Annotated in this window: 112 protein-coding genes, 1 tRNA gene and 1 pseudogene (1 of these 114 running past the window's edge); 61 read left to right on the forward strand and 53 right to left on the reverse strand. The window is 64.9% G+C overall.

What is annotated here, in order from left to right; genetic code table 11:
• The first annotated feature begins 639 nt into the window (after nucleotides 1-639).
• Complete coding sequence (gene ilvD, locus JQ572_RS29250) at nucleotides 640-2,364, forward strand: dihydroxy-acid dehydratase (protein WP_211386301.1); 1,725 nt, start codon at nucleotides 640-642, stop codon at nucleotides 2,362-2,364.
• On the forward strand, nucleotides 2,351-3,175 hold the full coding sequence (locus JQ572_RS29255) for a tetratricopeptide repeat protein (RefSeq protein ID WP_211386302.1): 825 nt from the start codon (nucleotides 2,351-2,353) through the stop codon (nucleotides 3,173-3,175). Before ilvD ends, JQ572_RS29255 begins: the two co-directional genes overlap by 14 nt.
• Before the next feature lie 64 nt (nucleotides 3,176-3,239).
• Here the strand turns inward: JQ572_RS29255 and xth are convergent, their stop codons facing one another.
• Nucleotides 3,240-4,037, reverse strand: coding sequence for an exodeoxyribonuclease III (gene xth / locus JQ572_RS29260; protein ID WP_211386303.1), 798 nt, complete (start codon nucleotides 4,035-4,037; stop codon nucleotides 3,240-3,242).
• A 133-nt stretch (nucleotides 4,038-4,170) separates the two neighbouring features.
• On the opposite strand from xth, the gene JQ572_RS29265 reads away from it, so the two are divergent.
• Entirely contained in the window at nucleotides 4,171-6,501 is a 2,331-nt protein-coding gene (locus tag JQ572_RS29265; protein WP_211386304.1) for a hybrid sensor histidine kinase/response regulator, read from the forward strand.
• 4 nt (nucleotides 6,502-6,505) lie between these two features.
• On the opposite strand, the gene erpA is transcribed toward JQ572_RS29265, so the two are convergent.
• On the reverse strand, nucleotides 6,506-6,835 hold the full coding sequence (gene erpA, locus JQ572_RS29270) for an iron-sulfur cluster insertion protein ErpA (RefSeq protein ID WP_014495044.1): 330 nt from the start codon (nucleotides 6,833-6,835) through the stop codon (nucleotides 6,506-6,508).
• Between the two features lie 136 nt (nucleotides 6,836-6,971).
• Between erpA and JQ572_RS29275 the strand changes: the two genes are divergently transcribed.
• The 12 genes from JQ572_RS29275 (at nucleotide 6,972) to surE (ending at nucleotide 19,064) form a co-directional block, all read left to right on the forward strand.
• The gene (locus JQ572_RS29275; RefSeq protein WP_211386305.1) at nucleotides 6,972-8,180 is read left to right on the forward strand and encodes a deoxyguanosinetriphosphate triphosphohydrolase; all 1,209 of its coding nucleotides are present in this window, start codon (nucleotides 6,972-6,974) and stop codon (nucleotides 8,178-8,180) included.
• 9 nt (nucleotides 8,181-8,189) lie between these two features.
• A complete protein-coding gene (gene argS, locus JQ572_RS29280) occupies nucleotides 8,190-9,980 on the forward strand; it encodes an arginine--tRNA ligase (protein WP_211386306.1) in 1,791 nt (596 codons plus the stop codon).
• Nucleotides 9,981-10,121: 141 nt separating this feature from the next.
• The gene (locus JQ572_RS29285; protein ID WP_211386307.1) at nucleotides 10,122-11,696 is read left to right on the forward strand and encodes an SPOR domain-containing protein; all 1,575 of its coding nucleotides are present in this window, start codon (nucleotides 10,122-10,124) and stop codon (nucleotides 11,694-11,696) included.
• Between the two features lie 46 nt (nucleotides 11,697-11,742).
• The gene (gene nagZ, locus JQ572_RS29290) at nucleotides 11,743-12,771 is read left to right on the forward strand and encodes a beta-N-acetylhexosaminidase (RefSeq protein WP_211386308.1); all 1,029 of its coding nucleotides are present in this window, start codon (nucleotides 11,743-11,745) and stop codon (nucleotides 12,769-12,771) included.
• Entirely contained in the window at nucleotides 12,768-13,607 is an 840-nt protein-coding gene (locus tag JQ572_RS29295; protein WP_211386309.1) for a segregation and condensation protein A, read from the forward strand. The genes nagZ and JQ572_RS29295 overlap by 4 nt, the downstream gene beginning before the upstream one ends.
• 21 nt (nucleotides 13,608-13,628) lie before the next feature.
• Nucleotides 13,629-14,381, forward strand: a complete 753-nt coding sequence (gene scpB, locus JQ572_RS29300) for an SMC-Scp complex subunit ScpB (protein ID WP_211386310.1) — start codon at nucleotides 13,629-13,631, stop codon at nucleotides 14,379-14,381.
• Nucleotides 14,382-14,548: 167 nt separating this feature from the next.
• A complete protein-coding gene (locus tag JQ572_RS29305; RefSeq protein ID WP_074120659.1) occupies nucleotides 14,549-14,782 on the forward strand; it encodes a twin-arginine translocase TatA/TatE family subunit in 234 nt (77 codons plus the stop codon).
• Between the two features lie 90 nt (nucleotides 14,783-14,872).
• Nucleotides 14,873-15,397, forward strand: coding sequence for a Sec-independent protein translocase protein TatB (tatB, locus tag JQ572_RS29310; protein ID WP_211386311.1), 525 nt, complete (start codon nucleotides 14,873-14,875; stop codon nucleotides 15,395-15,397).
• A complete protein-coding gene (gene tatC / locus JQ572_RS29315; RefSeq protein ID WP_211386312.1) occupies nucleotides 15,394-16,203 on the forward strand; it encodes a twin-arginine translocase subunit TatC in 810 nt (269 codons plus the stop codon). Before tatB ends, tatC begins: the two co-directional genes overlap by 4 nt.
• 195 nt (nucleotides 16,204-16,398) lie before the next feature.
• On the forward strand, nucleotides 16,399-17,730 hold the full coding sequence (serS, locus tag JQ572_RS29320) for a serine--tRNA ligase (RefSeq protein ID WP_211386313.1): 1,332 nt from the start codon (nucleotides 16,399-16,401) through the stop codon (nucleotides 17,728-17,730).
• 97 nt (nucleotides 17,731-17,827) lie between these two features.
• On the forward strand, nucleotides 17,828-18,190 hold the full coding sequence (locus tag JQ572_RS29325; protein WP_211386314.1) for a hypothetical protein: 363 nt from the start codon (nucleotides 17,828-17,830) through the stop codon (nucleotides 18,188-18,190).
• A 106-nt stretch (nucleotides 18,191-18,296) separates the two neighbouring features.
• Complete coding sequence (surE, locus tag JQ572_RS29330; RefSeq protein WP_211386315.1) at nucleotides 18,297-19,064, forward strand: 5'/3'-nucleotidase SurE; 768 nt, start codon at nucleotides 18,297-18,299, stop codon at nucleotides 19,062-19,064.
• 3 nt (nucleotides 19,065-19,067) lie between these two features.
• On the opposite strand, the gene JQ572_RS29335 is transcribed toward surE, so the two are convergent.
• Nucleotides 19,068-19,460 carry a response regulator gene (locus tag JQ572_RS29335; RefSeq protein WP_211386316.1) on the reverse strand — a complete coding sequence of 131 codons (393 nt, stop codon included), beginning with the start codon at nucleotides 19,458-19,460 and terminating at the stop codon, nucleotides 19,068-19,070.
• Between the two features lie 198 nt (nucleotides 19,461-19,658).
• On the opposite strand from JQ572_RS29335, the gene JQ572_RS29340 reads away from it, so the two are divergent.
• Together JQ572_RS29340 and JQ572_RS29345 are read left to right on the forward strand one after the other, a co-directional pair.
• The gene (locus tag JQ572_RS29340) at nucleotides 19,659-20,309 is read left to right on the forward strand and encodes a protein-L-isoaspartate(D-aspartate) O-methyltransferase (protein ID WP_211386317.1); all 651 of its coding nucleotides are present in this window, start codon (nucleotides 19,659-19,661) and stop codon (nucleotides 20,307-20,309) included.
• A 109-nt stretch (nucleotides 20,310-20,418) separates the two neighbouring features.
• Nucleotides 20,419-21,792, forward strand: a complete 1,374-nt coding sequence (locus JQ572_RS29345) for a LysM peptidoglycan-binding domain-containing M23 family metallopeptidase (protein WP_211386318.1) — start codon at nucleotides 20,419-20,421, stop codon at nucleotides 21,790-21,792.
• A gap of 126 nt (nucleotides 21,793-21,918) precedes the next feature.
• Here the strand turns inward: JQ572_RS29345 and JQ572_RS29350 are convergent, their stop codons facing one another.
• Nucleotides 21,919-22,923, reverse strand: a complete 1,005-nt coding sequence (locus tag JQ572_RS29350) for an ATP-binding protein (RefSeq protein ID WP_211386319.1) — start codon at nucleotides 22,921-22,923, stop codon at nucleotides 21,919-21,921.
• Between the two features lie 181 nt (nucleotides 22,924-23,104).
• Here JQ572_RS29350 and yajC point away from each other — a divergent pair, with 181 nt between their 5' ends.
• Genes yajC through JQ572_RS29380 form a run of 6 tightly spaced genes read left to right on the forward strand, consistent with a single transcriptional unit; the run spans nucleotide 23,105 to nucleotide 28,761 of the window.
• Entirely contained in the window at nucleotides 23,105-23,485 is a 381-nt protein-coding gene (gene yajC / locus JQ572_RS29355) for a preprotein translocase subunit YajC (protein ID WP_211386320.1), read from the forward strand.
• Nucleotides 23,486-23,532: 47 nt separating this feature from the next.
• A complete protein-coding gene (secD, locus tag JQ572_RS29360; RefSeq protein ID WP_211386321.1) occupies nucleotides 23,533-25,137 on the forward strand; it encodes a protein translocase subunit SecD in 1,605 nt (534 codons plus the stop codon).
• Between the two features lie 10 nt (nucleotides 25,138-25,147).
• On the forward strand, nucleotides 25,148-26,167 hold the full coding sequence (gene secF / locus JQ572_RS29365; protein WP_211386322.1) for a protein translocase subunit SecF: 1,020 nt from the start codon (nucleotides 25,148-25,150) through the stop codon (nucleotides 26,165-26,167).
• Nucleotides 26,168-26,227: 60 nt separating this feature from the next.
• Nucleotides 26,228-26,611: an Mth938-like domain-containing protein gene (locus JQ572_RS29370; RefSeq protein ID WP_211386496.1), complete on the forward strand. Its 384-nt coding sequence runs from the start codon at nucleotides 26,228-26,230 to the stop codon at nucleotides 26,609-26,611.
• On the forward strand, nucleotides 26,608-27,471 hold the full coding sequence (locus JQ572_RS29375; RefSeq protein WP_211386323.1) for a phytoene/squalene synthase family protein: 864 nt from the start codon (nucleotides 26,608-26,610) through the stop codon (nucleotides 27,469-27,471). Before JQ572_RS29370 ends, JQ572_RS29375 begins: the two co-directional genes overlap by 4 nt.
• 45 nt (nucleotides 27,472-27,516) lie before the next feature.
• On the forward strand, nucleotides 27,517-28,761 hold the full coding sequence (locus JQ572_RS29380) for a threonine ammonia-lyase (protein WP_211386324.1): 1,245 nt from the start codon (nucleotides 27,517-27,519) through the stop codon (nucleotides 28,759-28,761).
• 11 nt (nucleotides 28,762-28,772) lie between these two features.
• On the opposite strand, the gene JQ572_RS29385 is transcribed toward JQ572_RS29380, so the two are convergent.
• From JQ572_RS29385 to JQ572_RS29410, 6 genes are all read right to left on the reverse strand, one after another.
• Nucleotides 28,773-29,951, reverse strand: coding sequence for an aminotransferase class V-fold PLP-dependent enzyme (locus tag JQ572_RS29385; RefSeq protein WP_211386325.1), 1,179 nt, complete (start codon nucleotides 29,949-29,951; stop codon nucleotides 28,773-28,775).
• Between the two features lie 27 nt (nucleotides 29,952-29,978).
• Nucleotides 29,979-30,392 (reverse strand): GFA family protein, encoded by a 414-nt coding sequence (locus tag JQ572_RS29390; RefSeq protein ID WP_211386326.1) that lies wholly within the window; start codon nucleotides 30,390-30,392, stop codon nucleotides 29,979-29,981.
• 92 nt (nucleotides 30,393-30,484) lie between these two features.
• A complete protein-coding gene (locus JQ572_RS29395; protein ID WP_211386327.1) occupies nucleotides 30,485-31,042 on the reverse strand; it encodes a CAP domain-containing protein in 558 nt (185 codons plus the stop codon).
• Between the two features lie 95 nt (nucleotides 31,043-31,137).
• Nucleotides 31,138-32,232, reverse strand: a complete 1,095-nt coding sequence (locus JQ572_RS29400; protein WP_211386328.1) for a serine/threonine protein kinase — start codon at nucleotides 32,230-32,232, stop codon at nucleotides 31,138-31,140.
• 7 nt (nucleotides 32,233-32,239) lie between these two features.
• Complete coding sequence (trmFO, locus tag JQ572_RS29405; protein ID WP_211386329.1) at nucleotides 32,240-33,667, reverse strand: methylenetetrahydrofolate--tRNA-(uracil(54)-C(5))-methyltransferase (FADH(2)-oxidizing) TrmFO; 1,428 nt, start codon at nucleotides 33,665-33,667, stop codon at nucleotides 32,240-32,242.
• A 125-nt stretch (nucleotides 33,668-33,792) separates the two neighbouring features.
• On the reverse strand, nucleotides 33,793-33,945 hold the full coding sequence (locus tag JQ572_RS29410; RefSeq protein WP_007590701.1) for a DUF1127 domain-containing protein: 153 nt from the start codon (nucleotides 33,943-33,945) through the stop codon (nucleotides 33,793-33,795).
• A 652-nt stretch (nucleotides 33,946-34,597) separates the two neighbouring features.
• On the opposite strand from JQ572_RS29410, the gene JQ572_RS29415 reads away from it, so the two are divergent.
• Nucleotides 34,598-34,924 carry a hypothetical protein gene (locus JQ572_RS29415; protein ID WP_211386330.1) on the forward strand — a complete coding sequence of 109 codons (327 nt, stop codon included), beginning with the start codon at nucleotides 34,598-34,600 and terminating at the stop codon, nucleotides 34,922-34,924.
• A 79-nt stretch (nucleotides 34,925-35,003) separates the two neighbouring features.
• Here the strand turns inward: JQ572_RS29415 and JQ572_RS29420 are convergent, their stop codons facing one another.
• Together JQ572_RS29420 and JQ572_RS29425 are read right to left on the reverse strand one after the other, a co-directional pair.
• Entirely contained in the window at nucleotides 35,004-35,828 is an 825-nt protein-coding gene (locus JQ572_RS29420) for a lytic murein transglycosylase (protein ID WP_211386331.1), read from the reverse strand.
• Nucleotides 35,829-35,958: 130 nt separating this feature from the next.
• Entirely contained in the window at nucleotides 35,959-36,864 is a 906-nt protein-coding gene (locus JQ572_RS29425) for a DUF2189 domain-containing protein (RefSeq protein WP_211386332.1), read from the reverse strand.
• 331 nt (nucleotides 36,865-37,195) lie between these two features.
• On the opposite strand from JQ572_RS29425, the gene JQ572_RS29430 reads away from it, so the two are divergent.
• Nucleotides 37,196-37,597 (forward strand): DUF3597 domain-containing protein, encoded by a 402-nt coding sequence (locus JQ572_RS29430; RefSeq protein WP_211386333.1) that lies wholly within the window; start codon nucleotides 37,196-37,198, stop codon nucleotides 37,595-37,597.
• 55 nt (nucleotides 37,598-37,652) lie between these two features.
• On the opposite strand, the gene JQ572_RS29435 is transcribed toward JQ572_RS29430, so the two are convergent.
• Nucleotides 37,653-37,928 carry a GNAT family N-acetyltransferase gene (locus tag JQ572_RS29435; RefSeq protein ID WP_211386334.1) on the reverse strand — a complete coding sequence of 92 codons (276 nt, stop codon included), beginning with the start codon at nucleotides 37,926-37,928 and terminating at the stop codon, nucleotides 37,653-37,655.
• A 298-nt stretch (nucleotides 37,929-38,226) separates the two neighbouring features.
• Here JQ572_RS29435 and JQ572_RS29440 point away from each other — a divergent pair, with 298 nt between their 5' ends.
• Nucleotides 38,227-38,625, forward strand: a complete 399-nt coding sequence (locus tag JQ572_RS29440; protein WP_211386335.1) for an SPW repeat protein — start codon at nucleotides 38,227-38,229, stop codon at nucleotides 38,623-38,625.
• Nucleotides 38,626-38,662: 37 nt separating this feature from the next.
• Here the strand turns inward: JQ572_RS29440 and JQ572_RS29445 are convergent, their stop codons facing one another.
• From JQ572_RS29445 to JQ572_RS29455, 3 genes are all read right to left on the reverse strand, one after another.
• Nucleotides 38,663-38,938, reverse strand: coding sequence for a GNAT family N-acetyltransferase (locus JQ572_RS29445; RefSeq protein WP_211386336.1), 276 nt, complete (start codon nucleotides 38,936-38,938; stop codon nucleotides 38,663-38,665).
• A gap of 11 nt (nucleotides 38,939-38,949) precedes the next feature.
• Nucleotides 38,950-39,465 carry a DUF3828 domain-containing protein gene (locus JQ572_RS29450; RefSeq protein ID WP_211386337.1) on the reverse strand — a complete coding sequence of 172 codons (516 nt, stop codon included), beginning with the start codon at nucleotides 39,463-39,465 and terminating at the stop codon, nucleotides 38,950-38,952.
• Between the two features lie 89 nt (nucleotides 39,466-39,554).
• Nucleotides 39,555-39,914, reverse strand: a complete 360-nt coding sequence (locus tag JQ572_RS29455; protein ID WP_211386338.1) for a hypothetical protein — start codon at nucleotides 39,912-39,914, stop codon at nucleotides 39,555-39,557.
• 94 nt (nucleotides 39,915-40,008) lie between these two features.
• On the opposite strand from JQ572_RS29455, the gene JQ572_RS29460 reads away from it, so the two are divergent.
• From JQ572_RS29460 to JQ572_RS29470, 3 genes are all read left to right on the forward strand, one after another.
• Nucleotides 40,009-40,506: a hypothetical protein gene (locus JQ572_RS29460; protein ID WP_211386339.1), complete on the forward strand. Its 498-nt coding sequence runs from the start codon at nucleotides 40,009-40,011 to the stop codon at nucleotides 40,504-40,506.
• 105 nt (nucleotides 40,507-40,611) lie between these two features.
• Nucleotides 40,612-42,219: an acyl-CoA synthetase gene (locus JQ572_RS29465; RefSeq protein WP_211386340.1), complete on the forward strand. Its 1,608-nt coding sequence runs from the start codon at nucleotides 40,612-40,614 to the stop codon at nucleotides 42,217-42,219.
• Nucleotides 42,220-42,228: 9 nt separating this feature from the next.
• On the forward strand, nucleotides 42,229-43,089 hold the full coding sequence (locus JQ572_RS29470; RefSeq protein WP_211386341.1) for a PCC domain-containing protein: 861 nt from the start codon (nucleotides 42,229-42,231) through the stop codon (nucleotides 43,087-43,089).
• 16 nt (nucleotides 43,090-43,105) lie between these two features.
• On the opposite strand, the pseudogene JQ572_RS29475 reads toward JQ572_RS29470, so the two are convergent.
• Nucleotides 43,106-43,395: pseudogene (locus JQ572_RS29475) on the reverse strand (DUF1217 domain-containing protein); the annotation flags it as partial.
• A gap of 114 nt (nucleotides 43,396-43,509) precedes the next feature.
• On the opposite strand from JQ572_RS29475, the gene JQ572_RS29480 reads away from it, so the two are divergent.
• Together JQ572_RS29480 and JQ572_RS29485 are read left to right on the forward strand one after the other, a co-directional pair.
• Nucleotides 43,510-44,091 carry an SRPBCC family protein gene (locus JQ572_RS29480; protein ID WP_211386342.1) on the forward strand — a complete coding sequence of 194 codons (582 nt, stop codon included), beginning with the start codon at nucleotides 43,510-43,512 and terminating at the stop codon, nucleotides 44,089-44,091.
• Between the two features lie 2 nt (nucleotides 44,092-44,093).
• Nucleotides 44,094-45,041: a YVTN family beta-propeller repeat protein gene (locus JQ572_RS29485; protein WP_211386343.1), complete on the forward strand. Its 948-nt coding sequence runs from the start codon at nucleotides 44,094-44,096 to the stop codon at nucleotides 45,039-45,041.
• A gap of 16 nt (nucleotides 45,042-45,057) precedes the next feature.
• Here JQ572_RS29485 and JQ572_RS29490 read toward each other — a convergent pair whose 3' ends face one another.
• From JQ572_RS29490 to JQ572_RS29515, 6 genes are all read right to left on the reverse strand, one after another.
• Nucleotides 45,058-45,978, reverse strand: coding sequence for a nucleoside hydrolase (locus JQ572_RS29490; protein WP_211386344.1), 921 nt, complete (start codon nucleotides 45,976-45,978; stop codon nucleotides 45,058-45,060).
• A gap of 31 nt (nucleotides 45,979-46,009) precedes the next feature.
• Nucleotides 46,010-46,651 carry an HAD-IA family hydrolase gene (locus JQ572_RS29495; protein WP_211386345.1) on the reverse strand — a complete coding sequence of 214 codons (642 nt, stop codon included), beginning with the start codon at nucleotides 46,649-46,651 and terminating at the stop codon, nucleotides 46,010-46,012.
• A gap of 18 nt (nucleotides 46,652-46,669) precedes the next feature.
• Complete coding sequence (locus tag JQ572_RS29500) at nucleotides 46,670-47,233, reverse strand: DinB family protein (protein ID WP_211386346.1); 564 nt, start codon at nucleotides 47,231-47,233, stop codon at nucleotides 46,670-46,672.
• A gap of 47 nt (nucleotides 47,234-47,280) precedes the next feature.
• Nucleotides 47,281-50,265, reverse strand: a complete 2,985-nt coding sequence (gene uvrA / locus JQ572_RS29505) for an excinuclease ABC subunit UvrA (RefSeq protein WP_211386347.1) — start codon at nucleotides 50,263-50,265, stop codon at nucleotides 47,281-47,283.
• 277 nt (nucleotides 50,266-50,542) lie between these two features.
• Nucleotides 50,543-51,232 (reverse strand): outer membrane protein, encoded by a 690-nt coding sequence (locus JQ572_RS29510; RefSeq protein ID WP_211386348.1) that lies wholly within the window; start codon nucleotides 51,230-51,232, stop codon nucleotides 50,543-50,545.
• A gap of 237 nt (nucleotides 51,233-51,469) precedes the next feature.
• Nucleotides 51,470-52,237: an outer membrane protein gene (locus tag JQ572_RS29515; protein ID WP_211386349.1), complete on the reverse strand. Its 768-nt coding sequence runs from the start codon at nucleotides 52,235-52,237 to the stop codon at nucleotides 51,470-51,472.
• A gap of 458 nt (nucleotides 52,238-52,695) precedes the next feature.
• On the opposite strand from JQ572_RS29515, the gene JQ572_RS29520 reads away from it, so the two are divergent.
• From JQ572_RS29520 to gyrA, 3 genes are all read left to right on the forward strand, one after another.
• Nucleotides 52,696-53,193 carry a single-stranded DNA-binding protein gene (locus JQ572_RS29520; RefSeq protein ID WP_211386350.1) on the forward strand — a complete coding sequence of 166 codons (498 nt, stop codon included), beginning with the start codon at nucleotides 52,696-52,698 and terminating at the stop codon, nucleotides 53,191-53,193.
• Between the two features lie 200 nt (nucleotides 53,194-53,393).
• Nucleotides 53,394-53,792, forward strand: coding sequence for a DUF2306 domain-containing protein (locus JQ572_RS29525; protein ID WP_211386351.1), 399 nt, complete (start codon nucleotides 53,394-53,396; stop codon nucleotides 53,790-53,792).
• Between the two features lie 168 nt (nucleotides 53,793-53,960).
• Nucleotides 53,961-56,696, forward strand: coding sequence for a DNA gyrase subunit A (gene gyrA / locus JQ572_RS29530; protein ID WP_211386352.1), 2,736 nt, complete (start codon nucleotides 53,961-53,963; stop codon nucleotides 56,694-56,696).
• Nucleotides 56,697-56,746: 50 nt separating this feature from the next.
• On the opposite strand, the gene JQ572_RS29535 is transcribed toward gyrA, so the two are convergent.
• Nucleotides 56,747-58,600 (reverse strand): potassium transporter Kup, encoded by a 1,854-nt coding sequence (locus tag JQ572_RS29535; RefSeq protein ID WP_211386497.1) that lies wholly within the window; start codon nucleotides 58,598-58,600, stop codon nucleotides 56,747-56,749.
• A gap of 192 nt (nucleotides 58,601-58,792) precedes the next feature.
• A complete protein-coding gene (locus JQ572_RS29540; RefSeq protein WP_211386353.1) occupies nucleotides 58,793-59,050 on the reverse strand; it encodes a hypothetical protein in 258 nt (85 codons plus the stop codon).
• Between the two features lie 246 nt (nucleotides 59,051-59,296).
• Between JQ572_RS29540 and coaD the strand changes: the two genes are divergently transcribed.
• From coaD to JQ572_RS29570, 6 genes are all read left to right on the forward strand, one after another.
• Entirely contained in the window at nucleotides 59,297-59,794 is a 498-nt protein-coding gene (coaD, locus tag JQ572_RS29545) for a pantetheine-phosphate adenylyltransferase (protein ID WP_211386354.1), read from the forward strand.
• A gap of 37 nt (nucleotides 59,795-59,831) precedes the next feature.
• The gene (locus tag JQ572_RS29550; RefSeq protein WP_211386355.1) at nucleotides 59,832-60,407 is read left to right on the forward strand and encodes a peptidylprolyl isomerase; all 576 of its coding nucleotides are present in this window, start codon (nucleotides 59,832-59,834) and stop codon (nucleotides 60,405-60,407) included.
• A 9-nt stretch (nucleotides 60,408-60,416) separates the two neighbouring features.
• A complete protein-coding gene (locus JQ572_RS29555; protein WP_211386356.1) occupies nucleotides 60,417-60,827 on the forward strand; it encodes a hypothetical protein in 411 nt (136 codons plus the stop codon).
• On the forward strand, nucleotides 60,824-61,288 hold the full coding sequence (locus tag JQ572_RS29560; protein ID WP_028144513.1) for a peptidylprolyl isomerase: 465 nt from the start codon (nucleotides 60,824-60,826) through the stop codon (nucleotides 61,286-61,288). Before JQ572_RS29555 ends, JQ572_RS29560 begins: the two co-directional genes overlap by 4 nt.
• A gap of 142 nt (nucleotides 61,289-61,430) precedes the next feature.
• A complete protein-coding gene (queA, locus tag JQ572_RS29565; RefSeq protein ID WP_211386357.1) occupies nucleotides 61,431-62,504 on the forward strand; it encodes a tRNA preQ1(34) S-adenosylmethionine ribosyltransferase-isomerase QueA in 1,074 nt (357 codons plus the stop codon).
• Nucleotides 62,505-62,692: 188 nt separating this feature from the next.
• Nucleotides 62,693-63,796: an acyltransferase family protein gene (locus tag JQ572_RS29570; protein WP_256806913.1), complete on the forward strand. Its 1,104-nt coding sequence runs from the start codon at nucleotides 62,693-62,695 to the stop codon at nucleotides 63,794-63,796.
• Nucleotides 63,797-63,835: 39 nt separating this feature from the next.
• Here JQ572_RS29570 and JQ572_RS29575 read toward each other — a convergent pair whose 3' ends face one another.
• The 4 genes from JQ572_RS29575 to JQ572_RS29590 form a co-directional block, all read right to left on the reverse strand.
• Nucleotides 63,836-64,873 carry an aspartate-semialdehyde dehydrogenase gene (locus tag JQ572_RS29575; RefSeq protein WP_211386359.1) on the reverse strand — a complete coding sequence of 346 codons (1,038 nt, stop codon included), beginning with the start codon at nucleotides 64,871-64,873 and terminating at the stop codon, nucleotides 63,836-63,838.
• A gap of 232 nt (nucleotides 64,874-65,105) precedes the next feature.
• Nucleotides 65,106-65,708 (reverse strand): PepSY domain-containing protein, encoded by a 603-nt coding sequence (locus JQ572_RS29580; RefSeq protein WP_211386498.1) that lies wholly within the window; start codon nucleotides 65,706-65,708, stop codon nucleotides 65,106-65,108.
• Between the two features lie 249 nt (nucleotides 65,709-65,957).
• Complete coding sequence (locus JQ572_RS29585; protein ID WP_211386360.1) at nucleotides 65,958-66,704, reverse strand: TetR/AcrR family transcriptional regulator; 747 nt, start codon at nucleotides 66,702-66,704, stop codon at nucleotides 65,958-65,960.
• A gap of 134 nt (nucleotides 66,705-66,838) precedes the next feature.
• The gene (locus JQ572_RS29590; RefSeq protein WP_211386361.1) at nucleotides 66,839-68,008 is read right to left on the reverse strand and encodes a patatin-like phospholipase family protein; all 1,170 of its coding nucleotides are present in this window, start codon (nucleotides 68,006-68,008) and stop codon (nucleotides 66,839-66,841) included.
• Between the two features lie 215 nt (nucleotides 68,009-68,223).
• On the opposite strand from JQ572_RS29590, the gene tgt reads away from it, so the two are divergent.
• Nucleotides 68,224-69,372, forward strand: coding sequence for a tRNA guanosine(34) transglycosylase Tgt (gene tgt, locus JQ572_RS29595; protein ID WP_211386362.1), 1,149 nt, complete (start codon nucleotides 68,224-68,226; stop codon nucleotides 69,370-69,372).
• Between the two features lie 17 nt (nucleotides 69,373-69,389).
• Here tgt and JQ572_RS29600 read toward each other — a convergent pair whose 3' ends face one another.
• Complete coding sequence (locus JQ572_RS29600; protein ID WP_211386363.1) at nucleotides 69,390-69,608, reverse strand: hypothetical protein; 219 nt, start codon at nucleotides 69,606-69,608, stop codon at nucleotides 69,390-69,392.
• 223 nt (nucleotides 69,609-69,831) lie between these two features.
• Between JQ572_RS29600 and cysK the strand changes: the two genes are divergently transcribed.
• Both cysK and JQ572_RS29610 read left to right on the forward strand, forming a co-directional pair.
• A complete protein-coding gene (gene cysK, locus JQ572_RS29605; protein ID WP_211386364.1) occupies nucleotides 69,832-70,809 on the forward strand; it encodes a cysteine synthase A in 978 nt (325 codons plus the stop codon).
• A 3-nt stretch (nucleotides 70,810-70,812) separates the two neighbouring features.
• Complete coding sequence (locus JQ572_RS29610; RefSeq protein WP_211386365.1) at nucleotides 70,813-71,055, forward strand: BrnA antitoxin family protein; 243 nt, start codon at nucleotides 70,813-70,815, stop codon at nucleotides 71,053-71,055.
• Between the two features lie 194 nt (nucleotides 71,056-71,249).
• On the opposite strand, the gene JQ572_RS29615 is transcribed toward JQ572_RS29610, so the two are convergent.
• Entirely contained in the window at nucleotides 71,250-72,665 is a 1,416-nt protein-coding gene (locus JQ572_RS29615) for a caspase family protein (protein WP_211386366.1), read from the reverse strand.
• A gap of 196 nt (nucleotides 72,666-72,861) precedes the next feature.
• A complete protein-coding gene (locus tag JQ572_RS29620) occupies nucleotides 72,862-73,737 on the reverse strand; it encodes a DMT family transporter (protein WP_211386367.1) in 876 nt (291 codons plus the stop codon).
• Between the two features lie 150 nt (nucleotides 73,738-73,887).
• Here JQ572_RS29620 and JQ572_RS29625 point away from each other — a divergent pair, with 150 nt between their 5' ends.
• Nucleotides 73,888-74,286, forward strand: a complete 399-nt coding sequence (locus JQ572_RS29625) for a RidA family protein (protein ID WP_211386368.1) — start codon at nucleotides 73,888-73,890, stop codon at nucleotides 74,284-74,286.
• Nucleotides 74,287-74,338: 52 nt separating this feature from the next.
• Here JQ572_RS29625 and JQ572_RS29630 read toward each other — a convergent pair whose 3' ends face one another.
• The 3 genes from JQ572_RS29630 to JQ572_RS29640 form a co-directional block, all read right to left on the reverse strand.
• Nucleotides 74,339-74,884, reverse strand: a complete 546-nt coding sequence (locus tag JQ572_RS29630; protein ID WP_211386369.1) for a hypothetical protein — start codon at nucleotides 74,882-74,884, stop codon at nucleotides 74,339-74,341.
• Entirely contained in the window at nucleotides 74,829-75,173 is a 345-nt protein-coding gene (locus JQ572_RS29635; RefSeq protein WP_211386370.1) for a hypothetical protein, read from the reverse strand. The genes JQ572_RS29630 and JQ572_RS29635 overlap by 56 nt, the downstream gene beginning before the upstream one ends.
• Nucleotides 75,174-75,383: 210 nt before the next feature.
• Nucleotides 75,384-75,971 carry a formyltransferase family protein gene (locus JQ572_RS29640; protein ID WP_211386371.1) on the reverse strand — a complete coding sequence of 196 codons (588 nt, stop codon included), beginning with the start codon at nucleotides 75,969-75,971 and terminating at the stop codon, nucleotides 75,384-75,386.
• A gap of 188 nt (nucleotides 75,972-76,159) precedes the next feature.
• On the opposite strand from JQ572_RS29640, the gene JQ572_RS29645 reads away from it, so the two are divergent.
• Together JQ572_RS29645 and JQ572_RS29650 are read left to right on the forward strand one after the other, a co-directional pair.
• The gene (locus tag JQ572_RS29645; protein WP_211386372.1) at nucleotides 76,160-76,444 is read left to right on the forward strand and encodes a hypothetical protein; all 285 of its coding nucleotides are present in this window, start codon (nucleotides 76,160-76,162) and stop codon (nucleotides 76,442-76,444) included.
• A 338-nt stretch (nucleotides 76,445-76,782) separates the two neighbouring features.
• On the forward strand, nucleotides 76,783-77,019 hold the full coding sequence (locus JQ572_RS29650) for a hypothetical protein (protein ID WP_211386373.1): 237 nt from the start codon (nucleotides 76,783-76,785) through the stop codon (nucleotides 77,017-77,019).
• Between the two features lie 3 nt (nucleotides 77,020-77,022).
• Here JQ572_RS29650 and JQ572_RS29655 read toward each other — a convergent pair whose 3' ends face one another.
• Entirely contained in the window at nucleotides 77,023-77,325 is a 303-nt protein-coding gene (locus JQ572_RS29655; RefSeq protein WP_027534614.1) for a hypothetical protein, read from the reverse strand.
• A gap of 127 nt (nucleotides 77,326-77,452) precedes the next feature.
• Nucleotides 77,453-77,680: a hypothetical protein gene (locus JQ572_RS29660; RefSeq protein WP_211386374.1), complete on the reverse strand. Its 228-nt coding sequence runs from the start codon at nucleotides 77,678-77,680 to the stop codon at nucleotides 77,453-77,455.
• Nucleotides 77,681-77,934: 254 nt separating this feature from the next.
• On the opposite strand from JQ572_RS29660, the gene JQ572_RS29665 reads away from it, so the two are divergent.
• The 3 genes from JQ572_RS29665 (at nucleotide 77,935) to JQ572_RS29675 (ending at nucleotide 80,626) form a co-directional block, all read left to right on the forward strand.
• On the forward strand, nucleotides 77,935-78,654 hold the full coding sequence (locus JQ572_RS29665; RefSeq protein WP_211386375.1) for an outer membrane protein: 720 nt from the start codon (nucleotides 77,935-77,937) through the stop codon (nucleotides 78,652-78,654).
• 381 nt (nucleotides 78,655-79,035) lie between these two features.
• Nucleotides 79,036-80,133, forward strand: a complete 1,098-nt coding sequence (locus JQ572_RS29670; protein ID WP_211386376.1) for an AI-2E family transporter — start codon at nucleotides 79,036-79,038, stop codon at nucleotides 80,131-80,133.
• A gap of 97 nt (nucleotides 80,134-80,230) precedes the next feature.
• Nucleotides 80,231-80,626, forward strand: a complete 396-nt coding sequence (locus JQ572_RS29675; RefSeq protein WP_211386377.1) for an NUDIX hydrolase — start codon at nucleotides 80,231-80,233, stop codon at nucleotides 80,624-80,626.
• Nucleotides 80,627-80,636: 10 nt separating this feature from the next.
• Here the strand turns inward: JQ572_RS29675 and JQ572_RS29680 are convergent, their stop codons facing one another.
• From JQ572_RS29680 to JQ572_RS29695, 4 genes are all read right to left on the reverse strand, one after another.
• On the reverse strand, nucleotides 80,637-80,930 hold the full coding sequence (locus JQ572_RS29680) for a hypothetical protein (protein WP_211386378.1): 294 nt from the start codon (nucleotides 80,928-80,930) through the stop codon (nucleotides 80,637-80,639).
• A gap of 207 nt (nucleotides 80,931-81,137) precedes the next feature.
• Complete coding sequence (locus JQ572_RS29685; RefSeq protein ID WP_372703104.1) at nucleotides 81,138-81,362, reverse strand: hypothetical protein; 225 nt, start codon at nucleotides 81,360-81,362, stop codon at nucleotides 81,138-81,140.
• Nucleotides 81,363-81,534: 172 nt separating this feature from the next.
• Entirely contained in the window at nucleotides 81,535-81,777 is a 243-nt protein-coding gene (locus JQ572_RS29690) for a hypothetical protein (RefSeq protein ID WP_211386380.1), read from the reverse strand.
• Nucleotides 81,778-82,156: 379 nt separating this feature from the next.
• Nucleotides 82,157-82,327: a hypothetical protein gene (locus JQ572_RS29695; protein ID WP_211386381.1), complete on the reverse strand. Its 171-nt coding sequence runs from the start codon at nucleotides 82,325-82,327 to the stop codon at nucleotides 82,157-82,159.
• A gap of 273 nt (nucleotides 82,328-82,600) precedes the next feature.
• On the opposite strand from JQ572_RS29695, the gene JQ572_RS29700 reads away from it, so the two are divergent.
• Nucleotides 82,601-83,266, forward strand: a complete 666-nt coding sequence (locus tag JQ572_RS29700; RefSeq protein ID WP_211386382.1) for a hypothetical protein — start codon at nucleotides 82,601-82,603, stop codon at nucleotides 83,264-83,266.
• A gap of 131 nt (nucleotides 83,267-83,397) precedes the next feature.
• Here JQ572_RS29700 and JQ572_RS29705 read toward each other — a convergent pair.
• The 3 genes from JQ572_RS29705 to JQ572_RS29715 all read right to left on the reverse strand — a co-directional run bounded on the left by JQ572_RS29705 (nucleotide 83,398) and on the right by JQ572_RS29715 (nucleotide 87,247).
• Nucleotides 83,398-83,473, reverse strand: a tRNA-Lys gene (locus JQ572_RS29705).
• 295 nt (nucleotides 83,474-83,768) lie between these two features.
• A complete protein-coding gene (locus JQ572_RS29710; protein WP_211386383.1) occupies nucleotides 83,769-86,438 on the reverse strand; it encodes a glycosyltransferase in 2,670 nt (889 codons plus the stop codon).
• A 215-nt stretch (nucleotides 86,439-86,653) separates the two neighbouring features.
• Entirely contained in the window at nucleotides 86,654-87,247 is a 594-nt protein-coding gene (locus tag JQ572_RS29715; protein ID WP_211386499.1) for a beta-1-3, beta-1-6-glucan biosynthesis protein, read from the reverse strand.
• A 330-nt stretch (nucleotides 87,248-87,577) separates the two neighbouring features.
• On the opposite strand from JQ572_RS29715, the gene JQ572_RS29720 reads away from it, so the two are divergent.
• Nucleotides 87,578-89,137: a glycoside hydrolase family 17 protein gene (locus tag JQ572_RS29720; protein WP_262049208.1), complete on the forward strand. Its 1,560-nt coding sequence runs from the start codon at nucleotides 87,578-87,580 to the stop codon at nucleotides 89,135-89,137.
• On the opposite strand, the gene JQ572_RS29725 is transcribed toward JQ572_RS29720, so the two are convergent.
• On the reverse strand, nucleotides 89,097-89,477 hold the full coding sequence (locus JQ572_RS29725; protein ID WP_211386384.1) for a hypothetical protein: 381 nt from the start codon (nucleotides 89,475-89,477) through the stop codon (nucleotides 89,097-89,099). The genes JQ572_RS29720 and JQ572_RS29725 overlap by 41 nt on opposite strands.
• Nucleotides 89,478-89,559: 82 nt before the next feature.
• Nucleotides 89,560-90,975: a hypothetical protein gene (locus JQ572_RS29730; RefSeq protein WP_211386385.1), complete on the reverse strand. Its 1,416-nt coding sequence runs from the start codon at nucleotides 90,973-90,975 to the stop codon at nucleotides 89,560-89,562.
• Between the two features lie 176 nt (nucleotides 90,976-91,151).
• On the opposite strand from JQ572_RS29730, the gene glmU reads away from it, so the two are divergent.
• Nucleotides 91,152-92,507 (forward strand): bifunctional UDP-N-acetylglucosamine diphosphorylase/glucosamine-1-phosphate N-acetyltransferase GlmU, encoded by a 1,356-nt coding sequence (gene glmU / locus JQ572_RS29735; protein WP_211386386.1) that lies wholly within the window; start codon nucleotides 91,152-91,154, stop codon nucleotides 92,505-92,507.
• A 7-nt stretch (nucleotides 92,508-92,514) separates the two neighbouring features.
• Here glmU and JQ572_RS29740 read toward each other — a convergent pair whose 3' ends face one another.
• A complete protein-coding gene (locus JQ572_RS29740) occupies nucleotides 92,515-92,733 on the reverse strand; it encodes a hypothetical protein (protein WP_211386387.1) in 219 nt (72 codons plus the stop codon).
• 220 nt (nucleotides 92,734-92,953) lie between these two features.
• Here JQ572_RS29740 and glmS point away from each other — a divergent pair, with 220 nt between their 5' ends.
• The 3 genes from glmS (at nucleotide 92,954) to JQ572_RS29755 (ending at nucleotide 96,600) form a co-directional block, all read left to right on the forward strand.
• Entirely contained in the window at nucleotides 92,954-94,780 is a 1,827-nt protein-coding gene (gene glmS / locus JQ572_RS29745) for a glutamine--fructose-6-phosphate transaminase (isomerizing) (protein ID WP_211386388.1), read from the forward strand.
• Between the two features lie 85 nt (nucleotides 94,781-94,865).
• On the forward strand, nucleotides 94,866-95,636 hold the full coding sequence (locus tag JQ572_RS29750; RefSeq protein ID WP_211386389.1) for a DUF502 domain-containing protein: 771 nt from the start codon (nucleotides 94,866-94,868) through the stop codon (nucleotides 95,634-95,636).
• 106 nt (nucleotides 95,637-95,742) lie between these two features.
• Nucleotides 95,743-96,600 (forward strand): NAD(P)-dependent oxidoreductase, encoded by an 858-nt coding sequence (locus JQ572_RS29755; RefSeq protein ID WP_211386390.1) that lies wholly within the window; start codon nucleotides 95,743-95,745, stop codon nucleotides 96,598-96,600.
• A 15-nt stretch (nucleotides 96,601-96,615) separates the two neighbouring features.
• Here JQ572_RS29755 and JQ572_RS29760 read toward each other — a convergent pair whose 3' ends face one another.
• Nucleotides 96,616-97,137: a P-loop NTPase family protein gene (locus JQ572_RS29760; protein WP_211386391.1), complete on the reverse strand. Its 522-nt coding sequence runs from the start codon at nucleotides 97,135-97,137 to the stop codon at nucleotides 96,616-96,618.
• Between the two features lie 104 nt (nucleotides 97,138-97,241).
• On the opposite strand from JQ572_RS29760, the gene panE reads away from it, so the two are divergent.
• On the forward strand, nucleotides 97,242-98,171 hold the full coding sequence (panE, locus tag JQ572_RS29765) for a 2-dehydropantoate 2-reductase (RefSeq protein WP_211386392.1): 930 nt from the start codon (nucleotides 97,242-97,244) through the stop codon (nucleotides 98,169-98,171).
• Here panE and recG read toward each other — a convergent pair.
• On the reverse strand, nucleotides 98,168-100,276 hold the full coding sequence (recG, locus tag JQ572_RS29770) for an ATP-dependent DNA helicase RecG (protein ID WP_211386501.1): 2,109 nt from the start codon (nucleotides 100,274-100,276) through the stop codon (nucleotides 98,168-98,170). The genes panE and recG overlap by 4 nt on opposite strands.
• 192 nt (nucleotides 100,277-100,468) lie before the next feature.
• Between recG and JQ572_RS29775 the strand changes: the two genes are divergently transcribed.
• The 5 genes from JQ572_RS29775 to JQ572_RS29795 all read left to right on the forward strand — a co-directional run bounded on the left by JQ572_RS29775 (nucleotide 100,469) and on the right by JQ572_RS29795 (nucleotide 105,350).
• Nucleotides 100,469-100,759 carry an FAD assembly factor SdhE gene (locus tag JQ572_RS29775; protein WP_211386393.1) on the forward strand — a complete coding sequence of 97 codons (291 nt, stop codon included), beginning with the start codon at nucleotides 100,469-100,471 and terminating at the stop codon, nucleotides 100,757-100,759.
• Nucleotides 100,756-104,274 (forward strand): transcription-repair coupling factor, encoded by a 3,519-nt coding sequence (gene mfd / locus JQ572_RS29780; protein ID WP_211386394.1) that lies wholly within the window; start codon nucleotides 100,756-100,758, stop codon nucleotides 104,272-104,274. The genes JQ572_RS29775 and mfd overlap by 4 nt, the downstream gene beginning before the upstream one ends.
• Before the next feature lie 250 nt (nucleotides 104,275-104,524).
• A complete protein-coding gene (locus JQ572_RS29785) occupies nucleotides 104,525-104,734 on the forward strand; it encodes a cold-shock protein (protein WP_211386395.1) in 210 nt (69 codons plus the stop codon).
• Nucleotides 104,735-104,894: 160 nt separating this feature from the next.
• Nucleotides 104,895-105,095, forward strand: coding sequence for a hypothetical protein (locus JQ572_RS29790; RefSeq protein WP_211386396.1), 201 nt, complete (start codon nucleotides 104,895-104,897; stop codon nucleotides 105,093-105,095).
• 18 nt (nucleotides 105,096-105,113) lie between these two features.
• Entirely contained in the window at nucleotides 105,114-105,350 is a 237-nt protein-coding gene (locus JQ572_RS29795; protein ID WP_211386397.1) for a hypothetical protein, read from the forward strand.
• Nucleotides 105,351-105,378: 28 nt separating this feature from the next.
• On the opposite strand, the gene JQ572_RS29800 is transcribed toward JQ572_RS29795, so the two are convergent.
• The 4 genes from JQ572_RS29800 to JQ572_RS29815 form a co-directional block, all read right to left on the reverse strand.
• The gene (locus JQ572_RS29800) at nucleotides 105,379-106,215 is read right to left on the reverse strand and encodes an SDR family NAD(P)-dependent oxidoreductase (RefSeq protein WP_211386398.1); all 837 of its coding nucleotides are present in this window, start codon (nucleotides 106,213-106,215) and stop codon (nucleotides 105,379-105,381) included.
• Nucleotides 106,216-106,274: 59 nt separating this feature from the next.
• Nucleotides 106,275-106,694: an ester cyclase gene (locus tag JQ572_RS29805; protein ID WP_211386399.1), complete on the reverse strand. Its 420-nt coding sequence runs from the start codon at nucleotides 106,692-106,694 to the stop codon at nucleotides 106,275-106,277.
• Between the two features lie 66 nt (nucleotides 106,695-106,760).
• Nucleotides 106,761-109,001, reverse strand: a complete 2,241-nt coding sequence (locus JQ572_RS29810; protein ID WP_211386400.1) for a xanthine dehydrogenase family protein molybdopterin-binding subunit — start codon at nucleotides 108,999-109,001, stop codon at nucleotides 106,761-106,763.
• 10 nt (nucleotides 109,002-109,011) lie between these two features.
• Nucleotides 109,012-109,304, reverse strand: the 3' portion of a protein-coding gene (locus tag JQ572_RS29815; protein WP_211386401.1) for a (2Fe-2S)-binding protein. The gene runs 178 nt beyond the window's last position; only the last 293 of its 471 coding nucleotides appear in the window; its start codon lies off the right edge, out of view; its stop codon occupies nucleotides 109,012-109,014.

Below are 109,304 nucleotides of genomic sequence, written 5' to 3' on the forward strand. Positions count from 1 at the left end.
GAGCACGGCATAAGCCGTCCAACCACTGCGCAGGGAAGGCCGAGTGATTGGCTACACCTGTATGCTGCTGTGCGGTTTTCTCTGCGTGTGCTTTTCGCGCAGCGGACCGCGGGTGCAAGCCGGCACCCGGCCTTCCCTGCGCCCTCTTGGCTTAGAGGGTGGAGAAACGAAGCAGAGCTCGGGCGAAATGCGCCGCGAGGACGCGAAGCCGTGCCTGCAAGTCGAAATGTGTGTCGCAGGACTGCGATGTCGCCCCTTGCTCCGTCATTGCGATGTGTAAAGGCGAATACGTCGACTCACCTCGCTTGGCGCAATCGTCGAGCCGGATGGGGGGCGCGATGCGCCCGCACGAAATCTCAAGTTGTAGAGCGTCACCCCAGCAAGGGGTATCTCGGTAAGCCAATTCGTGTCTTCCGGGTCACGATTGTGCCATCCACGCAACAGTCATCGCGGATTTAACCCATATCTCCGTCCGTTCGCATCGGCGCCGCTTTTTAGCCACACCTGAACATGAATAAAATAACTCGAATGTTTGGCGGCAGCGGTGGTCTTGGAAGGCGACGGGAAATCCCAAGGTCGATTCAAATCTTGGCTCTGATTTTTCGGGTCTGAAAGGGTTGGCCGGGGAAACTGGTTGCGATGGACGCGAAGACCGACATCAAGCAGAGGCTGCCGAGCCGTCACGTGACGGAAGGGCCAACGCGCGCGCCCCATCGCTCCTACTTCTACGCCATGGGCCTGACTACCGCGCAGATCCACCAGCCTTTCGTCGGCGTCGCTTCCTGCTGGAACGAGGCCGCGCCCTGCAACATTTCCCTGATGCGCCAGGCCCAGGCCGTGAAGAAGGGCGTGGCTTCCGCCGGCGGCACGCCGCGCGAATTCTGCACCATCACCGTGACCGACGGCATCGCCATGGGCCATGACGGCATGCGCTCCTCGCTGCCGTCGCGCGAATGCATCGCCGACTCGGTCGAGCTGACTGTCCGCGGCCACGCCTATGACGCCCTCGTGGGCCTCGCCGGCTGCGACAAGTCGCTGCCGGGCATGATGATGGCGATGGTCCGCCTCAACGTTCCCTCGATCTTCATCTATGGCGGCTCGATCCTGCCCGGCAATTTCCGGGGCCAGCAGGTCACCGTGCAGGACATGTTCGAAGCTGTCGGCAAGCACTCGGTCGGCGCCATGTCGGACGAGGACCTCGACGAGATCGAGCGCGTGGCCTGCCCGTCGGCGGGCGCCTGCGGCGCGCAGTTCACCGCCAACACCATGGCGACCGTCTCCGAGGCGATCGGCCTGGCGCTGCCGTATTCGGCCGGCGCTCCGGCGCCGTATGAAATCCGCGACGCTTTCTGCATGACCGCGGGCGAGCAGGTCATGGATCTGATCGCCCGAAACATCCGGCCGCGCGACATCGTCACCCGCAAGGCGCTGGAGAATGCGGCCGCCGTTGTCGCCGCCTCGGGTGGCTCGACCAATGCTGCACTGCACCTACCGGCAATCGCGCATGAGTGCGGCATCAAGTTCGACCTGTTCGACGTCGCCGAAATCTTCAAAAAGACACCATATGTCGCGGATTTGAAGCCGGGCGGCCGTTATGTCGCCAAAGACATGTTTGAAGTAGGTGGCATACCGCTTCTGATGAAGACGCTGCTCGACAATGGATTTCTCCACGGTGACTGCCTCACCGTCACCGGTCGAACGATCGCCGAAAACCTCAAGAGCGTGAAATGGAATCCGCACCAGGACGTGGTGCACCCGGCAGACAAACCCATCACCGTCACGGGCGGTGTGGTCGGTCTGAAGGGCAATTTGGCGCCAGAAGGTGCGATCGTGAAAGTCGCGGGAATGTCCAACCTCAGGTTTACCGGTCCGGCCAGGTGCTTTGACCGTGAGGAGGATGCTTTCGAGGCGGTCCAGAAGCGTACCTACCGCGAAGGCGAAGTCATCGTGATCCGCTACGAGGGGCCGAAGGGCGGTCCCGGCATGCGGGAAATGCTCCAGACCACCGCGGCGCTGACCGGCCAGGGCATGGGCGGCAAGATCGCGCTCATCACCGACGGCCGCTTCTCCGGCGCCACCCGCGGCTTCTGCATCGGCCATGTCGGGCCGGAAGCCGCCATCGGCGGTCCCATCGGCCTGCTCGAAGACGGCGACATCATCGAGATCGACGCGGTGGCCGGGACCCTTAACGTAAAATTGAGCGACCAGGAACTGGTCCAGCGCAAGACCAAATGGAGCGCTCGCGCGACTAACCACACGACGGGCGCGCTCTGGAAATATGCTCAGCAGGTTGGACCAGCGGTCGGTGGGGCAGTCACCCATCCGGGCGGCGCGCACGAGAAACAGTGCTATGCGGATATCTAGGCGTACCATAGTTGCGTTTGTGTTGGGGGCCGGCGCGCTGGCCGCGCCGGCGCTCGCCTTTGACGGCGCACCTGTCAGCCCGAAGGATGCGACCATCCCGGTGGTCACGACCTTGCCGGGCGCAGCGGGCAAGGTGCGCAATGTGCCGCCGGCGGCCTTGCCCCAGGAAACCTCGCTCAGCGCCCTGCAATACGCCGCCGAAGGTGGCCACCCGATCGCGCAGTGGAAGCTCGGCCGCATGTACGCCAATGGCGACGGCGTCGCTCAGGACGACGTGCGCGCCTTCGAATATTTCAGCCGGATCGCCAACGCGCATGCCGAGGACAGCCCGTCGGCGCCGCAGGCGCAGGTCGTGGCCAACGCCTTCGTCGCGCTCGGCCGTTATTATCTCGCCGGCATCCCGAACTCGAAGATCAAGGCCGATCCGGACCGGGCGCGGGAGATGTTCTCCTACGCGGCGTCCTATTTCGGCAATGCGGATGCGCAATACGATCTCGCCCGGCTGTACCTGAAGACCCCGGACGCCTCGCGCGAGGATTTCCGCTATGGCGCGCGCTGGCTTGGCCTCGCGGCCCAGAAGGGCCAGCACGAGGCGCAGGCGCTGCTCGGTCAGATGCTGTTCAACGGCGACCGCCTGCCGCGGCAGGCCGCCCGCGGTCTGATGTGGCTGACGCTCGCGCGTGACAGCGCCGGGACCGACGAGGTCTGGATCAAGGAAAGCTACAACCGCGCCTTCTCCAAGGCCTCCGACGACGACCGCGCCATGTGCCTGCAAATGCTGGAACAGTGGGTGCAGGGCCGCCGCGAATAGGCCGCTCTCTTAGGATGGGCAAAGGCGCCTTGGCGCCGTGCCCACCACCACCTCGGCATATTGCCTAAGCCGCCTCCAGATCGAGATCCGCCCACACCGGCACGTGGTCCGACGGCTTCCCCCAGCCGCGCACATAGCTGTCGATGCCGACATTGGCGAGCCGATCGCTGGCCTGCGGCGACAACAGCAGGTGATCGATCCGCAGGCCATGGTTCTTCTGCCAGGCGCCGGCCTGATAGTCCCAGAAGGTGTAGAGCCCGGGCTCGTCGGTGACGGCGCGCAAGGCATCGGTCAGGCCGAGGCCGAGCAGTGACTGAAAGCTCTCCCGTGTCTCGGCCTTGAACAGAGCGTCCTCGGTCCAGGCGGCGGGATTGTGGACGTCGCGGGCATGCGGGATGACGTTGAAGTCGCCTGCGAGGATCAGCGGCTCCTCGGTCTTGAGGCGCTCCTTCGAATATTCAAGAAGCCGCGACATCCATTTGAGCTTGTAGGGATATTTCTCGGTCCCGACCGGGTTGCCATTGGGCAGATAGAGGCAGGCAATGCGCAACACCCCGCGCTTGAGCGTCACCACGCCTTCGAGGAAGCGGGCATGGGCGTCCTCGTCGTCGCCGGCCAGCCCCGACTTGGTCTCGTCGAACCGGAGCTTCGAGAGCAGGGCGACACCGTTGAAGGTCTTCTGTCCGTGGGTGACTACGTTGTAGCCGAGCGCCTCGATCTCCAGCCGCGGGAAGGCCTCGTCGACGCATTTGATCTCCTGGAGGCAGACGATGTCCGGCTGGCACTCCTTCAGCCAGCTCAGCAGGAGATCGATCCGCTGCCGAACCGAGTTCACGTTCCAGGTGGCAATTCTGATGGGCATGTCGGCGGCTCCGGGCAGGGGCCATGGTTAGAACAAAATGCAAACGCGCCCGTCAAGGACGCCGCAAAATCTCCCACAAAATTAACCCGGCTTAAGCCCGCCCCGGGCCATTGATACCGAAAAGGTTTTTCGAATGGGATGGCCAGACAAATCCATGAAGCGAACCGAACCGCGCAGCGGCCTGATCGGCGCGTTTCTGTATTGGCTCGGCGGCTACGAGATCGAGGAGGGCCTGACCGCCGATCTCAGCGAGCGCGAGCTGCGCCGCATCCGCGCCAAGCAGATCGACGCGGTGACGCGGCTGATTCCGGTGACGATGGCCGTCACCATGCTCAACGTCGCCATCGTGCTGATCCTGTTCTGGGGCCGGGGCTGGAACGACTTCCTCGCGATCTGGGGCGTGACGCTCGCCGCCGTCGCCCTCGTCGCGTTCCGGTCATGGCAGCGATCGCACGCGAGCCCCCCGCAGGAAGCCTCGCCGCATGCCGCGCGGCAGATGCTGCGGCAGGCATTCTTCCTCGCCGCGATCTGGGGCACGTTGCCGCTCGCGCTGTTCAGCCGCGTCGAGCCGACCAGCCAGCTCATCCTGGCCTGCCTGATGGTGGGCATGATGTCCGGCGGCGCCTTCACGCTGTCGACCTTCCCGCGCGCCGGCCTCGCCTATCTCGCCACCATGACGATCGCCTGCGCCGGTGCGCTGTTCGTGTGCGGGACGGGGCCGTATCTGGTGACGGCGGTGTTCCTGCTGCTGTTCGCGTTCTTCATGGCGCGCAACATCGTCTCGCAGGGCAATTTGTTTCTCGGCAATCTCAAGGCCCGGCTCGAGCTCGAACGGCAGACCGAGATCATCTCGCTGCTGCTGAAGGATTTTCAGGAGAACGCCAGCGACTGGCTGTGGCAGACGGATGCCGAAGGACATCTCACCGACGTGCCCCAACGCTTCGCCGACGTCGCGCAATTGCCGCTTCCGCTCCTGAAGGGATCGCTCTTCGCCGACGTGCTCGACATGCTCTGTCCCGAGGACAAGGCGGCCGCCTACAACATCGTCGGCCTGATGGAGCATGCCGAGCCGCTGCACGAGATGAACCTCAAGGTCGTTGCCGGCGGCGAGGCGCGGCTGTGGTCGCTGACCGCGAAGCCGGCCTATGACCGCGACGGCCAGTTTCTCGGCTATCGCGGCTTCGGGCGCGACGTCACCGAGCGCTGGCGCGCGGAAAAGGCCGAGGCCGAAAGCCGCGCCAAGTCCGATTTCCTGGCGGTGATGAGCCACGAGATCCGCACCCCGATGAACGGCGTGCTCGGGCTCGCCAGCATGCTGCTGGAGACCAGGCTCGATCCTGAGCAGCACGAGGCCGTCACCACGATCCGGGAGTCCGGCGACAATCTCCAGCGCATCCTCAATGACATCCTCGATCTCTCCAAGCTCGAGGCCGGGCGCTTCGCGTTCGAGGCGATCGATTTTGCACCGCAGTCGCTGGTCGAAGCGGTCGCAACCGTCGTGCGCGCGAGCGCCAAGAGCAAAGGATTGGCGGTCAAGGTCGAGCTCGATCCGACCCTGCCGCCGACGCTGCGCGGCGACGTCGCGCGCATCCGCCAGGTGCTGCTCAACCTTGCTTCCAACGCGGTGAAGTTCACCGATGAGGGCGAGGTGACGATATCCGCGACCTGCCAGGCGCGCCGCGATCTGCTCGCGACCGTCGAATGGACGGTGACCGACAGCGGCATCGGCATCGCTCCGGAGAAGCTCGACAAGCTCTTCAGTGACTTCGCGCAGGCCGACGCCTCGATCAGCCGCCGCTTCGGCGGCACCGGGCTTGGGCTTGCGATCTCCCGGCGCATCATCGAGCAGATGGGCGGCACCATCGGCGTCACCTCGACGCCGGGCGAGGGCTCGACCTTCCGCTTCACGCTGGTGCTGCCCTGGAGCCAGGCGCAGGCCTCCGACCTGGCGGACGGCCGCGATGAGGCCGACGAGCTCAAGGCGCGTATCGCCGGGCTCGACCGGCCGCTGAAGGTGCTGGTCGCGGAGGACGACGCCGTCAACCGGATGGTCGTGAGCAAGATGCTCGGCGGTTTCGATGTCGAGCTGCGTGTCGTCACCGACGGCGTCGAGGCCGTCGCCGCGGTTTCCGAGGTCGATTACGACATCGTGCTGATGGACGTGCGCATGCCCGACATGGACGGCTTGGCCGCGACCCGTGCGATCCGCGCGCAAGGCGGGCGCTACGCGACGTTGCCAATCACCGCGCTGACCGCCAACGCGTTTCCCGAGGACGTGAGGATCTGCCGCGAGGCAGGCATGTCCGATTTCCTGGCAAAGCCGCTGCGCAAGCCGGCGCTGGTCGCGGCATTGCTGCGTGCGCTGGACGGCCACACGATGCCTGATGAGGCGCCGCTTCAGCCGGAACTGATTCCGGTCGAGGCGGACTGGACGGACGAGGAAAGGCAGATGACCGGCGCGTAGCCGGTCAGATCGAGAAGCTGGTCCCGCAGCCGCAGGACGCCGTCGCGTTCGGATTGTTGACGCGGAACGAAGCGCCGATCAGGTCGTCGACGAAATCGACCTGCGAGCCCGCCAAGAACGGCTGGGAGGCGGAATCGACCAGGACCACCGCATTCTCCTGCTCGATCACGAGATCGTCGTCGGTGCGGTCGCGGTCGATGTCGAACTTGTACTGGAATCCCGAGCAGCCGCCGCCCTCGACGGAGATGCGCAGCATCGCGCCAGAACCTTCGCCCTTGAGGATCTCCCCAATCCGGCGTGCGGCGCGGTCACTGATGGTCACGTCAGTCGTCATAGCTCGTCTCCGATAGTCCCGCGGTCATACCAAATTCACTTGTCAGGATCACTTGCCCAATTCATTTGGTATCCCGCGTCCGGCATAGTTAAGTGCAAGGATACGCAGAATCAAATGGATAGGGACTAAATTCGCCGTGTCCGTCGGAATGGCTGCCCCCCGCGCGCCCTATGCCTGCGATCCCGATCGCAGCCGCGGCCGGCTGGTCGCCGAGCCGCCGAGCCGGACCCGCAGCCCGTTCCGGCGGGATTGCGACCGGGTGATCCATTCGACCGCGTTCCGCCGCCTGAAGTACAAGACCCAGGTGTTCGTGTTCCACGAGGGCGACCACTACCGCACCCGGCTGACCCATTCGCTGGAGGTGGCACAGATCGCGCGCGCACTGGCCCGGCAGCTTGGGCTGGACGAGGACCTCACGGAGACGCTGGCGCTCGCCCACGACCTTGGCCATCCGCCCTTTGGGCATGCCGGCGAGCGGGCGCTGGACGCCTGCCTGAACGGTTTTGGCGGCTTCGACCACAACGCCCAGACGCTCCGCGTCGTCGCGGCGCTGGAGCACCGCTATCCCGAGTTCGACGGACTCAACCTGACCTGGGAGTCGCTGGAGGGCATCGTCAAGCACAACGGCCCGCTGACCGATCGCAACGGCGCGCCGGTCGGGCGCTATCGCGAGCACGGCATTCCCGTCGGGATCGCCGACTACGTCAAGGCCTACGATCTCGAACTGTGGAGCTTCGCCTCGCTGGAAGCACAGGTCGCCGCGATCGCCGACGACATCGCTTATGATGCCCACGACATCGACGACGGCCTGCGCGCCGGCCTGTTCCATCTCGACGATCTCAAGGCGATGCCGCTCACGGCCGAGATCATCGCCGAGACGTCCGCGCACTATCCAGATCTCGAAGACGTCAGGCGCGGGGCCGAGCTGGTGCGCGAACTGATCTCGCATCTGATCGGCGCCGTGTTTGCAGAGGCGCAGAAGAACCTCGCCGTCGTCAAGCCGCAATCGGCCCGGGACGTGCGCCAGCAGAGCCGGGCGCTGATCGCGTTCCCCGCCGCAGTCGCGGAGGAGGAGGCTGCCATCAAGCGCTTCCTCTACCAGCACATGTACCGCCACAAGCGGGTAATGCGGGTGATGGGGGAGGCGGAGCAGATCCTGTTCGACCTGTTCGCGAAATACCTGAAGGTGCCGGCCGAGCTGCCGCCGGAATGGCTGCTGGGGGCGGAGGCGGACAACGCGGGCGACCGGGCTCGCCGGATCGGCAATTTCATCGCCGGAATGACCGACCGTTTCGCCCTGACCGAGCACCAGCGGCTCTTTGACTCGACCCCGGATTTGCGTTAGGCGGCGCCCATGCCCGACACATCCTCATCCCTGCACCTGTTCGCCGACGTGCTCGCGCGCGTGCACGCCGCCTGCCGCGCGCTCGCGGTGGATGCCAGCTGGCCCGAGGGCATCGATTTCTCGCGCGTGGTGGTCGAGCCGCCGCGCGACGCCTCCCATGGCGACATGGCGACCAATGCCGCCATGGTGCTTGCGAAAGAGGCAAAGGCGAAGCCCCGCGACCTCGCCGAGCAGATCGCCGAACGGCTGCGCGCCGATGCGCTGATCGCCAAGGTCGACATCGCCGGTCCCGGTTTCATCAATTTGACGCTCAGGCCGGCCGCATGGGCCGAGGCGTTGCGCACGGTGCTGCGCGAGGGCGCCGATTACGGCCGCGTCCGCGGCGGCTCCAAGGTCAATGTCGAATACGTCTCGGCCAATCCGACCGGACCGATGCATGTCGGCCATTGCCGCGGTGCCGTGTTCGGCGACGCGCTCGCGAGCCTGCTCCAGTTCGGCGGCCACGACGTCACGCGCGAATATTACATCAACGACGCCGGCGCCCAGGTCGACGTGCTCGCGCGCTCAGCATTTCTCCGGTATCGCGAGGCGCTCGGCGAGGACATCGGCGCGATCCCGGAAGGGCTCTATCCCGGCGACTATCTGAAGCCGGTCGGGCAGGCGCTAGCCAGGGAGCATGGCGACAAGCTGCTCGCGATGAGCGAGGCGCAATGGCTGCCGACGGTGCGCGCCAAGGCGATCGCGATGATGATGGACGAGATCAAGGATGATCTCGCCGCCCTCAACATCCGCCACGACGTGTTCTTCTCCGAGCGCTCGCTGATAGAGACCGGGGACAACAAGGTCGCCGAGACCATCGATTTCCTGAAGGCCAAGGGCGACATCTACGAAGGCCGCCTGCCGCCGCCGAAGGGCGCGCCGGTCGAGGATTGGGAAGACCGCGAGCAGCTGCTGTTCAAGGCGACCGCCTACGGCGACGACGTCGATCGGCCGCTGATCAAGTCGGACAATTCCTACACCTACTTCGCCTCCGACATCGCCTACCACAAGAACAAGTTCGACCGCGGTTTTGCGGAGATGATCGACGTCTGGGGCGCCGACCATGGCGGCTACATCAAGCGGATGCAGGCGGCGGTGAAGGCGACGACGTCCGGCAAGGGCGCGCTCGACGTCAAGATCGTCCAGCTCGTGAAGTTGCTGCGCAATGGCGAGCCGGTGAAAATGTCGAAGCGAAGCGGGGACTTCGTCACCTTGCGTGAGGTGGTGGATGAAGTCGGTCAGGACGCCGTGCGCTTCATGATGCTCTACCGCAAGAACGACGCGGTGCTCGACTTCGACCTCGCCAAGGTCATGGAACAGTCGCGTGACAACCCGGTGTTCTACGTCCAGTACGGCCACGCCCGCGGCCACTCGATCTTCCGGAATGCGCGTACCGAGGTGTTCCCGGAACTCCCGGAGGACTCAGGCAAGCGCGTTGCATGGCTGCGTGAGTCGGCGGTGGAACGGCTGTCTGATCCGGTGGAACTCGACCTTCTTAAGCGCCTCGCAATTTATCCGCGCATGCTGGAAGCGGCCGCCAGTGCCCATGAGCCGCACCGAATTGCGTTCTATCTCTATGAGTTAGCCAGTGAATTTCATGCGCTTTGGACGAAGGGGCGCGATTTGCCCTATTTACGCTTCATTATCAATAATGATGCAGAGCTAACGAAGGCGCGGCTGGCCATGGTCCAGGGCGTCGTCTCCGTCCTGGCATCGGGCCTCGCCATCCTCGGCGTCCATGCTCCGGACGAGATGCGGTAGTTTGGGGCGAACTACTTAAGGGGAATTTTGGGGGTAACCGGCAGAAGCCGGATCACTTAGACTTGGTTGAAAGCCTTGTGGGTCGAAAGCCGTGCCTTGGTCGAGGGGCGCGCGGCTTTCCCGAAGGGACGCATCATCACGATGGCCGAACGATATCAGGACAGACCGTTTCCTTCCGATGACTACGGTCGCGGTGGCGACCAGCATGGCAAGGCGGAAAATGATCCCCTGGCCGAACTTGCCCGCCTGATCGGACAGACCGATCCCTTCGCAGCGCAGGGACGGCCCGGTACCCGCACGCCGGCGGCGCCAGCGCCGGCCCAGAGCTATCAGGACGACGACTATTCGCAGGACGATGACCAGCAGGACTATGCCGAGCAGGCGTCGCCGCCTCCGGCCGGGCCGCCCTCATGGATGCGGCGCGCCAACGTGCAGCCGCAGCCGGCACCCGAACCCGACTATCCGGTCTCTGTGAACCCGGTTCATCCATTGCATCGCTATTCGGCCCAGCCGACCGCGCCCGAGCCTGATTTTCATCAGCCGCAAGCCTATCAGGATCACGCATATCAGGATCAGGCTTATCAAGCTCAGGCCTATCAAGGGCATGCTCGCCAGCAACATGATCAGGCTTATCAGGAGCATGCCTATCAGGAGCTGCATCAGCAGCCCGATCCGGCGCGCTACGATGATGCGCTCTACGGACGGCTGGAGGCGGGCGAGCAGGACTACCAGCGCGATCCGGCCTATCCGGACGATCCCTACGCGTTCCAGAGCGATTATCCCGAAGCAGATCTCGACGAGCCGAAGAAGCAGCGCGGCGGCATGATGACCGTCGCGGCGATTCTCGCGCTCGCCGTGGTCGGCACTGGCGCGGCCTTCGCCTACAAGACCTATGTGGGCTCGCCCCGCAGCGGCGAGCCGCCGATCATCAAGGCCGACAACACCCCGACCAAGATCGTGCCTGCGCCGACGGATTCCTCGGCCAAGGTGCCGGATCGCATGGTCAGCGGCGATGGCACCGAGAAGATCGTGCCGCGCGAGGAGGCGCCTGTCGACGTCAACGCCAAGGCGGGCGGTCCCCGCGTGGTGTTCCCGCCGCTGAACCAGAATGCGAATCCGCCTCCGGTGGCGAGCGTTTCGCCGTCCATGGTTCCATTACAAAGCGCCGGCACAAACGCGAGCAACGGGACCCTGCCGAACAATTCGCCGCGCCCGATCAGGACTGTGGCCGTGAAGGGTGATCAGACCGATAGCACCGCGCCACAATCGGCTGCGGCCAAGCCGGCAACTGCACCAAAGCCGGTCGCTGCCCCGGCCGCGCCGCGCAATCCGCCGACCTCGGCCAATGCCAGCGCCAACCAGCCGATGTCGCTGGCTCCGCAGGCGGCGCCGGCTGAACCGCCGCAGCGGATGGCTGCGACCAATCCGACGCAAATTGCGCCCCCCAGCAGCGGTGGCGGCGGCTATGTCGTGCAGGTCTCCTCGCAGCAGACGGAAGACAGCGCCCACGCCTCCTATCGCGTGCTTCAGAGCAAGTATGGCAGCGTGCTGGGCTCCCGCTCGCCGGTGATCAAGCGGGTCGATCTCACCGACAAGGGCAAGGGAATCGTCTACCGCGCTTTCGCAGGGCCCTATGGTTCGGCTGAGGAAGCGACGCAGGCCTGCAACAGCCTGAAGTCCGCAGGCCTGTCCGCCTGCTTCGTCCAGAGGAATTAACGGCCGTTTCCTTGACCCCCTCGCGGGGCAGGGTTAATCGGCCCTTATGAGCACGCGGGCCTTCATTACGGGCGTATCCGGAACGGAACTGACCGCCGCCGAGCGGGAGTTTATCCGCAGCGAGCGCCCATGGGGCTTCATCCTCTTCAAGCGCAATGTCGAGACGCCGGCACAAGTTGCTGCACTCGTTGCTGAATTGCGTGCGGTTTCCGAAGCCGCCGACGCGCCGGTCCTGATCGATCAAGAGGGCGGTCGGGTGCAGCGGCTGGGGCCGCCACATTGGCCGGTCTATCCGCCGGGCGCCATTTTCGCGGGTCTGTACAACACTGATTCGGCGCTTGGGCTGACTGCGGCGCGCCTGAGTGCCCGCCTGATCGCGGCCGATCTCGCCGAACTCGGCATTACCGTGGATTGCTTGCCGTTGGCTGACGTACCGGTGGCGGGTGCCGATGCCGTGATCGGAAATCGGGCCTATGGCACTGAGCCCGGCAAGGTCGCGACGATCGCCCGCGCGGTCACCGAGGGCCTGGAGCAGGGCGGCGTGCTGCCGGTCCTCAAGCACATTCCCGGCCATGGCCGCGCCACGGCCGACACCCATTTCAAGCTGCCGACGGTCGATACGCCACGGGATGAGTTGGAGCGGACCGACTTCGCAGCCTTCAAGCCGCTGGCGGATTTGCCGATGGCCATGACTGCACATGTTGTGTTTAGCGCGGTCGACCCCGCCCATCCGGCGACGACATCTGCGACAATGATCGCTCAGGTGATTCGCGGCGCAATCGGGTTCCAGGGTTTGTTGATGAGTGATGACGTGTCGATGAACGCGCTGTCGGGAAATATCGCGGAGCGGACCCGCGCCATCTTCGCGGCCGGCTGCGACATGGCCCTGCATTGCAACGGCAACATCGAGGAGATGCGCGAGGTCGCCGGCCAGACCCCTGAACTGTCGGGCAGGGCGCTGCAGCGGGCGAATGCTGCGCTCGCGGCGCGCAGAGAGCCGCAGCCGTTCGACCGGGCGGCCGCGCGCGCCGAACTGGACGCATTGATCGCACGGGCAAACACGGCATCCGCATGACCGCAGAAATCCTATCGTTTGAAACCGGGCGGCCCGCAGAGCTTGCCGAGGGTGAGCCGGCGTTGGTGGTGGACGTCGAGGGCTATGAGGGCCCGCTCGACCTGCTGCTCGCACTGGCGCGGCAGCAGAAGGTCGACCTCGCCAAGATCTCCATCCTGGCGCTGGCCGACCAATATCTCCACTTCATCGAAGCCGCGCGAAAAATCCGGCTGGAGCTCGCTGCCGACTACCTCGTCATGGCAGCCTGGCTTGCCTTCCTGAAATCGCGCCTGCTGCTGCCGGAGCCGCCGAGCGCGGAAGGTCCGAGCGCGGAAGAGATGGCGACCGCGCTCGCCAACCGTCTGCGCCGGCTGGAAGCCATTCGCGAAGCCGCCAACCGGCTGATGAACAGGCCGCAATTGCAGCGCGACATCTTCCCGCGCGGCGAGCCCGAACGGATCGCCGAGATCAAGCATCCGAAATACACCGCGACACTTTACGACCTGCTCACGGCCTACGCCGCGCAGCGTCAGTCGCGCGTGCTGGCGAGTGTGCATCTGGCCAAGCGCACGGTGTGGTCGCTCGCCGAGGCGCGCGCGACGCTGGAGCGGCTGGTCGGCAGCATCAGCGAACAGGACGACTGGGGCGTTCTCGACGATTTCCTGATCAGACACGTCGCCGATCCGACCCAGCGTGCGACGGTGTTCGCCTCGAGTTTCGCCGCTGCGCTCGAGCTGGTGCGCGAGGGGCAGCTCGAGCTGAACCAGAAAGAGGCATTTGCGCCCATCTACTTCCGGAAGGGGCGTCCCAAGCCGGTCCCGGACGCAGCTCCTGCGCCTGATGCGCCGGTCGCTTAAGTGCAAGAAGGAGAATCTGCCATGGCAAGCCTGGCTGAAGTGCGGGTAGAAGAGGCCGAGCCGATGGAGAGCGAGTCCCAGGCACGTCCCGAGGAATTGCGGCTGCTGGAAGCGCTGCTGTTCGCTTCGAACGAACCGCTGGATACCGCGACGCTGGCCAAGCGCATGCCCGAGGGCGTGGACGTGAAGGCTGCGCTCGAGCAGCTGCAGGCGGACTATGCCTTGCGCGGCGTGAATCTGGTGCGGGTTGCCAACAAATGGACCTTCCGCACCGCGGGCGATCTCGCCTGGCTGATGACCCGCGAAAGCACCGAGACCCGCCGCCTGTCGCGGGCCGCGATCGAGGTGCTGGCGATCATCGCCTATCACCAGCCGGTGACGCGCGCCGAGATCGAAGAGATCCGCGGCGTCGTCACGTCGAAGGGCACGCTCGACGTGCTGCTGGAGACCGGCTGGATCAAGCCGCGCGGCCGGCGCAAGACGCCCGGCCGTCCCTTGACCTTCGGAACCACCGAGGACTTCCTGTCGCAGTTCACCCTGGAACAGCTCGGCGACCTGCCGGGCCTGGAGGAACTGAAGGGCACGGGCCTGCTGGATTCGCGCCTGCCGACCGGATTCAGCGTGCCGACGCCGTCGGATGACCCGCAGTTGCGCGAGGACGAGGATCCGCTCGAACCGGGCGAGGACCTTGATCTGGCGCTGGCGCCTGCGGTGGAGCCCGAGACGCCGCCGGAAGGCGGCAATGAGGGTGGCGAGGGCGGCCGCGAGGACTGACGTTGCAGCATTTTTGCGTCCCCCTGCGACCAGTTAACACTAGCAAGATTACGTAGTGCCAACAGCGAATTGGCGCTGCCTTGGTCCTTGTTTTTGACACCCGCCAAGCCTAGGTTTCGGTGAAGATCGGCCGGGTCCCCGGCCATGCGCGTTTGGAGGGTTGCAGGATGGGTTCACTCAGCATTTGGCACTGGATCCTGGTGATCGCAGTGGTCCTGCTGCTGTTCGGTCGCGGCAAGATTTCGGATCTGATGGGCGACGTGGCACAGGGCATCAAGGCGTTCAAGAAGGGCATGCAGGACGACGACAAGGTCGCCGACAAGCCCGAGCCGGCCAAGTCCATCGAGCACAATGCCGCCCCGACCGCGGCACGGTCCGACGTCGGCAGCAAGGCCGTCTGAGCCAGAGAGCACGCGAGACGCGGGTAGAGCGGCCCCGATCCTGCGCGCGAGGGATTGGGCCGGCTGCGGCTGGCGTGAACGGAAGACCTCATGTTCGACATCGGGTGGAGTGAACTGGTCCTGATCGGGGTCGTGGCCCTGGTCGCCATCGGCCCGAAAGAGCTGCCGGGCGTGCTGCGCATGGTCGGGCAGTGGATGGGCAAGGCCCGCAAGATGGCCGCCGAATTCCAGGGCCAGTTCCAGGAAGCGATGCGCGAGGCCGAGATGGCCGACCTCAAGAAGAGCTTTGACGAGGTCAAGGAAGCCGCCTCCGGCTTCGCCGGCAACAATCTGATGACCTCGCTCCAGAAGGACGTCAGCGACGCGCTCCGCGTCGATGCGCTCGACAAGCCGGCCGAGACGCCGGCCATCGCCGCTGTCGAATCGCCCGTGACTATTGAAGCGCCGGCGACACCGACGACACCGGAAGCGCCGACACCGGAAACCTTCGTGGAAGCGGAAGCCCATGCGGCGGTGAACGAGCCGCTCGCCATCACCCGTGAGGTCGAGCAGGCGTCGGTCGTTGCGCAGGACACCGCGCCATCCGAAGCGATCAAGGACGCCAAAGCGTCATGAGCGACGCCGATATCGAGGCCAGCAAAGCCCCATTGATGGACCATCTGATCGAGCTGCGGTCGCGGCTGATCAAGGCGCTGCTCGGCTTCGGCCTGGCCTTCATCTTCTGCTTCTTCTTCGCCAAGCAGATCTACAACGTGCTGGTCTGGCCGTTCGTGTGGGTCGCGGGTCCCGAGAATTCCAAGTTCATCTACACCGCGCTGCTGGAATATTTCATCACCCAGCTCAAGCTCGCTTTGTTCGGGGCCGGCTTCATCTCGTTCCCGATCATCGCGACCCAGATCTACAAGTTCGTCGCGCCGGGCCTGTACAAGCACGAGAAGAGCGCCTTCGTACCGTATCTGGTCGCGACACCGTTCTTCTTCGTGCTGGGTGCGGCGCTGGTCTATTTCGTCGTGCTGCCGATGCTGGTCCGCTTCTCACTCGGCATGCAACAGGCCGGCAGCGACGAGACCGCGCAGATTCAACTGCTGCCCAAGGTCGGCGAATATCTGTCGCTGATGATGTCGCTGATCTTCGCCTTCGGCATCGCCTTCCAGCTTCCGGTGATCCTGACACTGCTCGGCCGCATCGGCATCGTCACGGCAAAAATGCTGCGCGAGAAGCGCCGCTATTTCATCGTCGTCGCCTTCGTGATCGCGGCCGTGCTGACGCCGCCCGACATACTCAGCCAGTGCTCGCTCGCGATCCCGTTGCTCTTGCTCTACGAGGGCTCGATCATCGCGGTGGCGATGGTGGAGAAGAAGGCTGCGGCGTCGCAGACCACCGGCACCGACGTGTCGACGCCGGCCAATCCGGCCGAATAAGGCGCGACGCCTCCGTCATTCCCCGCGAATGCGGGGAATCCGGTACGCCGTGCTCTCTCGGAGAATCACCGCCGTCTTCGGAATACTGGATCGCCCGCTTTCGCGGGCGATGACAGAGTGCTAGGGGAAACCCAGCCATTTGCATGAATGCAAATCAAGGATTTGCATGTTTGCAACAAGCCCAGGACCACGGCCATGCACGACATCAAATCGATCCGCGACAATCCGCAAGCCTTCGACGCCGGCCTCGCCCGGCGTGGCCTGAAGCCGTTGTCGGCCTCGCTGCTCGCGATCGACGAGACGCGGCGCGCGGCGATCCTGGCCTCGGAGCAGGCGCAGGCGCGGCGCAATGCGGCCTCCAAGGAGATCGGCGATGCCAAGAAGGCCAAGGACGAGGCGCGCGCGGCCAAGCTGATGGCCGAGGTCGCCGAGCTCAAGACCACGATGCCCGAGCTCGAAGCTGCCGCGAAGGCCGCCGACGAGGAGCTGACGAAAGAGCTGTCTGCGATCCCGAACATTCCGTTCGACGAAGTGCCCGACGGTGTCGACGAGCACGGCAATGTGCAGCACCACGTCTTCGGCAAGAAGCGCAACTATTCGTTCGCGCCGAAGCTGCATGACGATCTCGGCACCGCGCTCGGCTACATGGATTTCGAGGCGGCGGCAAAGCTTTCCGGCGCGCGCTTCGTCGTGCTGAAGAAGGGGCTGGCGCGGCTCGAACGCGCGATCGGCCAGTTCATGCTCGACCTGCACACCAACGAGCACGGCTACACCGAGATCAACCCGCCGCTGCTGGTGCGCAACGAGGTGATGTTCGGCACCGGGCAGTTGCCGAAATTCGAGGACGATCAGTTCTGGGCGATCAAGGGCGAACTCCTGGCCGCGCCCGACCATGAGCGGCTGAAGACAGAGCGGCTCGGCCTGATTCCGACCGCAGAAGTGTCGCTCACCAACCTCGCGCGCGAATCCATTCTCGACGAGAAGCAATTGCCGATGCGGCTCACCGCGCTGACGCCGTGCTTCCGCGCCGAGGCGGGCGCCGCGGGGCGCGACACCCGCGGCATGATCCGCCAGCACCAGTTCACCAAGGTCGAGCTGGTCTCGATCACGACACCCGAAACCAGCAAGGACGAGCTGGAGCGGATGCTCTCCTGCGCCGAGCAGGTGTTGCAGAAACTCGACCTGCATTACCGCGTGATGACGCTCTGCGCAGGGGATATGGGTTTCTCGTCGCAAAAAACATATGACATCGAGGTCTGGATGCCAGGGCAGGGCGACGGCGGCATGTTCCGCGAGATATCGAGCTGCTCGGTGTGCGGCGACTTCCAGGCGCGGCGCATGGATGCGCGCTCGCGTGGTCCCGACGGCAAGCCGCGTTTCGTGCACACGCTGAACGGCTCCGGCACCGCGGTCGGCCGTGCGCTGATCGCCGTGATGGAGACCTATCAGCAGGAGGACGGCTCGATCGCGGTTCCCGACGTGCTCCAGCCCTATATGGGAGGACTCAAGGTGGTCGCGCGCGACTAAGGCAGCGTTGCTCGCCTGTAAACGCAGAAACGTTTGGTTGCGAAGATCGGGCGGCAGGTTATCCTGCCGGCCACCCGACAACGCGGACCCACCGTTCATGGCCTTGCACCGCGATATCTTCTGGGTCGGCCGACAATGGGCGGTGACAGGTGCCGGCATCCAGGCCGTCGATCAGCGCCTGCGCGGAGTGCTCGACATCGACATCGCGCGGCTCTGGGACGATCATCTCGTGCAAAGCCGGCGGGTCAAGCCCGGCGTCAATGCCGCGGATTTCGACAAGGCCCTGACGCTCGCACGTGAACGTTTCCCGCAGGCGCCGGATGCGGATCTGATCGTGGCTCAGCTGGAAGCGCTCGGCGTGATCGAGACTCCCGTCGCGAGCCCTGTCGTGCCGGCCATGAATCTGCGCGGGGAAGGCAGCCTCGCACGCTTCCTGCCGCAATGGCGCATCCGCCGGTAGCAGGATCAGGCCGGGAACCCGACGCCGGACCCAATCGGCTGGTTTGCCTGATCGGTCCCGGCCGGATAAGACGGCTTTAGGCCCGCTTCAGGAATCGAACCCTTCCATGCGCATTCTCTGCACCAATGACGACGGCATTCACGCCCCCGGCCTCAAGGTCGTGGAGGAGATCGCACGCGCATTGTCCGAAGACGTCTGGGTGGTTGCGCCCGAGCTCGACCAGTCCGGTGTCTCGCATTCGCTGTCGCTGAATGATCCCTTGCGCCTGCGCGAGGTCGGTCCGCGCCATTTCGCGGTGCGCGGCACGCCGACCGACTGCGTGATCATGGGTGCGCGCCATATCCTCGGCGCTCAGCTGCCCGATGTCGTGCTGTCCGGTGTCAACAAGGGCCGCAACGTCGCCGAGGACGTGGTCTATTCCGGCACCATCGCCGGGGCGCTGGAAGGCACCATCCTGGGGCTGCCGTCGTTCGCCCTGTCGCAGGAGTTCAGCGTCGAAACCCGCGAGCGTCCGCTGTGGGACACCGCGCGCAAATTCGGGCCCGATATCCTGCGCAAGGTGATCGCCGCCGGAATTCCGAAGGACACCGTCATCAACGTCAATTTCCCGGCCTGCGCGCCGGAGGATGTGCTGGGCATTCGCGTTACGCGCCAGGGCAAGCGCAATCTCGGCTTCCTCAGGATCGACGAGCGCAGGGACGGCCGCGGCAATCCCTATTTCTGGATCGGCTTCGAGCGCGCGGCAATGATGGATACGCCGGCAGACGGCACCGATCTCGCGGCGCTCCGCGAGCGCTACGTCTCGGTCACGCCGCTCAGGCTCGACCGCACCAACGAAGCGTTTTCAGAGGAACTGAGTGCGACGCTGAAGTAGCGGCTAGCTGCCGCGAAGCGCGGCTTCGATGGTCTTGCCGAGCGCGTCGAGCTGAAACGGCTTCTGAAGCGCAGGCCGGTCGCGGTACTGCTCGGGCAGTCCGGAGGAGCCGTATCCGGTGGCGAAGATGAAGGGGCAGCCTTTCGCCTTGATCACATCGGCCACCGGCGAGATGACCTTGCCGTTGACGTTGACGTCGAGGATCGCGATGTCGAATTCGGTCGCCTGGGCGAGCCGCATGGCTTCGGCGATGTCGCCCGCTTCGGCTGCGACCTTGTAGCCGAGCTCTTCGAGCATGTCCGCGACCATCATCCTGATCATCACCTCGTCTTCGACGAGGAATACAGAGCGGCCCGAAAGCCCTGTCGCGGCGGTCATGGTTGAGTCCTTGCCCATTGCCAAAAACGTTCGCAGATAACACGAATCGACGCAATGCGCGTTTCGACGAACGGATGTCTGAAAATGGCCATCGCGGCTCGCCCGTTGCAAGCCCATTTGTGGTCAGATACGCCATCCGAACGATATCATGGGTTCCTGCGCAGGAACAGGATTCTCCGCCCTCGGGCTTCGCGCCAAGGCCCCAAAGAGCAGGCAATGACCTCCCATCAGCCCCCGCCCGAAAAGATGATGTTTCAGCTCACGCTGAGGCGTCGCGGCATCAGCGACCAGGCGGTGCTGCGGACCATGGAGGAGGTGCCGCGCGAGCAGTTCGTCGACGAAGCCGATCGCGAGGGCGCCTATCGCGATAGTGCGCTGCCGATCGCGTGCGGGCAGACCATCAGCCAGCCCTTCGTCGTCGCCTACATGACCGAGCAGCTGCAGCTCCGGAAGCAGCACCGCGTGCTCGAGATCGGGGCTGGCTCCGGCTATCAGGCCGCGGTGCTGTCGCGGCTTGCCGGCCAGGTGCTGACCGTCGAGCGCTATCGCAAGCTCGCGGATGCCGCTCGCGCCCGGCTTGAAAAGCTCAACTGTCACAATGTCGAGGTGATGCTGGGCGACGGTCTCAACCTGCCTCCCAATATCGGCCCGTTCGACCGCATCATCGTCACGGCCGCGATGGAGCGGCTTCCGGAGAACCTGGTCGAGCGGCTGGAGGTGGGCGGTATCCTGATCGCGCCCGTTGGTCCGCATCAGGGCGTGCAGACGCTGATCCGCCTCGTCCGGACCGAAGCCGGGATAGAGCGCAAGGAACTCGTCGAGGTCCGCTTTGTGCCGGCGCTGCCCGGAGTGGCGCGGGAGCTGTAGATTTCCGGATCGGCTGTGCTGCCAACATCTTATTGGGAGGGTTAAGCCGTTATTTACTCGGCGCGTGTTTACTTAAAAGACCAGTTCAGTTGCGTACGAGTGAGTAACCATGTCCGTCGTCGCCGAGTTGCTTTACTCGCGCCGCGCACCGCAGGTCGCGGTGCTGGCGCTGATCTCCTTCAGCTTCGCAGGGTGCAGCGCCGACATGTCGTCGCGGCTGTCCCAGTCGAACTTCTCCAATCCCTTCGCGTCCGAGCAGACCGGTTCGGTGCAGCAGGCACCGCCGCCGCAGCGTGAGCTGCCGCAATATTCGCGGCCGCAGACGCAGTCCGGCTATTACCAGTCGCAGCCCTTGCCGCCGCCGGCGGTATCCGCGCCGCAATCCTATCCGGTTGCGGCAGCTGGCGTGTCCGGAGGCGGCCGCGGTATCGGCTCCTACGCACCCCCGGCACAGCCGCATCTGGAGACCACGGCCACCGTGCCGCCGCGCTCGGTCGCGGCCGCCCAGCCAGCCGGCGGGACCAAGATCATCGTCGGCACCAGCGATACGCTCGACGTGCTGGCCAGGCGCTATCACGTCACGCCGCAGGCGATCCTTGCCGCTAACGGCTACAAGGGTCCGCGCGCACTGTCGCCCGGGCAGCAGATCATCATCCCGCATCCGGCCGCGACCGCGCCGGCGATGGCTCCCGTCGCCGCGGCGCCGGCGCCCGCTGCGAGGCCGGTTGCGGCCGTCGCTGCCGCGCCGGGCACCTACTTCGTCAATCATGGCGATACGCTCGCCAGCATCGCCCGCAAGAACCATATCTCTACCGCCGAACTCGCCCGTGCCAACGGCCTTGCGCCGTCGACCAAGCTCAAGCTCGGCACCAAGCTGACCGTGCCGGGTGCCAAGACCGCAGCTCTCACTGCGCCGGTTGCTGCGTCTCCCGTCATGGCCGCCCCCGTCGCGGGGACGCTGCAGCCCGTTGCTGCTGCGCCCGCTACCAAGATGGCCGCTGCTGCCGCGCCGCTGCAGAGCGCGCGCCTGGCCCAGGCCACGGCCAATGTCGAGGAAAAGACCGCCGAGGCTCCGGCGAAAGCGGCGGAGACCACCAGCGCGCTGCCGACCTTCCGTTGGCCGGTGCGCGGCAAGGTGGTCACGAGCTACGGCGCCAAGACCAATGGCAAATCCAATGACGGCATCAATCTCGCGGTGCCCGAGGGTACGCCGATCAAGGCGGCAGAAGACGGCGTCGTCGCCTATTCCGGCAACGAGCTGAAGGGTTACGGCAATCTGGTCCTGGTTCGGCACTCCAACGGCTACGTCACCGCATATGCCCATGCGAGTGAGCTGTTGGTGAAGCGCGGCGATACCATCAAGCGCGGTCAGGTCATTGCCAAGTCGGGTCAATCCGGGGAGGTGGCGTCGCCGCAGCTCCACTTCGAGATCCGCAAAGGATCGAGCCCGGTTGACCCGCTTCAATTCCTGAACGGCGCGTGAGGCCTGCGCTTCAGCGGGGTACACTTCCGCCACATACGCGCTGTCATCGCCCGCGAAAGCGGGCGATTCAGTAGAGAATCCCCGCTTTCGCGGGGAATGACAGTTGTGGGTGGCTTCGGGCTCCCGCTACGTCGCTGCCAGCTTCACGCCCAGCCGCCCGGCGAGTTCCTGCACGAACTGCCAGGCGACGCGGCCCGAGCGGGAGCCGCGCGTAGTCGACCATTCCAGCGCCTCGCGCTCCAGCGCCTCGTCGTCGACCTTGATGCCGAAATGGCTGCAATAGCCGCGGACCATCGCGAGGTATTCGTCCTGGCTACAGCGGTGGAAGCCGAGCCACAGTCCGAAACGGTCCGACAGCGAGACCTTTTCCTCGACGGCTTCGCCGGGATTGATCGCGGTCGAGCGCTCGTTCTCAATCATCTCGCGCGCGAGCAGGTGGCGGCGGTTGGAGGTGGCGTAGAGGATGACGTTCTCGGGCCGGCCCTCGATGCCGCCTTCGAGCACGGCCTTGAGCGACTTGTATGACGCATCATTGCCGTCGAAGGATAGATCGTCGCAGAACACGATGAAGCGGAAGAACGAGGCGCGGAGCTGCTCCATGAGGGCGGGCAGGCTCTCGATGTCCTCGCGGTGGATCTCGATCAGCTTCAGCCTGTCGGCCGGTCTGCGCTCCGCGTTGATGCTGGCGTGTGCGGCCTTCACCAGCGACGACTTGCCCATGCCGCGCGCGCCCCAGAGCAGGGCGTTGTTGGCAGGCAGCCCGCCTGCGAAACGCTCGGTGTTCTCCATCAGGATGTCGCGCATCCGGTCGACGCCCTTGAGCAGGAACAGCTCGACGCGGCTGACCCGCGGCACCGCCGCGAGGCGGCCGTCCGGGTGCCAGACGAAAGCATCCGCCTGCTTGAACGACTCACGTTCGACGGCGGGCTTGCCCTGGGCGGAGAGGTGCGCTGCGATGATCTCCAGCGCGCGGACGATACGCTCCTGGGAGAGGCCGGAAGCAGGCTTGGAAACTGCCTTTAAAACGGCCTTGGGGGCTGCCTTGGGGCGTTTTGCCGCGACGCGGGCAGGCTTCGTGGCAGGGGTGCGGGGGCCTTTGCTGGCCGGGCTTTTGCTTGGTTTTTTGGGCATGTCCGAAGTTCCTGAGAATGCAGCCTTATCGGGCCTGACGGCGCGCCGCAAGGTGGCCAAAAGGGCGGTCTGGCAGCGTTGCAATTGGGGCAATGGCCGCTATAGTCCGCGCGAATTTGACCGAGCCGGTCGCCTTTGAGGGCCTGACCGGCTTTCCCCCGTTTCCACGAGGATCGTCCGAATGCTGATTACCCCTGCGTATGCCCAGGCCGCGGGCGCCGGCGACACCAACAGCATGTTGATGTCGCTGCTGCCGTTCGCCCTGATCTTCGTGATCATGTACTTCCTGATTCTGCGCCCGCAGCAGAAGAAGGTGAAGGACCATGCCGATCTCGTGAAGAACATCCGCCGCGGCGACACCGTGGTGACCTCGGGCGGCCTCGTCGGCAAGGTCACCAAGGTCGTCGATGACGACCAGATCGAGTTCGAGATTTCCGACGGCGTGCGCGTGCGGCAGATGCGCCAGATGATCTCCGGCGTTCGTGCCAAGGGCGAGCCGGCCAAAGAATCCGCCAAGGATAGCGCGAAGGAAAGCGCCAAGGACGACAGCGCGGCGAAGTGAGCGCTTCCGCGAGCATCTCAAGTCTCCCGATCTGACAGGTCCAGTCGATGTTGTATTTCACGCGGTGGAAAGCGCTGGGGATTATCCTGACGGCGCTGATCGTGTGCCTCTGCGCGGTCCCGAATTTCTTTCCCGAAGCGCAGGTCAAGACCTGGCCCGGCTGGGCGCAGCGCCGGCTCGTGCTCGGCCTCGATCTCCAGGGCGGCTCTTATCTGCTGCTGGAGGTCGACGGCGCTTATGTGAAGAAGGAGAGGCTCGACCAGGTCCGCGACGACGTTCGCCGGACGCTGCGCGATGCGAAGATCGGCTTCACCGGCGGCGTCACCGTGCGCAATGACGCGGCCGAGGTTCGCATCACCAAGGAATCCGACGTGCAGCCCGCGCTCGCCAAGCTGCGAGAGCTGTCCCAGCCGCTGGGCGGGCTGATGGGATCCAGCGGTCAGCGCGACCTTGACGTGACGGACGCCACCGGCGGCGTGATCCGCCTGAGCATCCCGCAGGCCGCGATGCTCGACCGCATGCGCAAGACCATCGAGCAGTCGATCCAGATCGTCGAACGCCGCGTCAACGAACTCGGCACCGTCGAGCCTGTGATCCAGCGTCAGGGCAACGACCGCATCCTGGTGCAGGTGCCCGGCCTTCAGGACCCGACCCGCCTGAAGGAACTGCTGGGCAAGACCGCGAAGATGGAATTCCGCATGGTCGACACGTCCGTGCCGCCGGATCAGGCGCAGCAGGGGCGGTTGCCGCCGGAATCCGAGCTCCTTATGAGCGCCTCGCCGCCGCCCACACCCTATGTGGTCAAGAAGCAGGTGCTGGTTGCCGGCGGCGATCTGACCGATGCCCAGGCGAGCTTCGACCAGCGCACGAGTGAACCGGTCGTCAGCTTCAAGTTCAACACCTCGGGTGCGCGCAAGTTCTCGCAGGCCACGCAAGAGAACGTGGGGCTGCCCTTCGCGATCGTGCTCGACAACAAGGTGATCTCGGCGCCCGTCATCCGCGAGCCCATCACCGGCGGCCAGGGCCAGATCTCGGGCAGTTTCACCGTGCAATCGGCCAACGATCTCGCGATCCTCTTGCGCGCCGGCGCGTTGCCGGCGCCTCTAACGGTCGTCGAGGAGCGCACCGTCGGTCCGGGCCTCGGCCAGGACTCGATCGAGAAGGGCGAGCTTGCTGCCTATGTCGGCTCGATCCTGGTCATCATCTTCATGCTGCTGACCTATCGCCTGTTCGGCGTGTTCGCCAACATCGCGGTGGCGATCAACGTCGCGATGATCTTCGGCCTGCTGTCGCTGCTCAACGCCACGCTGACGCTGCCCGGCATCGCCGGCATCGTCCTCACCGTCGGCATCGCGGTCGATTCCAACGTGCTGATCTACGAGCGCATCCGCGAGGAATTGCGCGGTGGCCGCAACGCGATCTCGGCGATCGACGCCGGCTTCAAGCGGGCGCTCGCGACCATCCTCGATTCCAACATCACCACCTTCATTGCCGCCGCGGTGCTGTTCTACATCGGGACCGGTCCGGTGCGCGGCTTCGCCGTGACGCTCGGCATCGGCATCATCACAACGGTGTTCACCGCCTTCACCCTGACGCGGCTGATCGTCGCCGGGTGGGTGCGGTGGAAGCGGCCGCAGAGCGTGCCGATCTAGGAGCCTGATCGTGACTCACACCGTTCTCATCGGGCTCGGCATCCTGATTGCCGTCCTCACCGTGGTTGCCGCGCTTGGGCTGCTGCCGTCGCTGCGCATCGTTCCGGACGATACGCATTTCGACTTCACGCGTTTCCGCCGCATCAGCTTCCCGATCTCGGCGGCGCTGTCGATCGTCGCCATCACGCTGTTCTTCACCCACGGCCTGAATTTCGGCATCGACTTCCGCGGCGGCACGCTGCTCGAGGTGCAGGCCAAGTCCGGCACTGCCGACATCGCCGCGATGCGCACGACGCTGGACGGCTTGCGTCTCGGCGAAGTCCAGCTCCAGCAATTCGGCGGTCCCGCCGACGTTCTGATCCGGGTCGCGGAGCAGCCGGGCGGCGACGCCGCCCAGCAGGAGGCGGTGCAGAAGGTCCGCACCGCGCTGGGTGATTCCGTCGACTATCGCCGCGTCGAGGTGGTCGGCCCGCGAGTCTCCGGCGAGCTCTTGGCCTACGGCATGCTCGGCCTGATGCTCGCGATCGTCTCGATCCTGATCTATCTCTGGTTCCGGTTCGAATGGCAGTTCGCGCTGGGAGCCATGATCGCCAACGTGCACGACATCGTGCTGACGATCGGCTTCATGTCGATCAGTCAGGTCGATTTCGACCTGACCAGCATCGCGGCGCTCCTGACGATTCTCGGATATTCGCTCAACGACACCGTCGTCATCTATGACCGCATCCGTGAAATGCTGCGGCGCTACAAGAAGATGCCGATGCCGCAGCTGCTCAACGAGTCCATCAACTCGACGCTGTCGCGTTCGATCATCACCCACTTCACGGTGACGCTGGCGCTGCTGGCGCTGCTCCTGTTCGGCGGTCATGCCATCCACAGCTTCACCGCGGTGATGATGTTCGGCGTGGTGCTGGTCGGCACCTACACCTCGATTTTCATCGCGGCGCCGATCCTGATCTATCTCGGCGTCGGCGAGCATCGCGAGGATGCGCCGGATACGGCTACGCCGGCGAAGAAAAACAAGGCATGATCCGAACCGCATGCCCTCGCAGGAGTTTACGGGGGCAGGAAGCCCATTCGGATGAAGCTGATGGCCGGCGATCCCAACGCACCGCATTTCCCTCGTTCGGCACCGATCGAAGCCTATGGCAAGGGCGGCTTCGCCTTTGCCGGCATGTCGCATCGAGGCTCGCTGCTCTGCCTGCCTGACGCGATCTGGGCCTGGGACGTGACGGACCCGGCGAGTATCGATCGCTATTCGCTGGATCGGGTCTTCACGGCCGCGAGCAGCATCGACACGCTCCTGATCGGCACCGGAACCGGCGTGTGGCTGCCGCCGCCGGACCTGCGGCAGGCGCTGAAGGCGGCGAGGGTGGTGCTGGACACGATGCAGACCGGCCCTGCCGTGCGCACCTACAACATCATGATCGGGGAACGGCGCCGCGTCGCGGCCGCGCTGATCGCGGTGCCATGAGCAGCACTGCGCCGGCGCCCGACACCGTGTCCTTCTGCGCCGACCTCGTGCGCAGCCACGACTTCTCCCGCTATGCTGCGACCCTGTTCGCGCCCGCCGCGGAGCGCCGTGCGCTGCTGGCGCTTTATGCCTTCAATGTCGAGATCGTCCGCGTCCGCGACCAAGTGAGCCAGCCTTTGCCTGGCGAAATCCGCCTGCAATGGTGGACCGACATGCTCTCGGGTCATGTCCATGGCAGCGCCGAGGGCAATCCGGTGGCGGCGGAACTGCTGCGTGCGATCCGCGATTTCGACCTGCCGGTCGAGCCGCTGTCGCTGCTCGCCGACGAGCATCAATTCGATCTCTACAACGATCCGATGCCGACAATGGCTGCGCTCGAAGGCTATCTGGCCGCGACTTGCTCGGCATTGTTCGAGCTTGCGGCCCGGATCATGGTGTCACCTTCGGAAGCTGGCGAGCATATGGCCCGTCATGCAGGCTTGGCCCAGGGCATCGTGCAGGTGATTGCCAATCTGCCGCGTGATGCGGCGCACCGGCAATTGTTCCTGCCGCAGCAGCTGCTGGCGAGTCACGATTGCAACATGGAGGATGTGTTCGCCGGCCGGGAGACGCCGAACTTGCGCGCCGTGCTGGACCAACTCGCGGGCGAGGCACAGCAGCATCTGGCAACGGCCTCGTCATTGCTGGCGGAGGTGCCGGCGTCGGCACGGCCGGCGTTTCTGCCGCTGAGCCAGGTGCGGGCCGACCTCAAGCGCCTGTCGCAGCCAGGGCGCAATCCGTTCACGCCGCAGTCCTCGTCGCGGTTGCGCACACTGTGGACGTTGTGGCGGGCTTCACGATCCCGGGAATTTACCAAATAGCGGTTGGCTTATCGCCTCGAGCCGCCAAATGCCCTATGCTGTCCTATGGCTGAGTTGTCCCCAATCACGTCCTCCGGTCTCAGCGGGTTTCCGGTCGCACCGGGCGACATTCATGCCGCCGCCGAGACCATCCGCGGCGCCGTCATCGAGACGCCCTGCGGCTACAGCCGCACCCTGAGCAACATCTGCGGCTGCGACGTCTGGCTCAAATTCGAGAACCTCCAGTTCACCTCCTCGTTCAAGGAGCGCGGCGCGCTCAACCGCCTCGCGGCGCTGACGCGGGAGGAGCGTGCGCGTGGCGTCGTTGCGATGTCGGCGGGTAATCACGCGCAGGGCGTTGCCTATCACGCCAGGCGGCTCGGCATTCCCGCCACCATCGTCATGCCGGTCGGCACGCCCATGGTGAAGATCGAGAACACCAGGCACCATGGCGCTGAAGTGATGGTCACGGGCGCAACGCTGGAGGAGGCGGCCGCTTTCGCGCGCAGCCACGGTGAAGCCCGCGGCATGATCTTCGTCCACCCCTATGACGATCCGCTCGTCATCGCGGGGCAGGGCACGGTCGGGTTGGAGATGCTGAAGGCGGTGCCGGAGCTCGATACGCTGGTCGTCCCGATCGGCGGCGGCGGGCTGATCAGCGGCATCGCCATTGCCGCGAAATCGATCAAGCCGTCGCTGCGGATCCTCGGTGTCGAAGCCTGGCTTTATCCCTCAATGTACAACGCCATCCATGACGGCAATCTGCCGGCTCGCGGCGACACGCTGGCCGAAGGTATCGCCGTGAAATCGCCGGGCAAGATCACGACCGAAATCGTCCGCCGCCTCGTCGACGACATCGCGCTGGTGAACGAGGCCGAGCTGGAGCGTGCGGTTGCGACGCTGATCTCGATCGAGAAGACGGTGGTCGAAGGCGCCGGAGCCGCCGGCCTCGCTGCGCTGATGTCGGATTCGACCCGATTTGCCGGTCAGAAGGTCGGCCTCGTCCTGAGCGGCGGCAATATTGATACGCGGCTGATCGCATCCGTGCTCACCCGCGAGCTCGCCCGCGAAGGGCGCCTGACTCAGCTGTCGCTCGATATTCCCGACAGGCCAGGCCAGCTGGCCGCTGTCGCGACGCTGCTGGCCGAGGCCGGCGCCAACATCATCGAGGTCTCGCACCAGCGCACCTTCTCGGACCTGCCGGCCAAGGCGACGTTGCTGCAGCTCGTCATCGAGACCCGGGACAGCGCCCATCTCGACGAGGTCATGGCGAGGCTCGGGGCATCCGGGTTGAGCGCGCGCTGCACCTGAGCGGCGCGGCACTATCGCGGCGCCAGGGCCGCGAGGTGGCCGATCAACCGATCAATCTCGGCCTCCGTATTGTAGTAGTGCGGGGAAGCCCGCACCACCGGTGGCAGCGAGCGCACTTCGGCATCGATCCGTGTGCTCGCGGGATCTGAAGCGCCGATGGTGATGCCGGCCGCAAGGGCACTTTCGACGACAGCATCTGCCTGATGCCCCTCCATTGTGAAGCTGACGATGGCACCCGGTGCGCGTCCAAGGTCGCGAATCCTGATACCGCCAATGGCGGCTAGTCCGCTGCGAAGGCGGTCCGCAAGCAGGCGGCAGCGCTGCTCGATAGGACCGATTCCAATATCGAGCGCATAATCGACGGCAACCCCCAACCCAAGGCGTGCCGCGTAGTTGTTTTCCCAGGTCTCGAAACGGCGCGCATCGTCGCGAAGCCGATATTCGTCTCGCGAGACCCAGGGCGCTGCGAAGTGGTCGATCATCGGCGGCTCGAGCTGTTGCAGCATCGCGCGGCGGACGTAGAGAAAGCCGGTACCGCGCGGGCCGCGCAGGAATTTGCGCCCCGTCGCAGACAACATGTCACAGCCGATGGCTTCGACGTCGACCGTCATCTGGCCGACCGCCTGGCAGGCGTCGAGCAGATAGGGGATACCCCGCGCCCGCGCGATCTTGCCGATCGCCGCCGCGGGATTGACCAGTCCGCCATTGGTCGGAACCCAGGTGATCGCGATGAGCTTGACGCGCTCGTCGATCATGCGTTCGAGCGCCTGGATGTCGAGCTCGCCGCTGGAATCGCTCGGCACCACGTCGATGATCGCGCCGGTGCGTTTGGCGACCTGAAGAAAGGCGACATAGTTGGCGGCATACTCCGCCTCGGCGGTCAGGATGCGGTCGCCCTTGCGAAACTCGAGCGCGTAAAACGCCATCTGCCAGGCGACCGTCGCGTTCTCGACAAGCGCGATCTCGTCAGGCGCGGCTTTCAGCAGCCGGGCCACCGAACCGTAGACCGCGTCGAGCCGATCGGCCTCGAGGTCGGCGGCGGCATAGCCTCCGACCTCGCTCTCCAGATCGATATGCTGCTTCATCACCTCGGCGACGGGCACCGGCATCAGCGCCGCCCCGGCATTGTGAAGGTAGGCAAGCCGGGAGGCGGCCGGCGTGTCGGCGCGAATTCGGTTGATGTCGATCAAGTGATTTTGCCTCGTGCTATCGTCGCTTCAGTGCGGCATTTCTTCGAACTGCGGCAGGTTGAGCGGCGTGTTCCATGACATGCGGCGCTTGGTGAACATCTCGAGCTTCGGTGCGACGAGGTCGGGCCGGTCGAGACTGCCCAACTGGACGAAGATCGTCCCAGGGAAACTGTCGAGGTTCGACGTGAAGACCCGCGAACCACATTCCGGGCAAAAATTGCGATCCAGGCCTTTGCCGGAATTGGCGATGTAGTGAAATGTCTTCGGCTTGCCGCTGAGAAGCGTGAAGTCATCCTCGGGCACCGCGAAGAAGGTCGCCATCTCGCCGCCCGAGGCGCGCTTGCAATCGTTGCAATGACAATTGGCGATGAAGGACGGATCGGTGTTGAATTCGAACTTGATGGCGCCGCAAGCGCATCGAGCTGTATATTTTTTGGCCATAGATCGCCTCAGGTTGGTCCAAGACTCCGGCGCGGTAATATTGGCTGGCCTGAGACGTCCACGCAACAGTGCCGCCGCCGCGGCGTCTCGTCTCAGATGCAGAGGCCGAGCAGCCTGATGTGGCAGCTGCTGGATTTGGGCTTGCTTGCGGGCGCGGCCTCGCGCTTCACGGCAACCAGAGGCTCCCCGTCTTTCTTGCCTTTGCCCTTGCCCTTCGGTTCGTAGTCTCCGGCGATCACCATCGCCCAGTAGGTGCGCTTGCCGCTGTCGGTCTTGGCGCTCGCGATGCCGACGCGGGACGCATTGTGCAGCAGCAAATTCTTGCGGTGCCCTGACGAGTCGATCCACTGGCCGAGCGTCTTCTCGAAATTGTCGTAACCGTAGGCGATGTTCTCGGCGGCGCGACCTGCGCCGGCTGGTGCGACGCGGCGGTTGAACGGGCCGAGGGCGTCGTGACTGAGGTCGTCCTTCGCCGCCATCGCGCGGGCCTGATCCATGGCGATCCGGTCGAGGGTTGAATCGCGGACGACGCGGGCTTCACCATGCTTGAGGCGGAAGCTCGAGATCAGCTCGGCCGGGGATTCGGCCATTGCGGGAGCGGCGGCCATCAGCAGAAGGCTGGCAATCAGGCCGCCAACCACACGACGCATCATCGTCCCCCGAGTGCCCATGATCCCACCAAGTCCCGAATTATCCGGTCGCTTCTCTATCGCCAATGTGGACGCTTCAAGGCGCGGGCGGCCTGTCAGCTCGCTGGCAAGTCCGCCTCGAAATTGAAGCGGTCGCGCAGGTTCTTGCGTTGCTCCAGGATGTCCTTGAGGAAGGCGCGGTCCTGGTCGTTCTTCATCATCGGCTCGATCAGGTCGAGCTGGTTCATGGCGACCAGTTGCAGGATCTCGGTGCGCGGTTTGCCGCCGGAATCGCGGGGCAGCGCGTGGACGATTTGGATATGTTCCGGAGGCTTCGGACCCTTGGCGGCCGCCAGCTCGTTGCGAAGCTGGCCTTCGAGTGCGGCCTGATCGGCTTCGACGAAAGCATAGAGTCCAACCCCGGAGCGGCGGTCGGCAAAGGCGACGATGGCGGTGTCGCGTACGGCGGGATTCTTGCGGATCAGTTCCGCCAGCACCGGGGCGTCGTTGACGAGCCGGCGGCCGCCGCCCTCACGGTCGGTGAAGTTGAACAGGCCGCGGGTGATCGCGCGATAGACCTTCTTGCCCGTGGCGAGCCACAGGCTCGCGGCAACGGATTTCTTTGCGAGGATCTTGCGCTCGCTCGGTGTCAGCGCTTCCGGCGCGTAGGAGCGCTTGTGCTTGAGCAAATGCCGGAGGTCTTCATAGGCGAGGATGCGATAGAGCCGGCCGCGTCGGTTGAAGCAGGCCGCGAGCTGGAAGTCGGTCACGTAGGCACGGCCGTCACGGCCGACCAGCCAGTTCTGTTCCTTGGCGAGATCATTGTGGCAGATGCCGGCGCGGCGCAGCCGGCGCAGCGCGGCCTTGGCCGAGCGGAAATAGACGAGGTCGCCATGCGGTTTCGCCAGATGCAGCGCGACGCCGTCGACGAATCCGCGCACCAGCGCGCGGCGGCCGGCCCACAGCAGTTCGGGACCGACGTTCAGGCCCTTGGCAAGCGTCAGCGCGTGCTTCTCGCGGGCGAACAAATGGCGCGCCAGCAGGAACGACCACCACGGCACCTCGTCGAGGCGGCGCAGCACCGCGTCGACCTCGCCATTGGCACCACGGAAGCGGCCGCGCTCGACGGTCGAGAACACGTCGCGCTTGAGCAGCACGCCCTCGGTCCAGCGCGCCGAGAGCACCGCGGCGTCGTCTTTTGGGAGGCTCATCGAAAACTCACGCGGCTGCGGCAATGCGCAAATGATCGGCGATCCAGCGATCGAGATCGGCGAGCGCCAGCGCGCTCATCGCCTGCTTCTTGGCCACCGTCTTCTCGTTGCCGCGCAGGCGCGTGCCGTCGGGCTTCTTCGTCGGTGCGCTGGCGAGCGGCGGGAACAGGCCGAAATTGATGTTCATCGGCTGGAACGACCGCGTGCCGGGCTCGATGGTTTCGATATGGCCGCCGGTGATGTGGCCGAGCAGCGATCCGAGCGCCGTGGTGCCCGGCGGGCTCGCAAGCGTCTCGCCGCGTGCATCTGCGGCCGCATAGAGGCCGGCGATCAGGCCGACACTGGCAGACTCCACATAGCCCTCGCAGCCCGTCATCTGGCCGGCAAAGCGCAGCCGCGGCTGTGCACGCAGGCGCAACTGGCCGTCGAGCAGCTTTGGCGAGTTGAGGAAGGTGTTGCGATGCAGGCCGCCGAGGCGGGCGAACTCCGCCTTCTCAAGCCCCGGAATGGTGCGGAAGATACGCTGCTGCTCGCCGTATTTCAGCTTCGTCTGGAAGCCGACGATGTTGTAGAGCGTGCCGAGCTTGTTGTCCTGGCGCAGTTGAACGATCGCGTAGGCTTTCGTCGCAGGATCGTGTGGATTGGTGAGGCCAACGGGCTTCATCGGCCCGTGGCGCAAGGTCTCGGGGCCGCGCTCCGCCATCACCTCGATCGGCAGGCAGCCGTCGAAATAGGGCGTGTTGGTCTCCCATTCCTTGAACTCGGTCTTCTCGCCGGCGATCAGCGCGGCGACGAAGCCGTCATACTGCTCCCTGGTCATCGGGCAGTTGATGTAGTCGGCACCGGTGCCGCCGGGACCGACCTTGTCGTAGCGCGACTGGAACCAGGCCACCGACATGTCGATGGATTCGCGGTGGACGATCGGTGCGATCGCGTCGAAGAAGGCGAGCGCATTCTCGTCGGTCAGCTCGCGGATGGCATCAGCCAGCGGCGCGGAGGTGAGGGGGCCGGTGGCAACGATGACGTTGCTCCAGTCGGCCGGCGGCAGGCCTGCAATCTCGCCGCGCGCAATCTCGATCAGGGGGTGATCGTTCAGCGCCTTGGTGACGGCCGCTGAGAAGCCGTCACGGTCGACCGCCAGCGCGCCGCCGGCGGGCACCTGGTTGGTGTCTGCCGCGCGCATGATCAACGAGCCGAGGCGGCGCATTTCGGCATGGAGCAGGCCGACGGCGTTGTTGGCGGCATCGTCCGAGCGGAACGAATTGGAGCAGACGAGTTCGGCAAGTCCGTCGGTGCGGTGCGCCTCGGTCGTGCGGGTCGGCCGCATCTCGTGCAGCACCACGCGCACGCCGGATTTGGCCACCTGCCAGGCGGCTTCTGAGCCGGCAAGGCCTGCGCCGATAACGTGCACGGTATTGGATTGGGGTCCTGTCATGGGGCGGACAGGTAGCGCTTTTCGGCGGCCAGTGGAATCGCCGAGATCGAGTTTTCTGCCATCGGATACGACAACGCCCGCACGAGGCGGGCGCTATCGGTTCGTCCAGTTAGGGCTGAACGATTTCAGCCCTGATACTGACCGGCGGCAACGCGCGGGATGTCCGAGCGATCGAGGCCGATGTCGGCCAGTTCGCGATCGCTGAGCTGGGACAGCTCGGCAACATTGCGCTGATAGTCCCGGAAAGCCTGGATCATGCGGATGAGCGAGAGCAGCATAGGTAGTCTCCTGTAGTTCGATTCAGCCCTTGCCCGGGCCTCATCGTTGAAATGAATATAGGTGAGAGTGGTGCACTGCGAAAGTTCCGATGTTGCGATGCAGCTAAGCGCCGAATGCATAGCGTCGGTAACGGACGATTAACTTGAAAGCACTCCCGCCCAAAGGGCAGGCGGAGTGAGGACTAAGGGGCAGTAAAATCCCGTGAATTCACGGATTTAGTCGAGATTTTCGTGCTCGTCTGGATCTGAAATAGGTTCAGTTCCAATCATTCACAAGGCAATCGATCAGCGCCTACACCCAATTCTCGCATGCGCGAATCGCATGAGCCTCAAATATAAAAACTGATTTTAAATTCATTTCAATCGCCTGCGAGCTGACTCTGCTCCGACGGGTATGCGCCAGCGAAGCGTTTGGATTGGGCCGCCTGATCAACATGCGAAAGAGGGCCAAGCTAGGGGCGGACCGGATCCTGGCTTCGCTTGACAGCCGAAGCCGCCGCCTAATGCAGTGCACACACGCCGAACGTGTAGGATTCATTACGAGATTGTAATGAAAATCAGAAATTCCGCATGCGCCTCTGCTTCCCGCGCAACATCACGCAATTCTCGCGAGGAATTTATTGCGGCAAGTTGTCGCGCCCGATGAAAAGTCATGTCGCAGATTCCGGCAATGTCGCCGGGTCTGTCGCAAGAACAAGAGAAGGAAAGTAACGTCATGACGAAGTTACTCGGGGTTATCGCAATTGCTGTCGCCGCATTCGCCGTCGCGCCGGCTCAGGCTGCCAAGCACGCTGCCGGGGGCTGCAACTCGGGCAATCTGGAGAAGACCGAGACCGCGATCGAGAACATGGCCGATGGTGACGGCAAGTTCGTCGCGCAGAAGGAGATCGCGGCTGCTCAGGACGCGCTGCTCAACGGCAAAATGGGTGCGTGCGGCGCGCATCTGAACAAGGCGATGCACGCCACCATGGGCAAATAGAAACGTCGAGAGGAAGACGCACTGAGAGGGCCGGTCGCCAGCCGACCGGCCCTACGCGTTTTGACGAGGGGTTGCTAGACTAAGGGGCGTGTGCGAGCTGGGTGGCGAAATGCGCGACGGTCTTCGAGTAGACCTCGCTCTTGTTCCACTGCTGCAGCACCGCGAAGTTCGGACTGCCCGGCTGCCAATCCTTGCCCTTCTGCCAGCCATAGCCGGCGAGATAGTTGGCGGTGGAGGCGAGCACGTCGGGCGCGTTGTGCAGGAGATCGCGCTTGCCATTGCCGTCGAAATCGACGGCGTATTTCATCCAGGACGACGGCATGAACTGGGTCTGGCCGAGCTCGCCGGCCCAGGCGCCCTTCATGTCGGCCGGCGCGAGGTCGCCGCGCTGGACGATGCGCAGCGCGTCCAATAGCTCGGCCCGAAACTGCTCGGCGCGCCGGCAGTCGTAGGCCAGCGTCGCCAGCGAGCGGATGGTTGCGAACTTGCCGGTATTGACGCCGAAATCGGTCTCGAGACCCCATATCGCGACCAGGACCTCGCCCGGGACGCCGTAGGTCTGCTCGATGCGCGAGAGCACCGAGCCGTACTGCTTCATCATGTTGGAGCCGCGCATCATCCGCGGCGGCACCATGCGGCCGGAGAACTCCTCGAAAGTCTGGTTGAACACCTTTTGCGATCGGTCGCGGTTGAGCACGCTTTGGTCGAGCGTGACGCCGGCAAGTCCGGCGGAAATCGCCTGCTGCGAGATACCTTTGGCGGCGGCGTCGGTTTTGAAGTCCGCAAGCCAGGCGTCGAAATTGCCCGAGCCGCAGGCGACAGCGGCAAGCGCTGGTGCGGTGGACAGGATTGAGGCGGAGAGGATGAAGGCTGCGAGAGCGAGACGAGAAATCGTCGGGGTCATTCGAGTAAATGAATTCCGTGAAGTGATCTGACCGGCGGGGCGTAATCTCGATTGTAACCGCGGCCAAAGCAAGGCGCGTGACAGCGCGATCCTGCCCGGCCCGGGGGCAGGATCGCATGTCACGATATCGTCAGGCGTCCGTCCGATTGCGCCAGGGGAAGAGGTTGGCGGGGAAGTCGGCGGCCGGCTTGCGCGGACGATGCGGCGGCGGCACCGGACGCGCGCTCGGATCGGACACGATTACCTTGCGGTAGAGATGCCAGGTGGCGTGGCCGAGCAGTGGGATCACCACGGCAAGGCCGAGGAAGGCCGGGATCGTGCCCAGCGCCAGCAGCACCGCCACGATCAGACCCCAGGCTGCCATCGGGACGGGATTTTTGGCGACGACGCGCAGCGACGTCACCATCGATTCGAACGCGCCGGCATGGCGATCGAGCATCAGGGGGAATGATACGGCGCTGATGCAGAGGGCGGCGAGCGCGAACAGGAATCCGGCGCCGCAGCCGACCACGATCAGCCACCAGCCTTGCCTTGTCGTCAGCACGCGGATCAGAAAATCCGAGATCCCGGACGCGCCCTCATAGCCGAACGCCGCGACATAGATCGCCTGCGCGGTCGCGACCCAGGTCACGAACAGTGCGAGCAGCAGCGTGCCGAGTCCCAGCATGGCGCCGAACGAGGGCGAGCGCAGCACTTCCATGGCATCCCAGGCGCTGGCCTCCTCATAGCGTTCGCGCCGGCTGGAGAGTTCGTAGAGGCCGAGCGCGGCGAACGGGCCGATCAGCGCGAAGCCTGCGGCCAGCGGGAACAATAGCGGCAGCACTGAATAACCCATCACCACGCGGGCGAGCACGAGGCCCAGCACCGGATAGATCACGCAGAGGATGATGGCGTGGCTCGGCACCGCCTTGAAATCCTCCCAGCCGCGCCGGAGCGCGTCGTGCAGATCGGAGAGTTGGATGGTTCGGATCACCGGTCCATCCGCATCCGCGGTCTGGACCACTGTGGGCACATTGCCCTGGTAGAGGGTGGCCATGGTCGCTAGCTCCTTGCCAAGCGGCCGAATTCGGCGCCGGTAACGGCGCAAGCGGCCGCACTTCTGAGTTTCGCGATCCCAACCAGACGCGAATTCCGGGTGGCATCGCGAACTGAACATGAACCGTACGCCTATTTCCGAGTCCTGTCCCTCACGCCTGGGTGAGATTCGATGCCGCAGCGCAACCTCGATGACGTCATTCGGTCGTCATTTCGCCGCAGATAAGCTGATGCTGGTTGCTGTTTCGCGGAACTTCGCGGGCGCAACGCAGTAACTTCGTCTATAAGTGCCACTCAAGGCCTTTCCAACGGATCCTTCTCGGGGAGCAGACATGAGCATTTTCGGAAAAATCATGGGCGCGATCTTCGGCAGCCACCCGGCTTCCGCCGCGCCCGCAGGCGGCGCTCCCTCGGGCAGCGCGCCCGCAGGCGCCGCTCCAGGTGGATCGGCGCCTGCTGCCGCGCCCGCGTCGACAGTGGACGTTGCTGCGATCGTCGACGCGGCGGTCGCGGCGCACAAGGGCGAGAAGCTCGAATGGCGCACCTCGATCGTCGACCTCATGAAGGCGCTCGACATCGACTCCAGCCTTGCTGCGCGCAAGGATCTCGCCAAGGAGCTCGGCTACACCGGCGACACCAACGATTCCGCGAGCATGAACGTCTGGCTGCACAAGCAGGTGATGTCAAAGCTCGCCGCCAATGGCGGCAAGCTGCCGCCGGAAATCAAGCACTGACCGATCGTTCGGTTGCAAGCCAAGGGCCCGCGCGATGCCGCGGGCCCTTTTGCTTTCAGGCCAGCAAATCGGCATCTTCCGGATGCCTGTCGAGATAGTCGACGACGAAGCCGCAGCCGGGGATCACCTTGTTGCCGTCGCGGCGGATCAAGTCGAGCGCGCCCTTGACGAGCTCGGATGCGATGCCGCGGCCGCGGAGCGCGCGCGGCGTCTCGGTGTGGGTGATGATGACCGCCGATGGCGTCAGCCGGTAATTGGCGAAGGCGATTTCGTTGCCGACATCGAGCTCGAAGCGGCTTCTATCCTTGTTATCGCGTACCGATGCCGCCATGCAAAATCCTTCCGAAGTGCGTATTGCTTGCCGATCTAGGAAGCCCGATCCCGCCCTTGGCAAGCGAGGCCAGAGGGGGCGCACGGGAGATATCTGCAAACGCGCATCCCTGTGGCCGCAGCGCAATAGGTCTTGTCCCGCAAGAGTCTAATAATTCCCGACATCGCTCTTGCAAGTTCCACGGCGACTCCCACGTCTTTTGGAGGACATACGCCCGAATGCGGCCGGCAGGTCGCCAGACATTCGGTATGTCACGATCGCCAGCCGCAGACGTATGCCTCTGTTGTAGGAGGGTACTATGTCGGACTTTGGTTTCTTGAATACTCATCGAACATGGGAAGATTGGTGCGGGATGCTGCTCGGCGCGCTGATTGTCGTTTCGCCGTGGTTCCCTATCCAGGATCGGTCGCCCATCGCCGGACACGAGATGATGATCCTGAACGCGGTCGCAGTCGGCCTGATCGTGTTTGGCATCAGCCAGCTCGAGTATGTCGCGCTGCAACGCTGGCAAGAGGTGACGACGATCCTGGTCGGATTGTGGCTCATCGCCTCGCCCTATGTCCTCGGCTATTCCGGTGAAGGCTTTGTCCGCATCTACCATACGAGCCTCGGTGCGATGGTGGTGCTGCTCGGCGTGCTCCAGCTCTGGCAGGACTGGGATTTGAATGACCAGGACATGCTCAGGCATGGGCATTAGGCCGTAGGCGAGGCCCGTCAGCAGCGGGCCTGCGCGCTCATCGCTCCATCAGGTCCTGATAGTCGGGGTGCTTCTCGATCCACGCCTTCACGAACGGGCATTGCGGGATCAGCTTCAATCCGGCGGCGCGGACCTGGTCGAGCGCGCCTTGCACCAGCTTTGAGCCGACACCCTTGCCGCCGAGCTCCTTCGGCACCTCCGTGTGCTCGAACGTGATGAATTTGCCGTCGAGCTTGTAGTGTTCGGTGGCAAGATAGCCCTCCACCTCCAGCTCGAAGCGGTGATGGTCCCTGTTGTCGATGACGTCGCTCATGGCGTCTCCGGTCAGCTCTTCAGCGAGTCCGTCAGCATCTTGCGGATCGACCAGGCTTCGCCTTCGGACGAGCCCTTGATGTCGTCGATCTTCCAAGTGCTGGCCTCGCGCACGAAGTCGTAACGCACGATCAGGTCGGCCGGTTTCCGGTCGTTGCGGTGGCCGGTGATGGTCACCGCGAACGTCGCCTTGTCGGCCCCCATCTTCTCCGCGTCAACCTTGAATGACTTCACGTCGGGTTCCTGCGAGTTGGTGACGGGATCGAAATCGACCGGTCCGACGTCGCCCTTGGGCGTGTGCGCATCCGCCTTGGCCCACAGCGCGATCAGCGCCTTGGAGAGATATTGGCTCTTGGCCGCCTTGTCCTCGATGATGAAGGCACCGCCGCCATCGCCCTTGCCATTGGCCGCGCGGGTGTAGATCGCGGTCACGATGGCGACGGGATCGCCGGGGGCGGGCATCACGGCGAATGCCGGGGAGGTACTGGCAAGCAGAGAGGCGACGACGAAGGTCCGGCGGGTGAGCATGAAATGTCCCTGGGGTGATGGCGCGCGACGACAGGCCGGCGGCCGGAGTCAGCGCGCATCTGTGTAGACCAATGGAGCGGCCGTTCGGTTCAATCGGTCGCTTTGGCCAGCCGCGCATCCTCGGGCTGCGGCTGCGGGCGGAGGCAGCCCTGGCAGATGACGAGGGAGCGGTTGACCCTCGCGTCCTGCTCGGCCTCGATGCCGTCCTGGGCCTGCCACCATTCCTTCGAATAGGGTTGAAGCCCGGCTTGCGCCCCGTTGCGCTCGGATCGGGCCGCGGTCCGCGCAGGTGCGGAGGCCGCACGCGGCTGATTGGGATTCTCGCCGGCGCCATCCCAGGCATAGCGCGCCGGCTTGAAGGCGGGATCGGACGCCAGATGGGCTTGCGGGCCCACGGCACATCCGGCGAGCGCCAGCGACAACAGGAGGAAGGCGGGCACTTTGACCATGATGCGGCACTCTGTACGCGGAGACTGATCAAGGGTGCGCCGATCATGTTTAAAATTCCCTGAACGATTGCGGCCTCGGCTGCGACCAACGCGAATGCGATATCTCGTCTTCCTGCTCGCTCTCTTCGCCACCGCTGCGCGTGCCGAGGAGGCAAAACCGTTCAACCCCTCCGATTATCCGCCCGGGGTGCAGAAGGCGCTGCACTATGCCAATGAGGAATGCGAGAGCCAGGGCGGCGGCGCGGTGACCTTTGCGGCGGACACGGTGCGCAAGATCGATCTGACCGGCGACGGCCGCGACGACTACGTCGTCGACTTCCGCGACACCAAATGCGGGGAGCGCGAGACCACCTATTGCGGAACCGGCGGCTGCGTCATGACCATCCTGGTGACGCTGCCGGATGGCGGCGTGCGCCCGGTGTTCGACGGCTATGTGCGCAGCTACAAGATCGTGGCGCCGCCGATCAAGCGCGGCGCCGCGCGCACGATCCGATTCGACCTGCATGGCAGCTTCTGCGGCGGCTTTGGCGCGCAGGCCTGCTGGAAAGAGAAGGCCATTACGGCGACGCCGTTCGCATTCAGGCAGCCGTAAGGCAGGTGTGCGGCCGGTGGTCTTGCAGGGGCGCGTTCGATGGCGATAAATGGGCTGCAATGAGCGGGCGGCTCGCGTGCCGTCCGCCGCCCAAGAGGAAGCCCGATGCAGCCCCTGCGCATGTCCCGCCGCGTCATGAATCTCGCTTACATGCTGACCCAGAATGCGCGGCGGCATGGGGCGCGTCCCGGCTTCGTCTGGGGTGACAAATCCTGGACCTGGCGCGAGATCGATGCGCAGGTCTCGGCGCTCGCCGCCGCACTCGCCGCGCGTGGTATCGCCAAGGGCGACCGCATCCTCGTCCATTCCAAGAACGGCGACGAGATGTTTCTCTCGATGTTCGCGGCGTTCCGGCTTGGCGCCGTCTGGGTGCCCACCAATTTCCGCCTGATGCCGGACGAGGTGACCTATCTCGCTCAGGCCTCCGGTGCGAAGGCGTTTCTGTGCCATGTCGATTTTCCCGAGCACGCCGCGGCCGTGAGCGGTGGCGCGCTGGAATTCACCTGGAGCATCGACGGCGAGGCCGCCTTCGGCGAGCGCTCGGTGGCTGATGCCATCGCTTCGCAGGCCGGCAGTACCGTAGAGAACGTTGCGGTCGAGCACGACGATCCCTGCTGGTTCTTCTTCACCTCCGGCACCACCGGCCGCTCCAAGGCTGCGGTGCTGACTCATGGCCAGATGGGCTTTGTCGTCACCAATCATCTTGCCGATCTGACGCCAGGCGTCACCGAAGACGATGCCTCGCTGGTGGTGGCGCCGCTGTCGCATGGCGCCGGCGTGCATCAGCTGGTGCAGGCCGCGCGCGGTGTGCGGACCGTGCTGCTGCCGACCGAGAAGTTCGACATCGACGAGGCGTTCCGCCTGATCGAGACACATCGGGTCGCCAATCTCTTCACCGTGCCGACGATCCTGAAGATGATGGTCGAGCATCCGGCGGTGGACAAATACGATCATTCTTCGCTGCGCCATGTGATCTATGCGGGCGCGCCGATGTATCGCGAGGACCAGAAGGCCGCGCTGAAGAAGCTCGGCAAGGTCATCGTGCAGTATTTCGGTCTCGGCGAGGTCACCGGCAACATCACCGTGCTGCCGGCGGCGCTGCATGATCCCGAGGATGGTCCGCATGCGAAGATCGGCACCTGCGGCTTCGAGCGCACCGGAATGCAGGTCTCGATCCAGGACGACGAGGGCCGCGAACTCGCGGCCAACCAGAGCGGCGAGATCTGCGTGATCGGCCCCGCCGTGCTCGCCGGCTACTACGACAACCCTGAAGCCAATGCGAAGGCGTTCCGCAATGGCTGGTTCCGCACCGGCGATCTCGGCCACATGGACGAGGAGGGGTTCGTCTACATCACCGGCCGCGCCTCCGACATGTACATCTCCGGCGGCTCCAACATCTATCCGCGCGAGATCGAGGAGAAGATCCTGACGCATCCTGCGGTCGGTGAGGTCGCCGTGCTCGGCGTGCCCGATGCGACCTGGGGCGAGGTCGGCGTCGCCGTCTGCGTTGCGCGTGAGGGCGAGAAGCCGGTGAGTGAAGCGGAGATGGCGGCGTTCCTGTTGCCGAAGGTGCCGCGCTACAAGATGCCGAAGCGCTTCTTCTTCTGGGAGGCGTTGCCGAAATCCGGCTATGGCAAGATTCCAAAACGCATGGTGCGCGACGAGCTCGAGGCACGCGGGCTGCTCGACCTCGACAAGACGAAGACGGGCTGAGCGCAGGTCATGCGGAGCATCAAGCAGCCGGGCGCGCCAGTCGCAGAACGCATCCAATGGGTGGAGGCGAGGGGGCGCGCTTTCTCCTTCGCGCTTCAGGCCGGTGTGCCGCTGCTGGAGGCCGCGCGCCGCGGTTTCGCCGCCGAAGGCTTTGCCGGCGGCGTGCTGAACTTCGGTAGCGGCGCGGTCGGGCCGTTCGCTTACGTCATGCCGGCACTGTCGAAGACCGGCGAGAATGCTGCGTTCTACAGCGATACATATCGCCCCGCGGGCCTGACGCGCGTGAAGTTCGGCAGCATGACGCTCGGTATGCGCGACGGCGCGCCGTTCTTTCATTGCCACGGGCTGTGGACCGAGGCGGACGGCAAGCCAGGCGGCGGCCACATGATGCCGGACGAGACTGTTGTCGCAGAACCGTTCGAGGTCGAGGCCTTCGGTCTCGATGGTGCGATGTTCACCACCGAGCCCGACCCCGAGACCAATTTCAAGCTGTTCGGGCCGGTCGCCTCCGCGAGCACCGGCGCGCGCACGACCAGCCGCGCCTTCGCGCTCCGGCTGCGCCCCAACCAGGATTTTGCCGGCTGCCTCGAAGAGTTCTGCCGCGCGCGCGGCATCGCGCGCGCGAAAATCCACGGCGGCGTCGGCTCGACCGTCGGCGCGCGTTTCATCCATGGCGACGTGACCGAGCCGTTCGCAACGGAGCTTGCGGTGACGGCCGGGACGATCGCGCCGGGCCCTTCGGGTGCGCTCGAAGCCGCACTGGATGCCGCCCTGATCGACTACACCGGCGGCATTGCGGAGGGCCGTCTGATCCGTGGCGACAATCCCGTGCTGATGACCATGGAGCTGGTGCTCGAGGTGTTGGGCTAGGATCGGCGAGCGGTCATCAGGGGTGAGAACGTAGCTTGGCAATGGCCAGGTACGTAGATTGACTTACCCCTGAGTTCGATCCTTGAAAGAGGTCGAGCAATGGAGATTGGCCCTGACCGGTGCTCTGGCTGTTTCTGACGTCATACATCGCGGAGAAACGGTTCAACAGCTTTGCAACTTTCGCGGGATCGGACAGATCCTTGATCTTCAAGAATTTGTCCACGACTTGGCTTGCTGATCGATCGGCATCGCAGCCATCGAGTCAGGCAGATCGAACGTGGTCCTGAACACCTCCGAAAGAACGCGGGTGCGCGCCCCAACGAGGCCATGAACAGGTCTCCCCTCGGCCGCAAAATGAGCTACGATGATCCCAGCGCGCTTCAAGTCGCGCACGATCAACGAGACGCATGGGGAAACGAGATGAGGGTGACGATTGGACGGCGCATGGTCTTGGCCGCGGTGCTGACTGCCGCGAGTGCGGCGGCTTTGGCGGCGGCGTTTGGCCCGGCTTCTACACCGGCCTGGGCGCATGGGCCGACCCGGCAGAAGGTGCGCGAATCCATCGAGATCAACGCAGCCCCGGCCAAAGTGTGGGCCGCAATCGGCAATTTCCAGGACATGAGCTGGCTCCCGCCGGTCACCAAGACCGAGGGCGAGAAGGGCAACGAGATCGGCGCCACGCGGAAGCTGACGCTGACGGGAGGCGCGACCGTCGACGAGGAGCTCTACAAGTTCGACGCCGCCGCGATGACCTATTCCTACCGGATCACCACCGTTGACGTGAAGGTGCTGCCGGTCACCAATTATTCCTCGACGCTGACGGTGACGCCGAGCGCTGACGGCAAGGGCTCGACCCTGGAATGGGCTGGTGCGTTCTACCGCGGCTTTCCCAACAACGACCCGCCGCCGGAGCTGAGCGACGAGGCTGCCAAGACCGCTGTGAGCGGGCTCTACAAGGCCGGCCTCGCGGCGCTGAAGAAGAAGGTCGAGAGCGGAAGCTGACGGTGCGCATCCCAGTCATGGCGGCACTGGCCGCCAGTCTTGCTTGCCTCGGCAGCGCCTTCGCCGAAGAGGCGTTCGTCACCAACCAGCTCAGCGACGATATGATGGTCGTGGACCTCGCCACGGCACGCAGCGTGGCGACCATCCCGATCGGCGGCAAGCCGGCGGGCGTCGCCGTCAGTGCCGACGGCCGATTTGCCTATGTCACGAGCCCGGACGCCAAGGCCGTAACTGTGGTGGACGCAGCAACGCGGCAGGTCGCGGGGCGGATCGAGGTCGGCGGCGGGCCGCTCGGCATTGCGGTCGCGCCCGATGGCAAGACGGTCTATGTCGCCGACTGGTACGCCGCGGCGGTGCGTGTGATCGACGCGGCGACGCGCAGCGTCACGGCCAGCATCGCAGTCGGCGCCTCGCCGTCGGGCCTGGCGGTGACACCTGATGGCAAGCTGCTGCTCTCGGCGGACCGCGACGACGACAGCGTCTCGGTCGTGGATACCGCGACGCGCCAACGCAAGGCGACCATCAAGGTCGGCACGCGTCCGTTCGGTGTCACCATCGACGCCGAGGGCAAGCGCGCCTACACCGCCAATGTCGGCTCTGACGACGTCTCCGTGATCGACATCGCGGCAGGTCAGGCGATCGGTCGCGTGCCGGTCGGGATGCGTCCCTATGCGGTGGCGATGGCGCAGGGCCGCGGCTTCGTGACCGACCAGTATGGCGGCACCGTCAGCGTGTTCGACCTGGCGACGCTGAAGCCGATCAAGCGCATCAATGTCGGCGACTATCCCGAAGGCATCAATGCGACCGCAGACGGCAAGCGCATCATCGTCGCCAATTGGGAGAGCAACACGCTTCATATCATCGATGCAGCCGAGCTGAAGGTCGTCGGCGAGGTCAAGGTGGGCGACGGCCCGCGCGCGTTCGGGGCGTTCTTGCGCAGGACGGAGTAGGGGGCGGAGAGGCGACCTACGTCGTCCCGGCGTAGGCCCTCAATTTCAGGAAGAAGTCCCTCAGGATGGGGTTGCGATCCACATAGGTCACGTAGCGGATCGCATGCCGGCTGCGATCGACGCTCCAGGTCATCTGCTCCGTCAGGACCGGCGCCGGGATGATCACGCTCGGCGCCCACACGGGGTTCAGCAGCCATCCGACCGGCGCCATGTCCCAGATCTCCTTCGCCCAACCCAGATGGTCGGACGAATATTCCTTGAAGCGCATGGCGAGGAACGCGCCGATGCTGCCGTGCGGTTCGACGTAACGCTCGATCTCCGGCACTGTCGAGTGAAGGTGCGAGGTGACGCCCTTGCACGGCACCAGAACCAGCGGCACGCCGCTGTCGAGCAGCACCTGAGCGCCGCCGACGTCCTGCTTGAGGTTGAACTCGATCGTGTGCGGCCATTCCAGCGCATGGCCGCCGAGCCACACGACGACGATGCGTTCGATGATATCGGGGGCTTTGAGAAGCGCAGAGGCGACGTTGCTGATGGCGCCAATGGCGATGACGTAGAGCGGTTGGTCCGGCGAGCCCGCGCGCGCCCGGGCCACGAGGTCGTCGACGGCAGGCGCCTCGCGCGCGGCCTTGCCGGGCCCGACATAGGCGGTGACGCCGCGATGAACCAGGCCCTCGGCTGCGATGTTCAGACGCTCCAGCAAGCGCAGGATTTCCTGATAGCTCAGCTCCATGCCGTGGCCGGGGCTGTCCGCGCGCGCGTTCAAGAACGGCGCGGCATAGATCGCCTCGACGTCGAAGCGATCCTTCGACAGCAGCATTTGAACCAGCGCAAACTGATCGTCGATCTCGTTGTAGGTGTCGGTGTCGAGCACGACGCGGATCCGGCCGACCGGCGGCTCCAGCAGCTTGAGGCGGGCTGCATCCGTGAGTGTCATCGGCGTCTCCCTGGATGGGCGGATGCCGGGCTCAGGCCTTCAACGGCATCCGGCAGACCGCGTCCGCGATCTCATCCATCTGCGCGAAGATGCGATCGGGCGCAAGCGCCCGCAGCGCGGCCGGTGCCGCATAGCCCCAGCACACCGCGCCACAGGCGATGCCGACGGCCCGCGCCGCCTCAATGTCGCGCGCCTCGTCGCCGATCGAAATCACGTGAGCGGGGTCCACGCCGGCGCGGCGGATGACCCGGCGGAATTTCGTGGGCTTGCCGAAGATCGATGCCGCGCAATCGAAATGCGCGAACAGCGCCGCGGCCTCGCCGAGCTTCTCGCGCGCATTGGCTTCGCTGTCCGATGTCACCAGCGCCAGCTGCACGCCGCGCTCGGCCAGCGTCCGCAGCATCGCCTCGACGCCCGCGAACAGCGAGATCTCCGCAGCCGCCTCCGCCTTCAGCCGCCGCGCATATCGCGCGATCGCCGGCAGCTTCCAGAGCGGCACCTCGAGCCGGCTGAGGATCTCCCGCGTCGAGGCATGCCGCAGCCCCTCGACGTCCTCATCGGCCACACGACGAAAGCCGAAGCGATCGGCGACGTCGTTGATTGTGCGCAGGAACCACGGAAAGCTGTCGGCGAGGGTACCGTCGAGATCGAAGATGGCGAGGGCGTAGGGCATGGGGAAGAAATTACACCGCTAGGATTTCCACACGGTCTCCTCGGTCCATCCGAGCTCGTCGAACTCGGCGGCCCTGAGCGGTGCTTCTCCCTCGGCAAAGAATTCGTCGAGCTGAGGCGGCGGGACACTTGTTGCAGAGAGCATCGCGTGCGCCTGTCCGCGGTGATGAATTTGATGCTGAAACAGATGCATGAGCAGTCGGTCGCGACGTTCGGTCTGGACGCGCGTGTCGCGGTTGATCCGCACAATGCCGTCGAGAAGTTCGGGTGTCAGCGCATCGCAGACGGCGAGCAAACGCTTGTCCATTTCGGCTTGGGCAGGTTTCAGCTCAGAGAGTGAGGGGTACGGAATCTGGTTCTTCCAGGCCGCAGGCCCGAGCCATCCGCCCTCCAGTGCATCGACATAGAAGAGGTCGATGACATGGATGTGGTTCAGTGTGCGTTGCAGGCTCGGAAAGAAGCCGGTCCGCTCGGCTTCGAAGTCGGTCTGAGACAGCGCAGCACAAGCGGTGAGCAGCCGGTGGTTGGCCCAAGCATTATTGTGGGCGAACGCACTGTAGGTTTGCACAAGTCCGGCAGGCAAACTCCGTCTCCCTCAGACAATGTGTCGGCACGCTCCCGGTACGTAACCTATTCGGCCGCCTCGCTCGCCGCGCGCCGCCGCTTCGGCTTCCGCGCCTTCTCCAGCACCGGCGCCAGGAATTTGCCGGTGTAGCTCCGCGGCGCCTTGGCGATGTCTTCCGGCGGGCCCCAGGCGACGATTTCGCCGCCGCCGTCGCCGCCTTCCGGGCCGAGGTCGATGACCCAGTCGGCGGTCTTGATGACTTCGAGATTGTGCTCGATGACGACGACCGTGTTGCCCTGCGCGACCAGCTCGTGCAGCACCTCCAGCAGTTTCTTGACGTCGTGGAAGTGCAGGCCAGTGGTCGGCTCGTCCAGGATGTAGAGCGTGCGGCCGGTGGCGCGCTTGGACAGTTCTTTCGCGAGCTTGACGCGCTGGGCTTCACCGCCCGACAGGGTCGTGGCCTGCTGGCCGACATGGATGTAGTCGAGGCCGACGCGGTGCAGGGTCTGGAAGGTCTCGCGCACGCGCGGCACCGCCTTGAAGAAGTCTGCGGCCTCCTCGACGGTCATGTCGAGCACGTCGGCGATGCTCTTGCCCTTGAACAGGACTTCGAGCGTCTCGCGATTGTAGCGCTTGCCCTTGCAGACGTCGCAGGTGACGTAGACGTCGGGCAGGAAGTGCATCTCGATCTTGATGACGCCATCGCCCTGGCAGGCCTCGCAGCGGCCACCCTTGACGTTGAAGGAGAAGCGGCCGGGCTCGTAGCCGCGCGCCTTGGATTCGGGGAGGCCTGCGAACCATTCGCGGATCGGCGTGAAGGCGCCGGTGTAGGTCGCCGGATTCGAGCGCGGGGTGCGGCCGATCGGCGACTGGTCGATGTCGATGATCTTGTCGATGTGCTCCAGGCCCTCGATGCGGTCGTGCGGAGCTGCGCCTTCGCTGGCGTTGTTCAGCTTGCGGGCGATCGCCTTGTAGAGCGTGTCGATCAGCAGCGTCGACTTGCCGCCGCCGGAGACGCCGGTGACGCAGGTAAACAGGCCGAGCGGGATTTCGGCCGTGACGTTCTTGAGGTTATTGCCGCGCGCGTTGACCACCTTGATGGTGCGGCGATGGTTCGGTGGGCGCCGCTCCGGCACCTCGACCTCGAGCTCGCCGGTGAGGTACTTGCCGGTCAGCGATTTCGGGTTTCGCATGATCTCGGCGGGCGTGCCTTCGGCGACGATGTTGCCGCCATGCATGCCGGCGCCCGGGCCGATGTCGAGCACGTAGTCGGCCAGCAGGATCGCGTCCTCGTCATGCTCGACCACGATCACGGTGTTGCCGAGGTCGCGCAGGCGCTTGAGGGTGTCGAGCAGGCGCGCGTTGTCGCGCTGGTGCAGGCCGATCGAGGGCTCGTCGAGCACGTAGAGCACGCCGGTCAGGCCCGAGCCGATTTGCGAGGCGAGGCGGATGCGCTGGCTCTCGCCGCCGGACAGCGTGCCGGAGGAGCGGGACAGGGTGAGATAGTTGAGGCCGACGTCGAGCAGGAAGGTGAGTCGCTCGCGGATCTCCTTGAGGATGCGGCCGGCGATCTCGTTCTGCTGCGTGTTCAGCGCCTCCGGCACGGTCTCGAACCATGCACCGGCGCCTTTGACGGACAGCTCCGAGATGTCGCCGATATGCTTGCCGCCGATCTTGACGCAGAGCGCCTCGGGCTTGAGCCGGAAACCGTTGCAGCCGCCGCAGGGCACGTCGTGGAAATATTTCGCCAGCTCCTCGCGCGCCCACTCGCTCTCGGTCTCGCGGTAGCGGCGGTTGATGTTGGTGATGACGCCCTCGAACGGCTTCTTGGTGTCGTAGGAGCGGACCCCGTCCTCGTAGGAGAACTTGATCTCGTCCTCGCCGGAGCCATGCAGGATCGCGTTCTGCGTCTTCTTGGGCAGATCCTTCCATTTGGTGGTCAGCGTGAACTTGTAGTGCTTGCCGAGCGCCGTCAGCGTCTGCGTGTAGTAGGGCGACGACGATTTGGCCCAGGGCGCGATCGCGCCCTTGCCGATCGCGAGCTCCTTGTCGGGGATGACGAGGTCTTCGTCGACATGCTGCTCGACGCCGAGGCCGCCGCAGGCAGGACAGGCGCCGTAGGGGTTGTTGAAGGAGAACAGGCGCGGCTCGATCTCGGGGATGGTGAAACCCGAGACCGGGCAGGCGAACTTTTCCGAGAACAGGATGCGCTCTGGCCCGCTCTTGTCGTGAATCTTCGCGGTCTTCTTTTTCTCTTTCTCTTCCGCGGGAGCGGCCGCTGGCGCGTCGGCGAACTCGACGACGGCAAGGCCTTCGGCCAGCTTCAGCGCGGTCTCGAAGCTCTCGGCGAGGCGCTGGCCGATGTCGGCGCGCACCACGATGCGGTCGACGACGACGTCGATGTCGTGCGGGAACTTCTTGTCCAGCGTCGGCGCTTCCGCCAGTTCATGGAAGGTGCCGTCGATCTTGACGCGCTGAAAGCCCTTCTTGAGCCATTCGGCGAGCTCTTTCCTGTACTCGCCCTTGCGGCCGCGCACGACAGGCGCGAGCAGGTAGAGGCGGGTGCCTTCCGGCAGCGCCAGCACGCGGTCGACCATCTGGGAGACGGTCTGGCTTTCGATCGGAAGGCCCGTGGCCGGCGAATAGGGCACGCCGACGCGGGCCCAGAGCAGGCGCATGTAGTCGTAGATCTCGGTGACGGTGCCGACGGTCGAGCGCGGGTTCTTCGACGTCGTCTTCTGCTCGATCGAGATTGCCGGCGACAGGCCATCGATCTGGTCGACATCAGGCTTCTGCATCATTTCCAGGAACTGGCGCGCATAGGCCGACAGCGATTCGACGTAGCGGCGCTGGCCCTCGGCGTAGATGGTGTCGAATGCGAGCGAGGACTTGCCGGAGCCCGAGAGACCGGTGAACACCACGAGCTTGTCGCGGGGAATCTCGACGTCGACGTTCTTGAGGTTGTGCTCGCGCGCGCCACGGATCGTAATTGCGCGCAGGTGTGATCCCGCGTTCTGTTGTTGGCGCTTCGCCTTGATCACTTCATCCATCCTGGTGGTCCTCAAGGAATCCCAAAGGCGCGCGATCGCGCCAACGTTGAAGGCGCGCTTCGCCCGGAACCGGGATCGGCGCCGATGGGTATGTCAGCGAACGTAGGAAGAACGAGCACGGATTTCCAGTGGGACTTGCGAATCGTCAACGGATTGTTGGCGCGCTGGCGGCATCTGGCAGGAGCACGTGCGCGGAACTGCGCGGGGACCGGCCGGTCAAACAAAAAGGCCGGCGCAAGGCCGGCCTTTCGTAACACGATGGCGTTGGAGGCGAAGATCAGTACTTCGCGACCACCGGGCCCCCGAAGTGATAGTTCACGCCGACCTGCACGGTGTGGAAGTTGAGCGTGCCGGTGGGCAGGGCGCCCGAGAAGTAGCTCTCGCCGCCGAGGCTGCGATAGAGGTACTCGCCCTTGACCGACCACTGCGGCGCGAAGAACGCTTCGACGCCCGCACCGACGGTCCAGCCGGAGTGCCACTTGCTGTCCGAAGCGGTCACGCCGAGCGCGGAGAGGGTGATCTTGTTGTCGATCCAGGCGTAACCACCGGTGCCGTAGAACAGGACGTTGTTGACGGCCCAGCCGAGGCGGCCGCGCACGGTGCCCATCGCGTCGGTCTTCGAGGTCGCGGTTGCGGTCACGACGCCGAAGCCGGGAACGACGGTGGCGCCGGTCGCGGTAGCGCTGACGTCAGCCCAGGCGCCATCGGCCTCGACGCCGAACACGACGTTGCCGGTCTGCCAGTTGTAGCCGGCGGTGCCGCCGACGAAGCCACCCTTCATCTTCGGGTCGCCGGAAGCGTTTTCCCAGGCGCCGCCGCCGACGATACCGAGGTAGAAGCCGGTCCAGTTGTAGACCGAAGCCATAGCCACCGGGGCCTTGGTGTAGGGGCGAGCCGCCAGATCAGCGGCCGAAGCCGGAGCGGCAAGTGCGAACAAACAGGCCGAAGCCAACAAAACCTTCTTCATTTTCGATCTAATCCCAGTCCCAGTTTCTGTTTGTGCCTTCCACGATCGGGAAGGGGTATCGGACGCTCTCGTCCAACTGATGTCGTGCTTACACCAGCAAAGCCGCAAGTTGTGTGTCCCATCAGCCACAGCAGCCTGAAAATGTAGCAAGTGCTGACCTATTGTTCCTCAAGGGGAACAGAAACGAAAAGGCCGGCGCGAGGCCGGCCTTCAAGTCTTTGAATGATATCAGTAGGTTCAGTACCTCGCGACGATCGGGCCACCCCAGCGATAGTTCAAGCGGATGAGGCCGATATCGACGTCCTGGCTGATGCGATCTGAGCGTGTGGCAGCGCCAAGCGGCGCGAACAGGAAATTGCCGGAGCCGGTGAAGCCGATGGTGCGGTTACCGAGGAAGATGTGGTCGTACTCGAAGCCCACGGTCCAGTTCGGTGCGAAGCCTACCTCGATGCCTGCGCCCACGGTGCCGCCCCAGCGGGTCTCGTCGGCCCGGTCGACCTCGAGGCCGGAGACGACGTCGAAGCTGCGGTAGCGGTCGCCGACGACGGCGCCGCCGCCCTTGACGTAGAGCAGGACGTTGTTCCAGGCATAGCCGACCTGGCCGGTGATCAGGCCGAAGGCGTTGATCTTTGAACGATCGCGCAGGCCGGTGATCGCGCTGATGTTGTCACCCGAGAAGTCGGCCCAGTTGCCCTGGCCCTCGAGGCCGAACACCCAATTGGCCGACTGCCAGCGGTAGCCGACCTGGCCACCGGCAGTGCCGCCGACCGCGTTGTGGCAGCCTTCGCCGACGAAAACGCCACCGCCGACATCGCCGTCCCAGCACTTGTGGCTGGTGCCACCGCCGCCGTTGAAGCCGATGTAGAAGCCGCTCCAGTCGTAGATGGCGGCGACCATCGGCGCCGGAGCCTTGGTGTAGGGACGCGCGGCCATGTCCGCCGCGCTGGCGGGAGCCGACAGGCTCAACGCCACTGCACCGATTGCACCAATCAGGATCTTATTCATTGCAAGTTTCCCCAGGTTCGTCCGCTTCTTGAAATCCCCGAAGCGGTTTGATCAGGCGCGAGGCCCAAATGCATTAATTCCAAGGCAAGCCTAGTCCGAGCGAGGGACAGAGTCCGTCGCCGAAATGCCACAGTCGCAGATCGGCGGAGCCGCGATAACTTGCTGAATGTTAAGTTGTTTTGCTCTTTTCAGGGAACCCGAAAAAGTTCCATGTTTGCGCCTGCCTTCCGCAGGACGCTGGCCGCTCAAGGCCGCCCCTTCGGCTCCGTCATTTGCAAGAACAAATCTGGAACAAACCGGAGGTCGATGCTATATGTGGGGATAACCTGAGGGGTGGCGCGGTGATCGGCGTCCGCAAGCGTCCGGCGAGCGTATAGGGTCGCCTCAACAGGGGCAGCGGAACGCGGGGAGCGGGCCGGCCTTTTTAAATTCAGTGGCATTCGGAGTGGAGAGCGGCGATGGCGGGAAGCGTCAACAAGGTCATTCTGGTTGGAAATCTCGGCAAGGATCCTGAAATCCGCCGCACCCAGGACGGGCGGCCGATCGCGAATTTGAGCATCGCCACCTCGGAGACCTGGCGCGACAAGAACAGCGGCGAGCGCAAGGAAAAGACCGAGTGGCATCGCGTGGTGATCTTCAATGAAGGGCTGTGCAAGGTCGCCGAGCAGTACCTGAAGAAGGGCGCCAAGGTTTACATCGAGGGCGCGCTCCAGACCCGCAAATGGACCGACCAGGCGGGCGTCGAGAAGTACTCCACCGAGGTCGTGCTCCAGGGCTTCAACTCGACCCTGACGATGCTCGATGGCCGCAGTGGCGGCGCGGGAGGCGGCAGCTTCGGCGATGAGCCGGCCGGCGATTTCGGCTCCTCCGGTCCAGTCAGCAGCGCACCGCGCCGTCCCGTTGCCGCTGGCGGCGGTGGCCGCAACAGCGACATGGACGACGATATCCCGTTCTGAGCGGCGGGGCGCTTCGTCCTTAACGTCGCCTTGCTCGCGTGATGCGGCAGGATTTCTTACCAATTTGCGGGTAAGGCTCGGGTTTCCCGGGCTTGCCTCATGTGCTGCTTCAAGCTTTTTACGGGCAGTCATGTGAATGGTATTAACTTGATGTTAATCCTGTTTACATGGCTCGCGCCTCTAACGGGGGAAGCCTCGCAATGAGCCTTGCGCCGCTGCTTGAGGCTGCTCCGGCCATTCCGCTGCACGCATTTGCCGCGATGGCGGCCTTTCTGCTGGGCCTGGTCCAGTTCGCGGCTCCCAAGGGCACGTTGCCGCACCGGACGATCGGGTGGATCTGGGTCGCGCTGATGGCGGTGGTGGCTGCATCGTCGTTCTGGATCCACCAGATCCGCCTGGTCGGGCCGTTCAGTCCGATCCACCTGTTGTCGATCTTCACGTTGGTGATGCTTCCGCTGGCGGTGTGGCGGGCGCGCACCCATCGCGTTGCCGATCACCGGCGCATCATGATCCTCGTCTTCGCGGGCGCGCTGGTTGTGGCGGGCCTGTTCACGCTGGTGCCCGGACGCATCATGCATCGGGTGATTTTCGGCGCGTAAGAGGGCGGCTCCCGGCGGCGCATCCGGCCCCGTTCAAGGTGGTGGCGCGGAGCACGTAAGTCTCTGGAAAAACAGTCGGAAAAAGCGCTTCCCTTGACCCCCGCGAGGGTGGTTATCAGGGGCCTGATGCGCTATATGATTCCCAGATAAACCTCATCGGATTCCCCCTTGGCTGACGACGACGACAACAAGCCCGGCGACCAGCCGGCGCAACCCTCGGACATTCGCCCCGTCTCCATCTTCGAGGAGATGAAGAAGTCCTATCTCGACTACGCCATGAGCGTGATCGTGGCACGCGCGCTGCCTGACGCCCGCGACGGCTTGAAGCCTGTGCACCGCCGCATCCTGTACTCGATGCACGAGCAGGGGCACACGCCGGACAAGAAGTACGTCAAGTCGGCGCGTGTGGTCGGCGACGTCATCGGTAAGTATCACCCGCACGGCGACCAGTCGATCTACGACGCCATGGTCCGGATGGCGCAGGACTTCTCGATGCGCGTGCCGCTGATCGACGGCCAGGGCAATTTCGGTTCGGTCGACGGCGATCCCCCGGCCGCCTATCGTTACACCGAAGCGCGGCTGACCAAGTCGGCGCTGGCCCTGCTGGCCGATATCGACAAGGACACCGTCGACTTCCAGCCGAACTACGACAACAACGAGACCGAACCGTCGGTTCTTCCGGCCAAGTTCCCGAACCTTCTCGTCAACGGCGCGGGCGGCATCGCCGTCGGCATGGCGACCAACATCCCGCCGCACAATCTCGGCGAGGTCATCGATGCCTGCGTGGCGCTGATCGACAATCCCGCGCTCACCATCGACGAGCTGATCAACATCGTTCCCGGCCCGGATTTTCCAACCGGCGGCATCATTCTCGGACGGGCGGGTATCCGCGCCGGCTACCATCTGGGCCGCGGCTCGGTGGTGATGCGCGGCAAGGTCACGATCGACACCATCCGCAAGGAGCGCGAGGCGCTCATCGTCACCGAGATTCCTTACCAGGTGAACAAGGCGACGATGGTCGAGCGCATCGCCGAACTGGTCAAGGAGAAGAAGATCGAGGGCATCGCCGACCTGCGCGATGAATCCGACCGCGACGGCTTCCGCGTCGTCATCGAGCTGAAACGCGACGCCGTGCCCGACGTGGTGCTGAACCAGCTCTACAGATTTACGCCGCTGCAGACGAGCTTCGGCGTCAACATGGTTGCGCTCGACAGCGGCCGTCCGCGGATCATGCATCTGAAGGACCTGCTCGCCATCTTTGTCGACTTCCGCGAGCGGGTCGTCACGCGTCGCACCAAGTTCCTTCTCGCCAAGGCGCGCGACCGCGCCCATATCCTGGTCGGCCTCGCGATCGCAGTCGCCAATATCGATGAGATGATCCGCGTCATCCGCACCTCGCCCGACCCGACCACCGCGCGCGATACCCTGATGTCGCGCGACTGGCCGGCCCGTGACGTCGAGGACATGCTGACCCTGATCGACGACCCGCGCCATCGCATCAGCGAGGCCGGCACGATCCGGCTCTCGATGGAGCAGGCGAGGGCCATTCTCGATCTGCGTTTGCAGCGCCTCACAGCACTCGGCCGCGACGAGATCCGCGACGAGCTCGACACGCTCGCCGGCGAGATTGCCGATTATCTCGACATCCTGCGCTCACGCGCGCGCGTGCTCGACATCGTCAAGACCGAGCTTGCCGACGTGAAGGCCGAGTTTGCCACCCCGCGCCGCACCGTGATCATCGAGCAGGAAGGCGAGGTCGAGGACGAGGACCTGATCCAGCGCGAGGACATGGTCGTCACCGTGTCACATGCCGGTTACGTCAAGCGCGTGCCGCTGTCGGCCTACCGGGCCCAGCGCCGCGGCGGCAAGGGCCGCGCCGGCATGCAGACCCGCGACGAGGATTTCGTCAGCCGGCTGTTCGTGGCCTCCACGCATACGCCGGTGCTGTTCTTCTCGTCGCGCGGCCAGGTCTACAAGGAGAAGGTCTGGCGCCTGCCGATGGCGGCGCCCAACGCGCGCGGCAAGGCTCTGATCAACATCCTGCCGCTGGAGCAGGGCGAGCGCATCACCACCATCATGCCGCTGCCGGAGGACGAGTCCACCTGGGGCAACCTCGACGTGATGTTCGCGACCACCGGCGGCAATGTCCGCCGCAACAAGCTGTCCGACTTCGTCGACGTCCGCCGCTCCGGCATCATCGCGATGAAGCTCGACGACAATGAAGCCATCGTCGACGTGCAGATCTGCACCGAGCGCGACGACGTGCTGCTGACCGGCGCCGCCGGCCAGTGCATCCGCTTCCCCGTCACCGATGTCCGCGTGTTCACCGGGCGCACCTCGATGGGCGTGCGCGGCATTGCGCTCGGCGAGGGCGACAAGGTGATCTCGCTGGCGATCCTGCGCCATGTCGAGACCTCTTCGGACGAGCGCTCGGCGTACCTGAAGATGCGCCGTGCGGTCGCCGGAGAAGCCGTGGCCGAGGAGCCTGCAGCGGACGCCGAGGCGGAGGAAACTTCGGGCAGCTTCCAGCTCGCCCAGGAACGCTACATCGAGATGTCGGCGCAGGAGCAGGTCGTCCTGACCGTCTCCGTCAACGGCTTCGGCAAGCGGACCTCATCCTACGAATACCGCACCACGGGCCGCGGCGGCAAAGGCATCGTCGCCATGAGCGTCAACAACCGCAACGGCAATTTGGTCGCGTCCTTCCCCGTCGAAGATGCTGATCAAATCATGCTGGTCACCGACAAGGGCCAGCTGATCCGCTGCCCCGTCGAGGGCATCCGCATCGCCGGCCGCTCGACGCAGGGCGTGATCGTGTTCGACACCGCCGAAGACGAGCACGTCGTCTCGGTCGAGCACATCACGGAAGAGGCGGAGAACGGGAACGGGACGAACGGGGAATAGCGAGTGGCGAATAGGGTGTACAACTCCAATCGCTATTCGCCACTCACCCTTTAAATCTCCAGCTCCGTGCCGAACTCCACCACCTGCTTGGTCGGCACGCCGAAGAACGCGGCCGAGCGCTCGGCGTTGCGTTGCAGGAAGGCGAACACGGTTTCGCGCCAGACCCACATGCCCGGCACGTCCTCGCGCGGGATGATGGTCTCGCGGCCGACGTAATAGGTGATCTCGGAGAGGTCGATGCCGGGCAGCTTGCCCTGCCGGCAGGTCAGCGTCAGCCCCTCATAGATCGTCGGGTTCTGCATGAAGCCGTAATGCAGGATGATGCGGGTGATGCCGGGGATGATCTCGATCACCTCCGCGCGCTCCTCGTCCGTGATGTGCGGGGATTCCTCGATCAGCACGGTGGCGAGGAGCACGCGCTCGTGCAGCACGTGGTTGTGCTTGACGAACTGGGTCAGCGCGAGCGGCACGCCGCGCGGCGCGGAGGCCAGGAACACCGCCGTTCCCGGCAACCGGGTGTGGCACTTGTTGACCGCGGTCTCGATCAGATCCTCCTCGGGCTGGCGCAGCTTCGCGCGCGCGGCCTCGACCAGCTTCACGCCGGCGCGCCAGGTCAGCATCAGGAAGGCGACGAAGGCCGCGAGCAGCAGCGGAAACCAGCCGCCCTCGAACAGCTTGATCGAATTGGCCGAGAAGAAGATCACGTCGATCACGAAGAAGAATCCGTTCACGGCAACCACGAGCCACGGCGAATAGCCCCACTGGATCGCGACCAGTGCCGCAAGCAGCGTGGTGATCGCCATCAGCAGCGACACCGCGATGCCATAAGCGCCGGCGAGCGCGTCCGACGTGCCGAAGCTGAGGACCGCACCCAACGTCGCGGCGGCGAGCAGCCAGTTCACCAGGGGCACGTAGATCTGGCCGATCGCATCGCTCGTGGTGTGACGGATCTGCATGCGCGGCAGGAAGCCGAGCTGGATCGACTGCTGGGTCAGCGAGAACACGCCGGAGATGATCGCCTGCGAGGCGATCACGGTCGCAACAGCCGAAAACGCGACCAGCGGATAGTGCAGGGCGTCGGGGCAGAGCTGGAAGAACGGATTCTCGATCATCGTGGGGTCGGTGATCAGCAGCGCGGCCTGGCCGAAATAGTTCAGCACCAGCGCGGGCAGGCAGATCGCGAACCAGGCCAGCCGGATCGGCAGGCGACCGAAATGCCCCATGTCGGCATACATGGCCTCACCGCCGGTCACCGCGAGAAAGGCGGCTCCGAGGATTGCAAAGGAGACATGGAAATCCTGGTGGATCAGGAAGTCGAAGGCATAGAGCGGGCTGAGCGCGGCCAGCACCGCCGGCGCCTTGACGATGCCGTGGATGCCGAGCACGGCGAGCACCACGAACCAGGCCAGCATCACCGGTCCGAAGATGCGGCCGATGAATCCGGTGCCCTGCTTCTGCATCATGAACAGGCCGATCAGGATGGCCACCGTGATGGGTACCACCACAGGCGCGAGCGAGGGCGCGTCGACCTTGAGGCCCTCGATGGCGCTGAGCACCGAGATCGCAGGGGTAATGGCGCCGTCGCCATAGAGCAGCGCGGCGCCAACGAGGCCGACTACCAAAAGATGTGCGCGCCATGTCCCCGGCAGGGCATTGCGGGCATGCAGCAGCGCCAGCAGCGCCACGATGCCGCCTTCGCCGCGGTTGTCCGCGCGCAGGATCAGGAGCGCATATTTCAGCGAGATGATCAGCAAGAGTGCCCAGAGGATGAGCGATGCGATCCCCAGCACGGCGTCGGGAGCGAGAGCAGCGCCATGGGCCGCCGCCTTGGCTGCTTCCTTCAGGGCGTAGAGGGGGCTGGTGCCAATATCGCCATAGACCACCCCAAGGGCGCCCATGGTCATCGCAATCGGCAGAGGCGCGGGATGGTGGCCGGAAGCGACTGCGGGCGTACTGGACACGGTCGACCCCCCGATGGGTTCACGCCCGGCGGGCCATTCCGCAGGGCGCGAGCATCACCCAGTCTGCGACGGGACGTCGCAAATATCCATGGGGTTTATCTTGAGGGTAACCGGACGCGAAGCTGACAGACGCGACTACGGGGTGCGGTCGGCGGTCACGAGGCGAGCCTCGCGGATGTTGGTCTTGGTACCGGCCTGACGGAGGCACGATGCCTCGAAGTTCGGCCAGGCCTGCTGCGAGCAGTCCTTGCCGATGGTGCGGATATCGAGCCGGTCGCTCTTGGCGAGCGGCTGCGGCACGCTGGCTTCGACGGTCGGGGCAAAGCCGGGCAGGATGGTGAGGGCGGCAGCAACACATGCAGAGATGGCGATCGCTGAAAGAGCCTTGATCATTGACGGTCCCCTGTGATGTGGCCGCCACGCCCAGTGTGCGGCCCGTCATTCGTTGGCCGGATTAGTAACCATGGCCAGTTTCCGGACGTCTTCGCCGGCACGGGAAATGGTTTCGTTCGCGCGTCCTTTGTTTCGTGGCCGCCCTCAGGACGAAACAATTCGCGGAATCCGACATGGTTTTGCGGAAATAACGCCGGGGAACCTGCCCGGCTTGCCGGGCCGGGCCGGGCGCGGTAGGAGGGAGCTATGCCGCGCATCGCCTTCTATCCCGGTTCCTTCGACCCCATCACCAACGGCCATCTGGACGTGGTCCGGCACAGCGTGTCCCTGTGCGACAGGCTCGTTGTCGCGATCGGGGTCCATCCCGGCAAGAAGCCGCTGTTCTCGACCGAGGAGCGGCTGAAGATGCTCGAGGACGTCTGCGGGCCGGTCGCAGTGCAGGCCGGCTGCGTGCTCGAGACTGTGACGTTCGACGATCTGTCGGTGACGGCCGCGCGCAAGCATGGCGCGACCATCATGATTCGCGGCCTGCGCGACGGTACCGACCTCGACTACGAGATGCAGCTTGCCGGAATGAACGAGGCCATGGCGCCGGAGGTGCACACGGTGTTTCTGCCGGCCTCTCCCATGGTCCGCCCGATCACCGCCACTTTGGTGCGCCAGATCGCGGGCATGGGCGGAGATGTTTCGACCTTCGTGCCGCCGCTCGTAGCAAGTCTGCTCAAGGCCAAATTCGCCGGATAACGGCGCACTTCTTCATCTCACCTGATCCGGAGTTTTCATGATCCGTCGTCTCGCAATTCTTGCCACGATCGTTGCCGCGCTCGTCAGCGCGGTCCCGGCGGTGGCGCAGCAACTACCGGCGAACCTCGACAAGGCCAACGCGCTCGTCATCGACACCACCAAGGGCCGCATCGTCATAAAGCTGAGGACCGACCTGGCGCCGCAGCATGCGGAGCGCCTCAAGCAGCTCGCGCGCGAGGGCTATTACAACAACGTGCCGTTCCACCGCGTCATGGACGGCTTCATGGCGCAGACCGGCGACGGCCAGAACTTCAACGGCACCGGCGGCTCGAAATACCCGAACCTGAAGCAGGAATTCTCCAAGGTGCATTTTGCGCGCGGCATCGTCGGGATGGCGCGGCGCGGCGACAGCGTCGACACCGCCAATTCGCAGTTCTTCATCATGTTCGCCGACGGCGGCAGCCTCGACAACCAGTACACAGTGATCGGCGAGGTCGTGCAGGGCATGGACGTCGTCGACAAGCTGAAGAAGGCGCCGCCCGGATCGAGCAGCGGCACCGTCACCGATCCCGACAAGATGGTGAAGGTGCAGGTCGCCTCCGACATCAAATAGGAGAGGGCGATGACGCGCTGCGGCGGCAAGCTCCTGCTGATCGCCGCTGCGCTGCTGCTCGGCGCCTGTCCCGCGACTGCCGAGGACGCGCAGGTCAACACCATCCAGGACATCTTCCGGCATCTGCGCACCTGCTGGAAGCCGCCGCCGCCGGCCAAGGCTCGCCCACTCGACATCACCGTCGTCGTGAGCTTTAACCGGTCCGGAAACATTCTGGGCCATCCGAGGATTACCTATGAATCCGCGGAGGCCTCCGACGATGACCGGCTGCAATACCGGATCGCAGTGATGGAGGCGTTGCAACGTTGCACGCCGATGCCATTTACCGATGCGATGGCCGGCGCCGCCGCAGGGCGTCCATTTACGATCCAGTTCCGTAGCCGGAAGACTTCACCCCCAACGCAAGAGAGACGAGCATGAGCGCCACCGAAAACACATTGATCCTCGAGACCACGCAGGGCCCCGTCACCATCGAGATGCGGCCTGATCTGGCGCCCGGCCATGTCGCGCGCATCAAGGAGCTGGTGCGCGAGGGCTTCTACGACGGCATCGTGTTCCACCGCGTCATCGACGGCTTCATGGCGCAGACCGGCTGCCCGCAGGGCACCGGCACCGGCGGCTCCGGCAAGAAGCTGAAGGCAGAATTCAACAAGGAGCCGCATGTGCGCGGCACCACCTCGATGGCGCGCGCCGCGAGCCCCGATTCCGGCGACAGCCAGTTCTTCATCTGCTTCGACGACGCCCGCTTCCTCGACAACCAGTACACGGTGTGGGGCAAGGTCACCGAGGGCATGGAGAACGTCGACAAGATCAAGCGCGGCGAGCCGGTGCAGAACCCGGACAAGATCGTCAAGGCGCGGATGGCCGCGGACGCGGAATAATTGCTCGCCCCTCATCCTGAGGAGCGCGGAACGCGCGTCTCGAAGGATGAAGGCCCCGCTGCTGCAGCTCGGCTTTCATGGTTCGAGGCGGGCTAAGCGCCTCCTCACCTTGAGGGTTTGACTGTGTGGCGCTGAGCCCGACATGCGCACCGATCTCTTCGATTTCGACCTGCCTGCCGAGCGCATCGCGTTGCGCCCGGCAAGCCCGCGCGACTCCGCGAAGATGTTGGTCGTGGAAGGCGGCGCGCTGCGCGATCAAGCGATCGCCGACCTGCCGCACTGGCTCCGCCCCGGCGACCAGCTCGTCGTCAACGACACCAAGGTGATCGCGGCGCAATTGAAGGGCCGGCGCATCGGCCGCGAGACCGAGCCGAAGATCGAGGCGACGCTGATCAAGCGCATCGACGGCTCGCGCTGGCAGGCGCTGGTTAAGCCCGCCAAGAAACTTGCCGCCGGCGATCGCATCCGCTTCGGCAACGAGGGCAAGGTCTGCCTGCTCGGCCATCTCGACGCCGAGGTCGAGGCCAAGGGCGCCGAGGGCGAGGTGACGCTTGGCTTCTCGTTCCACGGCCCGGCGCTCGACCAGGCGATCGCCGATCTCGGCAGCCCGCCGCTGCCGCCCTATATCGCCTCCAAGCGCACGCCCGACGATCAGGACCTTGCCGACTACCAGACCATGTTCGCGGCGAACGAGGGCGCCGTTGCCGCGCCGACCGCGGGCCTGCATTTCACGCCCGCGCTGGAGCAGGCGCTGCGCGCGCGCGGCGTCGGCCTCAACCGCGTGACGCTGCATGTCGGGGCAGGCACGTTCCTGCCGGTGAAGGTGGACGATACCGAAGGCCACAAGATGCATGCCGAGTGGGGCACGATCTCGGCCGAAACGGCTGCGAGGCTCAACATCGCGCGAAACAACGGCGGCCGCGTCATTGCCGTCGGCACCACGTCGTTGCGGCTGCTTGAAAGCGCCGCGAGCGTGGACGGCACCATCCAGCCGTTTGCGGCCGAGACGTCGATCTTCATCACCCCCGGCTATCGCTTCCGCGCCGTCGACGTGCTGATGACCAATTTCCACCTGCCGAAGTCGACGCTGTTCATGCTGGTGTCGGCATTCTCGGGGCTGGAGACGATGAAGCAGGCGTACGCGCATGCCATCGCGAATGGCTATCGGTTCTACTCGTATGGGGATGCCTGCCTGCTGTTCCGCTCGCAGGATTAGCGCCGCGCCGCCAGGTTCGAGGCATGTTTGCTGTTTCGCAAGTAATTGAGCGTATCGTCGTGCCGATTTGATGGACGATCGAGGTGTTCCCGATGCGGGCGGTTTGCCGGGCGGGGAGGGTTCGCCAGCCGGCGTCGTCGATCAGCTGAGGAACCGCACACTTGCCGAGCCCGGCAACGCCCACCGCAATGGCCCCGTTCACGGAACGAACATTCGTCGCACTCGACGGGTTGCGGGGTATCGCGGCAATCATGGTCGCCCTGCGGCATGCTCCGTTCCTCTGGGACGTCCCGGCCGGGTCGACCGGATGGATGAGGAACAGCTATCTGGCTGTCGATCTGTTCTTCGTTCTGTCGGGCTTCGTGCTGGAGCACGCCTATCGAAAACGCTTCCGCCAGGGGTTGTCGGTCCGGTCTTTCATGCTCGACAGGCTGCAGCGGCTATACCCGTTATACGCTCTGGCGTTCCTCGTCTCCTTGCCTTTCCTCCTCGGGCAATTTGCAGATGGCGTGCCGGATCCGGCGCAAATGATCCTCGGCCTCCTTTGCAGCGCGCTGATGCTGCCGACCCCCAATCCCGGTCATCCCGGCGCCGATCTCTACCCGTTCAACTTCGCCGCCTGGTCGCTGTTCTTCGAGCTTGCGGCAAACCTGCTGTTCGCGGCCTTCGGACCACGGCTCGAGACGAAAACCCTGATCTGGCTCGTCAGCGGCTTCGCGCTTGGCCTTGTGGTCTGCGCCATCACGGGATGGCTCGGGTTCGGCATCGAAGTCGGCAAGCGGGGAGTTCTCGGCGGTGGACCGACCTGGGAAACCATGGGCGCGGGTGTGATCCGGGTCGGGTTCTCGTTCTTTGCGGGGGTCCTGATCTACCGATTCTATGAAAAGGCCCGATTGCCGCCGGCGAGTCCCGGAATGGCAATCGGGGCCTTTGCTCTCGTCAGCGTTGTTCTCGCAACGGGTTTTCCCGGAGGTCTCGATCTCGCGTTGAGCCTGCTCTCCGTCATCGTCGTATTTCCGCTGGCCATCATGATCTGCGCGCGATTTGATCCTCCGAGCGGCGCCTTGACGAATACGATGCAGACCCTCGGACTGCTGTCCTACGGGATCTATGTCCTGCAGGTCGTGACGTTCCATGTGGTGGAGGTCTGCGCGCAGCATCTCGGGACCCGATCCGCAATCGTCGGGCTTGCCGCACTACCGGTTGTCTTGGCGGCGGCGTACGCAGCCACCGTTTTCGTCGACGTTCCAGTCAGGCTTGCGATGAAACAGGCATTGAAGCGGCGCGCGTAGGACAGGCGGACGCTTGGCGCCGCCTGTCCGCTGGTCAACTCACGCCATCACGCGCTGCGGCAAGAGTTCGGCGATCTGCACCGCGTTCAGCGCCGCGCCCTTGAGCAACTGATCCGCCGCCACGAACATCGAGATCGAATGACCCGAGGGATCGCTGAGATCCTTGCGGATGCGGCCGACCAAAACGTCGTCCTGGCCCGAGGCGTCGATCGGCATCGGGAAATAGTTCCTTGCGCGGTCGTCGACCACCTTCACACCGGGCGCCTGCGCCATGATGGCGCGGACCTGGTCCTCGCTGATCGGCTTCTCGCATTCGAAGGTGATGGCCTCGCAATGGGCACGCAATACCGGCACGCGCACGCAGGTGACGCCGATCGCGATCGCCTCGTCCTCGAAGATCTTGCGGGTTTCCTTGATGACCTTGGTCTCTTCGTCGTTGTAGCCGGTCTCGGGATCGATGGCGGTGTTGTGGTTGAACAGGTTGAAGGCGTAGGGGTGCGGCATCACCCTGGGCGTATAGACTTGGCCGTTGAGATTGGCGCGGGTGGACTCGACGAGTTCCTCCATCGCGGCGGCGCCGGCGCCGCTCGCGGCCTGATAGGTCGAGATGATCACGCGCTTGATGCGGTTGTTCTGGTGGATCGGCCACAGCGGCACCAGCGCGGTGATCGCGGCACAATTCGGGTTGGCGATGATGCCCTTGTGATCGCGGATACGCTTGCCGTTGACCTCCGGGATCACCAGCGGCACGTTCGGATCCATGCGGAAGGCGGAGGAGTTGTCGACCACGACGGCGCCGGCCTTGACCGCGAGCGGCGCGAACTTCCTGGAGATGCTGCCGCCGGCGGAAAACAGCGCGATGTCGACGCCGTCCAAGGCGCGCTCGGTCAGCTCCTCGATGACGACGTTTTGGCCACGGAACGACACCGTCTTGCCGGCCGAGCGGGCGCTGGCCAGCGCCTTGAGCTTGCCGACGCGAAAGCCGCGCTTGTCCATGGTGGCGATGAATTCGGCGCCCACCGCACCGGTGACGCCGACAATCGCGACGACGGGATCGTTACTCACATTCTCCTCCATTGCATTGAGATCAAGACAACAAAAAAGCCCCGGACCATCATGGGCGGGGCTTCGGTAGAGCTGATTGCGTTTTAGTCGACGACTATAAGCGCACGCCTCCCCGGGCCCCGAAGGCCGCGGTGGTTTTGGTCGTGCGTTTGGTGGTCGTGATCATGGCGGCGACTTATGGGGGAGAGTTTTGCGCCCGTCAATGGCTTTTCGGCAGGATTGCGGCCGCGCGAGGGACCTGTCGCTATTTGGCCCGGGCGCCCGGCGGCTCCAGGATGACCTCCTTGAGGTCGTCGCCGCTGATCACGACGATCGCGAAATTGAGCCGTCCGCCTTCGCGCACCAGCCCGCCGCTGATTGCCTTGCCCGAGGCCGCGCGTTCGGCGACCCGCACCGCATCGGTAAGCCGTTGCCGGATGGCGCCCAGCGCTGCGAGGTTGCTGCGATCGTCGCCGTCGAGCTCGGCCAAGGGGAGGGCGGCTTCTCCGCCGACGAACTCGCCGGTCGTGGCATTGATGGTGTGGCGCCAGATCCGGTCGTTGTGCAGGGTCTTCACCCGGTAGACCGGCACGCCGGAGGCTCCATCGAAACTCACATCTGCCGTGGTGGCGCCGGTGTGGCGGGCTTCCGCAATCGCCATGGCCTGGCGGATCGAGATCGACGAGCTGCGGAAGCGTTCGATCTCTCGGCTGACAGCCTGGCGATCCGCTTCGGCATCACCATCTGTGTCGCTGTGAAGCGTGGTCGGCGTGCCCGCGGTGACGATCGCCCGCGCCGGCGCCGCAACAAGGAGCGCAGACAAGCTGATCGCCAGCAACGGCAAGGTCCATCGTTTGGTTGGCTTCATGTTCGAAACCTCCGACCGGCTCGCTGGCCCGATCATCCGAAAGAAGTCGCGGCCGACCTTGGGCATCGGCCGGCCGCGGAACGTCGCTACGGGCTGCACCCGGTGCGGCGATCAAGCGGTGCGGACCTCTTGGGGCTGGTGAAAAAGCGGTCCGTATCGCCCTATAACTAAACCATACCGTATCGTTTTATTTAGGTCAATCGTGCGGGCATGTCCCTCCGGGGAATAGGGCGCAACCTCACGGAATTGTCAGCGGGACTGGCGCCGCCGCGGCGTGCCCTTGGCCGCGTCCCGGACGCGGTCCGCAGGTCCAATCGCACCGGCCAGGAACAGCTTGATCGCAGCCCGCATCCGCTTTTCCGCGGGCTTCAATTCGAGCGCCGTTCCGAACGTCGCCATGCGATGGGTGTGACCGACGACGACGTCGAGGAAAACTTCCGCCGCGATAGTGGTGTCGTCGACGTCGAGCGCGCCTTGCGCCGCCAGTTGGTCGAAGAAACGCGCCGTGGTGGCGACGGCCTTGAGCCAGCCTTCCTCCTTGCCCAGCTTGGCCACGTCGGGGAAGTTGATGGCTTGTGACGTCATCATGCGGCTGAAGGCGACGGCATCGGGACCGCAGGTGAATGTCAGCATCTCGCGCCCGATCTCGACCAGCCGCTGCTCGACGGAAATGTCCGAGCCGCTGGAGAGCTGCGTCTCGGCGGCTGCCGACAGCGGCGCAAGCCACCGCGCGATCTCGCGCCTCAGCACCGCCGCGAACAGGCCACGCTTGTCGCCATAACGGGAATAGACGGTCGGCTTGCTCACCCGCGCCGCTTCGGCGACTGCATCGAGCGAGGTCGCGTCGAAGCCGCGGTCCAGGAACAGGCGGGTCGCGACCTCGATCAGGCGCTGATCGCGCTCGATCGCGGCGGTTTTGGTCGGCCGGCCGCCGCGCGATTTAGGCACCTCGCGCCGCGGCGCAGCCGCTCTTGTCCTGGTCGCAGTCAATCCCATGCCCAATGATTCCTGCGCGGTCGTGACATCAGTCATTGCTCTATAACGCGCAGCAACCGGGGCGTCATGGCGAATCTGGCCGAATTGGCCGCATCTTCAACGGTTTTCGCATGGCGTCGTTCCGTCGCGACAGATCACGGAAGTGTCGAAGTCCAGGCCTGGCCCGAAGCCGCCTTCTCGTATCCGTACTGATAAAGCGCCCGCATATAGGCGGTGTCGAATCCTTCCGAAGGCGCCGCCGGATAGTCGCGCGCGATGTAGGAGAGGTGGAATCCCAGGTGGTTGCGCTTGGCGAAATCATAGGTCGAGAAGATGATCGAACGGGTCTGCGACTGGGTGATCGACGACAGGCTGCGTGAGGCGACGTCGATGGTGCTGTTGGAGACGAGCTCGAAGTTGCGTTCGATCTTCTTGTTGACGAGGATGTAGATGTCCATCCTCGCATTGCCGGGCAGGCGACTGCCCTGGAACAGCAGGGCTTCAGGCAATGTCAGCACTGGGGCCGTCACGCCGCCGTCGACGTGCATCTCCTGAAACTTGCGGCCCTGGCCTTCGGCGTCGATCATGATGGGCGGAAACACCAGGGGTATGCTGGCGGAGGCCGCCATCACGTCGCGAAACAGCTTGAGCGCCTCGGGCGTGCCGACCGCTGCGATCTTGCCCATGTCCCAGATCGCGGTGCGCTGGGTGTCTAGATCGGTGGTGACGACCAGCAGCCGTCGGCCCTTGGCATATTCGCGCGCGACCTGAGCCAGGATCTCCGGCCCGACATAGCGCGCAACGAGCTCGCGCAGCCGAGTGTTGCCGAACAGGCCGGAGCCAAACAGGACCCGCATGATGCTGGGGTCGTTCAGCAGGCTCTCGGCGATGCCGCTGGTGTAGACGTCTTTCAGCGTATCGTCGTATTGCGGACCGAGAAACGCAAAGGGCGCGATCAGGCCGCCGGTGCTGACGCCGGAGACAACGGAGAAGGTCGGGCGGGTGCCGGCCGCACTCCAGCCGCTGAGCACGCCGACACCGTAGGCGCCGTCGGCTCCCCCGCCGGAGAGCGCCAGATAGCTCCTCGTCGCCGGAAAGCTGAATTTCGTGATGGGCTCGTCGGCGTAGCGCCTCAAGCCGTCGATATCGAGCACGCGCGAATTGCCGGCATCGGCCGCAGTGTAGGGCGTCCGCGGCAACGTCGTGCAGGCGCCCAGCGCAAGGCTGCACGCGAGGAGCTGGAATGCGATCAGGCGGGCGCCTGTTCGCCTGATCCAGCCAGGCAGGTGGCCGGACGCGTCAGTCGAACTCGAAGGGGAGGGCATCGTCGGTGGCTGGCGATCACGCTTGTACCGCCGCCGGCAACCTTGCCGCGGCAGCTCGTCCGGCCCCACGGATAAAACTACACTGTATCGTTCTGTTTAGCAAGCGCGGGGGCGCTTCTGGGCTCGTCGATTGTGTCCCGGTATGAGGCACAAGCCGGCCGCAGCATCGCCTGAGCGGGTTGATCGGCTTCCTCCGACACGCAATAAGCACCGCCATGAATCGCCCTGACACCGATCTGCCCAATCATTTCGAACTGCTTGCCACCGATGGCGCCGCGCGCACCGGGCGCCTGACCACGCCGCACGGCGTCGTGCGCACGCCCGCCTTCATGCCGGTCGGAACCGCCGGCGCCATGAAGGGCATGCACTGGCGCGAGGTGCGCGAGGCCGGTGCCGACATCGTGCTCGGCAACACCTATCATCTGATGCTGCGTCCCGGCGCCGAGCGGATCGCGGCGCTCGGCGGCTTGCAGCGGTTCACCGGCTGGAACGGGCCGATGCTGACGGATTCCGGCGGCTTCCAGGTGATGTCGCTGTCGGACCTGCGCAAGGTGACCGAACATGCCGTGACCTTCCGCTCGCATATCGACGGCGCCAAGGTCGAGCTGTCGCCGGAGCGCTCGATCGAGGTGCAGCGCTTTCTCGGCTCCGATATCGCCATGCAGATGGACGAATGCGTGCGGCTGCCGGCCGAGCGCGCCGACATCGACCGCGCGATGCAATTGTCGCTGCGCTGGGCCGAGCGCAGCAAGCGTGCCTTCGAGAGCGCGCCCGACGGCTATATGCTGTTCGGCATCGTGCAGGGGGGCGACGTGCCGCAGCTTCGCCATGCCAGCGCCGAAGGACTCGTCGCGATCGGCTTCCATGGTTACGCGATCGGCGGTCTCGCCGTCGGCGAGCCGCAGGCCGTGATGCTGGCAATGATCGACGAGACCGCGCCGCTGCTGCCGCGAGAGCGACCGCGCTATCTGATGGGCGTCGGCACACCCGACGACATCCTCGAAGCGGTCAAGCGCGGCATCGACATGTTCGACTGCGTGATGCCCACGCGCAATGGCCGGCATGGGGTTGCCTTCACGCGCTTCGGCCAGGTCAATCTGCGCAACGCGCGCCACGCCGACGATCCGCGTCCGCTCGATGACGAGAGTTCCTGGCCGTCGGCGCGCAATTACGCGCGCGCCTATTTGCACCATCTCGTGAAGGCGGGCGAGACGCTGGGAGCGATGCTGCTGTCCGAAATCAATATCGCCTACTACCAGTTCCTGATGCAGGGCATCAGGGACGCGATCGCGCACGGAACGTTCGAGCAGTTCTATCAGCGTACGCGTGAAGACTGGGCGAGGGGCGACATCGCCCCGCGCTAGCTAGAGCGTCGCAGGCGTCAGTTGCACACGAGGCGCTGCTTGACCATGTGCTTCGTCACGAAGCCATAGCCGCAATTGTCGCACGTCCAGAGGTAGCTGATCATGTGGTCCGACACATATGCAGACGCTTCGGCGGCGACCATGGAGTCGGCGCAGACGGGGCACGTGGGCAACTCGCTACAACGCGGATCGCGCTGGTGTGCGACGGTCGACAACACTTCAGCGACTGCTGACATCGTGGTGACCTCCCTGCTTTGAGACGTAAGTCTAACATAAACAGAATCAGTTGACGAGGTCGCAACACAAATGCGTTGGTTTTCTGATAATTAATGCTCACGCGATTTTGCGATGCAGCGTATTTAACATGTGCCCCATTGCCGCTTGCGTGTCGCCGCCAGCTGTCCGTAACTGCGCAAGGGCCACGATAGAAGCGCGAATTGTTGCCAGAGGGAGTTGATCATGGACGCATCGTCCAACAGGGGTGCGGCGCACCAACCAGGTCGCGGCCGAATTTATGACTCGATCGTCGAGGCTTTTGGCGACACGCCGATCGTTCGGTTGCGACGGCTGCCGGGCATGCACGGCGTGAACGCGACGATTTTGGCAAAACTTGAATATTTCAACCCGGCCGCCAGCGTGAAGGATCGCATCGGCGCCGCCATGATCATCGCGATGGAGAAGGCCGGCATCGTCAAGCCCGACACCGTCCTGATCGAGCCGACCTCCGGCAACACCGGCATCGCGCTGGCCTTCGTCGCGGCGTCACGGGGGTATCGGCTCAAGCTGGTCATGCCGGAATCGATGTCGATCGAGCGGCGGAAGATGCTGGCCTTTCTCGGCGCCGAGCTGGTGCTGACGCCCGCCGCGCAAGGCATGAAGGGCGCGATCGCGACGGCTGAAGAGTTGTTGAAGACGACACCGAATTCGGTGATGCCGCAGCAGTTCAAGAACCTCGCCAATCCCGAGGTGCATCGCCGCACCACGGCAGAGGAGATCTGGAACGACACCGCCGGTACCATCGATTTCTTCGTCGCCGGCGTCGGCACCGGCGGCACCATCACCGGGGTCGGCCAGGTGCTCAAGCCGCGCAAACCCTCGCTGCGCGTGGTCGCGGTCGAGCCTGAGGAGAGCCCGGTGCTCTCCGGCGGCCAGCACACACCGCACAAGATCCAGGGCATTGGCGCCGGCTTCGTCCCCGACATTCTCGACCGCGCCGTGATCGACGAGATCGTGAAGATCAACTCGACGACGGCGATCGAGACCTCGCGCGCGCTGGCGCGGCATGAGGGCATTCCGGGCGGCATCTCGTCTGGCGCGGCGATCGCGGCGGCCCTCGAGATCGGCAAGCGGCCGGAAGCTGCGGGAAAGACCATCCTGGCTATAGTGCCGTCTTTCTCCGAGCGGTATCTTTCGACGGCTCTGTTTGAGGGAATCTAGGACATGGCGGATCAACCACCGAGGCGGCCGCGCACGCTCGGCGATGCCAGGACCGAAGCCGAGGCGGCGTTCAAGAAGGTGACGGCCAAGGTCGCTGCGGCGCCGCTGAAGCAGAACGTGGCGCCAGGCATCAAGGAGCAGGTCACGCTGCGCATCGACCAGGACGTGCTCGAGTTCTTCCAGGGGGGCGGTCCCGGCTGGCAGGATCGCATCAACGATGCGCTGCGCAAGGCGGCGGGGAAGTAGGGGCTCTTTCTGGAGCACACACGGTCCTCATCCTGAGTAAGACCGCGGAGCGGTCGTCTCGAAGGATGACCACTGGAGAGGCAGGGGTCTTCATGGTCTGAGACGGCGCACTGCGCCTCCTCACCATGACGGGCGGAAAGAGAAAAAGCCCGGCGTAAGCCGGGCTTTTGCGTCTTTGGATCTGGCCTTGCGCCTCAGCGGCGGAACATGCCGCCCATCATGCCGCCGACGACACCGCCGACGAAGGCCGCGCCGGCATCGCCGCCGCCGTTGTGACGGGGGGCCGGGGCGCCCTGGGCCTGTGCGGGGGCACGTCGGGCCGGCTTCGCGCTCTCATCGCTCGCCGTGGCCGGCGCGGCCACGATCTCGGAGAGCAGAGCCTTGTGCTGGAGCTTGTTCAGGTAGCCCGTCGACGGATAGCCGCGGGCGGCCTGCCAGCGCTTCAGCACCGTGCGGGTATCCTCACTGAAGGCGCCGGTGACCTTGGTGTCGAAGCCGAGACCGGTCAGACGGCGCTGCACGTCGCGGCGCTGGCCCTTGTCGAGGCCGATCTGGTCCTCGGTGAGCTGGCTCGCATCGTCGGTGAAGGTGGCGGGGTCGACACCAGCGTTCAGGTTTCGGGTCGTCGTCGACGGGCCGCTCTTGACCGCGGCGAGCCGCGCCAGCGCCAGCGCCTTGAACTGACCGTTCGGGTAGGCGGAGAGGTAGGCGTTGAGCTCTTCCGGCTTGTTGCTCTCCTTGACCGAGCGCCAGTATTCGAGCTCGACACCATCCGAGCTGCTGGTCGCCGCCGGCACGACACCCGCGGCCGTCGGCGCCGCATTGGCAACCTGGGTGGTCGGGGCCTGGTTGAGATAGACCGCGCCGATCAGGTTGGTGTGGCCCCAGGGCAGCTGGCCCTTGTGGGTCTCCTCATTGACCTGGGCGCGCACCGACGTCATCGCCTGCTGGATCTCGACACCGGGCTTGGTGATGTTGTCGATCAGAGCGCGGGTGAACGGGCTGTTGTTGCCCTCCTGGCCGTCGAGCGCGGTCTGGCCGGGTCCGGTGGCGAATGCGATCAGCGTGCCTTCGCCCGACTTCATCTCGGCAAGACCGCTCTGCACGTTGACGCTGCGGGTCGCGGAGTTCGACTTGATCTTGGCGGCGAACGGATTGTCGCGGCAGGCGTCGAGGAAGACGAGCTTGACCTTGGCATCGCCCATGGTCTGCTCGAGCGTCAGGTCGATGTTGATGGCGGCCCCTAACTTGACGTCCATCTCCGACTTGATGTCGGCGTCGACGGGCAGGAGGTAGTTGCTGCCGCCGACGGCGATGCCGTGGCCGGCATAATAGAACACCGCGACGTCGGAGCCCTGCGCCTTGCGGCCGAAGTCCAGCAGCTTCTCCGTCATCTGGTCGCGGGTGAGGTTGGATCCCTCGATCACCTCGAAGCCGACATTGCGCAACGTCGCCGCCATCGCCTTGGCGTCGATCGGCGGGTTCGGCAATTGCGCGACGTTTTTGTAGGTACCATTGCCGACGACGAAAGCCACACGGCGGTCGGCCTTCGCGGCGCTGACCGACAGTGCCATGCACATCAGCGAAGCGAGGAGGGTGAGAGTGCGCATCTGAAATCCCCAACAGAATCGAATTGCAGGCAGCAACAAATTGGCCGCAAACCTACACGAAATCGCCCGGCTCCGTGCAAGCAAAACGACCGCAACCCGTTGCTTGGCGGCCGAGTGTTGCACGATGGAATGCTCCTCCAACGTGATCCAAATCACGCTCGACCACTTGTTTTGTCGCGCGAGGCCGCGCGCGGGTTCACTGCGCGCGTGCAGTAACCGGGCCGGCCGGCTTCAAATTCAGGAGGTTGCCGAACAGGATCAGCGCGGCGCCGAGCACGGTCCAGCCGTCGAGCCGTTCTGAATACAGCAGCCAGCCGGCTGTCGCGGTGAGAGGAACCCGCAGGAAGTCCATCGGAACCACCACCGTCGCGTCGGCATAACGCATCGCGCTGGCAAGGCAATAATGCGCGAACGTGCCGCAGACCGAGATCACCGCCACCCAACCCCAGACATAAGTCGGCGGCCAGGCCCAGACATAAAGCGCCGGCAGGAAGCCCGCGACCGACTGCACCACCAGCATCCAGAACAGGACCGCCAGCGCACTCTCGGTGCGGGTGAGCGATTTGACCAACGCCATGGACACGCCGAAGCCGACCGCCGCGCCGAGCGCGATCAACTGGCCCTGATTGATCTCGCCGGTCGCGGGCCTCACGATGACGATCACGCCGACGAGGCCGAGCACGATCGCAGCGATCTTCCACGATGTCATGCGCTCGGACAGGAAGCTGGCGGCGAGGATCGCGGTCCAGATCGGCATCGTGAACTCGATCGCCACCACCTGGCCGATCGGAATCAGCGTCAGCGCAAAGAACCAGCCGAGCTGCGAGACGTAGTGGATCAGGTTGCGCGCGATGTGCTGCGGCAGGCGACCCGTCCTGAGCGTCCCGAAGCCGCCGGCGCGCCGGATCATCGGATAGAGCATGCAGAGGCCGAGCAGCGAGCGCACTTCCATGACCTGGAAGACGTTCATCACGCGCACAGCCTCGCGCCCCGCGACCGCCATCACCAGTGTCAGCGACAGCCAGCCAGCCATCCACAATGCAGCCATCGATTTGGACGGAGGAGTGGTCATTGGCGCGGAATGCGGAAGGAAAGAGGGGCGTTGGAGGGGAGGCTGGTATCCGCGACATCAATTGGGTTTGCAACGGCCAAAACTGCGGATGCAGCGATGCGCCGGTGCGTGCTAAGGGAAGGTCAACGAGCGAAACGGGAGAAACAGCTCATGCACATCCTGCAGCCGGCCGAGTGGACGAAACCGCGCGGCTTTTCCCATGGCGTTGTGGTCGAAGGACCGGGCCGGTGGGTGGTGCTGGCCGGACAGACCGGCGGCGACGAGACCGGCAATTACGCGACTGACATGGCGGGGCAGGTGACAACCGCGCTGAAGCGGATCATCAAGCTGCTCGCCGAAGCCGGAGCCGGCCCGGAGCACATCGTCCGCCTGACCTGGTACCTGACCAGCCGCAGCGAATACGAGGCCGCCGGCGCCGGTATCGGCGCGGGCTGGAAGGAAACGCTGGGACGCAATTTCCCGCCCTCGACCTTGCTCTATATCGGCGGCCTCGTGGACGAGCGCGCCAAGGTCGAGATCGAGGTCACGGCATTCGTGCCGAACGCATAAAAAAATCGATCCGGCGGGGGCACCGGATCGATTGTCATGTGGCTGTAGCCGCCTAGCGCGACATCGAGATGTTGGCGCCGCGGAACTGGCTGTCCGCGCGCATCGTGACAGTTTGCTTGTTGCCGCTCGTCCTCAGCGCGATGTTGGCATTGAAGCCCGCAGCGGAGGCGACCACCTCGAAGCTCCCACCACCGCCGCGGCCCTGGAGCGAGCCGCTGATGTTCCGGCTGGCTTCAGACCAGCTACCGGTGATGGCGCTGCCCTCGGCCTTGACGTTGGCTCCGAGGTTGAACTTGTAGGCGTCGCTGGCGCAGGTCAACGACATCTCCATGGTCGGTCCGATCGGAGCGTATTTGGCCCGGCAGCGAATCCGCTCGGTCGAGCCGTCATCCAGAGTGACGGTTCCCGAGCCGCTCCAGCTGCCCGCCATGGGAGCGAACGGGCCGGACTGAGCCTTGCTCTCGGAGCCGGCAATCCCGGCCACAAACAGAACGGCGACCGCGATCAGCAGCCGCCGGCTTAGGACGCTGGTCCCGAATTTCTTATTGGCGCGATGCTTCCCACCGCCCGCTGCACGGTATGCCTGCAGATGCTCCATTCCACTTCCCCGATCCGGCGTTGCCGCTGAGTTGACCGTTGGCATATGCACCATTGATCGAAACTTTCACAAGACCCCCGCTGCCGATGGTGCCGGAAACGTTAGCGCCGGGAGCGGTGATCTTGCCGTCGGCGACCGTCAGCAAGGAACTCGCGGTCGGCTCGCATGTGCCGCTCTTGGTGACGATGGTGACCTGCCAGTTGCCGTCGTAAGGGGTCTGGGCAAAAGCGGGAGCGGCGAAGGCAACAATTGAGGCGGCACAAAACGCCGCGATGCGGGCAAAACGCATGAATTCCGTCCTTGAATCTGTCTGATATGGTGACGCTTATTCGGGCGAAATGTGACGGAAATTTGTTGCAATGCCAAATTGAAAATTGTTCCTGTGGAAACAATGGTTTATTTGTGTTCCGGCCGCAATTTTCGAAGCAGAATCAAAGCGCCCTGACGTTAAGGGTAAACGTCAGGACGGAGACTCAGGACCGGGGCTCAAGACAGGGGCTCAGGACAGGCTTGGCGCCGAGGTCGCGAACTGCTCGTCCTGAGCCTTGGACGGGAGCGCCTTGTGGACCTTGGCATAGTCGATCACGTCGGCCAGCAATTTGAGCCCGAGCGGAGCGAGCGCGCGCTCCCATAGCTCCCGCGCAGTCTCGCCCTTCTTGACGAAGCACCATTCCTGGGCGGCGATGGCGCCGGCATCCATGCGGTCGGCGAGGTGATAGATCGTGCCGCCGGCGATCGGATCGCCTTCCTTGATGGTCCATTCCACGGCGGCTTTGCCGCGGTGCCTCGGCAGCAGCGAGGGGTGATAACCGATCCCGCCCAGCTTCGCCGCGGCGAGCGCGTCCTTGCCGATCCGGGCGTGGCTGTGCGCAGTGACGATCAGATCGGTGTCGGGGGCGATCTCGGCCGCCACCACCAGCTTGGGGTTGGCCTGCACCACGACTTCGATGCCCGCCGCCTTGGCGGTCGCGGCAAGTCGATCCTCGGGGTCGGCTACCACGACGCGCACAATCGAGACGCCGTGCTCCCGGAGCATGTTCAGGGTGGTCACGCCGAAATGGCGGGAGCCGACGAGGGTAATGCGCATGGGTATCCGATCCGTCTCGCAACTGCGTCTTCACCCGATAACACGTCGGTACGTCCTGTCACCACCCGGGCGGCGTTTGCGCCGGTTATCAACAATGCGCCGGGCGCCGAGCACGGTGAATTCCGCGATTGCGGAGCTGGCCGATCCGGTGCTTCCATGCGCGCATGGCACCGGCTTGGAGCGGGCGGATGCGGAGCGCGTGGTTTTTCCTTGTGGCGACCCTGATCGCGGCAGCTCCCGCCCGTGCCGGCGGGCCGTACCCGGCGGTGCCGCCCGAGACCGGGGTGGCGCCCTTCATCGGCCCGACCTGGGAGGCTCATCGCTGCGCTGACGGGCCGGTGATCAATTTCTATCACGGCGCCTATTACGGCGAGGAGCCGCCGGCGCTCTATCGCGGCTACGCCTACAGGCCGTATTACCGCTACAGTGCCTATCGGAGGCTGCCGCGTAAGTATTTCTGCGTCACTGACTAGCGTTGCCGGGCTGCCACGGTCGGATGGCAATTGAGTGAATGAGCGGTTCCTGTGTCTCGTTTTTAACAGATCGATCCCTGGTTTGCGCTAGAACGTGCACCAACCGGGGCTGGCGACATTTCAATCCGCATCCGTTTTCGAACCCGGGTTTGGCCGCTGGCGTGATCGCCAGCGGCTTTTTCGTGCCCGGCGATCACGAAATCATCCGACGGTAACACGATCTCAACCTGCCTGGCGTATCGACGAATCCGTCGCGGATTAGTATTGCGTACCGCGACACCGAAATCGTCCCGCCGGCGTGGGTGCGCCGTGCGGGCTTTTTCGCCGGGACGGATTTCATGCCGAGCGCGATTGAGCAGATCGTCGACGTCTATGTCCGACTGAAGAACCGGCGCGGCCTCGATCAACTGATGATGCACCGGCAGCGGCTCGCGGTCGACCTGAAGAGCAGGTCAGGCTATGATTTCAGCCTGCCAATCGGCCAGATCGACGAGGAGATCGCGATCATCGAAGCCGGTCTCAGCCGGCTCAAGGCCGGCGATGCCGACGCGAGCGGCGCCGTCGGCTCAATTTGACGCTCAGTCGCGCCGGCCGCCGTCGATGACGGTGAACAACGGCCGCGCCGGGGTCGGCTCGACCAGCAATTCCTCCACCAGCGCGGTCGCCGCATCGACATATTTGCGCGTCGGCTTGTCGAGTTCGCGTTTTGCCTCGTCGTCGAGCGCAATCTTCGCAGCCTCGACCAGCTTGCGCATCCGCACCGCATGGTCGTCGCCCGCCGTCAGCGTCGCGCGGGCCAGCGAGCGCAGCACGAACAGCTCGCCCTCGAGGCGGAGCAGACGGTCGTTGAGCCTGGTGAGGACGGCGTTGAGGTCGGCCATGGCGGGTGTTCGCTGCGGAAGATCCATCCTGATCTAGCGGCGATCGGTGAACGGAATCCAAATGACATCAGCGCAATTGGGGCGATCCGCCGGTCAGGCTCGCGCGCCCGTACGATCCCGCCGAAGCCTACCATCCGACTCCGGCCCAGCGACGGCCGAACACGGGCGGCTTGGTCTTCACCGCTTCCCAGCCGAAGAAATGATGCTTGCCGGACCAGGTGTGCACCACGCCGCTGCAGATGCTGCATTTGAAACTGCCGGAATGGGCTTCGGCATGCTCTTCCCTCGTCGCGGTGTAGTTCATGCTGCAACCGGTGCAGGTGAATTCTTCGATCGTCCAGATGCTGTTGGCCATTGCACAGACTGTTTTTGGGGACCTTCATTCACGGTAGGAGCGGGCCTTTGCAACGGCGTAAACCGGCGCAGGGAAATCCGGTTAACGGGCGTTAGCCAAGCCTGCCTCCTTCGCGGACCATGCGGGAGCCGCGCCAAGGCGAGCGCCCGTCAGTCCAATTCGCGCCGCCGGTCGGTCCAAGCGCGCGCCTGATCCGGCCGCTAGATTTCACCTCGGTTGCCTCGGTCGGAAGGCGCATCATTGGGGGTGAAGTCATGGGAAAGAAACTTGTACTGACGGCTGCGCTGCTGTCGCTGGCAACGCCGGCATTCGCTGCGGATATCATCGCGCCCGTGCCGGTGAAGGCACAGGTGCCCGCGCCGATCTTCAGCTGGACCGGCTTCTACATCGGCGCGCATGGCGGCGGTGCCTGGAGCAAGTGGACCGGCATCGATCCGACCGATCCGGCTGCCGTCTGGAGCTCCGTCACGGCCAGCGGCGGCATCGTCGGCGGCCAGTTCGGCGGCAATTACCAGATCAGCAATTTCGTGGTCGGCCTCGAAGGCACCGGTGCGTGGTCGAGCGTCACGCTGAACACAGGCGGGCCGTTCGGCGGCGGCGCCGGCTTCAACCTGTCGCTCAAGAACGACTACATCGCAACGGTTGCCGGACGCTTCGGCGTCGCCTTCGACCGCGTGCTGCTCTACGCCAAGGGCGGCGCGGCCTTCACCCGCGACAGGTACAGCGCCGATAACGGCCTCGCCGGTGCTCTCGCCGGCTCCGCCTCGGGCAGCTTCAACCGCACCGGCTGGCTCGCCGGAGGCGGCGTCGAATGGATGTTCATACCGAACTGGTCGGTGAAGGCCGAATACAATTACATGGGCTTCGGCACCATCACCGAGCAGCCGGTGACGACGGGCAATCTGGCGGCGACGCCGGCGAACGTGAAGCTGAACATCCAGACCGGAACGGTCGGCGTGAACTACCACTTCTAGCCACGCCGGCGCTGCCGCAAGATTAATCGCCGGTCCGGCTGCTCAGCATGTCCCGGTCGATGCACATCTGCACACGCCTGATGGCGAGCAGCGACAGCCTGCCTTGCACACGCCCGGAGCGAACCCGCGCCCCGACCGCATAGGCATAGCGCCAATAGCCAGGTGCGGCGTTTCGCGTCAGGGAAAAGTGGATGCCGCGGTGAATTCCCGCATGTGCGTCAAGCTCTTTGTGACGGCGCCCCATCGTCTAGCAATGCGGGATGGCCCGATACGTTCCTGGCCGCCGGCTCGGGCGGGCCCTGTCGCCTTGACGCGGGAGGCACGGCTGGCAATAACGCTAGGCCTCGCAAGCGCCGGCGCGTTCATGCCGCAAGGAAAGCTGTGCCCGTGAAAAGTCTCCGCCAGCTCCTGACCGGAGAGGACATCATCCAGCTCGTGATCCGGGTCGGCCTGCTCGGCCTTTTGATCATCTGGACCTTCCTGATCATCCGCCCGTTCGTGCCGATCCTGGCCTGGAGCGGCGTGCTCGCGGTGGCGTTCTACCCCGCTTTCAGCTGGGTCGCCAAAGTCCTCGGCGGCCGGCCCAAGACTGCTGCGGCGATCCTGACCCTGATCACGCTCGGCATCGTCATCGGCCCTGCGACCTGGCTCGGCATCAGCGCGGTGGATGGCGTGCGTGAGCTGGCGCGCCAGCTCGGCACCGGCGACCTCGCGCTCCAGTCGGCGCCGGAGCAGCTCAAATCGTGGCCGCTCGTCGGCCCGTGGCTCTATGACCTCTGGGAGCAGGCCTACAACAACATCCGCGCGGTGCTGCGCGAGGTCGCGCCCTATCTCCAGCCGCTGGCCGGACCACTGCTCTCGCTCGCGGGCGATGCCGGCGTCGGCACCCTCCAGTTCCTGGTCTCGGTGTTCGTCGCCGGCTTCTTGTTTCCGCACGGGCCGCGGCTGGTTGCGGCCGGCCGCGGCTTCCTGTTTCGCATCGTGCCCGAGCAGACTGAGCATTTCCTCGGGCTCGCGGGTGCGACCATCCGCGCCGTGGCGCAGGGCGTGATCGGCGTCGCGATCGTGCAGGCACTGCTCGCCGGCATCGGCTTCAAGCTCGCGGCCGTGCCGAGCGCAGGCCTGCTCGCCTTCATCGTGCTGCTGCTCTCGATCGTGCAGATCGGCGCCTTCCTGGTGCTGCTGCCGGTGATCATCTGGATATGGACCGCCAAGGACGTCACCACGGCGCTGCTGCTCACCGTGTTTCTCGTCCTCGTCGGCTTCCTCGACACCATGTTGAAGCCGCTCGTCATGGGGCGCGGCCTGACGACGCCGACCATCGTGATCTTCGTCGGCGTGATCGGGGGCACGCTCGCCCACGGCATCGTCGGCCTGTTCATCGGGCCGATCATCCTGTCGGTGGCATGGGAGATGATGATGGCCTGGATCAGGACGGAGGACCGGGCCGAGGCGGAGGCGCGGACGGGGGAGGGCTGAGCTGCCCGCGCGGGCTGTGATCAACGCCCCGGCCGAACTTGTCTATTCAGCTAGACAAGTTACGATAGGTTAGATTCTGTTCGAGCCTACGATTGTAATGGCGAAGTCTTCCAAGCTGGTTGCAGCGAAGCGCGGCAAGGTATTGTTGGTCAGACGCCGGTCGGACGGCCTGTGGATGTTCCCGGGCGGCCGCAAGCGTGCGCGCGAGTCCGACAAGGACTGCCTGCGGCGGGAGATCAAGGAAGAGCTGCCCAAGCTGAAGCTCGGCCGCATCAGCCTCTGGAAGGAGGTAACGGCCAGGAACAAGCGCTCCGGCCGCAAGATGAGCGACGCGATCTTCATCGCCAAGGGCGCCAAGGGAAGACTCGCGATCGGTGACAAGAACGAGATCGACCGGGCTGCGTGGCAGAAGCCGCGCGGCATCCGCCTGACGCCGACCTCGCGCTACATCCGCGACCGCCTGTTTCCGAGGAAACCGCGTCGGCGCGGGTGAGCTGGAGCGTTTAGTCTTCGTCTGCGTCCTTTGCCGACGACTCCGTCCGTCCGTCGTATGATCGGGAGGCATTGCTGCGTGATTTGGGCGCGGACGCCATGGTCATTTCGGTCTCGCGCTGCTCCTTGCGAGCCTTGCGCGCGCGCTTCATCGCCGCCTTGACCTGAGGGTTCGGCGAATCCTCCGCGAAGAAGAGCACCACCTCGCAGCTCGGACATTGCCTGGAGTAGCCGTCCTGCAACCGCCCGGCGCGGTCGCGGAATACGGTCTTGCAGCGCTGGCACTGAATCTGGATGAAACTCATGCGCCGCCGAAAATGATAGATGGAAATGGAGCATCAGGTGATCCCAAATGTCTGAAGAAAGCCTGAATGGTTCCGCCAATTCACCATCGGGTTCGCCGCGCCCGATGCGGATGCGCCGGAGCCGCTCGCAAAAGCCGCACGGTGAGGCGTCATCAGGCCGCCGCAACAGGCGACGGGATCAGCCCGTCAGAACCGCCCGATCGGTCGCTATTGCTTGGCCGCTATCGTGTCCAGGCAATGGTTGAGAAAGGCGGTGCGGTCCCTCGGCAGCACCTTCTCGAGATCGGCCTTCAGCGCGCATTCGCGCTGCTTGATCTGCTCGGCGCGCCGCTTCTCGGCCGCCTCGCGGTATTCGGGAGCAACCTTGTTGGGATCGACGAGGGCTTGGGAGCGCGCGGGGGCTGTCACGGCGAGTGCAATGGCGACGACCATAATGAGCTGTTTCAAATGAGCCTCCGTAAAAAGGCTCATGCTAGCGCGAGCGCTGCGAGGGCTCAAACGCTAAGTGCGATGAGGCGACCGATGGCGCAATGCATCCGGGCCGCGTCGCTGTGGGCTTGGCGGAGCTGGAATCGGCGACTTGAAGTTGATCAAGCCAGGCCCGTCACTTCACGGCGTGGTCGATCTTGTGTCCCAGATGCCCGGTGTCGTGATCGCGGCGCAACTGGCTCAACGACGTCTCGTTCAGCTGAAGCAGGACCTCGTTGAGCTCAGTCGCATCCGGATAGCCGGCCGCAAAACCCTTGCCGTAGATCTTGCGCAACGTGCCGACCAGCGTGTTGCCATGCTTCTTGCCGATCGCGCCATCCTTGTCCCGATGGCGACCATCCAGGCCCGATCCCTTCATGTGCCTCTCCCTGTGCGGCGTCTTGAGCGCCTGAAGCGAACGTGCTCCCAAACGAGTTGATTGGCAACGATGCAGCGCGTTGCGTCGCACTCGCATCCCTTGGCCGTGAAACCGCGTCAGATCGGGGTGCGACGGTTGGCGTATCGTGGCTGTGGAAAGATCGGCGCAGGATTGTGAACCAGTTCACACGCGATCTCCGGGGCCGCCGCTATAAAGGCTCCATTGCTTTACCGATTGATATTTGAAAACGCCCCAGCGCTGCCACCAGGCGCTGGGGTTTTCATTTTGATCGCCGCAAAGCCCAGACTTCAACGCCCGGATTTCGCGAAGCGCGATCTGATCGGCGGGTGGTGGCTTCCGAATAGCGGAGGCGGGGCGGCTAGGCTGCTTGCTCCTCGAACGAGGTGTAGACCCGGCCATTTGGATCAACGATCTGAACGTCCCGGCACCCGTCCTCGACAAGCTCTCTTGCCTTCTTGAGGGCGGCCGCGAGTGACAGCCGCTTCAGGCTGACCGCGCCTGCCGTGTCGAAACCGCTGATTTCAAACATGCCGCTCCCTCCTGTTTTGGCGAATCCTACACCTTTTTGGGGCGTTGTCTGCGGCTTTGTCGCGCCTCGAAGCAGGCTGCCCGCATGACCAGTTCCAGCGCATGGACCCCGTAATCGGCCGGGGTGGCTGGAGACGCCGGGCGGCTACGTCGCTAACGTGGAATTAATCCGAAATGCTCACAATTTTAGGCAGTTGTAGGTGGGTGCTGCGTAGAGGAGCCGTCGCTAGGACGTTCCGGCGTCGGCTTCCTTTTGCTCGCTCATTTGAGGTCAATGCACATGACCACGACACCGGAAGCGCAAGGCATCGTCGAACAATTCGACCCCGTAGCACTCGCACTCGCCGCCGCACCCGAAACTGCAGCGCCGGAAGCAGCAGTCCCGGTCGAGCGGTCCAGCCGGAAATCGGTCCTGGCACTGTCGGTGTGTGCCCTGGCCATCAACGGAGCGGCCGCCATCTACACATTGCCGTCTGATTTCGCGTCGCTGAATGTCGGAAGTCTGGCTGAACTGCTTCCGCGCGGGGAAGCTTCCGTGCCTAAACCGGATCCGGTTGTCGCTGCCTTGAAGGATATTCAGTCGGCCCAGCAGCAACACACGGCTTCGCTGCAGGAGAACAATTACTTAGCGCAGCAAAATGCAGCTGTTCGGCAGCAGGATACAATGGTGCTGCTGTCTCTGCGACAGAGCATTACGGACGAGCGGGTCGATGTGAGGAAGATCTCCTCGCAGCTGTCCACGCTCATCGCGAAGGTCGACTCGCTGCAAACTACAATGATGTCGGACGTCACGTCCTCCATCCGAAGAGCGCATGCTCGCTATGGACTGTCTGCGGCGATTCGCAAACGGATGGCGCGGCAGCCGAAAGCTATCGGGCCGGTTTCGGTCGGCGGAGCGCCGCTGAGTGTGCCGGTCGCGGCGTCGGCTCCGGAGAGTTGAGGACGCGTCGAGCAAATCGGCGGAGTTGGTTTCGACGAAATGGGCTTGGCCGAGTGACTTCAGTCACTCGCGGCGTGGTCGATCCCGCGCCAAATGCCCGGTGTCGTGATCGCGACGAAACCAAGGAATTTTGGTGAGCGCGCTGGGGCTCGAACCCAGGACCCCGTGATTAAAAGTCACGTGCTCTACCGGCTGAGCTACGCGCTCCCATGGCCGCTGATGGCATTCAAGATCGATCGCCATCGTCTTCGGACATTCGAGAAGCATGTCTTGCCGCTGCGCTGAAGCTCGCGTCGCGGGGAAAACCGGCTGTTTCCGGATCATGCTCTCGGCCCGCGCTGTGTAGGGGGATGGGGCGCTGAGGTCAATAGCAGCGGTTGCTGCCGAAGTTCGCAGCAGGAGCGGGGATTTGCTCGCGGTATCCGCCGCTTAGGCCGGAATTTTCAACTCGATTGGCGGCCCGCTGTCCACGCCGAACAGCACCGATGGTTTGCCGGCGCCGTCAGTTCGTCTCCCGCCGCACCTCGCTCGGCACGGGCTGCGGCGTGCCGGCGGGGGTCGGCAACGCGACGGGGCGCAGGCCGATCAGCTCTGCGGTGCGGATCGCGCTGTCGCGCCAGAACTGGAACGAATTGATGCGGCTGAGTTCGAGGATGGCGATGGCGACCGCGGCCAGGAACGGCAGGCTCTGCAGCACCAGCACGCCGGCGAAGATGTAGATCTCGGTGATCTGCCTGAAGCTGTTGGAGGCAACAAGGACGCCGGCGCCGATCAGGAGCAGGGCGCCGATCACGGCCTCCCAGAACGCCTGGAACTCGATCGACATCCTGGACAGGCCACCCTTGGAGGTGCGCGCGAACGCGATGTGCTCGGTGATGAGACCCTGCGCGACCGCGCGCGACACCGTCCACTGCACGCTCATCGCCGCGATCATGGCGCCCAGCATCTGGCCCGGCTTGATCGCGACGCGCGCGCGGTACATCGACAGGAAGTGCGCGAGCGAGACGATGAAGGCGCCGATGATCGGCAGCGTCAGGATCTTGTCGGGGATGGCGATGTCGGCGAAGGCGACGATCGGCACCCAGACGAGGTTGAGCAGCGCCACGACCACGCCGAGGCTTTCGGCGCCCAGCCAGTTCAGCCAGCCGAGGCCGTATTCACGCTTCTGGTCGGGCGTCAGCCGGCTGCGGCCGGGCAGGAAGTGGCGCCAGTGCTTCTTCACGATCTGGAGGCCGCCATAGGCCCAGCGGTGACGCTGCTTCTTGAACGCCTCGTAGGTGTCGGGGAGCAGGCCCTGGCCGTAGCGGTGGTTGGTGTAATGGGTGGTCCAGCCGAGCTCCTGGATCGCAAGGCCAAGATCACTGTCCTCGCAGATCGTGTCGCTCGACCAACCGCCCGCCATGTCCATCGCGGCGCGGCGGATCAGGCACATTGTGCCGTGCACGATGATGGCGTTGGTCTCGTTGCGCTGGACCATGCCGATGTCGAAGAAGCCGGCATATTCGCCGTTCATGATGTAGTGCATGATCGACAGATCGCCGTCGCGATGCTCCTGCGGTGCCTGCACGAGGCCGACGCGCGGATCGGCGAACGCCGGCACGAGGTCCTTCAGCCAGTCGGGATCGACGACGTAGTCGGCATCGAGGATACCGATGATCTCGGCATCGACGGCGGTGCGGTCCATCGCGATGCGAAGTGCCCCGGCCTTGAAGCCTTGCACCTTCTCGGCATTGATGAACTTGAAGCGTTCGCCGAGCGTTCGGCAATGGTCCTGAATCGGCTGCCAGAAGGCGGGGTCCGGCGTGTTGTTGATGATCACGACGCATTCGTAGTTCGGATAGTTCAGCCGCGACAGCGCATCGAGCGTCTGCTTGAGCATCTCGACCGGCTCGAAATAAGCGGGGATGTGGATCGAGACTTTCGGAAAGTAGTTCTCGGGCACGTTCTCGACCGGCTTGTCCTTGCTGAGCAGCCGCTGGGGCGGCCGGCCGAACGCGACCGCGGCGATCTCGTCGATGCGCGCCATCGCGATGAGGACGAGGGGAACAAGCAGGATCATGCCGAGCGTCAGCGCGAAGGCCGAGCCGAAGATGAAATAGTGTCCGTTCCAGAACGCGAACACGGTGGCGGCCCAGGCGCCGACGCCGTTGGCGGTGGCCGACAGCAGGAACGCCTGCTTCGCCGTCGGCTGCTGCAGCCGCAGAATCGGCAGCGACAGCAGGATTCCGACCAGCAGGGCGATCGTCATCAGCTTCCAGTAGTCGGGATTCTCCACCGGCCCGGTCCAGGCGAATTTCGGCTCGCGGCTGGCGTTGAGGATGCCCCAGTACGGACCGACGCCGCCCTCGAAATATTTCCAGGGCTGATCGATGGCTTCGACGATGTTGTATTCCATGCCGATGGCGTCGGCGCGGCTGACGAAATTCCGCAAGGTCAGTGCCTGCTGGAACGGACCCGGGTCGGCATTGCGCAGATTGTAGCCCGCGCTCGGCCAGCCGAACTCGGCGATCACGATGCGCTTGCCGGGGAACAGGTTGCGCAACAAATTGTAGCGATCGACGGCCTGATCGACCGCCTGGTCCGAGCGGAAGTTTTCCCAGTAGGGCAGCACGTGGGCGGCGATGAAATCGACGTTGGAGCCGAGGTCGGGATTGTCGCGCCAGATGTTCCAGATCTCGCCGGTCGTGACGGGCACGCGGACCGCGCCCTTGACCTTCTTGATCATGTCGATGAGGTCTTCGACCTTCTGCTCGCCGCGGTAGATCACTTCGTTGCCGACGACGACGCCGTTGACGTTGCTGTTCTTGCGGGCGAGCTCGATCGCGGCCTTGATTTCGCGCTCGTTGCGGTCCTTGTCCTTGTCGATCCAGGCGCCGACGGTGACCTTGAGCCCGAACTCGGCTGCGATCGGCGGCACCAGTTCCACGCCGCCCGTGGACGAATAGAGGCGGATCGCGCGCGTCATGGTCGACAGCGTCTTCAGGTCGGCGCGGATTTTCTCTACCGTCGGGATGTTGTCGATGTCGGGGTGAGCCGAGCCCTCGAACGGCGCGTAGGAGACGCTGGGCAGCAGGCCCTTGAAGTCCGGTGCGGGTTCCTTGTCGCGCAAGACTCCCCACAGGCCGGCGTGGAGCACGGACACAAGCAACAGGACGGCGGCGACAACGCGCATCGCGGCTAAACCAAAAGGGGCTGAGGTGGCAGGGAAGCGGATCCGACCCCGAGATCCGACCAAGTCCGCGGCAAATGGAGCATATCTCTGCTGCGCGGTTTCACAACTGTCATGCCCTCATGACCTTATGAGGGCATGGCCAGTTTCGGAATGTGCGGCAGTGCCAACCGCCCTTATCGCCGATCGTTCCTGAACGCAGGCTGAAACGATCGCGGCTATTTCGGGGGCGCCGGCGACGGGCTTGCCGCAGGCGAGGGGGTCGCGGCCGGCTGCGGGGCTTGCGAGTTGCCGGTGGTCGGCGCGGCCGGCTGAGATGCCGCGGCGGCCGCCTGCTGTGGCTGGGAGGCCGGGTTGATCCAGCAAGCGTGCACGCGGCTGTCCAGGGTCTCGGCGACCTTGGGATCGATCTGGCCGCCGAACCGGGTCAGGCAGCGGAAGGCGGCCTGGATGTGGCCGCCGGGGCAGCCGAAGCGGTCGTAGAGATCGAGATGGCGGAATGCGGTATCGAGGTCATCCCGCCACATCAGCCGCACCACGCGCCGGCCGAGCCATACGCATTCGGGATTGCCGGCCGGGCCGTTGATGACCTGGGCCGCTTCGGCGAACTCATCGGTGCGGCGCTGGTTCAGTGCGGCATCCTTGGCGGCGTCGGCGGGCTGGGCCGCTGCCTTGCTCTGGTCCGGGGCGGGCGTGCCGCTCTGGGCGGAGGTGGCGTTAACGCCGACCAGGACGAGAAGGGAAGAAACGGCCAAGGTGGCGGCGAACCGCCGCAGGACCGCATTTCGTAACTCGAACACCCGTTGCCGCATGAATTCCCCAATAGATCCGCTGACCGTCCGCATCCCGACCTCGCGGACGCGCCGGTGATGGCGTCCAAATGGGTCCCCAATGCGGCGGAAAAGTCCTCGGGAGTCCATGACCTGTATTTGGAATTTTGTCCAGCAAAGTCACGATCCTAGCTCCCGGTCGAACGGCCGCGGCCAAATTCCTTTGGGGGAGGAGCGGATCCGCACCCGGGCACCCCCCTTGGCAGACGGCTTGCAAGCAGGTAATCGACGGACCCTTCGCGGAGGACGGAACCGATTTCTCTTCGTACGCCACTGGCGCTTCTGCTCGTTTCGCTGGGTGCGATTGCTGCCGTGTGGTGGTGGTTGGCGACGCCGATCACACTCGCGCGCGCTCCGATCGATCCTGCCGAGAAGGTCCAATGCGTCTCCTATGCACCGTTCCGCGGCGAACAGTCGCCGCTGGACGCGTGGACTCATATCGACGCGGACCAGATCGAGCAGGACCTGCGCCAGCTCAAGGAAATCACCGACTGCGTCCGCACTTATTCGATGGAGAACGGGCTCGACCAGGTGCCGGCGATCGCCGCCAAGGTCGGCGGGCTGAAGGTGCTCCAGGGCATCTGGCTCTCCAGCAACCGCTCCAAGAATTTTGAGCAGGCCGCGCTCGCGGTTCGCCTCACCAAGGAATTCCCTTCCATCATCACGGCGGTCATCGTCGGCAACGAGGTGCTGCTCCGCGGAGAGATGACGACGGCCGACCTCGTCTCCATCATCCACTTGGTGAAGACGCAGGTCAGCGTGCCCGTCACCTATGCCGACGTCTGGGAGTACTGGCTGAAGAACCGCGAGGTCTATGACGCCGTCGACTTCGTCACGATCCACATCCTGCCCTATTGGGAGGATTTCCCGATTAAAGCAAAATTCGCCGCCGCCCATGTCGAGGCAATCCGCGAGCGCATGGCGGTGGCGTTTCCGGGCAAGGAGATCCTGATCGGCGAAACCGGTTGGCCGAGCGAAGGCCGCATGCGCGATGGCGCGCTGCCGTCGCGCACCAATCAGGCGCGCGTCGTGTCGGAAATCCTGGGCCTGGCGAAAGCGCAGAAATTCCGCGTCAATCTGATCGAGTCATACGACCAGCCGTGGAAGCGCAAGCTGGAAGGCACCGTCGGCGGCTATTGGGGCCTCTACGACTCGGTGCGCCGAAGCCTGAAATATCCGCCGGGCGAGCCGATCAGCAATTTCCCGTACTGGAAATGGTACATGGGCGTCGGCATGGGCCTCTGCGTCCTGGTGTTCGCGGTCGCCGGCCTGACGTTGCGGCGCAGGCCCTGGACGCCGCGCTTCTCGGCCTGGCTCGGGGTCGGCATCTCGGCGACCTCGGCGGGAATCCTGCTCGGGATCGGCGCCGACAAGATGTATTATGAGAGCTACGGCATCGGCGGCTGGCTGTTGTGGGGCATGCTGCTCGCGGCCGGCATACTGTCGCCGATCTTCTGCGCGCAGGCGATGGTGATCGGCCGCAGTCTTCCGACCTTTCTCGATCTGCTGGGCCCGCGCGAGGGCCGGAAATGGTCGAAGCTCACCGCCGTGCTGGGTCTCACGCTGGCGGTGACGGCGGTGATTGCGGCGCAGACCGCGCTCGGCTTCGTGTTCGATCCACGCTACAAGGATTTCCCTTACGCCGCGCTGACGATGGCGGTGGTGCCGTTCGCGCTGCTGATGCTGAACCGGCCGCAGATCGGCCAGCGTCCGATCGCGGAGTCGGTGTTCGCGGGTGTGCTGGCGCTGTCGGCCGCGTATGTGCTCTTCAACGAGGGGCGCGACAACTGGCAGTCGCTGTGGACCTGCGCGATCTATCTGTTGTTCGCGCTCACGCTGTGGCGGGCGCGGGCCGAGCAAATCCAAGAATGAACAGGCCGATCGCCAGGCCAGACAGCACGACATTGTAGAGCACGATGCCGAGGCCGGCGGCGATGATGCCGACGGTGAGCAGCACGATCGACGGCCGCATCAGGTTCAGCGCCGCAACCACCAGCGCGACGATCCCGAACACCGAGTTCTTGAACAGCACGGTCGCGACCGAGCGCGCCTTGCAGATCAGTGTCTGCAGCCCGGCGTCGCAGGCGAGCCCGACGGTCGAGAACTCGATGCCGAGATAGCGCAAGTAGAGCGCATAGCCGACGGATGCGAAGCCGACGACGATCAGGAACTGCACCTGGTAGGGCGTGAGGCGGAAGGGCTTTTTTGTCATGGCGGCAATATGGTCGGGAAGGCGCGGAGGGGCAACAGGGCGGGTGGAAGTTTCTCGCGGGCCTGCGTGAGAAACTTCGACCCTACCGCCTGAAGAACGACGACAGCGTCGAGCCCGCCGACGCCGTCTCCGGCTTGGCCGGCGCGGCCGGTTGCGCCGCAGGTGCGGGCGCGGGCTCCTCGCGCTTTGACGAACGCTTTGAGGAGTAGCTGCGGCGGCGCTTGTCCGGCTTGGCGGTGGGGGCGGGCGCAGGTGCAGTCTCGGCTTGCGGCGCTGCGTCCGGATTCTTATCGGCGTTCTTCTCCTGAACCCGGTCCTGGGACTTTTCTTGTCCCTTCTCCTGAGCCTTGTCCTGACCTTTCTCCTGGCCGCCGCGCATCGACAGGCGCTGGCCGTCGAACACAGTGGTCTCGCAGTGGCGGCTGTTCTCCGCGAGACCTGCGCAGAGCTTTGCAGCGGCAGCCGCATTGATCAGGGGGCCGGCACCGAGACGAAGCTGCATGCCGAGGCCGGTATTGCCTTCCTTGATCATGATGATCGGCCGCAGCGCCGCAACTTCCGGATTGGATTTGGTCAGGCCGCGCCAGAGTGCGCGCAGGCCGTCGATCGAGTGGGCGCCGCCGAGATCGATCGCAAAGCGCGTCTGCTGAACCGGGATCGCTGGAGTCTCGCTTTCGGTTGCCTCCGGCGGCTTGGCTGATGCGGCTGCGACTTCGGTCGGAGCGGGCGCCGGCTCGGGCTTCGTCTCGGCGGCCTTCTCGGTTGGCTTCTCAGTTGCCTCGGGCTGGACCAGTTTCGACGCAGCCGGATCGGGCGGCGCCATGATCGACTTGGAGGGCACCAGCGGAAGCATCGGCAGTGCCGACGTCGTCAGCGGCGCCTGCTGCACGAGCGAGGCCGCGGCCGCGCTCTGAGGCGGGGGGATCAGCTGCTCCTTCGCGGCGTCCTTCGGAGCGTCCTTTGGAGCGTCCTTGGCGAGTTCAGCACGCGGCTTGTCGTTGGCCAGGGCGGGCGTCGAGGCGACCGGCGCGACGCTGGGGGCCGTTGGCCCGATCAAGGCCGGCGTATCCTGCGACTTGGCTGCGGACGCCGGCGGCGGTGTTGCGGCGCTCTGCTTGGCGATGGCGCCGGTGACGGAATCGAGCCCTTGCTCCAGCACGGTGACGCGCGAATACAGCCGGTCGCGATCGGTGTTCAGCGTCTCGATGGCGGAGGCGAGGCGGCGGGCCTCGTTCTGGCTCTCCTTGGTCAGCAGCTGGAGCCGGTCGGACTGGCGGGCGAGATCGGCGGACGCAACCTGGTCGCGCCGCCAGCCGAGCTGGGCCTGGTTGGCCGTCACGGCAAGCACGACCGCACCGACAGCCGCCACGCCCCATGAGCCCAGCCGCCACATCATGCGGCGATCGAACGAACTCTCCTCGGCCAAAAGTCCGGAGAACAGCCCGCCGGTCTGCTTGGTCCCGAAGGCGTCCGCCAGTGGGTCGGAATCCTTTGCCATGAACGTTAAGTGCCCAGCCCCTGTCCGGCTTCCCCGAATCAATCAGGGAACATTAGCAGTAAAACTGCGTCGCACTTGAACTCCGGGCGTTTGCGGGGGTAGCAAGGCGGGCAGCTCATGAGGGCGGTCGCCGCCCGCCGGCACCATTTGATTCGGCCGTATCTGACAGGATTTTGATGACCGCCCGTTCCAGCCTCACGATCGTGCTCGCCGCCGGGGAAGGCACGCGCATGCGATCGAGCCTGCCGAAAGTGCTGCATCCCGTCGCACAGCAGAGCCTGCTCGCCCACGTGCTCGCCGCCGCCCCCAAGGGAACCGGCACCGCGCTCGCCGTTGTGATCGGCCCCGATCATCAGGCGGTCGCGGACGAAGCAAAGCGCATCCGTCCCGACGCGCTCACCTTCGTGCAGGCCGAACGGCTCGGCACCGCGCATGCGGTGCTGGCGGCGCGTGATGCCATTGCGCGGGGCGTGGACGACCTGCTGATTGCATTCGGCGATACGCCGCTGATCTCGGCCGAGACCTTTGCGCGCCTGCGCGCGCCGCTCGCCAAAGGCGCTGCGATTGCCGCGCTCGGTTTTCGCGCCGCCGATCCCACCGGCTATGGCCGCTTCATCGTCGAGGGCGACCGCCTGGTCGCGATCCGCGAGCAGGCCGATGCGAGCTCCGAAGAGCGCAAGATCGATCTCTGCAATGCCGGCGTGATGGCGATCGATGGGCGCCGCGCGCTCGAGATCCTCGGGCAAATCGGCAATGCGAATTCCAAGGGCGAATATTATCTGACCGACGCGGTCGGCATTATCAGCGACAAGGGATGGGATGCCGTGGTGATCGAAACCAGCGAGGACGAAGTGCGCGGCATCAACACCAAGGCGCAGCTCGCCGAGGCCGAAAGCGTCATGCAGGCGCGGCTGCGCAGGTCTGCGATGGAGGCCGGCGTGACGCTGATCGCGCCCGAGACCGTCTATCTGTGCGCCGACACCGTGTTCGGCAAGGACGTCACGATCGAGCCGTTCGTGGTGATCGGCCCCGGCGTCTCGATCGGCGACGGTACGGTGGTCCATTCCTTCTCGCACATCGTCGAGACGTCGCTCGGCAAGAAGGTCTCGATCGGCCCCTATGCGCGGCTGCGGCCCGGCACCTCGCTCGGCGACGGCGCGCGGATCGGCAATTTCGTGGAGACCAAGGCGGCGACGCTGGAGGCCGGGGTCAAGGTCAACCATCTCTCCTACATCGGGGACGCCACTGTCGGCGCCAATTCCAACATCGGCGCCGGCACCATCACCTGCAACTATGACGGCTTCAAGAAGCACAAGACGATCATCGGGCAGGGCGCCTTCGTCGGCACCAACTCCTCGCTGGTCGCGCCGGTGAAAATCGGCAACGGCGCCTATATCGGTTCGGGCTCGGTGATCACCCGCGACGTGCCCGACGATGCGATGGCGCTGGAGCGGAGCCCGCAGACCATCAGGGAAGGCGGCGCGGCGCGCTATCGCGAGATGAAGACAGGCGGCAAGAAGACCGGGAAATAGGCTTGCGCTATTCGTCGTCGGCGAATTCGGAGAAGATGGCGCGCGTCAGGCGCCAGCCGCGGGGCTTGGCGCGCTTGGCCGGTTCGCCTTCCGCATGCTTGACGAAGACGGGCTTGCTTTCCTTGCCGCGGTGGGGCGGCGGCCAATGCGCCAGATGCGTGCCCGAGGTCTCGCTGGCGCGCATGGACATCGGTGACAGACCTTTGCGGTCGGACGAGCTCTTCATGGCCTTGCTCTCCTGACCCGGAATCGTTGGCCAAACCTGTTGACAACAAGTTAACGCGCGCGATTTAAGGCCGGCCAGTTCGACGCAGGCGAAGTCGCGTGCGTGCCGGTGCTGTCTCAATCAGCAATAATTATTGAGTATCTGGTTCCTTAGGAACTTCGCTAAAAGCCGAGCGCGTCGTTTAGGCGATTTTTCGACGATTTGGGGGATATTGATCCGCATGTGCGGGATTGTCGGCATTCTCGGGCGCGAACCGGTTGCAGAGCAATTGGTGGATTCGCTCAAACGTCTTGAATATCGCGGCTACGATTCCGCGGGCGTCGCCACGCTCGAAGGCAACCACCTGGAGCGCCGCCGCGCCGAGGGCAAGCTGAAGAATCTGGAGAAGCGGCTCGAAGCGGAGCCTCTGAAGGGCACGATCGGCATTGGCCATACCCGCTGGGCGACCCATGGCAAGCCGACCGTGAACAACGCCCATCCGCACGCGACCGAGCGCGTCGCCGTGGTCCACAACGGCATCATCGAAAATTTCCGCGAGCTGCGCGAGGAGCTCGAGAAGAAGGGCGCGGTGTTCCACACCGAGACCGACACCGAGATCGTGCTGCATCTGGTCGACGATCTCTTGACCCGCGGCAACAAGCCGGTCGAGGCGGTGAAGCTGGCGCTGGCGCGGCTGCGCGGCGCCTTCGCGCTCGGCTTCATCTTCGCAGGCGATAACGACCTCATGATCGGGGCCCGCAACGGCCCGCCGCTCGCGATCGGCTATGGCGACGGCGAGATGTATCTCGGCTCCGACGCCATCGCGCTCGGCCCGTTCACCGACACGATCAGCTATCTCGAGGACGGCGATTGGGTCGTTCTGACCCGCAAGAGCGCTGATATCTTCGACAAGGACGGCAAGGCCGTCCAGCGCGACAAGATCAAGCACGCCGCCTCGACCTCGCTGGTCGACAAGGCCAATTACCGCCACTTCATGGCGAAGGAGATCCACGAGCAGCCGGAAGTGGTCGGCCACACGCTGGCGCGCTATGTCGACATGGCGACCGAGCGCGTCTCGCTGCCGGTCAAGCTGCCGTTCGACTTCAAGGACATCCAGCGCATTAACATCACGGCCTGCGGCACCGCGAGCTATGCCGGCTTCGTCGCAAAATACTGGTTCGAGCGCTTTGCGCGCGTGCCGGTCGAGGTCGATGTCGCCTCCGAATTCCGTTACCGCGAGGCGCCGCTGCGCAAGGGCGACCTTGCCATCTTCATCTCGCAATCGGGCGAGACCGCCGATACGCTGGCGGCATTGCGTTATGCCAAGGCCGAGGGCGTGCACACGGTGGCCGTCGTCAACGTGCCGACCTCGACGATCGCGCGCGAGAGCGAGACCGTCCTCCAGACGCTCGCCGGACCCGAGATCGGCGTCGCCTCGACCAAGGCCTTCACCTGCCAACTCATGGTGCTGGCGAACCTTGCAATCGCGGCCGGCAAGGCCCGGGGTGAGTTGTCCGACGAGGACGAGACCAAGCTGGTCCACGGTCTCGTCGAGATTCCGCGTTTGATGGCGGATGCGCTCACCACCGAGGTCCAGATCGAAAAGCTCGCGCACAGGATCGCCAAATCCCGCGACGTGCTCTATCTCGGCCGCGGCACCAGCTTCCCGCTGGCGCTCGAAGGCGCGCTGAAGCTGAAGGAAATCTCCTATATCCACGCCGAAGGCTATGCCGCCGGCGAGCTCAAGCACGGCCCGATCGCACTGATCGACGAGACCATGCCGGTCGTCGTCATCGCGCCCTACGACCGCGTATTCGAGAAGACCGTCTCCAACATGCAGGAGGTCGCGGCCCGCGGCGGCAAGATCATCCTGATGACCGACGCCAAGGGCGCGGCGGAGGCGACCGTCGAGTCCCTCGTCACCATCGTCATGCCTGACATGGCGGCGGCGTTCACGCCGATGGTCTATGCCGTTCCCGTGCAGCTGCTCGCCTATCACACGGCCGTCGTCATGGGCACCGACGTCGACCAGCCACGCAACCTCGCAAAATCGGTGACCGTGGAATAGGCAGAGGGGATCCGGTTCGCTTCGTGGTCTTCCAAAACCTGCTACAAGACCATAGCTTGTGTGCTGCGACCGACCTGGAACCCGAATGACCCCCCGTGACGACGCGCCTGCGCCTCTGGATCCCCTGCCGGAACCGCATACCGGCCTGATGGGCCGCTTCCGCAATTATTTCCTCACGGGCCTCGTCGTGACGGGGCCGATTGCGATCACGCTGTATCTGGTCTGGTGGTTCGTCACCTGGGTTGACGGCGTGGTGCGGCCTTTCGTGCCGCTGGCCTATCGGCCCGAGACCTATCTGCCTTACGTCATTCCCGGCTGGGGACTGATTGTCGCGTTCTTCACGCTGACGCTGGTCGGCTTCCTTGCGGCCAACCTGATCGGGCGGACGCTGGTTGATGTCGGCGAGACCTTTCTCGGTCGCATTCCGGCGGTGCGCGCCATCTATCGCGGCCTGAAGCAGGTGTTCGAGACGTTGTTCTCGGGCAAGGGTTCGAGCTTCCGGAAAGTTGGCCTGGTCGAGTTTCCCTCGCCGGGCATGTGGTCGATCGTGCTGATCTCGCAATCGCCGAATGAAGAGGTCGCGCGCAGCCTGCCGGGGCAGCAGGAGCACGTTTCGGTGTTCCTGCCTTGCTCGCCGAACCCGACCACGGGGTTCTTCTTCTACGTGCCCAAGAGCAAGATCGTCGAGGTCGACATGAGCACCGAGGATGCCGCGACCCTGATCATGTCGGCCGGTGTGGTGCAGCCGGGCTCGGCGCCCGACCCGAAGAAGGCTGCGGCACTCGCCGGCATGGCGAACGCCGCGCGCATTGCCAATGCGGCGGCGCTCCAGCCGCAGCCTGCGAAGGTGGAGTAGGGCCATTCCCGTTTCGGATGGCCGCATTGGCGCAAAGCACTTTCGTCCTCTGCTAGTCTCCCGGTCGAATTGAGCGCCTCGCTCGGAATTCGACCTGGAGTGCACGATGTCCAAAACCATTGCGATCCTCGCCCCCGGCGCCATGGGCAGCGCGGTGGCCCGCCGGCTCAGCGAGCACGGTGCACGCGTGCTGACGTCGTTGAAGGGGCGGAGCGAGGCGACGCAAAAGCGCGCGGCGGACGCCGGCATGATCGGCGCCGAGGACGAAGCGATCGCGGACGCCGACATCATCCTCTCGATCGTGCCGCCGGGCGAAGCTGTGGCACTCGCCGAGCGGCTGGCCGCCCTGATCGTCAGGCGCGAGAAGAAGCCGGTCGTGGTCGACTGCAACGCCGTCAATGTCGATACCGTGATGCGGATCGAGGAGATCATCGGCTCGGCACAGGCGCCGTTCGTCGATGCCGGCATCATCGGATTCCCGCCGCAGCCCGGCGGCAAGAGCCCGGCCTTCTACATGTCCGGCGAGCACGCCAAAGACGTCGCGGTGCTGAAGGAACTCGGGCTCGACGTGCGGATCGTCGAAGGCCCGGTCGGCGCCGCGTCGGCCTTGAAAATGTCCTATGCCGGTATCGTCAAGGGCCTCGCCGGCATCGGCTCGGCGATGGTGGTCGCGGCAACGAAGGCAGGCGCGGCGGACGCGCTGCGCGACGAACTCGCGCTGAGCCAGCCCGCGATTTTGGCCCGCCTCGAAGTCGCCCTGCCGGACATGGTTCCAAAAGCCTATCGCTGGGTGGCTGAGATGCGGGAGATTTCCGGCTTTCTCGGCTCCGATCATCCGGCCAGCCAGATCTACGAGGGCTTTGCGCGCTGGTTCGAGCATCTCGCCGAGGACGCGAATGGCGATGCGATGGAGGCGGACTTGATGAAGGCGTTTGCCGCGCGCGTTGCACAGAAGAAATCCTGATTGTCAGCCAATCACTCACTCGTCGTGCACTGAAACCGAATCCAGAAAGCCCTGGATGTCCCGGTCGCGTCTCAGGCGCACGACCGGGACGTCAGGGCCATATTGGATGCGTTCGGCCTCAATGACTGGCACACGTTCCGTGTCGTAGCGCCAGGCTTCCTTCATCAGTTTCCAGTCGAACTGTTCCGGACACCCCTGGGGCAGATCGGGCCGCGTCGTGTCGCGATCGAGGGCGGAGCGCCAGAGAATGCGCCACTGGCAGAGCCAACGCGGGCGGTCGATGATGACCAGAGTATCGGCGCGGGCGAGGGTGAGATCGAAGGCCAGACCGGAAAAGCTGCCGTCGACGACCCACGCCTCGCCGGCGATCGCCTCGGCGACGCGCGCCCGAAAGCCCGGCTTGTCGGACGGCTTCCAGCCCGGCCGCCAGTAGAGCACGTCGAGATGCACCACGGGCAGCCCGAGCTTGCTCCCGAGATTCCGGGAGAGGCTCGTCTTTCCGCTACCCTGACTGCCTACGACGATGATCCGGCGCATCGCGGCAAGGTTTCACGAAAACCGCCGAGACGATAGATTGGATTTCAACTTGCCGTTCCAGGGGCCGGGTGGCTGTATGTGCGTCGCGTGCAATAGGAGTTCGAATGAGAGTGCTCGTGATCGGCGCAGGGGCGCTCGGAGGCTACTACGGAGCTCGCCTGGTCCGCGCCGGCGGCGATGTGACCTTTCTGGTACGGCTGGGCCGGGCGGAGCAATTGCGGCGGAACGGACTGCAGGTCGTGAGCCCGCATGGCGACTTTGCCGTGCAGCCGAAAGTCATCCTGGCTGACGACCTCAAGGAAGCGTTCGACGTCGTGCTCGTCGGGGTGAAATCCTACTCGCTCGACGATGCGATGGCCCAGTTTGCCCCGGCAGTCGGCGCCGATACGATGGTTCTGCCGATCCTCAACGGTTTGAAGCATATCGATGCTCTGATCGCGCGGTTCGGCGCGAGGTGCGTCCTCGGCGGGCTTGCGAACGTCAGTGCCGGACTCGATGCGGATGGCAGGGTCGTTCAGTTCATGGCCAATCAGACGATTGTGTTCGGCGAGATCAAGGGTTCGTTGAGCGAGCGCGCCCTTGCGCTGGAGGCACTGCTCCATGTCCCCGGCATCGACGTACGCGCCAGCGAAGCGATCATGCAGGACATGTGGGAGAAGTTCGTCCAGCTCAGCACGCTTGCCGGCATCACCTGCCTGATGCGTGCAAGCGTTGGCGACATCCTGGCTGTGCCGAACGGCGAGCAATCTATTTTCCGCCTGTTCGCCGAATGCTGCGCAGTCGCGACGGCTTCCGGTTTTGAGCCGCGCGCTCCGTTCATCGAGTTCGACCGTAAGCTGTTCACGACCCTGGACTCTCCGCTCAAGGCCTCGATGCTGCGCGATATCGAGCGCGGCTCGATCACCGAGGCGGAGCACATCCTCGGCGATATGGCCAACCGGGCCCGTGCGCTGGGCATCGACACGCCGCTGCTGGATCTCGCCCGGGCGCATGTGGCGGCTTATGAGATCGGGCGTCAGAGAGCTGCGGGCTAACCTGCCCCGATCAGCGGGATCGCCTCGTCCCGCTCATACAGATACAGCAGGCACCGCAGCGCTTCGCCACGCTCGCCCTTGAGCTTCGGGTCGTCCTTCAGGACGCGCAGCGCCTCGTCGCGGGCCTGCGTGATGAGCTGGCCGTGCACCTCCGAGCGCGCGATGCGGTAGCCGGGCAGGCCGCTCTGGCGCACGCCAAGCACGTCGCCTTCGCCGCGCAGCTTCAGATCCTCCTCGGCGATGCGGAAGCCGTCGGTGGTCTCGCGGATCACCTTCAGCCGTGCCTTCGACATCTCGCCGAGCGGCTCCGAGTAGAGCAGCAGGCAGGTCGATGCCTCCGAGCCGCGCCCGATGCGGCCGCGCAACTGGTGCAGCTGGGCGAGGCCGAAGCGCTCGGCGTTCTCGATCACCATGATGGTCGCCGCCGGCACGTCGACACCGACCTCGACCACAGTGGTCGCAACCAGCAGCCCGATTTCGTGGGCGGCGAACTGGCCCATCACCCGGTCCTTCTCGGTGCCTTTCATCTGGCCGTGGACGAGGCCGACGCGGTCGCCGAAACGCTTTTGCAGATTTTCGAAGCGCTTGGTCGCATTGGTCAGGTGCTCGGTGCCCTCGGCCTCGGATTCCTCGACCAGCGGGCAGATCCAGTAGACCAGCTTGCCCGATTGAAGCGCTCGGCCGATGCTGTCGGTGACTTCCTCGAGGCGGCTCATCGATATGGTGCGGGTTTCGATCGGCTGGCGGCCGGCAGGTTTTTCACGCAGCTCGGAGATGTCCATGTCGCCGAAATAAGTCAGCACCAGCGTTCGCGGGATCGGCGTGGCGCTCAGCACCAGGACGTCGACCGCTTCGCCTTTCGAGGTCAGCGCGAGCCGTTCGCGCACGCCAAAGCGGTGCTGCTCGTCGACGATCGCGAGCGCGAGATCGTGGAAGATGACGTCGTCCTGGATCAGCGCATGGGTGCCGACGAGCAGGTCGATCTCGCCTTCCGCAAGCTGCGCGAGGATGTCGCGCCGCTCCTTGCCCTTTTCGCGGCCGGTGAGGATCGCGACTCGCATTCCCGCGCGCTCGGCGAGCGGCGCGATGGTCTTGATGTGCTGGCGGGCCAGAATTTCGGTCGGGGCCATCAGCGCCGCCTGCTTGCCGACCTCGGTGACGGCCGCGGCAGCGAGCAGCGCCACCACGGTCTTGCCGGAGCCGACGTCGCCCTGGAGCAGGCGCAGCATGCGCACGGGCTGTTGCAGATCATTGGCGATGGCGGCTGCCGCGTCGCGCTGGGATGACGTCAGCGCATAGGGCAGCGCGTCGATGATCTTGTTGCGGAGATGCCCGTCGCCGGCGTTGCGCACGCCGGCGGGGCGGCGCAGTTGCGCGCGGATCAGGGCGAGCGCCAGTTGTCCTGCCAATAGCTCATCGAAGGCAAGGCGCGACCAGAACGGCTGGTCGGGCAAGATGTCCGTGAGCTCGACCGGCTGATGCACGCGGGTCAGCGCTTCGGTGATCGGCGGGAAATTGCAGCGGCGTAGCACCTCCGGGCTGATCCATTCCGGCAGGGCCGGCAGTTTCTGCAGCGCCTGGGTGACCGCGCGGCGCAGCGACCCGAGCGCGAGGCCCTCGGTCAGCGGGTAGACGGGATCGATCCCGGAGAGTTTCGAGATCGCCTCCTCGTCCAGCACGCGGTCGGGATGCACGATCTGCGGGATGCCGTCATACATCTGGAGCGTGCCCGAGACGTAGCGTTTCTCGCCAACGGGCAGCAGCTTTTCGACATAGCCGGGCTTGGCGCGAAAGAACGTCAGCACGACGTCGCCGGTGTCGTCGCTGGCATAGACGAGATAGGGCGCGCGCGCATTGCGCGGCGGGGGCGGGCGGTGGCGATCGACGGTGACCTCCAGCGTCACCATGGTTCCCTGGGCGGCGTCGCGGATTTTCGGCCGGGCCCGGCGGTCGATGACCTGGCTCGGCAGATGCAGCAACAGGTCGACCAGCCGCGGCGTCTCGCTGCGGCTGAGCAAATATTGCAGCAGCTTGTCCTGCTTCGGACCGACGCCGGGCAGGCTGGTCACGGGGGCGAACAGCGGATTGAGCAGGCTGGGGCGCATTCTTGCAACATTCGTCATGCGCGGGCTCGACCCGCGCGTCCATCTTTTCAATGACGATGGATTGCCGGGTCAAGCCCGGCAATGACGGTCCCCAAACAATTGCAATAACAAAGGGCTGACACGGCTCGCCTGAATGGCTATATCACCCCCCCCGGCACGTCCGGGCTTTCTGCGTTTGACTGGATTTGAGACATGACGGGAACGACACGATCGAGCAACGGGCTGGATGACCGCCGCAAGCGGCTCCTGTTCCGCTGCTGGCACCGCGGCACGCGCGAGATGGACCTGATTCTCGGCCGCTTCGCGGACGCCGAGATCGGCAATTTGTCCGACACCGAGCTGACCGAGCTCGAGACGCTGCTAGAGGTCAACGATCCCGATCTCTATGCCGCCATCACCGGCGACAAGGTGCTGCCGGCTGATGTCACCGGCGCGCTGTTTGCCCGCATCAAGGCGTTTCCGATCGCGGACGGCAACGCATGAAGCAGGGGATGAAATCTCCGGCCGAGCTGCTCACGCCCGGCCGTGCGCTGACGCTTGCCAATGTTGCCGAGGGCGCCGAGGGCCTCATCGTCTCCGATCTGGCACGCGCCATCGCGGCGCGGCCGAAGAAGCCGGCCGTCAGCCTCGCGGTGGTCTGCCGCGACGGCCCGCGGATGCAGCAGCTCGAGCGCGCGCTGCAATTCTTTGCGCCCGATCTGCCGGTGCTGACGTTTCCGGCCTGGGACTGCCAGCCCTATGACCGCGTCTCGCCGCATGGCGGCGTTTTGGCGCAGCGCCTGACGACGCTGGCGCGGCTTGCCTCGCTTACCGGCAGCGACAAGCCACTGATCGTGCTGACCACCGTGAACGCCGTCGTGCAGCGCGTGCCGGCGCGCGAGCTGGTCGCGGCGCAAGCGCTGTCGGTGGCGCCGGGCAACGTCGTGCCGATGGACACCATCATCGCCTGGCTCGAGCACAACGGCTACAACCGCTCCTCCACCGTCCGCGAGCCCGGCGAATACGCCGTGCGCGGCGGCATCCTGGACCTGTTTCCGGCCGGCCTCGAGCAGCCCGTCCGCTTCGACTTCTTCGGCGACAGCCTGGAATCGATCCGCTCCTTCGACGCGGAGACCCAGCGCACGCTGCTCGACATGCGATCGCTGGATCTCGTGCCGATCTCAGAATTCCAGCTCGTCACCGACACTATCCGCCGCTTCCGCATGGGCTATGTCGCCGAGTTCGGCGCGCCCGAGCGCGACGACGCGCTGTACGAGGCCGTCAGCGAGGGGCGCCGCCATCCCGGCATGGAGCATTGGCTGCCGCTGTTCCAGGACCGGATGGATACGCTGTTCGACTATCTGCAAGGCGCGGCCGTCGCGATCGAGCCACAGGCCGAGGACGCCATCCGCGAGCGCTTCAAGCAGATCCTCGACTATTACCAGGCCCGCCACGATGCGATGGAGCATCCGGGCGGCGGCGCCATCTACAAGCCGCTGCCGCCTGACAGGCTCTATCTGACCGAGCAGGAGTGGGGCAGGCGCGAGAGCGAGATGCCCCTGGTGCGGCTGACGCAGTTTTCGGTTCCGGCCGATGGCACGAGCGTCGTCGATGCCGGAGCGCGCAAGGGCCGCGACTTCGCGCCGGAGCGCAACGACACCGCCGCCAACGTATTCGAATCCGTCGTCAGCCACGTGATGGGGCTGCACGCCCAGCGCAAGAAAGTGGTGATCGCGCTCTGGAGCGAAGGCTCGCGCGACCGCATGACCTCGATGCTGCGCGACCACAAGCTGACCCACACCACCAGCGTCAACAGCTGGCGCACGGTGCAGGCGACCCCGCGCAACGAGACCATGCTCGCCGTGCTCGGCCTGGAAAGCGGTTTCGAGACCGACGAGATCGCGCTGATCAGCGAACAGGACATCCTTGGCGACCGCCTGGTCCGGCCGCGCAAGGCGAGCCGCAAGCTCGACAATTTCATCTCGGAGGTGACGAGCCTTGCCGCCGGCGACATCGTGGTCCACGTCGACCACGGCATCGGCCGCTTCATCGGCCTGCAGACGCTCGACGTCGCCGGCGCGCCGCACGACTGCCTCGAGCTGCATTACGCCGCCGAGACCAAGCTGTTCCTGCCGGTCGAGAACATCGAGCTGTTGTCGCGCTACGGCTCCGATCAGACCACGGTCGAGCTCGACCGTCTCGGCGGAAGCGGCTGGCAGACCCGCAAGGCGAAGCTCAAGAACCGCATCCGCGAGATCGCGGGCGAGCTGATCAAGATCGCCGCGGAGCGGCATTTGCACGAGGCGCCGAAGCTTCCGGTGCAGCCGGGCCTTTACGACGAGTTCTGCGCACGCTTCCCCTACGACGAGACCGAGGACCAGCTAGGGGCGATCGAATCCACCCTGAAGGACCTCGAAACGGGCCGTCCCATGGACCGGCTGATCTGCGGCGACGTCGGCTTCGGCAAGACCGAGGTGGCCTTGCGCGCGGCCTTCGCCGTGGCGCTCGAAGGCAAGCAGGTCGCGGTCGTGGTGCCGACCACGCTGCTCGCCCGTCAGCACCACAAGACGTTCAGCGAGCGGTTCAAGGGTTTTCCGGTGCAGGTCGCACAGGCCTCGCGCCTGGTCCCGACCAAGCAGCTCAATCTGGTCAAGAAGGGCCTCACCGACGGTTCGGTCGACATCGTCGTCGGCACCCACGCGCTACTCAGCAAGTCGATCAAGTTCAGGGATCTCGGGCTGCTGATCGTCGACGAGGAGCAGCATTTCGGCGTCAGCCACAAGGAACGGCTGAAGCAACTGCGCGCCGAGGTGCACGTGCTGACGCTGTCGGCAACGCCGATTCCGCGCACGCTCCAATTGGCGCTCACCGGCGTACGCGAACTCTCGATCATCGCCTCGCCGCCGGTCGACCGTCTCGCGGTGCGCACCTTCGTCGCCCCGCACGATCCGCTGATGATCCGCGAGGCGCTGCTGCGCGAGCGCTATCGCGGCGGCCAGGCGTTCTACGTGGTGCCGCGCATCGACGACCTCGCCGAGGTCAAGGATTTCCTCGACAAGAACGTGCCGGAGATGAAGGTCGCGGTCGCGCACGGCCAGATGCCGCCCGCCGTGATCGAGGACATCATGACCGCGTTCTACGACGGCAAGTTCGACATCCTGCTGTCGACCACCATCGTCGAATCCGGCCTCGACATCCCCAACGCCAACACGCTGATCGTGCACCGCGCCGACATGTTCGGCCTTGCCCAGCTCTACCAGCTCCGCGGCCGCGTCGGCCGCTCCAAGCTGCGGGCCTATGCGCTGTTCACGCTGCCGGCGCAGCAGAAGATCACGGCGCAGGCCGAGCGCCGGCTCACCGTGCTGCAATCGCTGGAGACGCTGGGCGCGGGCTTCCAGCTCGCCTCCCATGACCTCGACATCCGCGGCGCCGGCAACATCCTGGGCGAGCAGCAGTCCGGCCACATCAAGGAAGTCGGCTTCGAACTTTACCAGTCGATGCTCGAGGAGGCGATCGTCAACCTCAAGGCCGGCGTGTCCGAGCCCGCCGCCGACCGCTGGTCACCGACGATCACGATCGGCATGCCCGTGCTGATCCCGGAGGACTATGTCGGCGACCTCTCGGTGCGGCTGTCGCTCTACCGGCGGCTCGCCGATCTCGACAGCGAGGAGGAGATCGAGAACTTCGGCGCCGAGATGCGCGACCGTTTCGGCGTGCTGCCGGACGAGGTGCGCTACCTGTTCAAGGTCGCCGCGATCAAGGCGTTCTGCCGCCAGGCCAATGTCGAGAAGATCGATGCCGGTCCGAAGGGCGCCGTCATCGCCTTCCGCGACAGTTCGTTCGCCCATCCCGACCGACTGGTGTCGTTCATCCGCAGCCACGGCCAGGCCGCCAAGGTGCGGCCCGACATGAAGGTGGTGTTCTTCCAGGACTGGGAGACGCCGGAAGAGCGTCTCGCCGGTACCACCGAGATCATGCGCCAACTGGCGCACCTCGCGCAGAGCAAGAAGGCGGCGTAGACGCTATCGCGCCTCCAGGAGCGGCGCAGCGCGAAACGATGCGGCGCTCCTGGATCCGAAAACAACGACTTATGGCTACTTGCGGAATGACCGAGCAGTAGCCATATTCATTCCATCGAGTTTCGGCCGAATGACTTGGCCTCGCCGCTTTCAAGCGCGCCTGACTGACGACCCTCCCTCCAGATCTCGACGACACCGACCGCGCTTCTGAGCGCGGCCAAACGCTTATCTGTCTTAAAGGACGACCCCCATGACGACGGGAACTGTGAAGTGGTTTAACAGCCAAAAGGGTTTCGGCTTCATTCAGCCAGACCAGGGAAGCCAGGATGTGTTCGTTCATATCAGCGCCGTTGAACGCGCCGGCATGAATACCCTCAACGAAGGGCAGAAGGTTTCTTTCGAAATCGTTGCAGACAGCCGAACCGGCAAGTCTGCTGCTGAGGATCTGCGCGCCGCATAGGCTGCCGCAATCGCCATGACGTCGCTTTGACCACGGATGTACTGGCAGAGCTTCTGATTTCTGGACCCGCGACCGTTCATCGGCCGCGGGTTTTTTGCACCGGCTGACGCCCGTCGCAAATGAGAACGCCAATGGTCGCATTTCGCGCAAAGATCCCCATATGGACTCCATGAGCAATTGGCAGAAGTCGACCACGCGACAAGCACCCAAGACCAAGGCTGAGCTCCGGCTCATGCTGACCGAGGCGGTCCGCAATACGCAGCCGGGCCTTGAGCCGGAGCGGCTGTCGAAATCCAGGAAGATCGCGGCCGGGACGGCTCCCGCCAATCCAGCGTCCGGGGGCGCCGCACCGGTTCGCTGAGCCACGAGAAGGACCAGCATGCGCAAGCTTCCCCAGCCCACCGAGCAAGAGCTTAGAGAGGGGCCCCAGGCAGTGTCCTTTCAGATCGCGAATGGGAACGCGCGGCAGAGCTGTATTCTGCAAACCAATTTCCCCACCAAAGTGCAGGCGCAGAGATACCTTCTGGCGAATTGGCCGGCCGTCGAGAAGATGGCGCGCGACGCTCTCGCGACGGGAACCGTTGAGGACGGCCAGGTCAAGCTCGTGATGGTTTGAGCGTTCGAGCTCCGACGGCGGCGTGATCTCAGAAAGAGCCGTCTGTCGACTTGGACAGGTCAGAGTACGCTCGCAGTTCATCGAGGCGAGCTTCGAGGGCCGGCTGGGCCACCGCGAGCGCGTCGCTGCCGGCCGCGAACTGCCTCGGCGGATTGTCCATCCCGGCGATTTTGACTAGGGCATCGCCGAGCCTGGCCGGATCACCTTGCTGGGCGCCGTGGTAGCCTGACCACATGTTTTCTGCGGTGCCTTCCGCGGCGTAGTCTTCGATCGTGCTGCCGGCATATTTGGCGTTGTGAGCATCGAGCAGGTCTGTCCGGAAGAACCCGGGCTCGACTGCGACGATCTTGATGCCGAACGGCTCGACCTCATGGGCCACCGATGCCGACAGGCCTTCGACCGCGAACTTTGCGGCGCTATAGGCCCCGCAATGCTTGAAACCGACGATACCTGCTAGGGAGCTGATGTTGATGATCCGGCCGGATCTCCGCTTGCGCATCACCGGAAGTACCGCGCGCATCATGTACATCACGCCGTAGAAATTGGTCGCGATCAGTCGCTCGATTTCAGCCGTGCTCAACTCCTCGAAATTGCCGAGCAGGCTATAGCCGGCATTGTTGACGAGAACGTCGATGCGGCCGAACGCCTTGATCGCCGCGTCGACAGCGGGCTTGGCCTGGGCCTCGTCGGCGACGTCCAACTGCACGAACGCGAGGTTGTCGCCTGCGACGTCGTTCAGGGCATTGCGGACCTTGTCGAGGTTGCGGCCGGTCGCGACGACGCGATCGCCGGCCTTCAATGCCGCCCTTGCGGTTGCCACACCGATGCCGCTGCCGGCGCCCGTGATGAACCAGACCTTGCTCATGATTACTTCCTGTTCTCGGTGTTGAGAGGGCACTGGCGCCGGGGCTTGGCGGTCAGCCGCTAATTTGCAGGGACTGCGCCGATTTGCTGAAGCAATCCGAGCAGATCGGGCTGGCCTGTTTCTTCGATGATCTGCCCATGCGACAGGCGATAGATGTTCAGGGCCTGGACCGCGATCTTCTTCCCGGTCGATGGGGTGCCGAAGAAGGTGCCGAGGTGAGTCCCTCGCATGGTGAAGCGAGCAGCCACCTTGTCATCTTCGGCAACCATCTCCTCGAGCGTCCATTGAATATCCGGGAAACTTCCGCGCATCATCTGGATGATGGCAAGATAACCCGCCGGCCCTCGCATCGGCTCGCTGCGTCCGGGGACATGGAAGGTCGCATCGGGAGAAATGAGCTCTGCGGCCAGAGTCTGGCTAGCAGTGTTGATGAACTCCGTGAAACGGATCATCACCTTCTTGCTCACGTCTGATGTCATGACGTCATCTCTCTATTCATGGACAATGTGGATATTCGGAAGACGACCGTGGCGGCCGCCGCCTGATCAGGCCAGTTTGAACGGGAGCTGACGCAGCGGCTTGCCGGTCAGCCGTGCGATGGCATTGCCGAACGCCGGTGCCAGGGGCGGCAGGCCAGGCTCGCCGATGCCGGTGGGTGGTTCGACGCTGGGCACGATGTGGACGTTGAATTCGGGCATGTCGGTGATGCGCGCGACGGTGTAGCCATCAAAATTACTCTGTTCGACCACGCCGTCCCTGAGCGTGATCGCCGACCCCGGCAGGCACATCGAGAGGCCAGTGACTGCGGCGCCCTGTACCTGGGCCTCCACGGTGCGTGGGTTCACGGCCAGATTGCAATGCACGCCGGCGGTTACGCGGTGTAGCGCAGGCCGGCCGTCTTTCACCGACGCTTCCACCACATAAGCCACCACGGAATCGAAGGACTCGTGCACGGCCACGCCCCAGGCCCGGCCCGCAGCAAGGTGCGTCTTGCCGTAGCCGCTTCTGTCCACCGCCAGTTGCAGCGCGTCCCTGTGGCGCGGATGCTTGTCGCCGAACAGCCGCATCCGATAGGTGACCGGATCCTGCTGCGTCGCACGGGCGATCTCGTCGAGCAGGGTCTCCATCACGAAGGCGGTGTGGGTGGAGCCCACGCTGCGCCACCACAGCACCGGTACGTTGAGCTTGGGATGATGCACGGTCAGGCGCATCGGCAGCGGGTAGGGGTCGCGCATGCCTTCGGTTGCCGTGCCGTCGATGCCGTTCTTGACCTGGAACTGCTCGAACACGGAGCCGGTGGTGATGGATTGGCCGACAATGACGTGATCCCAGGCCAGTACGTTGCCGCGCTCGTCGAAGCCGATGCGGGCGCGGTGCAGATGCATGGGACGGTAAAAGCCGCCCCGCATGTCATCCTCGCGGCTCCACAGCGTGCGCACCGGCGCATTCAGTCCGGCGGCCCGCGCAGCCTTCGCGATCTCGCAGGCCTCGACCACGGTGTCGCTCGTGCTGGAGAAACGCCGGCCGAAGCCACCGCCGGCCATTTGCACGTTCACAGTCACCTGTTCGGGCTTGAGGTTCAGCACGCGCGCCGCCGCGCCCGCATCCAGCCCGGCACATTGGCTGCCGACCCACAGCTCGGCGCGGCCCTCGGTGAGGGCAACGGTGCAGTTCAACGGCTCCATCGCCGCGTGGGCGAGGTAGGGGAAGACGAACTCGGCTTCCAGTTGCCGGGGCGCTGTGGCGAGCGGCGCCATGTCGGCGTCGAACTTGCGCGGGCCGGGACGGCCGGCCAGCTCGCGGTAGTGGACGAGCTGCCGTTCGCTGTCGACCTTCTCCACCTTCGCGGAGTCCCACTTCAGCTTCAGGGCGTCGCGGCCCTGTGTGGCCTGCCAGTATCCGTCGGCGACCACCGCGACGCCTTCGGCGCCGCCATCCAGCGGCACGCGCAGCACGGCCTTCACGCCATTGACGGCGCGCGCCGCGCTGTCATCGACCGCGGCTAGGCGTGCGCCGAATACTGACGGACGCGCCACGACGGCTGTCAACTGACCGGGCAGGCGCGTATCGATGCCGAAATCCTGTCGCCCGCTGCTCTTGGCCCGCGCATCCAGGCGCGGCGTAGGGCAGCCGATGATGCGGAAATCCTTCGGATCCTTCAGCGTAACCTTCTCAGGTACCGGCCGTGCCATGGCGGCTTCGGCCAGTTCGCCATAACCGAGCTTGCGGCCGCCGGGGCCAAGCACCGTCCCGGCCTGCGTTCGCAGCGTGGCTATATCCACCATCCAGCGCGCCGCGGCAGCTGCGAGCAACATGGCCCGTGCGCGTGCGCCGAGTTCGCGATACTGCGAAAAACTGTTCTTGATCGAATGCGAGCCGCCGGTGAGATGAATGCCGAACAGCGGATCGACATAGGCGGCATCGTTGGTGCCGTGCCGGCTGCGCACCAGGGTCCAGTCGGCGTCGAGCTCTTCGGCCAGGATCATCGGCAGCGCGGTGTGGACGCCCTGTCCGAATTCCAGCCGGTTGATGGTCACGGTGACCTCGCCGTTGCCGGCGATTTGGACGAAGGCCGACGGCTGCTGTGTCGGCTTGAGGGCGCTGGCGGGGTTACCACCAGCGGTCGTCGCGCCCATGGCGACGTGCGGAAATGCGCCGAGCGCCAGCCCGGTGGCCCCGGCGAGTTTCAGGAAGCTGCGGCGCGGCAGCGTCTTCACGGGCTGACCCCGTTCCAGCATGTGCTGGAGCGCGCGCGGTAATTCGCTGTAGTCGATGTTCGGCAGCATGGCGGCTCCTTCAGGCGAGCGTGCGCGCGGCGTCGGCGACGGCGGCGCGGATGCGGACGTAGGTGCCGCAACGGCAGATGTTGCCGGCCATCGCCGCGTCGATGTTGTCGGGGGTCGGTTGCTGTCCGGCGGGCAGGGACTTGATCAAGGCGATGGCGCTCATGATCTGGCCGCTCTGGCAGTAGCCGCACTGCGCCACGTCGTGCTTGACCCAGGCTGCATGCACGGCGGCGCCGACGCGGTCGGTGCCGTCGGTCGCGGCCTCGATGGTGATGATCTTCTTGCCCTCGGCATCCGAGACTG

The sequence above is a fragment of the Bradyrhizobium sp. SZCCT0153 genome (genome assembly GCF_018129995.1).
In the GTDB taxonomy this organism is placed as follows: Bacteria; Pseudomonadota; Alphaproteobacteria; order Rhizobiales; family Xanthobacteraceae; genus Bradyrhizobium; species Bradyrhizobium japonicum_G.

What these genes read in the sequence shown, in the direction of transcription:
- JQ572_RS29810 (WP_211386400.1), bottom strand. Translation starts at nt 109,001, where the DNA reads ATGCTGCCGAACATCGACTACAGCGAATTACCGCGCGCGCTCCAGCAC.
- JQ572_RS29750 (WP_211386389.1), top strand. Translation starts at nt 94,866, where the DNA reads ATGACCCCCCGTGACGACGCGCCTGCGCCTCTGGATCCCCTGCCGGAA.
- JQ572_RS29440 (WP_211386335.1), top strand. Translation starts at nt 38,227, where the DNA reads ATGTCGGACTTTGGTTTCTTGAATACTCATCGAACATGGGAAGATTGG.
- JQ572_RS29395 (WP_211386327.1), bottom strand. Translation starts at nt 31,042, where the DNA reads ATGCGTCGTGTGGTTGGCGGCCTGATTGCCAGCCTTCTGCTGATGGCC.
- JQ572_RS29470 (WP_211386341.1), top strand. Translation starts at nt 42,229, where the DNA reads ATGCGGAGCATCAAGCAGCCGGGCGCGCCAGTCGCAGAACGCATCCAA.
- JQ572_RS29710 (WP_211386383.1), bottom strand. Translation starts at nt 86,438, where the DNA reads ATGCGCGTTGTCGCCGCCGTCCTGTTGCTTGTGTCCGTGCTCCACGCC.
- JQ572_RS29295 (WP_211386309.1), top strand. Translation starts at nt 12,768, where the DNA reads ATGACCGCAGAAATCCTATCGTTTGAAACCGGGCGGCCCGCAGAGCTT.
- JQ572_RS29465 (WP_211386340.1), top strand. Translation starts at nt 40,612, where the DNA reads ATGCAGCCCCTGCGCATGTCCCGCCGCGTCATGAATCTCGCTTACATG.
- JQ572_RS29650 (WP_211386373.1), top strand. Translation starts at nt 76,783, where the DNA reads ATGCCGAGCGCGATTGAGCAGATCGTCGACGTCTATGTCCGACTGAAG.
- yajC (WP_211386320.1), top strand. Translation starts at nt 23,105, where the DNA reads ATGCTGATTACCCCTGCGTATGCCCAGGCCGCGGGCGCCGGCGACACC.
- JQ572_RS29560 (WP_028144513.1), top strand. Translation starts at nt 60,824, where the DNA reads ATGAGCGCCACCGAAAACACATTGATCCTCGAGACCACGCAGGGCCCC.
- JQ572_RS29690 (WP_211386380.1), bottom strand. Translation starts at nt 81,777, where the DNA reads ATGAAGGGATCGGGCCTGGATGGTCGCCATCGGGACAAGGATGGCGCG.
- JQ572_RS29755 (WP_211386390.1), top strand. Translation starts at nt 95,743, where the DNA reads ATGTCCAAAACCATTGCGATCCTCGCCCCCGGCGCCATGGGCAGCGCG.
- JQ572_RS29680 (WP_211386378.1), bottom strand. Translation starts at nt 80,930, where the DNA reads ATGAGTTTCATCCAGATTCAGTGCCAGCGCTGCAAGACCGTATTCCGC.
- JQ572_RS29585 (WP_211386360.1), bottom strand. Translation starts at nt 66,704, where the DNA reads ATGGGATTGACTGCGACCAGGACAAGAGCGGCTGCGCCGCGGCGCGAG.
- JQ572_RS29450 (WP_211386337.1), bottom strand. Translation starts at nt 39,465, where the DNA reads ATGCTCACCCGCCGGACCTTCGTCGTCGCCTCTCTGCTTGCCAGTACC.
- JQ572_RS29695 (WP_211386381.1), bottom strand. Translation starts at nt 82,327, where the DNA reads ATGTTTGAAATCAGCGGTTTCGACACGGCAGGCGCGGTCAGCCTGAAG.
- JQ572_RS29540 (WP_211386353.1), bottom strand. Translation starts at nt 59,050, where the DNA reads ATGATCAAGGCTCTTTCAGCGATCGCCATCTCTGCATGTGTTGCTGCC.
- JQ572_RS29425 (WP_211386332.1), bottom strand. Translation starts at nt 36,864, where the DNA reads ATGGCCACCCTCTACCAGGGCAATGTGCCCACAGTGGTCCAGACCGCG.
- JQ572_RS29415 (WP_211386330.1), top strand. Translation starts at nt 34,598, where the DNA reads ATGTCGCAGATTCCGGCAATGTCGCCGGGTCTGTCGCAAGAACAAGAG.
- JQ572_RS29740 (WP_211386387.1), bottom strand. Translation starts at nt 92,733, where the DNA reads ATGAAGAGCTCGTCCGACCGCAAAGGTCTGTCACCGATGTCCATGCGC.
- JQ572_RS29805 (WP_211386399.1), bottom strand. Translation starts at nt 106,694, where the DNA reads ATGACATCAGACGTGAGCAAGAAGGTGATGATCCGTTTCACGGAGTTC.
- JQ572_RS29730 (WP_211386385.1), bottom strand. Translation starts at nt 90,975, where the DNA reads ATGGCAAAGGATTCCGACCCACTGGCGGACGCCTTCGGGACCAAGCAG.
- serS (WP_211386313.1), top strand. Translation starts at nt 16,399, where the DNA reads ATGCACGACATCAAATCGATCCGCGACAATCCGCAAGCCTTCGACGCC.
- JQ572_RS29345 (WP_211386318.1), top strand. Translation starts at nt 20,419, where the DNA reads ATGTCCGTCGTCGCCGAGTTGCTTTACTCGCGCCGCGCACCGCAGGTC.
- secD (WP_211386321.1), top strand. Translation starts at nt 23,533, where the DNA reads ATGTTGTATTTCACGCGGTGGAAAGCGCTGGGGATTATCCTGACGGCG.
- JQ572_RS29785 (WP_211386395.1), top strand. Translation starts at nt 104,525, where the DNA reads ATGACGACGGGAACTGTGAAGTGGTTTAACAGCCAAAAGGGTTTCGGC.
- tatB (WP_211386311.1), top strand. Translation starts at nt 14,873, where the DNA reads ATGTTCGACATCGGGTGGAGTGAACTGGTCCTGATCGGGGTCGTGGCC.
- JQ572_RS29715 (WP_211386499.1), bottom strand. Translation starts at nt 87,247, where the DNA reads ATGCGGCAACGGGTGTTCGAGTTACGAAATGCGGTCCTGCGGCGGTTC.
- xth (WP_211386303.1), bottom strand. Translation starts at nt 4,037, where the DNA reads ATGCCCATCAGAATTGCCACCTGGAACGTGAACTCGGTTCGGCAGCGG.
- JQ572_RS29285 (WP_211386307.1), top strand. Translation starts at nt 10,122, where the DNA reads ATGGCCGAACGATATCAGGACAGACCGTTTCCTTCCGATGACTACGGT.
- JQ572_RS29790 (WP_211386396.1), top strand. Translation starts at nt 104,895, where the DNA reads ATGGACTCCATGAGCAATTGGCAGAAGTCGACCACGCGACAAGCACCC.
- ilvD (WP_211386301.1), top strand. Translation starts at nt 640, where the DNA reads ATGGACGCGAAGACCGACATCAAGCAGAGGCTGCCGAGCCGTCACGTG.
- JQ572_RS29480 (WP_211386342.1), top strand. Translation starts at nt 43,510, where the DNA reads ATGAGGGTGACGATTGGACGGCGCATGGTCTTGGCCGCGGTGCTGACT.
- JQ572_RS29515 (WP_211386349.1), bottom strand. Translation starts at nt 52,237, where the DNA reads ATGAATAAGATCCTGATTGGTGCAATCGGTGCAGTGGCGTTGAGCCTG.
- JQ572_RS29700 (WP_211386382.1), top strand. Translation starts at nt 82,601, where the DNA reads ATGCACATGACCACGACACCGGAAGCGCAAGGCATCGTCGAACAATTC.
- nagZ (WP_211386308.1), top strand. Translation starts at nt 11,743, where the DNA reads ATGAGCACGCGGGCCTTCATTACGGGCGTATCCGGAACGGAACTGACC.
- JQ572_RS29660 (WP_211386374.1), bottom strand. Translation starts at nt 77,680, where the DNA reads ATGGCCAACAGCATCTGGACGATCGAAGAATTCACCTGCACCGGTTGC.
- JQ572_RS29640 (WP_211386371.1), bottom strand. Translation starts at nt 75,971, where the DNA reads ATGCGCATTACCCTCGTCGGCTCCCGCCATTTCGGCGTGACCACCCTG.
- JQ572_RS29455 (WP_211386338.1), bottom strand. Translation starts at nt 39,914, where the DNA reads ATGGTCAAAGTGCCCGCCTTCCTCCTGTTGTCGCTGGCGCTCGCCGGA.
- trmFO (WP_211386329.1), bottom strand. Translation starts at nt 33,667, where the DNA reads ATGACAGGACCCCAATCCAATACCGTGCACGTTATCGGCGCAGGCCTT.
- JQ572_RS29390 (WP_211386326.1), bottom strand. Translation starts at nt 30,392, where the DNA reads ATGGCCAAAAAATATACAGCTCGATGCGCTTGCGGCGCCATCAAGTTC.
- coaD (WP_211386354.1), top strand. Translation starts at nt 59,297, where the DNA reads ATGCCGCGCATCGCCTTCTATCCCGGTTCCTTCGACCCCATCACCAAC.
- JQ572_RS29420 (WP_211386331.1), bottom strand. Translation starts at nt 35,828, where the DNA reads ATGACCCCGACGATTTCTCGTCTCGCTCTCGCAGCCTTCATCCTCTCC.
- JQ572_RS29550 (WP_211386355.1), top strand. Translation starts at nt 59,832, where the DNA reads ATGATCCGTCGTCTCGCAATTCTTGCCACGATCGTTGCCGCGCTCGTC.
- JQ572_RS29335 (WP_211386316.1), bottom strand. Translation starts at nt 19,460, where the DNA reads ATGGGCAAGGACTCAACCATGACCGCCGCGACAGGGCTTTCGGGCCGC.
- panE (WP_211386392.1), top strand. Translation starts at nt 97,242, where the DNA reads ATGAGAGTGCTCGTGATCGGCGCAGGGGCGCTCGGAGGCTACTACGGA.
- JQ572_RS29675 (WP_211386377.1), top strand. Translation starts at nt 80,231, where the DNA reads ATGGCGAAGTCTTCCAAGCTGGTTGCAGCGAAGCGCGGCAAGGTATTG.
- JQ572_RS29370 (WP_211386496.1), top strand. Translation starts at nt 26,228, where the DNA reads ATGGCCGGCGATCCCAACGCACCGCATTTCCCTCGTTCGGCACCGATC.
- tgt (WP_211386362.1), top strand. Translation starts at nt 68,224, where the DNA reads ATGAATCGCCCTGACACCGATCTGCCCAATCATTTCGAACTGCTTGCC.
- surE (WP_211386315.1), top strand. Translation starts at nt 18,297, where the DNA reads ATGCGCATTCTCTGCACCAATGACGACGGCATTCACGCCCCCGGCCTC.
- JQ572_RS29520 (WP_211386350.1), top strand. Translation starts at nt 52,696, where the DNA reads ATGGCGGGAAGCGTCAACAAGGTCATTCTGGTTGGAAATCTCGGCAAG.
- JQ572_RS29775 (WP_211386393.1), top strand. Translation starts at nt 100,469, where the DNA reads ATGACGGGAACGACACGATCGAGCAACGGGCTGGATGACCGCCGCAAG.
- JQ572_RS29795 (WP_211386397.1), top strand. Translation starts at nt 105,114, where the DNA reads ATGCGCAAGCTTCCCCAGCCCACCGAGCAAGAGCTTAGAGAGGGGCCC.
- JQ572_RS29435 (WP_211386334.1), bottom strand. Translation starts at nt 37,928, where the DNA reads ATGGCGGCATCGGTACGCGATAACAAGGATAGAAGCCGCTTCGAGCTC.
- JQ572_RS29625 (WP_211386368.1), top strand. Translation starts at nt 73,888, where the DNA reads ATGCACATCCTGCAGCCGGCCGAGTGGACGAAACCGCGCGGCTTTTCC.
- JQ572_RS29410 (WP_007590701.1), bottom strand. Translation starts at nt 33,945, where the DNA reads ATGCTGCTCTCGCTCATCCGCATGATCCAGGCTTTCCGGGACTATCAG.
- JQ572_RS29590 (WP_211386361.1), bottom strand. Translation starts at nt 68,008, where the DNA reads ATGCCCTCCCCTTCGAGTTCGACTGACGCGTCCGGCCACCTGCCTGGC.
- JQ572_RS29645 (WP_211386372.1), top strand. Translation starts at nt 76,160, where the DNA reads ATGCGGAGCGCGTGGTTTTTCCTTGTGGCGACCCTGATCGCGGCAGCT.
- JQ572_RS29535 (WP_211386497.1), bottom strand. Translation starts at nt 58,600, where the DNA reads ATGACCATGGGCGCCCTTGGGGTGGTCTATGGCGATATTGGCACCAGC.
- tatC (WP_211386312.1), top strand. Translation starts at nt 15,394, where the DNA reads ATGAGCGACGCCGATATCGAGGCCAGCAAAGCCCCATTGATGGACCAT.
- erpA (WP_014495044.1), bottom strand. Translation starts at nt 6,835, where the DNA reads ATGACGACTGACGTGACCATCAGTGACCGCGCCGCACGCCGGATTGGG.
- JQ572_RS29525 (WP_211386351.1), top strand. Translation starts at nt 53,394, where the DNA reads ATGAGCCTTGCGCCGCTGCTTGAGGCTGCTCCGGCCATTCCGCTGCAC.
- argS (WP_211386306.1), top strand. Translation starts at nt 8,190, where the DNA reads ATGCCCGACACATCCTCATCCCTGCACCTGTTCGCCGACGTGCTCGCG.
- JQ572_RS29555 (WP_211386356.1), top strand. Translation starts at nt 60,417, where the DNA reads ATGACGCGCTGCGGCGGCAAGCTCCTGCTGATCGCCGCTGCGCTGCTG.
- JQ572_RS29265 (WP_211386304.1), top strand. Translation starts at nt 4,171, where the DNA reads ATGGGATGGCCAGACAAATCCATGAAGCGAACCGAACCGCGCAGCGGC.
- uvrA (WP_211386347.1), bottom strand. Translation starts at nt 50,265, where the DNA reads ATGGATGAAGTGATCAAGGCGAAGCGCCAACAACAGAACGCGGGATCA.
- JQ572_RS29305 (WP_074120659.1), top strand. Translation starts at nt 14,549, where the DNA reads ATGGGTTCACTCAGCATTTGGCACTGGATCCTGGTGATCGCAGTGGTC.
- JQ572_RS29725 (WP_211386384.1), bottom strand. Translation starts at nt 89,477, where the DNA reads ATGACAAAAAAGCCCTTCCGCCTCACGCCCTACCAGGTGCAGTTCCTG.
- JQ572_RS29575 (WP_211386359.1), bottom strand. Translation starts at nt 64,873, where the DNA reads ATGGAGGAGAATGTGAGTAACGATCCCGTCGTCGCGATTGTCGGCGTC.
- JQ572_RS29325 (WP_211386314.1), top strand. Translation starts at nt 17,828, where the DNA reads ATGGCCTTGCACCGCGATATCTTCTGGGTCGGCCGACAATGGGCGGTG.
- JQ572_RS29445 (WP_211386336.1), bottom strand. Translation starts at nt 38,938, where the DNA reads ATGAGCGACGTCATCGACAACAGGGACCATCACCGCTTCGAGCTGGAG.
- JQ572_RS29685 (WP_372703104.1), bottom strand. Translation starts at nt 81,362, where the DNA reads ATGGTCGTCGCCATTGCACTCGCCGTGACAGCCCCCGCGCGCTCCCAA.
- JQ572_RS29490 (WP_211386344.1), bottom strand. Translation starts at nt 45,978, where the DNA reads ATGACACTCACGGATGCAGCCCGCCTCAAGCTGCTGGAGCCGCCGGTC.
- queA (WP_211386357.1), top strand. Translation starts at nt 61,431, where the DNA reads ATGCGCACCGATCTCTTCGATTTCGACCTGCCTGCCGAGCGCATCGCG.
- glmU (WP_211386386.1), top strand. Translation starts at nt 91,152, where the DNA reads ATGACCGCCCGTTCCAGCCTCACGATCGTGCTCGCCGCCGGGGAAGGC.
- JQ572_RS29760 (WP_211386391.1), bottom strand. Translation starts at nt 97,137, where the DNA reads ATGCGCCGGATCATCGTCGTAGGCAGTCAGGGTAGCGGAAAGACGAGC.
- JQ572_RS29580 (WP_211386498.1), bottom strand. Translation starts at nt 65,708, where the DNA reads ATGAAGCCAACCAAACGATGGACCTTGCCGTTGCTGGCGATCAGCTTG.
- JQ572_RS29630 (WP_211386369.1), bottom strand. Translation starts at nt 74,884, where the DNA reads ATGGAGCATCTGCAGGCATACCGTGCAGCGGGCGGTGGGAAGCATCGC.
- JQ572_RS29620 (WP_211386367.1), bottom strand. Translation starts at nt 73,737, where the DNA reads ATGACCACTCCTCCGTCCAAATCGATGGCTGCATTGTGGATGGCTGGC.
- JQ572_RS29460 (WP_211386339.1), top strand. Translation starts at nt 40,009, where the DNA reads ATGCGATATCTCGTCTTCCTGCTCGCTCTCTTCGCCACCGCTGCGCGT.
- JQ572_RS29375 (WP_211386323.1), top strand. Translation starts at nt 26,608, where the DNA reads ATGAGCAGCACTGCGCCGGCGCCCGACACCGTGTCCTTCTGCGCCGAC.
- JQ572_RS29255 (WP_211386302.1), top strand. Translation starts at nt 2,351, where the DNA reads ATGCGGATATCTAGGCGTACCATAGTTGCGTTTGTGTTGGGGGCCGGC.
- JQ572_RS29510 (WP_211386348.1), bottom strand. Translation starts at nt 51,232, where the DNA reads ATGAAGAAGGTTTTGTTGGCTTCGGCCTGTTTGTTCGCACTTGCCGCT.
- JQ572_RS29635 (WP_211386370.1), bottom strand. Translation starts at nt 75,173, where the DNA reads ATGCGTTTTGCCCGCATCGCGGCGTTTTGTGCCGCCTCAATTGTTGCC.
- JQ572_RS29610 (WP_211386365.1), top strand. Translation starts at nt 70,813, where the DNA reads ATGGCGGATCAACCACCGAGGCGGCCGCGCACGCTCGGCGATGCCAGG.
- mfd (WP_211386394.1), top strand. Translation starts at nt 100,756, where the DNA reads ATGAAGCAGGGGATGAAATCTCCGGCCGAGCTGCTCACGCCCGGCCGT.
- glmS (WP_211386388.1), top strand. Translation starts at nt 92,954, where the DNA reads ATGTGCGGGATTGTCGGCATTCTCGGGCGCGAACCGGTTGCAGAGCAA.
- scpB (WP_211386310.1), top strand. Translation starts at nt 13,629, where the DNA reads ATGGCAAGCCTGGCTGAAGTGCGGGTAGAAGAGGCCGAGCCGATGGAG.
- JQ572_RS29495 (WP_211386345.1), bottom strand. Translation starts at nt 46,651, where the DNA reads ATGCCCTACGCCCTCGCCATCTTCGATCTCGACGGTACCCTCGCCGAC.
- JQ572_RS29600 (WP_211386363.1), bottom strand. Translation starts at nt 69,608, where the DNA reads ATGTCAGCAGTCGCTGAAGTGTTGTCGACCGTCGCACACCAGCGCGAT.
- recG (WP_211386501.1), bottom strand. Translation starts at nt 100,276, where the DNA reads ATGCGCCCCAGCCTGCTCAATCCGCTGTTCGCCCCCGTGACCAGCCTG.
- JQ572_RS29655 (WP_027534614.1), bottom strand. Translation starts at nt 77,325, where the DNA reads ATGGCCGACCTCAACGCCGTCCTCACCAGGCTCAACGACCGTCTGCTC.
- JQ572_RS29570 (WP_256806913.1), top strand. Translation starts at nt 62,693, where the DNA reads ATGGCCCCGTTCACGGAACGAACATTCGTCGCACTCGACGGGTTGCGG.
- JQ572_RS29400 (WP_211386328.1), bottom strand. Translation starts at nt 32,232, where the DNA reads ATGAGCCTCCCAAAAGACGACGCCGCGGTGCTCTCGGCGCGCTGGACC.
- JQ572_RS29430 (WP_211386333.1), top strand. Translation starts at nt 37,196, where the DNA reads ATGAGCATTTTCGGAAAAATCATGGGCGCGATCTTCGGCAGCCACCCG.
- JQ572_RS29340 (WP_211386317.1), top strand. Translation starts at nt 19,659, where the DNA reads ATGACCTCCCATCAGCCCCCGCCCGAAAAGATGATGTTTCAGCTCACG.
- cysK (WP_211386364.1), top strand. Translation starts at nt 69,832, where the DNA reads ATGGACGCATCGTCCAACAGGGGTGCGGCGCACCAACCAGGTCGCGGC.
- JQ572_RS29615 (WP_211386366.1), bottom strand. Translation starts at nt 72,665, where the DNA reads ATGCGCACTCTCACCCTCCTCGCTTCGCTGATGTGCATGGCACTGTCG.
- JQ572_RS29350 (WP_211386319.1), bottom strand. Translation starts at nt 22,923, where the DNA reads ATGCCCAAAAAACCAAGCAAAAGCCCGGCCAGCAAAGGCCCCCGCACC.
- JQ572_RS29800 (WP_211386398.1), bottom strand. Translation starts at nt 106,215, where the DNA reads ATGAGCAAGGTCTGGTTCATCACGGGCGCCGGCAGCGGCATCGGTGTG.
- JQ572_RS29380 (WP_211386324.1), top strand. Translation starts at nt 27,517, where the DNA reads ATGGCTGAGTTGTCCCCAATCACGTCCTCCGGTCTCAGCGGGTTTCCG.
- JQ572_RS29665 (WP_211386375.1), top strand. Translation starts at nt 77,935, where the DNA reads ATGGGAAAGAAACTTGTACTGACGGCTGCGCTGCTGTCGCTGGCAACG.